Source organism: Pseudoalteromonas sp. GB43 (genome assembly GCF_054923805.1).
In genome coordinates this window covers 1,211,101-1,326,443 of sequence record NZ_JBPCHJ010000001.1, presented here as the reverse complement: position 1 = coordinate 1,326,443, position 115,343 = coordinate 1,211,101, and the positions used below count along the sequence as shown (strand labels likewise).

Below are 115,343 nucleotides of genomic sequence, written 5' to 3'. Positions count from 1 at the left end.
GCCAAAGGTACAATGGATGAGCATTTAGCTGCAGTAAAAGCATACCGTGATCAATACGGCATTGCTTAACACCTAAAAACGCGAACAATTTAAAGGCCCAGCTATATTGCTGGGCCTTTTTGTTTTTAGAGTCTTGTACTTTTATGGCCTTAAATACGGTTAAAAAGTTACTGAAGCGTTAATAAAGTTTCTCTTTTGTGGTGTTTAGACTAAAAAGGATACAAAAGGCAGTTTTTTTAAAGTTTTCTCAAAAAAGTGCTTGCGTTAATTCGCTGCATCCCTATAATGCGCATCCACCGACACGGCGGACTGCTTACAAAAAAGCAAAACGACGAGTTGGTTGAGTCAGGTAAAACTGAGTTTTGAAAAAATAAACTTTTCTCAAAATTAAGTGTTGACAAAAATAACGGCTTGCGTAGAATGCACAGCCCTTGAGACGCAAAAGTATCTCAAACGTTCTTTAACAATATAAAGCAATCATCTGTGTGGGCACTCGTACAGATTGAGTTCTAACAGCGAAGCTTAGTTTACTAAGTGGAGCAAAAAAATTTAGAGTCTCAATTTCTTATGAGTGACTATATAGTCAATTTATACAGAATTCATTGAGCACGAAACTTCGGTTTCAAAAAACTTTTAATTGAAGAGTTTGATCATGGCTCAGATTGAACGCTGGCGGCAGGCCTAACACATGCAAGTCGAGCGGTAACAGAGAGTAGCTTGCTACTCTGCTGACGAGCGGCGGACGGGTGAGTAATGCTTGGGAATATGCCTTGTGGTGGGGGACAACAGTTGGAAACGACTGCTAATACCACATGATGTCTACGGACCAAAGTGGGGGACCTTCGGGCCTCACGCCATAAGATTAGCCCAAGTGGGATTAGCTAGTTGGTGAGGTAATGGCTCACCAAGGCGACGATCCCTAGCTGGTTTGAGAGGATGATCAGCCACACTGGGACTGAGACACGGCCCAGACTCCTACGGGAGGCAGCAGTGGGGAATATTGCACAATGGGCGCAAGCCTGATGCAGCCATGCCGCGTGTGTGAAGAAGGCCTTCGGGTTGTAAAGCACTTTCAGTAAGGAGGAAAGGTTAAGTGTTAATAGCACTTAGCTGTGACGTTACTTACAGAAGAAGCACCGGCTAACTCCGTGCCAGCAGCCGCGGTAATACGGAGGGTGCGAGCGTTAATCGGAATTACTGGGCGTAAAGCGTACGCAGGCGGTTTGTTAAGCGAGATGTGAAAGCCCCGGGCTCAACCTGGGAACTGCATTTCGAACTGGCAAACTAGAGTGTGATAGAGGGTGGTAGAATTTCAGGTGTAGCGGTGAAATGCGTAGAGATCTGAAGGAATACCGATGGCGAAGGCAGCCACCTGGGTCAACACTGACGCTCATGTACGAAAGCGTGGGGAGCAAACAGGATTAGATACCCTGGTAGTCCACGCCGTAAACGATGTCTACTAGAAGCTCGGGTCTTCGGACTTGTTTTTCAAAGCTAACGCATTAAGTAGACCGCCTGGGGAGTACGGCCGCAAGGTTAAAACTCAAATGAATTGACGGGGGCCCGCACAAGCGGTGGAGCATGTGGTTTAATTCGATGCAACGCGAAGAACCTTACCTACACTTGACATACAGAGAACTTACCAGAGATGGTTTGGTGCCTTCGGGAGCTCTGATACAGGTGCTGCATGGCTGTCGTCAGCTCGTGTTGTGAGATGTTGGGTTAAGTCCCGCAACGAGCGCAACCCCTATCCTTAGTTGCCAGCGATTCGGTCGGGAACTCTAAGGAGACTGCCGGTGATAAACCGGAGGAAGGTGGGGACGACGTCAAGTCATCATGGCCCTTACGTGTAGGGCTACACACGTGCTACAATGGCGCATACAGAGTGCTGCGAACCTGCGAGGGTAAGCGAATCACTTAAAGTGCGTCGTAGTCCGGATTGGAGTCTGCAACTCGACTCCATGAAGTCGGAATCGCTAGTAATCGCGTATCAGAATGACGCGGTGAATACGTTCCCGGGCCTTGTACACACCGCCCGTCACACCATGGGAGTGGGTTGCTCCAGAAGTGGATAGTCTAACCTTCGGGAGGACGTTCACCACGGAGTGATTCATGACTGGGGTGAAGTCGTAACAAGGTAGCCCTAGGGGAACCTGGGGCTGGATCACCTCCTTATACGATTTAGAACTTATTTGTTCGTAGTGTCCACACAGATGATTGTTAGTTAGCTAAACCGCTTGGTTTAACTAATTAATATGCTCTTTAAAAATTTGGAAAGCTGATATTAAAATTCTTATAGATACTTGTATCTATAAAGAGTTTTCAAAAGTAAAAAATATGCCAGTTAATCAGCAATGATTAATCGGTATCTACTTTAGTATTCTCATCATTATTTGATGAATTAACTTCTGGCGAAGTTAACAGCTGTCACTAACAAAGACCCGTTTGGGTTGTATGGTTAAGTGACTAAGCGTACACGGTGGATGCCTTGGCAGTTGGAGGCGATGAAGGACGTATTAACTTGCGATAAGCCTAGTCAAGCTAGTAAAAAGCGCTTGAGACTAGGATTTCCGAATGGGGAAACCCACCTGCTTGCAGGTATCTTACACTGAATACATAGGTGTAAGAGGCGAACGCGGAGAACTGAAACATCTAAGTACCCGTAGGAACAGAAATCAACCGAGATTCCGGAAGTAGCGGCGAGCGAAACCGGACCAGCCCTTAAGCTTATTATGTGTTAGTGGAACATTCTGGAAAGTTTGACGATACAGGGTGATAGTCCCGTACACGAAAATGCATCTTAAGTGAAATCGAGTAGGTCGGAGCACGTGAAACTTTGACTGAATATAGGTGGACCATCATCTAAGGCTAAATACTCCCAACTGACCGATAGTGAACCAGTACCGTGAGGGAAAGGCGAAAAGAACCCCTGTGAGGGGAGTGAAATAGAACCTGAAACCGTGTACGTACAAGCAGTAGGAGCCCTTCGAGGGTGACTGCGTACCTTTTGTATAATGGGTCAGCGACTTATATTTTGTAGCGAGGTTAACCGATTAGGGTAGCCGTAGGGAAACCGAGTCTTAACTGGGCGTATAGTTGCAAGGTATAGACCCGAAACCCGGTGATCTAGCCATGGGCAGGTTGAAGGTTGAGTAACATCAACTGGAGGACCGAACCCACTAACGTTGAAAAGTTAGGGGATGACCTGTGGCTAGGAGTGAAAGGCTAATCAAACCGGGAGATAGCTGGTTCTCCCCGAAATCTATTTAGGTAGAGCCTCGGACGAATACTTACGGGGGTAGAGCACTGTTAAGGCTAGGGGGTCATCCCGACTTACCAACCCTTTGCAAACTCCGAATACCGTAAAGTACTATCCGGGAGACACACGGCGGGTGCTAACGTCCGTCGTGAAGAGGGAAACAACCCAGACCGCCAGCTAAGGTCCCAAAGTCATAGTTAAGTGGGAAACGATGTGGAAAGGCCCAGACAGCCAGGAGGTTGGCTTAGAAGCAGCCATCCTTTAAAGAAAGCGTAATAGCTCACTGGTCGAGTCGGTCTGCGCGGAAGATGTAACGGGGCTAAACTATGCACCGAAGCTGCGGATTCAAACTTTGTTTGAGTGGTAGGGGAGCGTTCTGTAAGCCGTTGAAGGTGAACCGGGAGGTTTGCTGGAGGTATCAGAAGTGCGAATGCTGACATGAGTAACGATAATGCGGGTGAAAAACCCGCACGCCGGAAGACCAAGGGTTCCTATCCCATGTTAATCAGGGTAGGGTAAGTCGACCCCTAAGGCGAGGCCGAAAGGCGTAGTCGATGGGAAACGGGTTAATATTCCCGTACTTGGTATAATTGCGATGGGGGGACGGAGCAGGCTAAACAAGCATGGCGTTGGTTGTCCATGTGAAAGTGAGTAGGTTGGTGACTTAGGAAAATCCGGGTTGCTAAGACTGAGACACGAGACGAGCACCCAAGGGTGTGAAGTTGTTGATGCCATACTTCCAGGAAAAGCCTCTAAGCTTCAGATTATACCGAATCGTACCCCAAACCGACACAGGTGGTCAGGTAGAGAATACTAAGGCGCTTGAGAGAACTCGGGTGAAGGAACTAGGCAAAATTGTACCGTAACTTCGGGAGAAGGTACGCTCCTATCTGTGATGAGACTTGCTCTTTAAGCGGACGGGAGCCGCAGTGACCAGGTGGCTGGGACTGTTTATTAAAAACACAGCACTGTGCAAAATCGCAAGATGACGTATACGGTGTGACACCTGCCCGGTGCCGGAAGGTTAATTGATGGGGTTAGTTTTCGGACGAAGCTCTTGATCGAAGCCCCGGTAAACGGCGGCCGTAACTATAACGGTCCTAAGGTAGCGAAATTCCTTGTCGGGTAAGTTCCGACCTGCACGAATGGTGTAACCATGGCCACGCTGTCTCCACCCGAGACTCAGTGAAATTGAAATCGCAGTGAAGATGCTGTGTACCCGCGGCTAGACGGAAAGACCCCGTGAACCTTTACTACAGCTTGGCACTGAACATTGACCCTACATGTGTAGGATAGGTGGGAGGCTTTGAAGCAGAAACGCTAGTTTTTGTGGAGCCGTCCTTGAAATACCACCCTTGTAGTGTTGATGTTCTAACGTTGGCCCCTAATCGGGGTTACGGACAGTGCCTGGTGGGTAGTTTGACTGGGGCGGTCTCCTCCCAAAGAGTAACGGAGGAGCACGAAGGTTGGCTAAGTACGGTCGGACATCGTACGGTTAGTGTAATGGTAGAAGCCAGCTTAACTGCGAGACAGACACGTCGAGCAGGTACGAAAGTAGGTCATAGTGATCCGGTGGTTCTGAATGGAAGGGCCATCGCTCAACGGATAAAAGGTACTCCGGGGATAACAGGCTGATACCGCCCAAGAGTTCATATCGACGGCGGTGTTTGGCACCTCGATGTCGGCTCATCACATCCTGGGGCTGAAGTCGGTCCCAAGGGTATGGCTGTTCGCCATTTAAAGTGGTACGCGAGCTGGGTTTAGAACGTCGTGAGACAGTTCGGTCCCTATCTGCCGTGGGCGTTTGAGAATTGAGAGGGGTTGCTCCTAGTACGAGAGGACCGGAGTGAACGAACCGCTGGTGTTCGGGTTGTCATGCCAATGGCATTGCCCGGTAGCTACGTTCGGAACTGATAAGCGCTGAAAGCATCTAAGCGCGAAGCAGGCCTCGAGATGAGTTCTCACTAGACTTTTAAAGTCTCTGAAGGGCCGTTGAAGACTACAACGTTGATAGGCAGGATGTGGAAGTGGTGTGAGCCATTAAGCTAACCTGTACTAATTACCCGTGAGGCTTAACCATACAACGCCAAACGCGTTTTATGACAGCGTAACAGACAGAAGTTAAGACACTAAAGTAGACAATTACTTGATATCAGAATTCCAGATTTATGTAGGGTGAACCGCAACGCTTAACGCGAAATCAGTTCACCTTGCGCAAAGGACTCGTAAGCGCTACGCGCTTTGTCGAGAATCCTTTCCACGCCTTTTGCTTGGTGACAATAGCGTTTTGGACCCACCTGACCCCATGCCGAACTCAGTAGTGAAACGAAACAGCGCCGATGATAGTGTAGCAGCTGCTATGTGAAAGTAGGTCATCGCCAGGCTCCAAATAAGAGAAAGCCCGATTCGAAAGAGTCGGGCTTTTTTGCGTTTGGAGCTGTCAGACAGGTAGGTTGGGTAGAGCGGAGCGAAACCCAACATGAGTTAGCGAGTTATACCAACCCGCAATAATACTTAATCATTTTGAGGGATAAAACCTGTCGCTAACTGCGTTAAAAATTTCTCATTTAGAACAACTAAATAACGAAATTTTTGCCTTGTTATCAACGAGGTTTTATTGCCTCAAAATAGACTACTTAATTAAGCGGATTGGTATGAAAAGTTATACCATTCCGCTTAAATATCTGATCTAATATAGGCTATATAAAATCACTGGTTATTAACATTGAACCCAAACATATCTGAACAACTTTTAGCGCTTTCTCGTAAAGAACCAAACGCACGAAAACGCATGCGATTGCTTGCAGTGTCTTTATTTTATGAGGGTAATAGCCGAACCGATATTGCAAAACGTCTAAACACAGCAAGAAGTAGTGTGAATAAATGGGTTTCTAGTTACCTAGAGAATGGGCTGGGTGGTTTAGACAATAAGCCTATTCAAGGACGTCCATCAAGGCTGCAACCGCAGCAACTTGAACAACTGTCTGAATTTATAAAGCGCACGAACACAGAGCTTCAAGGTGGGCGCCTTACCGGTGAAGACATTGTGCATTACATTCACACTGAATTTGGTGTTCATTACCACTTAAATCATGTCTATAAAATTCTAAAGCAACTTGGCTTTAGTTGGATCACAAGCCGCTCTAAACACCCGAAGCAATCATTACAGAGCCAAGATGCTTTTAAAAAACTTCCAACTGGAAACGATCCTTCACACACCAGGACATCTTCCTCTTGACCGTATCGACGTATGGTTTCAGGACGAAGCACGATTTGGCCAGCAAAATCCGACTACGCGCATTTGGGCTGAAACAGGCACTCGGCCACGGATTGTAAAACAACAGCAATTTGACTATGGATACTTATTTGGCGCGGTATGTCCAGCGACAGGCCAAACAGAAGCGTTAGTAAGTCCATTTGTAAATAAAGAAGCGATGACGCAGCACATGCGCCAGATATCACACGCGACACCTGCTGGAAGACATGCTGTCGTGATCATAGATGGCGCAGGCTGGCACACATACGATACAGCTGCAGAATTTAAAAACCTAACGCTTATAAAGCTTCCACCTTATTCACCAGAGCTAAATCCAATAGAGCAAGTATGGAGTTGGATACGACAACATTGTTTATCAAATAGAGTATTTTCAGGCTATGACGAAATTGTCGATGAAGTTTCAAAGGCGTGGAATCACTTTATTTCAATCCCGGATCGAGTAAGGAAAATGTGCAATCGGGAATGGATTAAATTGATTTAATCTTTATACGGAATGGTATAAAGAAGCGATGACGCAGCACATGCGCCAGATATCACACGCGACACCTGCTGGAAGACATGCTGTCGTGATCATAGATGGCGCAGGCTGGCACACATACGATACAGCTGCAGAATTTAAAAACCTAACGCTTATAAAGCTTCCACCTTATTCACCAGAGCTAAATCCAATAGAGCAAGTATGGAGTTGGATACGACAACATTGTTTATCAAATAGAGTATTTTCAAGCTATGACGAAATTGTCGATGAAGTTTCAAAGGCGTGGAATCACTTTATTTCAATCCCGGATCGAGTAAGGAAAATGTGCAATCGGGAATGGATTAAATTGATTTAATCTTTATACGGAATGGTATTAGCAAGGGTAAAGTTGAACTGTAGTGTTGTTTAGTACAGAGTCACCCTCAGCATTAACCCAGTTCATTCCCCAGGTAGGTTGGGTAGAGCGGAGCGAAACCCAACATAATCCATATGACCCTCTTCATAACCCATGGTTAAAAATTCTTAAAATCTCTACTGGTCTAACAGGTTAGCGATCTCTAAAATGGCTTACTTCACCTTGCGCTAATTCGTCTTTTATTAATGAGCTTTATCTCTTCATTCTGCATGACGAATTACCACGCTGTTGGGTTTCGCTGCGCTCTACCCAACCTACGGCAGACTTCCAAACTTTACTTTTTCAACTTTCCCCTCGCTAACTCTCGTTTATAACACTCATTCCCCTTGTTTTTGCTCTGCTTTGGCTAGTTGAATGTATTTTGTTTCGACTAGTTGTGAGAGGGGAACAAGTTCGAAGCCTTGTTGTTGTAGTTCTGGGAGGGCTTGTTGCAGAAAAGCAACGGTTTCTGGGTAGGGGTGGGCAATGGCGATTGCGTAGTTGAAGTGTTGAGCTTTGGTTTTTAGCTCTTCTAGTTGGTGTTGTAGCTGACTTTGGGTGACATTGTTATCAAGAAATACATGGCGAGATACATTTGCGACACCATACAGGTTAGCAACATTTTGTGCTTCACTTTGACTCGTTGTACGGCTGTCTAAGAAGTACAAACCACGTTTCTTTAATACTTCCATCGTCCATTTCATTGGCTCAGTAAGCTGTGTTAGCTCAGATCCCATGTGGTTATTGACCCCTTTTACTTGTGGTAAAGAGGCTAATGCATGGCCAAGGGTTGTTTGTAACTCTGACTTACTCATAGTATCGGTGAGCGCACCCGGACCAAGTGCTTTGGTTTTATCAAGCGCTTGCATGGGAACATGTAAAAGTAGTTCTTTATGAGTTCTACTGGCGCGTTCAGCAAATATTTGCGAATAGGGTGTATGGGGCAAGATTGAAAAGGTCACTTGCCCTGGTAAGTTTAATATTTCAAGGTCGCGCTGATGATTGCCTATATCATCGATTACTATGGCTATTTGCTTTGCTTGGCAGAATAGCGGTAGGCAACATACGGCGAGTAATAAGCCTTTTTTTAAGTTCACTTTTTGTAATTATTATATCCGTTGTGAGCATTTACTTACTGCATAATAACGAGCTGCTTTGCTGTAAGTTGCTTTTTGTCTTGTCTATCTAGAAGTGAGCTAAAAAGCGCCAATTCTTGGATATTTTTTATTATAACGCCTTGGTCAATTTCTGAAAGCATTGTTTGATTAATACTCACATCTGGAGTGATCCCTTTCCCATCGATAGATTGACCCAAAGGTGTGTAATAACGTGCTGTAGTCAGTTTTAATGCGGTATTACCGTTACCTAGAGGTATCAATGATTGCACTGAGCCTTTACCAAATGAAGTTTCGCCAATTAGCGCCGCTCGTTGATTGTCTCTCAGTGCTGCTGCGAGTATTTCAGCTGCAGAGGCTGAGTTTTCGTTAATTAGCACGGCAATAGGAGCGCCACTGAGTATGTCGCCTTTATGGGCTTTAAACTTCTGATTAGCTTCATTAAAGCGACCTTTGGTGGATACGATGGTGCCGTTATCTAAAAACAGATCTGCAACTTCAATCGCCCCTTGTAATGTACCGCCAGGGTTATCGCGTAAATCAATGATTAAACCTGAAAGAGGGAAGCTATTGGTGACCTGCATTTTTGCAAGCTCTCGAGCAACATCGTGCAATGTATGATTGTTAAATGCATTGATACTGATCAGTGCAACACCTGTATCTGCTAAATGGTCACTAACACTTTCTAGGTTAATCTGTTGGCGCTTAACCGAGAAATTAAGCTCAGTATTTGTCTCTCTTTTGATAACTACATCAACGGCGTTCTCACCGCTTTGGCGAATCAACTTAGCCACTTCTTCGATGCTTTTGTCTAAAATAGGCTGTTGATTAATCGCTATAACTTCATCATTTACCTGAAGACCCGCAAGCGCCGCAGGTGAGTTATTAATAGTGTTAACAATATACACCCGACCATCTTCAACTTTTACTTCTATACCGAGTCCTGTGTATCTACCATTAGTGCTACTGAAGATAGCATCGAGCTCAGTTTCGTCGAGATATTTTGAGTATGGATCAAGGCGTTCGAATAACGCTTCGACTTGTAAGTTATCAGGCTGAGTTACAAATGCGTTTTGTAGTTTCAGATCATCAACATAATATGTATGGATATTAAATAGGATTTCGTTTAGTTGCTGATGCTGTAGTGACTGTAACGAGGGTTTTGCAACAGCCTGAAACGATTGCAATATCAGGCATAGCAAGCTGACAAGTAATAAAAAAGACAGCTGAGTAAAAAACTTAGCTGCAGAAAAATGCGCTTTGTAAGAGTAAGTTGTGTTTAGCATCAGCTGCTCCTCATAGAGTGCAGCTATTTAATCAATTAAATGCGTCTGCACCATTTTACAGGATTTACTGCGCGTCCTTTGTGGCGTATTTCAAAGTATAGACCAGGATCTGGTTGTCCGCCGCTTTGACCGACTAATGCAATTGTTTCGCCTTCTCTAACAAGGTCGCCAACATCGCGAAGAAGGGTTTGAGCGTGACCATATAAGCTCATAAAGCCATCGCCATGATCAATAGCGATAACCCAGCCAAAGCCATTTAGCCAGTCAGCGTAAACCACTTGACCGTTCTGTACGCTTTTAACATTACTGCCTTCTTTAGCGCTGATAAGTACGCCTTTCCAATCTATGTTGCCGTGCTTGCGTTGTCCAAAGCGGTGGCGTAATGCTCCTTTGGTTGGCCAGTCGAGTTTGCCCTTACTACTTTGTAAGCCTAGTAATTCAACTTTTTCGTTTCGCTCTTGTTCAAGCTCTTCAATGGCGGTGATCAGGGTTTGCTCATTTTCTTTTAAATAATCAATTGAGCTCTTCGTTTCTTTTAACGCTGACTGGAGTTTATTGAGGTTAGTTTTACGCTCTTGCTGTGCATTGACTAGAGCTTGCTGGCGTCTTTTTTGCTCATCATATAAGGCAACTAGACGTTGTTTGGTTTTTTCAAGCTCAGCTTGGTTGTCTGCAATTTCTTGCTGCAGTGCTTTGAGTTCTTCAATTTGCTCAATACGTGCTTTATTTAAGTAATTATAATAACTTAGTGTACGCTCAATTTTGGCTGTGTCTTGTTGGTTAAGCAACATCTTTGAGTAGTCATGACTACCTGCCATATAGGCGCTTTTTAGTTGTGCAGCTAATAAGGTTTGGCGTTGTGTTTGCTGGGCTTTAAGTTGCTCAGCTTTAGCTTGTTGTTCGCGTTGTTGTTGCTCATTTTCTTTAACAGATTGGGCGGCAAGGTTTAATGCTTTGGCATTTTTGGCGATGTCGAGCTCATGGGCGCGCAGATCTTTACGCATTTGGGCAATGGACTTGCGTTGACCTTTAAGCTCAGCCTCTGTTTTTTGTAAAGCTGATTGAATGTCTGATAAGTCTTTTTTGGTTTAATCTTCATTAGCAACAACCGTAGTTGCTACTAATGAAGTCAGTATTAAACCAGTTTTAAGGAAGTGGTTAATACATTTACTCATAGCTTATTTCAGCGTCATTATTGGTTTACCAGTCATTTCACTTGGCTGCTCTAAGCCGAGTAGGTGAAGCATGGTTGGAGCCACGTCACTCAGTGTTTTACCATCATGTGGTGTCGCATCACGGCCAACATAGATAAATGGCACTGGCTCACTGGTGTGTGCGGTATGTGCTTGGCCCGTTGCTGGGTTAGCCATTTGTTCAGCATTACCATGATCGGCTGTAATAAGCGCTTCACCACCATGTTCTTCAAGTGCTGCAACTACACGACCAATACAATGATCAACTGCTTCACACGCTTTCACAGCAGCCTCAAATACACCTGAGTGGCCTACCATGTCTCCGTTAGGGTAGTTACAGATGATGGCATCGTATTTGCCGCTAGCGATTGCTTCAACAAGTTTATCGGTCAGCATTTCAGAGTTCATTTCTGGTTGCAGATCGTAGGTTGCTACTTGTGGTGATGGAATCAGTTCGCGAGTCTCACCAACAAATTCATCTTCACGACCACCACTAAAGAAAAAGGTCACGTGTGCGTATTTTTCTGTTTCAGAAATACGTAGCTGTGTTTTACCTTGTTTCTCTAACCATTCGCCTAATACATTTGTTAAAGGCTCCGGAGCAAACGCAATCGGCGCTTTAATGTCTGCTGCGTACTCTGTCATCATTACAAAAGCGCTTAACTTAGGTGATTTTTTCTTATCAAAACCACTGAAGTCAGCATCAACAAAGGCACGAGTCATTTCACGTGCTCGGTCTGCTCTGAAGTTAGCAAAGATAACAGTGTCGCCGTCATTGATCTCTGCAGCTGCTTGGCCTTCAGGTACAACCGTTGTTGCAGCCACGAACTCGTCGTTCTCGTCACGTGCATAAGCGGCTTCTAGTGCGGTTACACCGTCAGTGTAGCTGTATTCAGCAATGCCACTCACCATAACATCATAAGCAAGCTCGACACGATTCCAACGGTTATCACGGTCCATTGCATAATAACGACCAACAAGCGTGGCTAAACGGCCACAGCCAAGTTCAGCAAATACAGCTTCGATACGCTCAATTGAGGCTTTTGCACTGCGTGGTGGCGTGTCTCGACCGTCTAAGAAACCATGGAAGTAAACTTCTTTTGCCCCGCGCTTAGCAGCTAGTTCGATTGTTGCCACAATGTGGTCTTCGTGACTATGAACGCCACCTGGGCTTAAAAGGCCCATGATATGCACGGCTTTGCCTGCATTTACAGCTTTATCGATATTATCAACAAGCGCAGGGTTACTATCGAACTCACCATCTTCAATGGCTTTAGTGATACGCGTGAAATCTTGGTAAACGATTCGGCCAGCACCTAAATTTACGTGACCTACTTCAGAGTTACCCATTTGTCCTGCAGGTAAACCAACATCAAGTCCCGAACCTGAAATTAATGTATGTGGGCGGGTTGCCCAAAGGTTGTCGAGTACTGGGGTATTAGCAGCAAGTATGGCGTTACTTTCTGTGTCTTCACGGTATCCCCAACCGTCTAAGATCATTAATACCAATGGTTTTTTATGCTCTGTCATTATAGCTCCTGAAGATTGGCACTTATATATCACTAGCATACCGTGTTTTATGGTTTTGATCAGCTATCAATATGTCATATTAAAATATTTCACGCCCTAGCATTTTCAATTCAAGCACGTATACTTGCGTGGCAAATTTTAATTAACCCATGGCTATGCGCTGTGGTACCTAAATTTCTTAGTGGAAAACGCATGGATCAATATATTGAATTTATCTCGAATCATCCGGTTTTGAGCATTATCTGGTTGGCATTAGTTGCAATGCTGATCAGCAGTTGGTTTAAAAGTAAATTTTCGGCTATCCGTCAAATCAACCCACAGCAACTTACTTTGCTAATTAACCGTGATGATGGCCAAGTGATTGATATACGTTCACAAAAAGAGTTTAACTCTGGCCGTATTGCAGGCGCAACTCACTTAAATCCGGAAAAAGCAAAGCAATCTGATTTTTCAAGCCTTGAAAAGTTTAAGACGAAACCCATTATACTAGTATGTACCACGGGCATGACAGCCTCAGGTATCGCAACTGCAATGCATAAAGCAGGTTTTGAGCGTGTTTATGTATTAGCGGGCGGTATGGGCGCTTGGCAATCAGCTAGCTTACCAACAACGACCGGTCGTTAATAAGGCTCACTGCCCGATAGAGGAATTATTATGAGTAATGTTGTTCTTTACACAAAAGCATACTGCCCATTCTGCCAACGTGCTTTGGCGTTATTAGACAGTAAAGGTGTAGACTACACGAATATCGATATTGGTGTTCACCCTGAGCGTCGTGATGAAATGATCGACAAAGCAAATGGTGGTTACACAGTTCCGCAAATTTTCATTAATGATGAACATATCGGCGGTTGTGACGACATGATGGCAATTGAAGCGCAAGGCCTTTTAGACGCAAAGCTTAACGCTTAATAAATTTTAAATATAAAAACGAATACAAGTTAGGAATTACAATGAACGAAGAAAATCAAAACGCAGCAGCAGAACAAGCCGGCGCTCAATTCTCAATCCAACGCATCTACACAAAAGATGTTTCATTTGAGACGCCTAACTCACCTGCTATTTTCCAAAAAGAGTGGACTCCTGAAGTTAAGCTTGACTTAGATACTCGTTCTAACAAATTAGAAGAAGGTGTGTTTGAAGTTGTTCTTGCTTTAACAGTAACGGCTTCAATCGGTGAAGAAACTGCATTCCTATGTGAAATCCAACAAGCGGGTATTTTCACAATTGGTGAAGTTGAAGAAGTTCAACTTGCACACATGTTAGGTGCTTTCTGCCCGAACGTACTTTTCCCTTACGCACGTGAAGCAGTATCAAACCTAGTTAACCGTGGTACTTTCCCACAATTAAACTTAGCGCCAGTTAACTTCGACGCACTATTTGCTCAATACATGCAACAACGTGCAGCTCAAGATCAACAGGCAACTGCAGACGCATAAGCTATGAGTACAGCACAATCAGCTGTTACAGTATTAGGGGCGGGGTCATATGGCACCGCCCTTGCTATTTGCTTTGCCAGAAATGGCCACCCAGTTACTTTGTGGGGCCGCAATAGCGATGACGTTGCCACGCTTGCAGCTGAGCGAAAGAATCAACGTTATGTTCCAGATGTTAGCTTTCCTGACACCCTTCAACTAGAAGCTGATTTAGAAACGGCAGTTAAAGCAAGTAAGATCATTTTGGTTGTTGTGCCGAGTCATGCTTTTGCTGGCACGTTGCAAAAAATCAAACCTTGGTTGTCAGAAGGTGCTGAGGTTGCATGGGCTACCAAAGGTTTAGAGCCAAATACAGGGCGTTTATTGCAAGAAGTAGCGGTACAAGAGCTAGGAGATGATGTTCCTCTGGCAGTGCTTTCAGGACCTACGTTTGCAAAAGAAATGGCAATGGGATTACCAACTGCTATTTCGGTATCGTCGACTTCTAAAGACTTTGCTAAGCAATTAGCTGACCTTTTACACTGTGGCCGCTCATTTAGGGTGTATAACAATGATGACTTTATTGGAATACAGCTTGGTGGCGCAGTTAAAAATGTCATTGCGATTGGCGCAGGTATGTCTGACGGTTTTGGCTTCGGTGCCAACGCACGTACTGCTTTAATCACTCGCGGTTTAGCTGAGCTGTGCCGTTTAGGTTGTGCATTAGGTGCCCGTTCAGATACCTTTATGGGTATGGCCGGCCTTGGTGACTTGATCTTAACCTGTACAGATAACCAATCTCGTAACCGTCGCTTTGGCCTTGCTCTTGGCAAGGGTGAAGGCGTAGAAGCTGCGATTGAATCTATTGGTCAGGTTGTTGAAGGCTATAGAAATACCAAAGAAGTGTATTTACTTGCTGAGCGCACTGGTATCGAAATGCCAATAACGGAGCAAATTTACCAAGTGCTTTATGAAAATAAAGATGTAAAAGAAGCTGCGATGGCACTACTTGGCCGTGAGCAAAAATCTGAATAATTTAGATTGTGCACTTTTAAATAAAAAACGCGATTTATTAATCGCGTTTTTTATTTAAAGTATATTTCTAATCATTAGCTTGATTGTTGCTTTTTTAATTTTTCGTTAATAAATTCGCTAACTTGCTCAGCTTTTAATGGCTTACAGTAATAATAACCTTGTTGAAAATGACAGCCCATAATATGTAGCATGTAGGCTTGTTCTTCTGTTTCTACTCCTTCGGCGACCACATTAATATCTAAATATTTAGCTAGTCGCACTATGGTGGCGGTGATATTACGATCTTGGTCGTTTTTATCGATGTCTTTTACGAATGACTTGTCAACTTTTAGCGTATCAATAGGAAAGCGTTTTAAGTAACTGAGTGATGAATGACCTGTTCCAAAATCATCTAGTGCAATATGTACACCTAGTGATTTTATACGTTTCATTTGCTGCTCTGCAAACTCAGGGTTATCCATCATGGCGCTTTCTGTGATCTCGAGTTCTAAGCAATGTGCTGGGATGTCAAATTTAGCCAAATTATCAACGAGTGTTTCTATAAGACTACTTTGTTGAAAGTGTAGGGCTGAAATATTAATAGCTACATTACCAAACGAAATGTTTTGTTTTCGCCACTGTGCCAGTTGATTAAGTAGTTGTTCCATTAGTAATTGGGTAAGCGGAATAATGGCACCATTTTGTTCAGCCAGCGGAATGAACTCGTCGGGGTTAATCACACTGCCATCTTCTTGTGGCCAGCGAACTAATGCTTCAAAGCCGTATAACTGATTATGCTGGGCATCAAACTTAGGCTGAAAATAAAGCTCAAACTCATTGTTGTTGATAGCTCTAAATAAAGCGCTTTCTTTGGTTAACTCGGTTGGGTCGAGTGTGTGGCGGTCTTTGTCAAAAAATTGATATGTATTATGGCCCATTTTCTTAGCATGATTCAAAGCACTGGTTGCGCTGCGCATTAAGTATTCACAGTTGTAGGCGTTGTCTGGATAGATAGCAAGGCCGCAACAGGCAGATAGCGAAGTCTCAAAACCATCCAACATAAAAGGGGTTTTGAATTGCTGCAGCACGATGTCTGCGGTCTTTTTGGCGAAGAATACCGTTTTACCTGAATAGAGATAGGGCGGCACAAGAATCGCGAATTCATCTGCGCCGAGTCTTGCAATGGTAAAAGCTGAGTTGAGTGCGCCAGTAAGACGGCAAGCAACTTCTTTTAATAAAACATCTCCAACAGTATGGCCCAAAGAGTCGTTTATTTTTTTGAAGTTATCTAGGTCGATAAATATGATTAGCAAGCTTGGGTATGTGTCGTTACAGGCTTTAATCGCTTTTTCGAGCGACTCTATAAAAATGGCGCGGTTTGATAAACCAGTGACAGTATCTTTGGTTGTAAGCTTGAGCATCGTGCGCTCGTTATTCTTACGGGCTGTTATATCTGAAAATACTCCGACATAGCGAACAGATTTTTTGAAAAAGCGTGAAGTCGTAATTTTAGTAATGGATAAATCAAGGGCGTAGGGTTTGCCATTTTTACGGACATTCCAAATTTCACCAGACCAATAGCCATCATCTATAAGCTCTTGCTTTATAATTGCTTCTAATTGTTGGTCACAAACGCCATTAGATGTATGTGCTTTAAATCGTTTACCGATGACATCATCCTCGCTAAAACCTGAGATTTCGCTAAATGTTCTATTAACCTCAATGATATTGAACTCATCATCAGTAACCCAGACAGCGTCTTTCGATTTTGAAAGTAACGCATCAACAAAAACCAATCTCTGTTTTTTACGCAGTAGAGCAATACTAATAATTATCACTACTGCGATGAGTAATAACAAGGTAAGTGCTGCGGTGATAACATAACTTGTTAAAGCAATCGGTGGGTTGGAAGTGAAAACTGTTGCAGCACTGGCAAAGTGCTGTAACAGTAAAATGATACAGCACACTAGGGTGAAAATACGCATTACTTTCCATCTAAAGTATTAAATCAGCCCTTTTAGATTAGTATATTAAAAAAGGTCGTGCTAAATAATTAGTGGATAATTTTAAATCACATTTTCAGTGCATTATTGACCGTTCACAAACCCTAATTGACGCCAAGATTCATAAACAAATACAGCCACTGAGTTAGATAAGTTCATGCTACGGCTGTCTTTTTGCATTGGAATGCGTACACGTTGTTCTTTCGGTAATGATTGAATGAGTTCATCAGGTAAGCCACGCGTTTCTGGCCCAAACACTAAACAATCGCCGGGTTGGTATTGCGCTTGATGATGAAATTGGCTGCCCTTTGTTGTGCAAGCATAGACTTTTTTTGGTTGGCACTTTTCAAGGTATGCTTCAAACGAGGCATGGCGCTGTACATGGCTAAACTCATGATAATCAAGGCCAGCTCGCTTTACACGTTTATCATCCCACTCAAAACCAAGTGGTTCAATTAGGTGTAACGCATAACCTGTGTTTGCGCATAAGCGAATGATATTACCCGTGTTTGGTGGAATTTCTGGTTGGTACAACACAATATCAAGCATGTGAATCTCATTTTAAAGGATTTGATCTGCTGCTGAGTATACACGAACTAGAAAGAAAAGATGATATACTCAATACAGTTACTCACTTAAGGTAAGTTGTTGTGCAGCATCGTAGTTACGAGTTTTGGGTTAAAACAGCGAGTCTAGTCACCATTGTTATGGTGAGTTTAATGATTGCTGCAAAAAGCTGGGCATGGCTTGCATCTGGCTCGGCATCAATGTTGGGTTCTTTAACTGATTCGTTAATGGATATCACCGCATCACTGATGAGTTTTTTAGTGCTTGGTTATGCACTGCGTCCTGCTGATGACGATCATCGCTTTGGTCACGGTAAAGCCGAAGCATTAGCAGGGCTTGCACAAGCCGCTTTTATAGCAGGTTCTGGTTGTTTTTTAGCGTTTCATGGCATTGAGCGCTTATTTAATCCTGTAACTTTAAAGCATTCTGATCTTGGTATTTGGGTCAGTATTTTCGCTATTGTTTGTACGCTCGTGGTGGTGTTTGTGCAAACTAAGGTGATCAACCACACTGAATCAATCGCCATTAAAGCAGACTCGATTCATTATAAAGGCGATTTAATCTTAAATTTGGCCGTACTACTGGCAATTGTGTTAGCTAAGTACGGTGTTGCTTATGCCGATCCATTATTTGCTATTGGTGTGGCTGTTTATTTACTTTATAACAGTTGGGACATTGCTCGTGACAGTGCTGATCATTTAATGGATAAAGAGCTGCCAGATGAAGAAAAAGCAGAGATACTCGCCATTGTGAATAGTCATCAAGACGTATTTGGCGCCCATGATATTCGCACCCGCCAAGGTGGTAAAATTAAGTTTATTCAGATGCATTTAGAGCTGGAAGACTCTTTATCATTATTAAGAGCACATCAAGTTGCTGATGAAGTAGAAGCGTTAATTCAAACGCATTTTGATTGCGAAATGGATATTTTAATGCACTTAGACCCACTTTCAGTAGTTAACAAAACACGTCAAAGTTCTGCACAAAATTGATAAAAATCACAGAGTACTGCTTGTCTGATCTCGTCGCGTTCACACAATAACTCGTGGCGAGCACCTGCGTAGCTTTTTAGTTGTGCTTGCTTTTGCCTATGGGTAAGTGCAAATTGCGCAGCGTTATCGACTACGGTATCTTGCTCTGCGCTGGCGATAAACAAAGGAATATCGACTTTTTTATCGACTAAAGAAGCAATAAAATCAAACGACGCATTAAGCCAACCATAGGTGACGCCACCTAGTTGTAAATCACCTTCTGCTGCATAAAGCTCTCTGAACAGTTTATATCGAATTTCACTACTGGTTAGTTCATTAGCTGCAAAGTCGACGGGTAAATAATCGCTTTGGCCAAATGCGTAACTGCGGCCAAGACCAAGTAAGGATGCAATTTTAGCAGCCAGTTTTGCTACAGGCTTTGGCGTGCCTTTAGTATAGATATCAAACATCGGCGCTGATAAAAAAGCACCCGCAAATTGATGTTGATAACGCGACAGGTAATCATAGGCAATGGCACTGCCCATAGAGTGGCCAAGCAAAACCTGCTTTCCTTGCCAGTGTTGTTGCACCACTTTTTCTATAAATACAGCAAAGTCATTTGCGTAATCAGTAAAACGGTTTACATAGCCTTTATGAGTATTTTTTAGATGACGATAAGAGCGGCCTTGCCCCTGGTGATCAACACTAAAAACCGCAAAACCATTTTGATATAGCTCCCAAAGCAACTCTTTGTACTTAACTAGAGATTCTATACGGCCAGTACTGATAACGATGGCCGTTTTTGCTTGCTGAGGAATAGCATAGCCGTAATAAAGCTTGCCATGAGCGGTGCTCAGAAAGTCTTGCTTTAATTGCTCAGAAAAAAACTGGTTAATATTAGGTAGGTTACTAACAAGACTTGCTTCGCTACTGTAAAACATTTACTCACTCTTAAATGGGAGACGGATGTTTACGCATAGTCCGCCATGTTCTTGGTTTTCAAGTGTTAGTGTACCATCATGTGCTGAGATAGCATTCTTTGCAATTGCAAGACCTAAGCCTGTGCCCCCAGTGTTTCTATCGCGAGCATGTTCTTGGCGAAAGAAGGGTTCACATAGCCTTGCAAGGTTCGCTTCATCAACCCCTTTACCATCATCACAAACAGTAATGTAAATAGCATCTGATTCAACTAAACCTATTGAGATTGAATGTTCTGCGTATTTAATGGCATTGCGAAGTACATTTTCAAGTGCGCTGGCAATTAAGGTTTCGTCACACTTCAAATCGGCCGTTAGTGAGCCATTTATAATAAGTTCTTTATTACTTTGCTTAGCTTCAAATTGAGCATCGTTAAGTACATGATCAACAATCACTTGTAAAGATTGTGTACTTAACGCTAGGGTTTGGCTTTTGGCCTCTAAGCGAGAAACTTGAAGGACATCGGCAATCATTTTATCGAGCTGATTAGCCTCTTTTTCAATACGCTCTAAATAAGCGTGTTGAGCGTCATCAGCTTGCATTTGTGCAAGCCCTGTGGCCATTTTTAAGCGCGTTAATGGTGAGCGTAGTTCATGGGAAATATCTGCTAGTAATCTTTTTTGCGCGCTAATAAGCTGCTCAAGTTGTACTGCCATGGTATTAAAGTCACGACCAAGTACACCTAACTCATCTTGACGAGTAGGGGATACATCGGCACGAGCTGTTAAATCGCCATGAGCTAGTTTTTTTGCGGTTTCTTTTAAACTATTAATGGGTGCAATTAAGTTGCGGCTAAAGAAGAAACTCAGCATCAAGGATGCAACTAACGCTATCAGTAGTTTAAGCCAAACTGGCATTAGCCATAGGCTGACAAAAAACGGTTTCTTGCGTTTTTCATCGATTTCATAAAGATAAAATTTACCTTCGGGTACATTTAAAGCTACCGGTCCATAAGCTTGGTATTCATCGGTAAAAATAATTTGCGGACGCATATATTTGGTAAAGTTCAGCAAGCTTAAATCAATGTCTTTGGATACAGGTTCGCTGAGCATTTCAACACCATGTACCTCACCATTTAAGTACAGTAATTTATGCTTTGATAAGCGCGGATGAGATAAAACCTCTTGAGTTGGTTTGCCGTGCTTAGCAACAATACGTTCAATACTTTTAGCAGTGTACTCTAGGTTCTTAAGCATGGGTCCACGCAGCTCATCGTTGCCGACATTGCTCGTTAATTGGCTTAAAAAAACCAATATTGTGATAGTCGCTATGACGGTAACCCAAAACCAGGCAAATATTTTTAAAAACAAATAATGGCGAGGATGCTTTAGCCAACTTGGAGTTTGCATATTATTCGCCTTGTATTAATACATAACCACTGCCACGCATGGTTTTGATCCGTTCATTACTAACGTGTTCTGCAATCTTTTTACGGATGTTGCTGACATGCATATCGATTGAACGGTCAAAAGGGGCAAGGCGTCTACCAAGGACTTGCTCACTTATTTGTTCTTTGCTGATCACTTCACCGGCATGTTGTACTAGCATGGCAAGGATCTCATACTCAGTGCCGGTTAGACTAAGTACATTGTCTTTAACAGAAGCTTCTCGCGTTGCAAAATTAACATTGATGCTGTTAACACTCAATGAGCTGGCCTGTTGGCTCGATAAGCTATTGATATGTTCGATGCGACGGGTAATTGCTTTAACGCGAGCTAGCAGTTCTCTGTGGTTAAATGGCTTAGGAATATAATCATCTGCGCCTAGCTCTAAACCAAAGATACGATCAAAGTCTTCGCCTTTCGCGGTTAGCATGATCACTGGAGTAAGCTTATGTTGTCTTAACTGCTTTAACACTTCAAAGCCATCCATAGATGGCAGCATCACATCAAGCAATATTAGCTCATAGTTATGCTTTATAGCTTGTTTTAGGCCTTCAGCGCCATCATGAACACACTCTACTGTAAAACCTTGTGCTGATAAGTACTCGCTGAGTAATTCGCACAATCCTGTATCGTCGTCGATCATTAATAGTTTCATTCTGACACCTAGCTATTTATTTCTTTAAGGTTATTTTACTCAGTAAATTGTGTAAAAGTGAATCTTTACACAACCTTTACACTGGTTTGCGTTCCTTTGCATTGAATTAGTTATAGTTAACCCATCAGTCGGAAACGACAACAGAGCACAACCCAATAAAAGGTAATGATTATGACTATTTCAAATAAGCTTTCTAAATTCGTTCTTGTTTGTGGTTTAGCAGCAGCGAGTGTCGGTGCTACTTCAGCAATGGCGAAAGGTGACTTTAACCGTGGGATGAATCCACAAGCACGTTTTTTACTTTCTGAGCGTGGTATTGATAAATTACAACTTACAGAAGATCAGCAAACGCAACTTAAAGCGATTTTTGCCGAGCAGAAAACACAATTTGCAGCACTGCGTGGTGATAAAGATGCAATGAAAGCCGCTCGTACTGCGCACAAAGAGAAAATGGATGCGTTATTAGCAGCTAAAACATTTGATGAAAATGCCGCATTAGAACTAATTAATGCGCGTCAAGAAAAAGGCCAGCAGTTTGCAATGCTAAAAATGAAATCTGATCATGCCATTTGGCAGGTTTTAAATGCTGAACAGCGCGAAAGCTATCAAGAGATTAAAAAGCACCTGCGTAAAAAAGGTCACAAAAAGGGTCACCATGGTTCACGCGGAGAGCGCAAAGGTGAGCGTTCTGAAGGTTAATACCAAATTACTATTGATATAAAAAATGCGGCAAATGCCGCATTTTTTGTATTTGACGCTTTATTCTTTAAAGAATGAATCATCGTTTTTAGCTAGCATCGCTTCGATATCTTCAATCATATCTTGGCTCAAATCATTAGCATTGCTAATTGGGCTAGAAATTTTATTGTTCTCAAACGACCACTCACCTAAATCTATTAGCTGGCAGCGTTTTGAACAAAATGGACGATGTGGGCTTTGTTCTGACCATTCTACTTTGGCTTTGCATGTTGGGCAGTCTACAACTGTTGGCATGATATCACTCTTAATTAAGCTCTTTCGTCAGATCTTACTGAACAGTTAGTTGAGAATCCAGTAACGAATTTGTTTAGAAACTCGTTACTCGGTTTATTTCAGCCAGAGAGGTAACACCATCGGCGGCTTTTTTTAGGCCTGATAAACGTAGATCATTAAAGCCTGAGCGAAGAGATACTTCAGCGATTTCGAGTGAGTTACCACCACGCATAATAATTTGCGCTATTTCAGGGGTAATTTGCATTACCTCGTAAATACCAACTCGACCTTTATACCCTTCAGTACAGCTGTCACAGCCTTTTGGTGCGAATAGCTGAACTTCATTGAGTTTGTCTTTATCAAAACCTTGGCGAATCAATTCTTCATCAGGCAGTTTTTCTGGTGTTTTACACTTAGGGCAAAGTCGTCTTGCTAGACGCTGCGCAATAATAAGACTGATTGAACTTGCGACGTTATAAGCAGGAACACCCATATTTAAAAGACGAGTAAGAGTTTCTGGTGCTGAGTTGGTATGCAGAGTTGATAATACCAAGTGACCTGTTTGCGCCGCTTTTATTGCAATTTCAGCGGTTTCAAGGTCACGGATCTCACCAACCATTACGACATCGGGATCTTGTCGTAAGAAGGCCTTCAATGCATTAGCAAAGGTCATGTCTGCCTTTGGATTAATTTGTACTTGGTTAATCCCTTCAAGGTTGATTTCTACTGGATCCTCGGCAGTACTGATATTACGCTCTGGCTGGTTAAGAATATTCAAACCAGTATAAAGTGATACGGTTTTACCAGAACCTGTTGGGCCGGTTACTAAGATCATGCCCTGTGGTTGCTCAAGTGCATCCATGTAGAGTTTTTTCTGCTCTGGTTCATAACCAAGTACATCGATACCTAGCATAGCACTTGATGAGTCGAGAATACGCATTACGATTTTCTCGCCCCAAAGAGTAGGCAAGGTACTGACACGGAAGTCGATACTTTTACGTTCAGTGATTTTAAGCTTAATACGGCCGTCTTGAGGTTTACGTTTTTCTGCTATGTCTAGTCGTGACATAACCTTGATACGTGCAGATAAACGGCTCGCTAAGCTATTTGGTGGACTTGCCATTTCATGCAAAATACCATCGATACGAAAACGCACACGGTAGCGGTGTTCATAAGGTTCAAAGTGTAGATCTGATGCACCTTTTTTAATCGCATCCATCAATATTTTATTGATGTAAACGATAATAGGGGCATCGTCTTTATCTTCATCTTTGCTAGCTAAGTCGCGAGGGGCTTCTGTTTCAAGCTCACCAAGTTCTTTAAACTCATCTTCACTTAAATGTAAGCCACCTGCGGCATCAAGTAATTGCTCAATTTTATTTTCAAGTTGCGTGTAATCAACAACGACCACTTCGCATGAAAGGCCAGTACTAAATTCAAAGTTTTCAAAGGCACCGTAGTCGGTTGGATCTGAGGCGGCAATGTAGAGCTTACGGCCTTTTTTAACGAGAGGTAGAATGTGGTGCTCACGAATTAGCTTTTCTTTTATTAGCTCCTCGCTAATATTTGCTACATCGAAATCTTTTATATCAAAATATGGTACACGAAAAAGGTCAGTGCATTGCTCTGCGAGCTCATGTCCAGCCATTCCACATGTTTTGGAAATAAGCTCTGCAGTAGAGCTGTATTCGCGCTGCTTTGATTTTACGGTCTCTGCATCAATGCGACCGAGTGTAATAAATTTTCGAAGTAGCGGTGAGTTAATATTCATTGAACACCTAGTTTGATCCTTTATTTGCCACAATCTAACAGAAAAAGTAAATCGGTTACATCAGTCTTGTCTGATTTTGGAAAAATTGCAAAATAAATTAACTATAAACTCAAATGTTTAGCTAGTTAAGTGGTACTTTGGTATTGGTTTTTTGTGACTGTTCTTTTACAAAAATAAGTATTTAAATCAATAATATCGTTAAATTAAAGTTAGGTATTTCTCGTGCAGTTTTTGTATATCAACTTTTACCTCTGAAAGTAGACGGTTGTTATCTAATGTATCTGTCGCTTTTTGTTGCTTATCTGCTCTGGACATTTGTGAAGCGATGATTTGCTTAGCTAATTCAACAGAGATCTTGTCTCGAGTTGTGGTTCTCGTTATTTGCACTTCAACAGGAACATCTACCAATAGAGTATGATCACAGAATTGATCTAAGCCATTTTCAAAAAGTAGAGGCGCAACTAATATTACATACTGGCTGGTGGCTTGCTTTAATTGCTTGAGGATTGATTCTCTAATAAGCGGGTGCAATAAGTTATTAAGCCATTGCTTTTGTGATTCATCAGCAAAAATAATTGCTCTTAGTTTTGCGCGATCAAGGCTGCCATCAGAAGTGAGTATTTCATCGCCAAAGTGTTTAGTAATTTTTTCAAGGCCAGTTGAACCTGGCTCAACGACCTCTCTAGCCACGATATCGGCATCAACCACCTGAATGCCAAGCTCTTCAAACATGGCACTTATTGCACTTTTCCCTGAGCCGATACCACCCGTTAACCCTAAAATCCAGCTTGCCATAATCAGTAACCCAAATAATTAAAGTAATAAGCTTGAATTTGCTCACCCCAAAGCAAGGTTAGCCAACCGGCAATTGCAAGGTAGGGCCCAAATGGGATTGGCGTGGTTTTATCTTTACATTGAATAATTATTTGCGCAATGCCGATAATGGCACCAACGACACTTGATAACAGCACTATGGTTAAAATATCTTGCCAACCTAATAGCGCACCAAACACGGCTAACAGTTTAAAGTCGCCATAACCCATACCCTCTTTACCTGTAGCAAGCTTGAATAACCAATAGACACTCCATAAGCTCAGGTAGCCAACTGCTGCGCCGATAATGGCATCGCTTGGTGCAATAGTAATATCCATAGTGGCAGCAATCAGCGCTAACCAAACGAGTGGTAGGGTGAGCTGGTCGGGCAATAACATGTGATCTACATCGATAAAAGTTAATGCAACTAAAAACCAAGTAATCAATATATAAAGAAGAGCAAGCGTTGTTGGGCCAAACACAGCAGCAACAATTAAACTTAAAACCGCTGTAAGCATTTCCACAATAGGGTAGCGCACAGAAATAGGTGTTTGACAATTAGCACAGCGACCTTTTAATAATAGCCAACTTAGCACAGGGATATTTTGCCAAGCTTTGATCGGTGCTTTGCATTTTGGGCAGGTTGAATTAGGTTTTACTAAATTAAAGGGGGTTTGTTCAGTTTGCTGTTTTGAATTTAGCTCGTCGGCCAATACAATACGGCATTCAGTTTGCCATTCTCTTTTCATCATCAGTGGCAAACGATAAATCACCACATTTAAAAAGCTACCAATACACAGGCTTACTAAGCCCACAGTCAAAAAATAAAACCACTGCTGGCTTTGCATCGCAGTGGTTATATCAAGAAAAAAATTTTCCATTAAAATACCTAGTTTTTTATTCTTAGAGCAAATAATCTGACAGTTTATGAGGCAATATAGTTGCAGCTACTTATTGCAAATCAATTCACTAATTGTCGCGGGGTAAACCCGCTGCTACATGCACAAGTTAAAAATTTTAGTTGGAACTGTTTTTATTATTTATTTTGTGTAGCAAGTTATCAACTAGCGTTTTGAGTTTTTACTTACAGCTGTGTTTAAATCACCGACCCTAACTGGAAGATAGGTAAGTACATAGCAACAATTAAACCACCAACCAGCACACCTAGTACAGCCATGATCAGTGGCTCAAGTAAGCTTGATAAACCATCCACGGCATCATCAACTTCTTGCTCATAAATTGTGGCTACTTTGGCAAGCATACCGTCAAGTGAACCCGACTCTTCACCAATAGCCACCATTTGGATCACCATATCGGGGAATATTTTAGAGTTGCGCATTGCCCAGTTCATTAAATTACCTGAGCTCACTTCTGCTTTAATTTCTAAAATAGCATAGCGGTAAACCGCATTACCAGAAGCGCCTGCAGCAGAATCAAGAGCATCAACCAGTGGCACACCAGCCGCAAAGGTTGTTGATAAAGTACGAGCGTAACGAGCAACGGCTGCTTTATTTAAAATCATACCAATAATAGGTAGCTTTAATATGGCTCTGTCATTAGCATCCCTGAGTTTTTTACTTTTTAATAGTGCTTCTTTATAAGCAAAACCAGTGGCGATAATAGCAATAAGCATCACCCACCAATACTCCTGCATAAACTCAGAAATGCCAATCACCATTAAAGTAAATGCGGGAAGTTCGGCACCAAAGCCATTAAAGATATCTTGAAATTGCGGTACTACGAATATTAAAAGTATAGAAGTTACAATGACAGCAACAACCAAAACTGCAATCGGATAAAACATGGCCTTTTTAATCTTTGATTTTAATGCTTCGGCTTTTTCTTTATAAAGCGCAACACGGTCAAAAATTTTATCAAGGGCACCCGACTGTTCACCAGACGCAACCAGGTCGCAATATAAATCATCAAAATAGCGCGGATGTTTACGGAGCGCTTGAGAAAGTGGCACACCCGCTTTGACTTCATCACCAATTTCTTCCATAAGTTTGGTAAGACTTTTGTTTTTAGTCCCTGTCCCTATCATTTCTATAGTTTGTATAAGAGGCACACCTGCCATCAGCATAGTGGCAATCTGTCGTGTAATTAAGGCGATATCTTTTGGCGTAATTTTTTGTACAGATTTAATGCCAAATAACGGTTTTGGTTTACGTTTTACCTTAGAAGGAGTAATCCCTTGTTTTCGGAGTTGGGCTTTTACGAGGGCAATGCTTTGACCAGAAAGTTCACCTTCAAGTTTTTTACCTCGAGAGTTGACACCTATCCATTGAAAGGTATCTAAGCTTTGATTGTTTTCTTTCTTCGTCATATTTTACCTATAAAATATTTTTACAATATTTGATCGAAATATTGCCGTTTGACCAAAAGTCAGGTCCGCTGGGTTTTGAGCTAGTACAATTATAACTAAAGTAGGCTAGTAATAAGTATGTTACAATAACGATTGATAAGTAAACTGATTCTTTTTGGCTTATAATTACAGGTTGCCTATTTTCACGTGAGGATTTCAGGCCAAGTGTTAAGCCGATTAATATAAGAAATAATGTTTGAGTCATAGGAGTTACAATCACCCCACTGAAAAAGGAGTATATAATCAGGCTCAAAAGTGATAGTAAGCAAGTGGATATAGCAGAAATAGGATTGCTTTTTTCTAAACCAGATAGGGATTTCCTCGTAAACCTATAGAGTGTAAGTACAATTATGGTTAAAGATAAAAAACCGAGTTCATTTAACATTTGTAGAATGCTGTTGTGAGGGTGACTAGCAGTATGTACCTCTGATGTATATGAACCAGGTCATTACCTAATAGAAAACTACCTAATGACATATTGCTAAGAGTTTCTGCCCATAATTCTAGCCTTCCACTAGAACCCGATCTTAATATATTATCATTTGCATCATATGTAATAATATATAACAAATAAAAAATTATTGCTGAAGCTGATGCATAAGTGATTTTTCTCATTAATAATTTTGGTATTAATTGTAACCTTAAAAATAATAAAATTGATAATGAAATTGATAATAAAGCCCCCCTAGCTCCAGAGTAAAAAAGTAGAAAAAGGTTAACTATAAGCATTAAAAAGGCAAGGTGACATAGCTCTTTTTTAGATAAGTAATAAATTGTTACAGGAATGAAAAGTAATTGAACTTGATTATAAAAGCGGATGTTATCAAAAGAAGTAACAACCCCAGCCACTGAAGGAGTTGCACCAGATATTAAAAAGAAAGCGAAGTTCATTAAGGATAGGAAGCAAATAAAAGAACTAGTAAAAAATATTATAAATAGGAATTTGTTAACATTACTTTTTATAGTGTACCCCACACCGATTAAACTTAGTAGCATTATCATATGGAGTAAATTCAAGCTAGACTGAAGAGGGAACCTACTAAAAAAAGCAGAAATTAATGCAGATAAAAAAATAAACCAAATCGCAAACTTATTCGTACTTTCTAAATTTAGAAAAAGAAGTAAATAAGGGGAGAGGGCTGCTAAAAGCAAAACCTGCAAAACTCTTTTCTTGTTGTAAAGTCCGAAGAGGGTCTCATCGAGCACTGGTAACACAGATAGAAATAGAAAAATTGAGAGTAGGGTTAATAATTTATTGTATTCTCTCATAGTCAATTAGATAGAAGCCCTAAAGTAAAAGAGCTTCTATCTTACTTAGCTTTTATTAGCTTCCATTTCTACAATTTTGTGGGACAAATTTATTGAGAGATGATGCACTAACTTTACATGTCCAAGTAATAGCATTGTCGTCATAGTCAGGAGTAAATGCCAAACTACCACTGTCTAAATCAGTGTTTGTTCCCTTAATGGCAACTTCAATTGCACCATTTTCTCCTACAGTCACAGATTCTACATAAGTGGAAGTAATATCAGTGCTTGTAGCCAAACCAACCGCTGAATTAGAAGCGCAGCTTGTTAGTGAACCATTTGAAATAGCGCATTCACTAACAGCTGTTTTTGCTGAGCTACCAAAAGCTATAACTTCACTGACTTTTGCACGTGTAGTGTAATCTTGATATGCAGGCAGTGCTACTGCTGCCAAAATACCGATGATTGCAACTACAATCATTAATTCAATTAGGGTGAAACCCTGTTGCTTTTGTTGTGTCATTTTGTTCCTCTCCTAAAGGATATGAATTGGTGTAAGTTTAGCTGTGACTCCAGCGCTGTAAACCAAGGCTCAAATTACAGGATAAATCTTACAGTTTTAATTAAAACGTCTTTAAATAAAGCTTGTTTTATAACAAAAAATTCTTAGAACTTCCCTTGTTCTGAAAACATAAACTAACTTTAGCATTATTCAATGATTTTGAAAGCTATTTTCCTGTAAGCTAGAGAGTTTTTCAGAACTTTCCTACTTTTGTTTGAGACAGGTCAAGCTAATCAAAATGTTGCACTGTTTGGTATGGCATCTTTGCTGATACTATTAGCGAGTGTAATTAAGGTATGTATAAGAACAAAGGATGCAAGCATACAAAAGAGTGATAAATGCCTATTAAATGTTTGTTTTTTGTTACTGGAATAGGCTTTGTACGTATTTAATGCTTTTTTTATTTCTTTGTCAACGGATTAGGTAAGCATTAAATACGTGGCTAGCTATTTTTAAGCACTAAAACGCATTGAAAGGTCGATTGATTGTAAATTTTTTGTAAGTGCGCCACTTGAAATAAAGTCAACGCCAGCCTGCGAATAGGCTTTTAAGGTTTCGAGTGTCATGTTGCCAGATACTTCGAGCTTTGCTCGCTTGTCTGTCAGCACGACTGCTTGTTGAATTTGTTCGACTGTAAAGTTATCAAGCATGATGATATCAGCACCTGCTGTGATTGCTTGCTCAAGCTCATCAAGTGACTCCACCTCAACCTCAACTGGTTTTGTAGGGTGATTGATTTTTGCTTGAGCGACGGCTTTATCAATGCCACCACAGGCAGCGATGTGGTTTTCTTTAATTAAGAACGCATCAAAAAGGTCGATGCGATGATTCGCACCGCCACCACATTTTACAGCGTATTTTTGTAGCGCACGTAAGCCAGGAATTGTTTTACGTGTGTCGAGTAACTGCGTAGTCGTGCCCTCAAGCTCTTTTACGTAATGAGCAGTTGTTGTTGCTGTACCTGAGAGTGTTTGTACAAAGTTAAGGGCTGTGCGCTCTGCAGTTAAAATTGCGCGAGCTGAGCCTGATGCTGTAAAAAGTGTGCTATTTGCAGCTACTTTGTCGCCGTCATTTACAAGTACTTCAACGTTTACTGTAGGATCGACTTGGTTAAAAACTTCTAAAATAATGTCTTTACCACAAAATACGCAGTCTTCACGGGTAATTACCTTAGCATTGGCTAGCTCGTTTTCTGGAATTAGTTGCGCGGTAATATCACCGTCATTTGCGCTTTGGTAATTTAAATCTTCATCAAGGGCAAGTTTTACCAGTTGGCTAATTAATGTGTGTGGGACTGACATGTCGAAAGCTCATTGTTTATTAATAAATTGGCGAAATTTTACTATGTTTAACCCCTCAATAGAAGACAAAGATTGGCTACAGTAAAGTATTCCCCACTGTTACTTTAAGTGATTGAATCAAAGCAACTAGACCCTGAGATTTTAACCCTTTACACTATTTAACTTTATTGTCATCGTTAGTTTTTAATATGCATATAAATGAATTGGGTCAATTAAACAATGTGTTACAAAGGCCCTGTACACATTACGATGAACGCCCAGAAGGCGAGGTATCATTACTTGTTATTCATAATATTTCATTGCCAGCAGGGCAGTTCGCAACGCCTTATGTTGATGATTTGTTCATGGGAACAATTGATTGTACGGCGCATGAAAGCTTTGCTGATTTAAAAGGCTTAAGAGTGTCTGCACATTGCTTTATTCGTCGTACCGGTGAAGTTATTCAGTACGTGCCTTTTGAGAAACGAGCTTGGCACGCCGGTATCTCAACGTTTGAAGGTAGAGAGCGCTGTAATGATTTTAGCGTGGGCATTGAGCTTGAAGGTACAGACACCAAAGCGTATACCCAAGCCCAATATAATGCATTACACTTAGTGACTAAGGTGTTGATGGCAAAGTACCCTGAGATAAACAGTTCGCGCATTGTTGGCCATTGTGATATTGCACCAGGCCGAAAAACTGACCCAGGTGCGAGTTTTGATTGGCAATACTATTTTGATTTAGTGTTTTAGTTAAAGGATATAGGTAAAGGCATGATCTTAATTTCAATAATTATTGCTTTGGTGATTGAGCGTTTAGGAGCTCGAGCAGATTATTGGCAAATCGGTTTTTATGCCAATAGATATCTTAAACACTCGCAAAAACAACTCTCAGAAAAAGGCTTATTTAATTCGCCAATTGGCTTTTTGATTTGGTTAATGTTGCCTGTCGTTGCCGCAGGTTTAGTCTATCAACTCTCTGATTTTATTATTTGGCAGCTGTCAGTGAATGTTGCTGTGCTGCTGGTTTGTTTTGGCTGTGCTAAACAACGTGCTTTATATAAGTCTTACTTAAATGCGTTAACCCGCAACGACCAAGAAGCGGCTACCTTATATGCATTACAAATGGGTCAAAAGAAAACAGAAGATGATCCTCAAGGTGAGACTTTTGGCCAAACTCTAGCTTGGCTAAATTTTCGCTTTTACTGTGCAGTTATTTTTTGGTTTGTGGTTTTAGGTGTGCCTGGCGCAGTTCTTTATGCGCTAGTTCGAACTTTTGCTGATAAAGTCAGAGACGACCATAAAGTGGCGTACGCTAAGCGTTTTAAACTGATCCATAGCTTATTGTTCTGGCTTGATTGGTTACCTGCACGAGTTGCAAGCTTTGGTTATTTAGTGATTGGTAACTTTAATAAAGGTACCAGTTGTTGGCTCAAATATGTGCTCGACTTTTCAGTGAGTAACCGCAAAGTTGTTACGCAAACCGCACTTGCCGCTGAGCAAATTGAGCAGCAACATTTTGGCTGTACTTATGAAGCCACTTGCATGATGAAGCTTGTAAAACGAAATGTATTGTTCTTTTTAGTGATCATCGCAGCGCTTACCTTATTTGGTGGTTTGGCGTAGTGTGTAAAGTTAGCGAGTTGAAAGAGTAAAGCTTGTTGTATAACTTTATTCATTAATTGCTCTACTAATGCACTTCGATTGAGTTCTGATTTTTTCAGCACTGAAGTGCATCCTACTTCGAGTATTTTTCAGTACTCAATTCAACGACGCGGGGTAACCCCGCTGCTACAAAGCTACTCAATTCAACTAACATCTAAAACCTGACCTCTAAAAGCTTTTGCCGCCCAATCTGGTCTGACCATTTATTTTTTATTGTTTTTTCCTTCAGAAAAAGCCACTTTAATCCATACTGTTTAATCTTTAGGCTAATTACGTTAGGGTGTAACTAGGCGCTGAACGTAGTGAAATTGACAGAAATACGGGTTTTTGATAACGTATGCGACAAATTTGGTATGACCAATTTACCTTTTTGGTCAAAGCACAAGGCTAAATACCCGATATTTATGGGGTTAGCGCATAACAATGCGGACGTTAATAAATGTCTTTAAAGATTAAAGCAGCAAAATTATCTGATGTAATTTTACAACAACTTGAGAATATGATTCTTGAGGGGTCGTTAGCGCCAGGCGAAAAGCTGCCTCCTGAACGTGAATTAGCGAAACAATTTGAAGTATCGCGACCTTCACTGCGTGAGGCGATTCAAAAGCTAGAAGCCAAGGGGTTAGTAACGCGTCGCCAAGGGGGCGGAACGTTCGTAAAAAATCAGCTTGAAGAGGGGCTCACTGATCCGCTTTTTGATTTGATTAGTAAGCATCCAGAGTCACAATTTGATTTACTCGAATTTCGTCATGCCCTTGAAGGAATTGCAGCATATTATGCAGCTATGCGTGGCACGATGAATGACTTCAAAAAAGTAAAACAAAGCTTTGACAACATTGCGCTCGTTAATGACGACATTGTGCAAAAAGCAAAAGCAATAAATGCATTTCATTTTAGTGTGGCAGAAGCGTCCCATAATGTTGTACTGCTACATTTAGTTCGTGGTATGCAGGCCTTGCTAGAGCAAAATGTATTACAGAATTTAACTGTACTGTTAAAAAAACCACAGATCAGCCAGCAGCTCGCAGAACATAGACGACTGTTGATGGATGCGGTTATTGAAGGAAACCCAGAGCAAGCACGTCTTGCTAGTAATGCTCACTTAGCCTTTATCGAAGAAGCCTTACTTGAGGCTGGCAAAGAGCATTCGCGGATTGAACGTAGTTTAAGACGCACCAAACAACATTAAGCAAGTGATTAGCTAAGTTTAGTTAACTACTTAATTTTAAGATTTATTAAAATAATTAGTATTTTAAACATAAGGAAACCTCCATATGTCTGAAGTCAATAAAATTGACGTAGACGCGCTAGAAACACAAGAGTGGTTACAAGCCCTTGAGTCTGTTGTGCGTGAAGAAGGTGTTGAACGTGCTCAATTCTTACTTGAGCAAGTGTTAGAGCAAGCCCGTTTAGACGGTGTTGATATGCCTACTGGCACAACCACTAACTACGTTAATACCATTCCGGTAGATCAAGAACCTGCTTACCCAGGTGACGTAAACATTGAACGTCGTATTCGTTCAATCATTCGTTGGAATGCGATCATGATCGTATTACGCGCGTCGAAAAAAGATTTAGACTTAGGCGGCCATATGGCGTCTTACCAGTCTTCAGCTGCATTCTATGAAGTATGTTTTAACCACTTCTTCAAAGCACCAAACGATGTTGATGGCGGTGATTTAGTTTATTACCAAGGTCACATTTCTCCAGGTATCTATGCACGTGCATTTGTTGAAGGTCGTTTAACTGCTGAGCAGCTTGATAACTTCCGTCAAGAAGTTGATGGTAAAGGTCTTCCTTCATACCCACACCCTAAATTAATGCCTGAATTCTGGCAGTTCCCTACGGTATCTATGGGTCTTGGTCCAATTGCTTCAATCTACCAAGCTCGTTTCTTAAAATACCTAGACGGTCGTGGCTTAAAAGACACTAAAAACCAACGTGTATACGCTTTCTTAGGCGATGGTGAAATGGATGAGCCAGAATCACGTGGTGCAATCTCATTCGCTGCGCGTGAGAAGCTAGATAACTTATGTTACCTAATCAACTGTAACTTACAGCGTTTAGATGGCCCAGTAATGGGTAACGGTAAGATCATTCAAGAGCTTGAAGGCCTATTCAAAGGTGCAGGCTGGAACGTGATTAAAGTTGTATGGGGTAGTGGTTGGGATATCCTACTTGCTAAAGATACATCAGGTAAATTACTGCAGTTAATGAACGAAACGATTGACGGTGATTACCAAACATATAAAGCAAAAGACGGTGCATATGTTCGTGAGCACTTCTTCGGTCGTTACCCAGAAACAGCAGCACTTGTTGCTGATATGACTGATGAAGAAATCTTCGCACTTAAGCGTGGTGGTCATGAGCCTTCTAAACTTTACGCTGCATTCAAAAAAGCGGAAGAAACTAAAGACCGTCCAACTGTGATCCTAGCTAAAACTGTAAAAGGTTACGGCATGGGTGAAGCGGCTGAAGGTAAAAACATCGCGCACCAAGTTAAGAAAATGGACATGAGCCATGTTGAGCACTTACGTTCACGTTTAGGTCTACAAGATTTAGTTTCTGATGAAGAAATTAAAGACTTACCATACCTTACTCTTGAAGAAGGTTCTGAAGAGTACAAGTATCTTCACGCTCGCCGTGAAGCGCTACAAGGTTACACACCTAAGCGTATTCCTAAGTTTTCTGAAAGCTTAACATTGCCAGAAGTTGACGCGTTCAAGCCACTACTTGAAGAGCAAAAGCGTGACATCTCTACAACAATGGGCTTTGTACGTGCACTTAACGTATTACTAAAAGACAAAGGCATTGGTAAAAACATTGTTCCTATCATCGCTGATGAAGCGCGTACATTTGGTATGGAAGGTTTATTCCGTCAAATCGGTATTTACAACCCGCATGGCCAAAACTACACGCCGCAAGACCGTGACATCGTTTCTTACTACAAAGAAGCAACATCAGGTCAGGTATTACAAGAAGGTATCAACGAGTTAGGTGCAATGTCTTCATGGGTTGCTGCTGCAACATCATACAGCACTAACGATTTACCAATGATCCCATTCTACATCTACTACTCAATGTTTGGTTTCCAACGTGTAGGTGATATGGCGTGGATGGCTGGTGACCAACAAGCACGTGGTTTCTTACTAGGTGCTACGGCAGGTCGTACTACACTAAACGGTGAAGGTTTACAGCATGAAGATGGTCACAGCCACATTCTTGCTAACACGGTTCCTAACTGTATTTCTTATGATCCGACATTCGCATACGAAGTAGCGGTAATCATGCAAGACGGTATCCGTCGCATGTACGGCGAAGATCAAGAAAACGTGTTCTATTACCTAACGCTAATGAACGAAAACTACCATCAACCAGCAATGCCAGAAGGCGCTGAAGAAGGTATTCGTAAAGGTATCTATAAACTTGAAACTGTGGCTGGCGATAAAGCGAAAGTACAGTTACTAGGTTCAGGTACTATCATGATTGAAGTGCGTAAAGCGGCACAAATCCTGAGCGAAGAGTATGGTATTGGTTCAGATGTATTCTCTGTAACGTCATTCAATGAGTTAACGCGTGACGGTCAAGACGCTGAGCGTTTCAACATGCTTAACCCTGAAGCAGAGCAAAAGACTGCTTATATCACTAACACATTAACAGATGCCGTGACTGTTGCTGCAACAGACTACATGAAGAACTACGCAGAACAAGTTCGTTCATTCGTACCAAGCAGCAACTACAAAGTGTTAGGTACTGATGGTTACGGTCGTTCTGATAGCCGTGAAAACTTACGTCGTCACTTCGAAGTGAATGCTGGTTATGTTGTGGTTGCAACACTATCTGAGCTTGCTAAACGTGGTGAAGTTGAGAAGTCAGTGGTTGTTGAAGCAATCAAGAAATTCGACATCGACACAAACAAAGTTAACCCGCTATACGCATAAGAGGTTCCAATGAGTATTGAAATTAATGTACCAGATATCGGTGGCGATGAAGTTGAAGTAACCGAAATCCTTGTTAGCGTTGGTGATAAGGTTGAGGTTGACCAATCGTTATTAACGGTTGAAGGCGACAAAGCATCAATGGAAGTACCTGCTGCACAAGCAGGTACGGTTAAAGAAATTAAAGTAGCTGAAGGTGATACGGTAACTACTGGTTCACTTATCATGATCTTCGAAGGTGAAGAACAAGCTGCGGCTCCTGCAGAGGCTAAAGAAGAAGCGCCAGCTCCAGCAGCTGCGCCTGCAGCTTCTGCTACACAGGAAGTAACTGTGCCAGATATCGGCGATGATGAAGTTGAAGTAACTGAAATCATGGTTGCGGTAGGTGACACGGTTGAAGAAGAGCAATCTTTATTAAGCGTTGAAGGCGATAAAGCATCAATGGAAGTACCTGCTCCAATGGCGGGTACGGTTAAAGAGATCAAAATCGCGACTGGCGATAAAGTGAAAACGGGCTCTCTAATCTTCGTTTTTGAAACAGCTTCAAGCGGTTCAGAAGCGCCTGCTGCAGAATCAGCACCTGCTGAAGCAGCGCCGGCAGCAGCGGCATCAAGCACTAAAGAAGTTAACGTGCCTGATATCGGTGGTGACGAAGTTGAAGTAACCGAAGTGATGGTTGCTGTAGGCGACAAGGTTGAAGAAAATCAGTCAATCTTAAACGTTGAAGGCGATAAAGCATCAATGGAAGTACCAGCACCATTTGCCGGTACTGTTAAAGAAATCAAAGTAGCAGCTGGGGATAAAGTATCAACTGGCTCACTTATCTTTGTATTTGAAGTAGCGGGTAGTGCACCAGCTGCAGCGGCACCTGCTCCTGCAAAAGCTGAAGCAGCGCCTGCAGCAAAAGCGCCTGCGGCTGAAAAGCCTGCATCAGCACCTGCAAGCAACGAAGGCTTTGCAGATAACAAAGCGTATGCACATGCATCGCCTGTTGTACGTCGTTTAGCGCGTGAATTTGGTATTAACCTAGCAAACGTAAAAGGCACGGGTCGTAAGAATCGTGTTGTGAAAGAAGACGTACAAAACTACGTGAAAGATCTTGTGAAGAAAGTTGAGTCAGGTCAGCTATCTGCAGGTAAAGGTAATGCCGGTGGCGGTGAGTTAGGTCTTATCCCTTAATTTAAGGTTGACTTTGCTAAGTTTGGTGAAATTGAAGAGAAGAAACTTTCTCGTATCCAGAAGCTATCAGGTGCAAACTTACACCGTAACTGGGTGCAAATCCCGCATGTCACACAGTTTGACGAAGCTGATATCACAAGCCTTGAAGCATTCCGTAAAGAGCAAAATGCCCTTGCTGAGAAGAAAAAGCTGGGTGTTAAGATCACACCACTTGTATTTGTGATGAAGGCAGCGGCGAAAGCATTGGCTGAATTCCCAACGTTTAACTCTTCACTGTCTGAAGACGGCGAAAGCTTAATCTTGAAGAAATACATCAACATTGGTGTTGCAGTTGATACGCCAAATGGCTTAGTTGTTCCAGTGTTCAAAGATGTTGATAAGAAAGGCATCATTGAGCTTTCTCGTGAGTTAATGGATATTTCTAAGAAAGCACGTGACGGCAAGCTAACTTCATCTGATATGCAAGGCGGTTGTTTCACAATCTCAAGCCTTGGTGGTATTGGTGGTACAGCGTTCACACCAATTGTAAATGCGCCAGAAGTTGCTATCTTGGGTGTATCTAAGTCAGAAATGAAACCTAAGTGGAATGGCAAAGAGTTTGAACCTAAATTAATGGTTCCATTATCAATGTCATACGACCATAGGGTTATTGACGGTGCACTAGCAGCACGCTTTACTGTGACGCTAGCAAGCTACATGAGCGATATTCGTCAACTAGTGATGTAGTCGTTTTACAGTTTATAAGAATCAAATCCCAGCAAGTTGTTTTTTGCTGGGATTTTTACCATTGGCAATGATACAATCTTTGCTATAGAACAATCTTGGTATAGATATCTGCTCTCCCTTTCTGCCTTGCAGAAACATGGCAGTTAAACTTAGGGGCAGTGTCCCGTTCAAACATTTAAGGTAATAGCATGAGCAACGAATTAAAAACTCAAGTTGTTGTACTAGGCGGTGGTCCTGGTGGTTATTCTGCGGCTTTCCGTGCTGCTGACTTGGGCTTAGAAGTAACATTGGTAGAATCTCGCAACACATTAGGCGGTGTATGTCTAAATGTGGGTTGTATTCCTTCAAAAGCACTTTTACACGTAGCTAAAGTGATCGATGACGCTGCAGAAATGTCATCTCACGGCGTTACTTTTGGCAAGCCTGAAATCGACCTAGACAAAATCCGTTCTTGGAAAGAGTCTGTAATCGGTCAATTAACTGGCGTTCTAGACGGCATGGCTAAAATGCGTAAAGTGAAAGTGGTTAACGGTTACGGTAAATTCACTGGCAGCAACACCATTGCTGTTGAAGGTACTGACGGTACAACAACAATCACGTTTGACAATGCTATTATTGCAGCAGGTTCTCAACCAGTTAACTTACCTTTCATCCCTGAAGATGACCGCGTAATTGACTCAACAGGTGCGCTAGAGCTTAAAGACGTTCCTGAGAAACTACTTGTTTTAGGTGGTGGTATCATCGGTCTTGAGATGGGTACTGTATACCGTGCACTAGGTTCTGAAATCGACGTTGTTGAGTTTGCTGATCAATTAGTACCAGCAGCAGATAAAGACGTTATCAAGATCTACCAAAAATACGTTAAGAACAAGTTCAACGTAATGCTTTCTACTAAAGTTGTTGGTGTTGAAGCGAAAGAAGACGGTCTATACGTTTCATTCGAAGGTAAAAATGCACCAGCTGACGCAGTACGTTACGACAAAGTACTTGTTGCAGTAGGGCGAACACCTAACGGTAAGCTTGTTGATGCTGATAAAGCAGGTGTTAATGTTGATGAGCGTGGTTTCATCAATGTTGATAAACAGCTTAAAACAAACGTTGGTCACATCTTCGCTATCGGTGATATCGTTGGTCAACCAATGCTTGCACACAAAGCGGTACACGAAGGTCATGTTGCTGCAGAAGTTATCTCTGGTCAGAAACACTTCTTCGATCCTAAGTGTATCCCTTCAATCGCATACACAGATCCAGAAATCGCATGGGTTGGTGTAACTGAGAAAGAAGCAAAAGAGCAAGGCTTAAGCATCGAAACTGCTGTATTCCCTTGGGCTGCTTCTGGTCGTGCAATCGCTTCAGCACGTACTGAAGGTCAAACTAAGCTAATCTTCGATAAAGACTCAGGTCGTGTTATCGGTGGTGCTATGGTTGGTATCAACGCAGGTGAAATGCTAGGTGAAATCGGCTTAGCTGTTGAAATGGGCGCAGACGGTGAAGACCTAGCGTTAACTATTCACGCTCACCCCACGTTAAACGAATCAATCGGTCTAGCTGCTGAAATCTTCGAAGGTTCAATCACTGACCTTCCAAACAAAAAAGCAGTTAAAAAGAAGTAAGTTCTTTTGACTAATCATTTTAAAAACCCAGCTCCGGCTGGGTTTTTTGTTTTTTAACCATCAGCACATTTTAGTTATTCGCAATAAGACTGAATCAAAAGCCAGCTGTTAACTTCGTTAAGAATTACTATAAAAAAACCGCGTTTGCTTTCACAAACACGGCTTCTATTCTTCATTAGCTTGTAGCTTACTATACTTTAAACGCATCTACCGATAAACGCAGTTCTTCAGCCAGTTTTGCTACTTCAGAGCTTGAGATATTAGTTTGGTTTGCACCTTCAGCTGTTTGCTCTGCGATTGCTACAATCGACTCTAAACGTTCACTGATCTCTTGAGATACTTGCTGCTGTTCGTGAGCGGCTGTTGAAATCTCTTCACTTACGTTATGAGCCTGTGCAACGGCAGCAGTGATTGAATCAGGGCCGTGTTTGCAAGGTCTGATTGCTCAACACACGACTCAGCTTGTTGCTTACCTTTCGACATAGCCGATACAGCAGCCTCAGCGCCAACCTGAAGCGATTCAATCATTGCTTGGATCTCTTGGGTCGACTCTTGAGTCTTGCTTGCTAGAGAGCGTACTTCATCAGCAACTACGGCAAAGCCTCGGCCTTGTTCACCGGCACGGGCTGCTTCAATGGCTGCATTAAGCGCAAGTAGGTTGGTTTGCTCAGCAATGCCACGAATAACATCTAAAATGCCACCGATTGAAGCGCTGTCTTTATGAAGCTGGTTGATAACTTGCGATGCATCATCGACTTCACGAGCTAGTTGTTCAATGGTTGCTTTATTTTGTGATGAAATGCCTTTGACACGATCTGCTTCTTTGTCAGCGTTCTTTATTTCACTAAGAGCTTGTTGAGCACTGCTACTTACCGCTTGTGATGTACTGCTCATCTCAGTTGTTGCCGTTGCCGCTTGTTCAACCTGTGCTTGTTGATTACGTATAGCTTGGCTAGATTCTTCAGTGATTGCCGATGTCTCTTCAGAAGCAGCTGCTAGCTGTGTAGAGCGAGAGATTATACCTTGGATAAGCGTACGCAAACTTTCAATTAGCGTATTACAGCTACGTGATAGTTCACCGAACTCGTCTTTAGCTGAGTCGTCAAGACGCTGTGTCATGTCACCGCTTGCCACGATATCAAGGATACGGTTTACTTCAGAAAGGGGCTTGGTTATACGATTAACAGTCACAGCAGCAACGATGATAGCAATTAAAGTAGCAATCACCATGGCAACCCAAGTCCAAATAGTTGCTGTTGAGACATTACCGCTGACATCTTGCTGCAAGTCAAAAGCCAGCACTGTAGCTTGGTCAACTAGTTCTTTTAATTGCTTTAATGCTTCACTAGTAGAGTTTTCTGCGTTTGCTAATTCAGCTTCTGTTTTAGCAATTGCATCAATTAAACGTTTTTTATTTGCAGATAAACTGTTATTACCACGAACATTATCTGAAAGCGTTTCAAAGTAGCCGTTTAAATCATTATACAAACCGGCGTTATTATCAATAATTGCTGGGCGAATGAGCCCTAAACTACGCTCAACTTCTTCTAAGTAATAAACCTGTTCATTTTTTACGATGTCTAATGTGTTGAGAGTTTTCACCGTAAGCATATCAGTGCTGTTAGTGACGACTGATTGGAAGTTGTTTTCCATGTTATTGGCGGCTTGATAAGCACGTGAATGGTTTTCTTCAAGTCCATCTATATCAATAATATCAAGCACCACTGAATTTGCATCTTCAGCACTGATTTCGATGTTTTCAAGCTGGGTGCGTAGTGTTTTATTTAGCTCAAGTTGAGTTTGTTTATCTGCAAACAGGTTGTCGACAGACTTAACAAAGCGCTTATAAGTTTGCTCAACTTGTTGGCTGCTTTGTTTTAGCTTTGGATCGTTGCTAACAATTTGTTGAAGCTCTTGGTAGGAATTATCATATCGTTTTTTTTGTTGGTTGAAATTTTTTCTTAATGTCGCCAGTTCATCTTGCGCACTAGTATAAAAACTTGCCTGAGCTGACTTACTCATTAAAATAAATTCAACCTGTAACTCATAACTCTTATCGAGAGCTGGCAGCGAAAGCTGGTTAACTCGCTGTGTTGATTGATCTATGTTGGTAATTTTTACCAACGAGTTACCACCAATAAAAAGCAGGAGTAACGTAATAACAATAAAGCCACCCCAAATGCGCTGTCTAACGGTCAAGTTCATATGCAATTCCAGAAAATAGTACTAATCAACACTTATCGGCAAGGTTGCCAATTAGTTAAGTATTTAAATTTAATTAGCTTTAAATTAAATTTATTTTAATTGTTATAAATCTAACAGATGTTCAGCTATTTTTCAGTTTATTTAGATAAAAGAGTGGGATTTTTCGACGAAATAGTCTTTTGTGTTGAGTTCCATTAGGGTCATTGCGCCACCCCAAACACAGCCTGTATCAAGAGCGTGGATGTTTTCTTGTTTGACTTTACCTTCTAAAGCAGCCCAGTGGCCAAATGCAATATGCTGTTTTAACTTAGAAATATCAGGGTGATCGAACCAAGGTATTATTGAGCTGTCTTCACTAATACTGGTTTTGTTTGCAAAATCGAGTTCACCTGTAAGGTTTACGAACCGCATCCGAGTGAAATAATTAACAATATAGCGAAATTTAGCTTCACTACTTAAATTCGATTGCCACTGTAACGGATGGGGATCGTACATATTGGCGAAGTAATGAGTTGCATCAGCTCCTTGATAGCATTGCTGGGCAAAACTAGCACGTTTCAATGCTTTTTTTATTGACCAGCTAGGATTTAAACGTTAGCATGACTTATCAGCATGTTATAGCGTTCAAGCCAAATAGCTAATGGCTGTTGCTGTAAAAAATGAATATATTCAGCGCGTTTTGGACTATTAAAAACATCGGCCAGCTTATCTTTGGGGTTTGCAGGTTTATTTAGATAATGACAAGCGATAAGGTGTAAATCATGATTACCAAGGGTAATAGTTACACTGCCTTGCATAGTATGAAGACGCTCGAGACAGGCGAGTGAGTCAGGACCTCGAGCGACTATATCGCCGACTAAATAAAGGTGATCTTGGCTTGGGTTGAAGTTGACCCGTTTCAATAACGCATCAAATTCACTATAACACCCCTGTAAATCACCAATTGCATAATCAGCCATCGTTATTTAGTGCAATATGTTTGGGCGAGCTAAACGAAACACCTCGATTGGTGCTTCGAATTCAGTCCCAAATTCGTTACGCATGGTGTAATGACCTTGCATTGTCCCAACTGGGGTATCAAGCACAGCGCCACTGGTGTATTTGTAGCTTTCACCTGGGGCAATGGTTGGGGTTTCACCAACAACACCTTCACCTTGTACTTCCACTTCTTTGCCGTTAGCATCAGTAATTAACCAATAACGGCTCAAAAGCTTAGCACTGCATAAACTGTGGTTTTTAATGGTGATAGAATAAGCAAAAACGTATTTATCTTGTTCAGGCTCTGATTGACCTTCTACGTAGAAGGTCTCAACCGACACCTTAATTGGAGAACCTAGATTACTGCTTGTTGTCATAAATCCAATTAGCTATATCAATAAATTGTTGTAAAGACAGGCTTTCAGCACGCAGCGTGATATCAATGCCGATGCTTGTTAGTTCTTCAGCTGTAAGTAAGTTAGATAAACTATTACGCAGAGTCTTACGGCGCTGATTAAAGGCTTCTAAGCATACTGTGTTAAGAAGTTTTGTACTTTTAGCTGAACGCTGTTCAGGCTTTTTAGGGATCAAACGAATTACTGCTGAATCGACCTTAGGGGCTGGCTTAAAGCACTCTGGTGGCACATCAATCACTGGCATTGCGTGACAGTAATATTGTGTCATTACACTCAAGCGGCCAAAAGCTTTGCTGCCTGGGCCTGCGACCATACGTTTAACTACTTCTTTTTGCAGCATAAAGTGCATATGCTCAACATTGTCTGCAAATTCAAATAAATGGAATAACAGCGGGGTCGAAACATTGTAAGGTAAGTTACCAAAAATCTTTAATTTTTCGTCTGACTTGATCAAAGAGCTAAAGTCGAACTTCATTGCATCGCCTTGATGCACTGTTAACTTTGGCCCTAAGAATGGGTGGCTCGTTAAACGTTCTGCTAAGTCTTTATCTAACTCAACAACCGTTAGGTGGCCACTTAAATCAGCGACTGGCTCAGTGATAGCACCAAGACCCGGGCCGATTTCTACTAAATTATCTTCAGGTTTAGGATCAATGGTCGTGACGATTTTGTCGATGATCATGTCATCGTTTAAAAAGTTTTGACCAAAACGCTTACGCGCGCGGTGTCCTAAATGTACTTTATCTGTCATTGATTCTGCGCTTTTTCATGGGCGAGCTTAATTGCTTCGCGGATCGCTAATTCAAAACTACCTACATCAGCAGTACCTGTGCCGGCTAAATCGAGAGCCGTGCCGTGATCTACTGAGGTGCGAATAAATGGCAGGCCAAGAGTGATGTTGACCGAATTGCCGAAACCTTTGTATTTTAGCACAGGTAATCCCTGATCGTGATACATTGCAAGCACTGCATCTGCTTGCGAAAGATATTTATCTTGGAATAGGGTATCAGCAGGCAATGGGCCAATTAAGTTCATACCTTGGTTATTTAATAGCTCAAGAGTTGGCGTTATAGTGTCAATTTCTTCAGTGCCTAAATGACCATCTTCGCCGGCATGTGGGTTTAAGCCACATACGAGAATGCGTGGTTTTTCAATGCCAAACTTTGTTTGTAAGTCATGATTTAATATTGTGGCTACTTTGCTTAAACGCTCAACGGTGATTGCGCGCGATACATAAGCAAGTGGTATATGGGTCGTAACAAGTGCCACGCGCAAGCCTTCAGTTGCTAACAACATCACTACATCGGCAGTATTTGATTGCTGTGCAAAATATTCTGTGTGACCGCTGAACGAAATCCCCGCTTTGTTGATAATCCCTTTATGAACTGGATATGTAACAACAGCAGCAAAAGTACCATCCATATTTTTTTCACTGGCAATGCGCAGTGTATCCAACACATATTGACCGTTAGCGTCATTAAGTACGCCCACTTCAACGTCTGTGCCTAAATCTACTTGGTGTAAGTAAACGCTGCCTGCAGGGGCAATGCTTGGTGCTTGGCTATCATCGAAGTCAATTAAATTGATATCTAAACCAAGCAACTTAGCGCGCTGTTTTAATAACGCGCCATCAGCAATCACCACCAGTTGGGCATCCCACTGGTGCTGCGCTAACTTGATAAGTAAATCAGGGCCAATACCAGCTGGCTCACCTGGGGTAATTGCAATTCTAATGGTCATAATTATTATTCTGTTGGGAAAATATCAACGTGTGCTTGCTCACGCATTTCTTGCTGCCAGTTGAAACTTTCTTCTTTAAATTTACGATTAAACAGTAGTTGGTGAGCGCGATTACGTTTAGCTTGCTCTGTTTTATCTGCTACACGCTTATCAAGTAGCTGTACAATGTGCCAACCAAACTGAGTTCTGAATGGCTCACTGATTTCATTTTTATCTAGAGAAAGCAAGGTATTCTTAAACTCTGGTACATAGGTGCTTGGGTCAGTCCAGTCGTACTCACCACCTTTTAGTGCTGAACCTGGATCTTCAGAGTACTCTTTAGCAAGTTCTGCAAAGTCAGCTTTACCATCACGAAGATCTTTTGCAAAGCCTTTAAGCATGTCACGCGCTTTTTCTTCGCTTAAAATAATTGATGGTTTAACTAAGATATGGCGTGAACGAACTTCTGTTGTTTCAACAACTTGACGACCACGAACATCTTGCACTTTGATGATGTGGAAACCAGCACCTGAACGAAGCGGACCAACAATGTCATCTTTTTTATGACCTTTTACAGCTTCTGCGAATAGCGATGGCATTTCGTTGATGCTCATCCAACCAAGCTGACCACCCTCAAGTGCCTTTGAGCCGCTTGAAGATGAAATAGCAATACGCTTGAACTCTTTGCCTTCTTTTAAAAACTCAATAACTTTCTCAGCTCGCGTTTTAGCGCTCGCAATTTCATCCGCAGTAGCATCACTAGGAATATCAATCAAGATATGGCCAATGTCATATTCTTCGGCATTTTTACCTTGTGTTTCCATGATTTTTAACAGGTTATCAATTTCTTGCGTACTGATATAAATACGGCGATCCACGTTCATGCGAGTTACTTGTTGCGTGGTGATCTCTTTACGGATTTCTTCGCGATATGCAGGGTAGCTGTCTCCAGCCGCTTCAATTGTCCTACGTAAGTCAGCAATACTGCCACCTTGCTCACGCGCCATATTTTCTAAAGTTTGGTCTAATTGCGAGTCTGAAATCTCAAGACCCATACGCTCAGCAAGTTGCATCATTAGTTCTTGGCTAACTAAACGCTCAATGGCTTGAATTCGCAGTGTATCATCAGAAGGTAATTCTTGACCTTGCTCTGCAGCCTGAGTCTTTACGCGATTAACAATGGTGTCTACTTCACTTTGTAAGATAACACCTTGGTTAACAACGCCCACCACTTTGTCAATTTCAACTGGTTTTGCGAAAACGCTTTGGCATAGGCCAACTGTTAATAATGCTGATGCAAATAATTTTTTTAAATTCATACTTTTTCTAATACTCTTGCTAATAGTACTGCGGTACTAGTTATTAAGAAAATACGGTCTACGATAGCCAAAAATACCTTGTTGTAATAATTTTTGTGCATCATAACGGCTTTTGCTTCCAAGCCCTTTTAACACAATATTGAAACCAATACTTGTGTCAAAGGTTGCTTGCTCTTGACCAATCGCCTGGTTCAAATCAGTTTCGATTTGACGACGGTATGTGATTTGAAACGCCCAACAGCATGATTCATACTGAAGACCGCTGAAAACCTCAATACTACGACCGCTCTCTAAATCACGGTGGTAGCTGCCAACAAACTGCCAATCTTCTGATAGCGGAATGCTGGTAAATAGACCAACTTGCTCGATTGTATTGCCTGAGACATCATTTGCATAGCGATGGTTCAATTGCACGAGCTGTTTATCGTCACCTTTATAATCTAAGGTGATATTTGACTGAATAATTTCTTTACCATCAGTGTCGTACTGGATACCACCTGATAAATACCAACGACGGTGCCAATGTAACATGGTTTGCGCTGCAAACAAGGCATTGTAGTTAGTGTCGGAGTCGATACCTTGTGATGTAGGCTTGGCATCATTACTTAAATAAAAAATTTGTCCGGCACTGAAGTTAAATACTTCTTCATTTTCACTACTAAATAAGCGTGTTGTTGCACCTAACGTAAATTGGTTTGCAGTTGCTATCCGGTCGATACTTGAAAAACGGCGATCTCTAAATAAGCCAAAGAAATCGTCTTGTAATTTTGCTGTATCGTAAAGACCAATATTTGATTGGTCTTTATTTGGCGTATATAAGTACTGAATTTGTGGTTCAAGAGTTTGAATACCATCTTTAAAGAAAAATGCAGTATCACGCTCAAAATTTAATTGGCTGTATAAACGCACTTTAGGTAGGGTTCGAGTGACATTTTCATCAAACTCGGTACCAGCTAAGTCACCATGTTGGTTGTATTCAGTATGTAATAAGCTGAACTCAGATAAAAATGACCATGCGTATTCTTGGTAACCAAAACTTGCTTTAGGCTCTATATGAACACGGCTTGCTTCATCAATTACAGCTTCATCATTAGTGAAATAACTGAGCTCACCATCAAGGGTTAAATCAATGCCATAAAAATCATATGCATCAGTTTGCGAAAAACTAATTTGTGGCAGCGCCGCATATGATTCACGGTGATCACCAAGTACTTCAAAACTTTGCAACTTGATATTGGTGCGCCAAGTGTCACCTAAGTGGGTTAGAGAGCCGGTGCGGTACAACTGAGTATCGGTGCGAGTCGCATAACCAGAGTTTAAATCGGTTAAGTAGTTATCATCACTGACGTTTGTTATGTCGATATTAGCACGCCAGTTTTCACCTAAATAACTTTGCTGTTGCCAGTGGAACAGGTAACGAGAGTCTACATTTGGCTCTTCGTCATCTTTGTCTAGGTACTCAACAGCAACTAAGCCATTATTTTGCTCAGTTAAGTAACGAAACTCCCCAATCATTTGTAAACCGCGTTTAGACATATAGCGCGGTGTTATAGTCGCGTCGTAATTTGGTGCAATATTCCAGTAATAAGGAGTAATGGTTTCGATACCATAGCGGCCTGAGCTCGAGAAATTAGGTGTTAGTAAACCTGACTTACGACGGTCATCTAATGGGAAAGTAAAATAAGGAACATAAAGTACTGGGGTATCAAGCACTCTAAGCACAGTATTATGTGTTTCGCCCCAACCTTCTTCTCTTGATAAGTCGATTTCGTCAGCTTCGATGGCCACACAGGTGTTTCACCCGGACAGGTAGTAAAGCTTGCGTTCATCAGGTTTAGGCCAGACTCATTAACTGTTAGTTTTTCTGCGCCGCCATGACCAAGTTGATCAGTAAACTTATAGTCTGCGCCTAGCAAGCTCAATTCAGAATTGTTTAAATCTGCATTGAGTCCAGAGCTATTAATTTGGCTTACTTTATCGCGATAAACGATAGGACCGGTTGCATTAAGTAACCCACGTTGTTTGTCAATCAGTGCACTTTGTGCGGACAAATTCATCGTTAGGGTGTTAATATCTACATTACCGGTAAATTCTGCGCTTTGGGTACCCAATAGTTCAATATCATCGGATTTGATATCGATCATATTAAGTTCAAGGCCAGGGAGCGGTTGCCAAGCTCTGGTTTGCATTGAAGTGCCACAAAAATTGTGTGTCAGTTCAGTTTCGGCGAACGATGGTGCGCTAAGTACGCTTAGCATCATTATGCCCCAGGTTTTGCTCATTTAATGACCTTAATGCTCTTTGGTTGGATATAAGCTAGACATAATAAAGGAAAACAATGGCAAATACAGTAATTGACTTAGTGAAAAATAGATATCTTACTAAATGAATCGTTATAAAAGTTTACAGCAGTTTTTAAATCCTCACTTTAAAGAGGATGAATATCAATTAGCCGCCATCACTGGGGATGCGAGTTTTCGCCGGTATTTCCGAGTAAATACAAGTGATCAGAGCTATATTGTCATGGACTCAGATCCAGATAAATTAGATAACACGCCTTATATAGAGCTCAATAAAGTATTTTCTCAGCATGGGTTTAAATTACCAAAAATTCTTCAGGCTGATGAAAAACAAGGCTTCTTCTTGCTGAGTGATTTAGGCAATACTCATTTGGCTGATTTACTGGGCGACGAAGACCGCACTTTACACTACAAACATCTAATAAAGTTAAGTGCACAGTGGGCGCAAATCCCGCCTGCCCAATATATGAAAGTATTTGATGGCGAGTTTTTACAGTTTGAGCTAAGTATTTTTAGAGATTGGTTAGTCGATAACTTTATCGGTGAGCAACTCTCTGCTGATGAGCAGAAAATGTGGCAACAAGCCTGTGAGTTATTAATTAATAATGCCCTTGAGCAACCAATTGTTACGGTGCACCGAGACTTCCATAGTCGCAATATTATGCGCACAGGGCAGCAATGGGCAATCATCGATTATCAAGATGCCGTACAAGGTCGGTGTGTTATGACCTTGTTTCATTATTAAGAGATTGCTATTTCAAGCTACCAGAACAAGAGCTCGACTACCTTTTACATTACGCTTATGACGAATTTAGCGAGCAGCAGCTATTGCAAGACACTTCGTTTGCGATGTTTAAACGTTGGTTTGACTTAACCGGCGTGCAGCGTCATTTAAAAGCTGCGGGCATATTTTGCCGCTTAAAATTACGTGACGGTAAGTCTGGCTATTTGAATAATGTACTGCCAACCCTTACATACATCAGTAATGTCAGTAAAGAATACCCAGAGTTAACAGCCCTTGGTCAGTGGATAGAGCAGATAATTATGCCACAGACTAAGCAGCGTTTAACGAAAGAGTCCAAATGAAAGCAATGATCCTAGCTGCGGGGCGTGGTAAACGCATGATGCCGCTAACCGAAACGCAACCAAAGCCGATGCTAAAGATTAACGGCAAGCCACTATTAGAGCATCATATTAATAACTTACGTCAAGCCGGGGTTACCGATATTGTTATTAACCTTGCCTGGCAGGGCGACAAAATAACAGAGTATTTCGGTGATGGTTCGCAGTTTGGTGTATCGATCACTTACAGCCAAGAGCAGGCTGGGGGGCTTGAAACCGCCGGGGGGATCATTCAAGCATTGCCGTTATTGGGCGAACAATTTATTGTCATCAATGGTGATGTGTTTACTGATTACGATGTGACTTCGTTGAAGCAGTTACACCTGCAAGCCGGTGAGGCGCATATTGTCCTTGTTGAAAATCCTGCGCATAATCCTGATGGTGATTTTGCACTGAGTCATCTAAGTCCTGATAGTCAAAAGTATACTTTTTCCGGTATAAGTCGTTATCATGCTGATTTCTTTAAAGGTCTCAGCACAGGTATTCGCCCGCTTGGGCCAATCTTGCGCGAAAAGCTCAGTGAGTACCAGGTTTCGACTGAACTTTATTTGGGTCAGTGGGATGACATTGGCACACCAGCCAGACTCGACGAAATCAATCAGCGTTTCGCTTTGTAAAAACAACAGAGGTTTGCCAAATTATGTGGGGAAAAGTACTCGGTTTTTGTTTTGGCTTTATGTTTGGCAAATTTATAGGAGCCTTACTAGGCCTATACCTAGGCCATATGTTCGATCGCAGCTTAAAACAAGACTTTGATAAAGCAGGTGGTTTTTCTGGTTTGTTTAAAGGCGATGATATTAACGAGCGCCAAGCACTTTTCTTTTCTAGCTGTTTTGCGGTAATGGGGCATATCGCCAAATCGAATGGTCGCGTTAGTGAAACGCATATTCGTGCTGCAAGTTTGTTTATGGACGAAATGGGGCTCTCAGGCGATGAGCGCAGAGAAGCACAAGATGCCTTTCGTAGTGGTAAAGAAAGCGATTTTTCATTAAAAGAAACCGTTCATGACTTTAAAGAGCGCTTTGCTCGACGCCATGATTTATTGCAACTGTTCCTCGAAATACAAATTCAAATGGCCTTTTCTGATGGTCACCTTGCAGAGCAAGAAAAGCAGCTTTTGCAAGAGGTGAGTAAGCAGTTAGGTATTTCACGTACTCAGTTTGCAATTTTATTAAAACGCTACCAAGCCGAATTTGCATTTCGTCAGCAACAACAGCGTTTTTATGAACAGCAGCGTCAACAAAGTCAGCAAAATCGCAGCAGTCATAGTGAACAAAGAGGGCACAGTGTGCCACCGAATAATAGTATGAATCGCGCCCAAGCGTTGGCTCTTTTAGGTTTAAACAATGATGCTTCTGCGAGAGATATTAAAGTTGCTTATCGAAAGCTCATGGCTCAGCATCATCCCGATAAGCTGGTATCGCAAGGTTTACCAAAACATATGATGGAAGTTGCGGTAAAGAAAAGCCAAGATATTCAAGCGGCTTATGAGTATTTAAAAAAGGCGGCGTAAAAATCCGTCGACTTCTTTGAGCAGCCGCTGATGCTGCTCAGGCTCTGAAGGCACACCAAATAACTCTCTTTGTCGGTAGTCATATTTTGCGTGTTTTCTTACCCAACGTTTTCTGTCTTTAACACTTTGCAGCGTGTCAGGGTTACCTTCACTATAAAAAATATCCAGTAACGGTGGGCTGATAGTTGAAAGCGTGGCATTGAGATGCTGGTTACGAATACTGTTAGGTAAATAACTACCTAGGCTAATAAAAGCGTTTAGTTCGTTGTTTGGAAAGCTCGCATAATGTTCAATCAATAGCCCCGCACTGGCACCTTGTGCTACTACAATAATGTTGCCGCCTTCATCCATGGCACTGTTATACAAGGCATTGAATCTGGCAATTAGCTTTAATTTATAATCATCAAGTACGGCTTCACTAATATTAGGTTCACCCGTAACAAAATGCGGCGCTTGTTGCGTTTCGGCTGGTGGAGCAGGAGTTGATTGCTCACCGCCTTGTTGACTACTTTGTGTTGTTGACTCAGCTTCAGAGCTTTCAGGTGACTCGGGCGTTGCCATATCAGCAGGATGCCAATCAATGTCAGGCATGGTCATGGCAAGGGTGGCATAGCCAATTTCGTTTAACTGCTTGCGCAAAAAGTTAATACCAGCATTATTAGTGGGTAGATGCTGCCAATCAGGAATAATGAGCACAATTCCGCGTTGACTGGCTGCCATCGATTGACGATATAAGCTAATGAACTCATCTTCACCGGCAAGCAGAGTACGTACTTCATCACTTGGTAAAAAGCGTTGAATATCGTTAGTGACCAAGCTTGACCAAGGGGTGGGTTTAATAAAATCGGCAGCATTCACATTGCCCATCAACGCAAAACAGGCTGCGTAAGCTAAGCGATGTGCGGGTTTTAAATTCATGCCGATATTACCTGAGTCTTTAATTAAATCAGTGATTAAATTAACTATCGGCAGTCTTTATTAAATATTTAGCGAATTGTCTTAAAACTCAGGAGCAGCTTCAAAAATCAATATTTCACCGCTGGCTGGGTGGACTAAGGTTAGCATTTCAGCATGCAGTTGTAAGCGAGGAGCCATGGCGAATGCCTCGGGGTGAGCATACAACTTATCGCCTAAAATAGGGTGACCTAATGACAGCATGTGCACACGTAGTTGGTGAGAACGCCCAGTAATAGGGGTCAGCTCAACACGAGTTGCATTCTGTTCATGCTCAAGTACTTTAAAATGGGTTAATGACGGTTTGCCATTGTCGTGATCAACCATTTGCTTTGGGCGGTTCGGTCAATCACAAATAAGTGGTAAATCTACAGAACCAGTTTCTTGCTCAAGCTTACCAAATACACGAGCAATGTAGCGTTTCGCGGTTTTTCTATCTTGAAACTGAATGCTTAAATTACGATGCGCTTCTTTATGCATAGCTAAACAAATAATGCCAGAGGTCGCCATATCAAGGCGGTGAACAATTTTTGCCGTTGGGAAAACGCGATTAATGCGAGCAATAAGGCAGTCGGCGTGTTTTGGGTCTTTTCCCGGCACAGTAAGTAAACCACTTGGTTTATTCACAATAAGTAAGTCATCGTCTTGATAAACAATACTTAAATAAGGTGTCATTGGGGGATTATAATTGAGTAACACAGCCAGCCTCGATGATATACAAGGGCGCTATTTTAAAGGAGTATGAGCGCTTACACAATGCCAGAGCTGGTTTTAGAAAAGTAGTTAAGATACAGTAAATTCAGCTATGGAGTTTTAAGAGAAGGACAAACAAATGTTTCGCTTTGGTTTAATTCGCAGTAAGCCTTGTTCACGATGTGGCTTAGAAGTAAATTATCTTGAGCCAGAGTGTCCGCACTGTAAAGGCTTATCAGATTTACAGGTCGTGTTTTTGAAGAAGTCCCACAGAGATGATTTACGTAATAAAAATAGCGATTTAATAGCCGTTTTTTGGAAGCTAACCCTTGTTGCATTTTTTATAACACTACTTCTCTTCATTTTTTAGAAATAGCTTGCTCTTTGGGCTTGCAGATATCTATTCCCCTTATTTTTAGCTACAATACGCGCCGTTTAATTATCTGGTAAATACAGTGGCTACTATCTCAAATAATTCCGTGTTAATGCTTCGTGCTCAGCAAATGACTGAGTCTCGTCGTGAATTTAAAGCGCGAGGAGCAAAGTTAACGCGTTGTGAGCGATGTTTATTAGCCGAACACTATTGTATTTGTGATGGTGTTGAACAGGCAAAGTGTGATGCCGCGGTTTGTTTACTTATGTACCATAATGAGAGTTTTAAGCCGTCAAATACTGGCCGTTTAATTGCTGAAATCGTGCCAGATAACCATGCCTTTAAATGGGATAGAACAAATCCAGATGAAGCCTTATTAAGCTTATTGGCAGATCCTCAGTATCAGCCAATGGTTATTTTTCCTGCTAGCGATGTAGACGACGAAGAGCGGGTGATCACCGAAGTAACCCCTGTTGAAGGTAAGCGTCCATTGTTTATCTTTTTAGATGGTACTTGGCGCGAAGCAAAGAAAATGATCCGTAAAAGCCCTTATCTAGATAATTTTCCTGTGCTTTCAATTACACCTGAAAAGCTTTCGGATTATCGATTGCGTGTTGCCCCGCATGAGCATCAACTAGGTACTGCTGAGGTGGCTATTATGGTTCTTGCTCTTGCTGGTGAAGAAGATGCAACTCAAAAGCTTGAGCAACATTTTATTAAGTTTAGAGATGCTTACCTGCTTGGTAAGCGAAATAAGGGACGCCCGGAGTAATAGTACCAATCCGCAATAATACTTAATCATTTTGAGGGATTAAACCTGTCGCTACCTGCGTTAAAAATTACTGATTTAGAACAACTAAATAACGAAATTTTTGCCTTGTTATCGACGAGGTTTTATTGCCTCAAAATAGACCACTTAATTAAGCGAATTGGTATAACTCTTTACTAAATTGTAGGCAAAAGAAAAGCGCGTACTATCTCTAGTCGCGCTTGCGGAATCTTCTTAATTTTTTGCATCCTGCAATTGAATCTAATCAACTCCCTAAACTTTGCCAATCCATGCGATTACACTTTACTTATTGGTTCTGTGTAATATAAGGCAATCCCGCCTTGTTTCCTTGTTAGTCCTTTACATCCTTGCTGGTAATCACTTTACCATTCCCTTACGTGCCATCCCGACACTATCCCTTTATTTGCAAATCCGTTGCGATGCCCTAACGGTATGTCCTTTATTCCACTTTTGAACTTCCTGTATAACAACATCCTGTTGTTATGCCATTCCACATCATCCTGATGCTGTCCGTAGGTTGTCACTCCATTGCGTTACTCTTCCTGAGCCTGTCCTTGATTCCTTATTCTCCTAATGAACCTTATTCCGCGGTATTATGAGTAATGCTTCCTTATCCATCTACTCATTAAGCTTCTTGCTTAGTTGATGTAAGTAATTATAGAGAAATAGGCAAAGCTGAGTAGGTCAAAATCTTACTTAATCTGCTGGTTATTTTATTGTCATTTAATATATTTCATTAAATTTCAGTTGGTTAGGTTTTTTTATGCAGTGTTTGCTGGTGCTTTTTACTCAATAACTGCCATGCGGGTGAGATATGTCTTACATGCAAATTCCTAAATGGCAGCTATGTTGATTGAAATATAAGTTTAAACGGGTGCACTTTGCCCTAACTCTAGGTAAAATATTTTGATAATTGTTACTATTTAGGTGCTATAAAATGAAGAAAACAGCCTTAGTATTACTTAGCGCATTATTAAGCGCGCCTACATTTGCTGCAGATGTAGTAAATATTTACTCGTTTCGTCAACCATTCTTAATTCAGCCTATTTTGGATGATTTCACTAAGCAAACAGGCATTAAAACTAATGTGGTATTTGCAAAAAAAGGGCTGATTGAGCGTGTTAAGCGCGAAGGTAAACACAGTAAGGCTGATTTAGTATTAACTTCAAATTTTAGTGCGCTGATTCAATTAGAAGATTTAGGCTTAACGCAATCAATTAATAGTGATGTAGTTAATGCGAATGTGCCAAGCACTTTTCGCGATGCCGACGGTCAATGGATAGCACTTACTAAACGTGTACGTAATGTTTACTCTGCAAAAGAGCGCGTTGGTGCGCTTGGTGAGTTAACATACGAAGATTTAGCGGACCCAAAATACAAAGGTAAGATCTGCACTCGCTCTGGTAAACATCCATACAATTTAGGTTTAGTTGCTTCTATGGTTGCTCACCATGGCGAAGCAAAAACTAAGCAATGGCTTGAGGGCGTAAAAGCCAATTTAGCACGTAAACCGCAAGGTAATGACAGAGCGCAAGTCAAAGCCGTAAAAGAAGGTTTATGCGATCTGGCGTTAGGCAACAGCTATTATTTTGGCAAAATGATGCAAGATGAGCAGCAAAAATCATGGGCTGAAGCGGTTTATATTAACTTCCCTAACCAAACGAACCGTGGTTCTCATATCAATGTATCGGGCGTTGTTATGACCCGTTATGCTAAAAACCCTGAAAATGCCTTGAAACTGGTTGAGTATATGACCGACAATAAGGCGCAAAATATGTATGCTTCCGTTAATATGGAATACCCTGTAAAGCAAGGGGTTGCATTATCAGAGATGGTTGCATCATGGGGTGAGTTTAAAGAAGATAGTCTACCTCTTGATGAGATCAGCAAATATCGCCCTGTGGCACTGAAGCTGATTGATGAAGTAAAGTTTGATTTATAACGAGGATATTTCTCGTAACACATTTTTATAAAAGCTGTTTTTTAACAGCTTTTATTTTATCTGGTATTAATCCACTTATGCATGTGAAGTTTTCGCTGTCGCGTTGGCAGCTTATAGCCTGGCTGATTGGCCTGTTGCTTGTTACGCCATTAGGCTTTTTATTATTTGAATCTCTACAAGGAGATTCAGATGTATTTCAGCACCTTTTCGATACCGTGCTGTGGGATTATACCCGTAATACTCTCATACTCATTGCAGGGGTAGGGCTGTTAAGCTGTGTAATTGCATTGCCGTTAGCTTGGTTAACTGCATATTGTGACTTTCCTGGGCGTAAGCAATTTGAATGGGCGTTAATGCTGCCTTTAGCAATGCCAACTTATCTTATCGCCTACGTGTATACCGACTTACTTGATTATGCAGGGCCTGTACAGATCGCACTCAGAGACTGGTTTGGTTGGCAATCACCAGACGATTACTGGTTTTTTGATATTCGTACATTGACTGGGGCTATTTTTATGATTGCCTTGGTACTCTATCCTTACTTATACCTAATTTTTAAAACGGCACTCAGAGAGCAGTCTTTTAAACTAGTGCAAGCTAGTCAATTAATGGGGCTATCACCATTACAAAGTTTTCTACGCGTTAGTTTGCCTCTTGGTCGTGGGGCGATTGTGGCAGGGGTTACATTGATCAGTATGGAGGCTATGGCTGATTTTGCTACTGTTAACTACTTTGCTGTGAGCACACTGACGACCGCTGTTTATGATACATGGCTTGGCTATTACTCATTAACCGCAGCGGCGAAAATCTCAGGTATTATGTTACTGATTTTGTTTTTAACCATCATGGTTGAGCGCTTTAGTCGTCGCAATCAAGCTGTGTATGAACGTCAGTCAAGCGTAAACAGCGCAACTTTGTATCGCTTAAAAGGCGGTGCGGCATGGGCTGCAAGCTTGGCTTGCACCGTTGTGCTGGTATTGGCTTTTATTCTGCCGGTTGGAGTATTAGTTAAATATGCCATTGTCTATGCAGATGAAGCATGGAATGGGGCATTCTTTAATTACGCTTGGCAAAGCTTTAAAGTGGCAGTAGTGGTGAGCATTGCAACTATCCTATTGAGCTTATTGGTATTGTTTTATCAACGCATTGCGAAGCAAGCTTACCCTTTGATCCCTGGGCGTTTAGCAAGTACTGGCTATGCCTTACCTGGTACTGTATTAGCGATTGCTGTATTGCTCCCATTAACTCAGCTAGATGATGCATTAAATAATTGGCTTGAGCCTTTTGGTTTATCACCAGGATTACTTTTGAGCGGCACTTTATTTGCGATGATTTTTGCTTATGTTGTACGTTTTTATGCGATTGCGCATGGCGCGCTTGAAAGCAGTTTTTTACGTATTAGCCCTTCATTAGATATGGCTAGCCAATCAATGGGCAAAGGATCTTACAAACCTTGTGGCGAGTACATTTACCGCTATTAAAACGCGGTATTTTAACAGCTGGTTTATTAGTGTTTATTGAGTGCATGAAAGAGTTACCTGCGGCTTTATTACTCAGACCTTTTAATTTTGAAACCCTAGCAACTCATGTTTTTCAATATGTTAGTGATGAGCAATTGGAGCTTGCGTCAATTTCAGCCTTGTTTATCGTGTTAGTTGGGTTAATCCCTTTGTATTTCGTTAATCGTTCGATGGAGCAAAATCACTCATGAGTCATTTGATAATTAAAGACTTAGCTTATCAGTACAATGCGACTCAGGTGTTGAGTGAACTAAACCTCAATGTTGAACAAGATGAAATCGTCTGTTTGCTTGGCGCAAGTGGCTGCGGCAAAACCACCACCTTAAAGGCAATTGCCGGGATTTTACAGCCTGATCAAGGCTATATGAGTATTGATTCAAAAGTGGTCAACGATAGTGGGCTGTTTGTTGCACCGGAAAAACGTAATATTGGCATGATGTTCCAAGACTATGCGCTGTTTCCTCATTTAACGGTAAGCGACAACATTGCGTTTGGTCTTAGCAATATGAGCAAAGCGCAAAAGCGAGAGCGTGTAGATGAAATGCTTAGCCTTGTTAAACTCGATGGTTGTGCACAGCGATACCCTCATCAGCTTTCTGGTGGACAGCAGCAACGTGTGGCAATAGCCCGTGCACTTGCTTACAAACCAAGTTTATTATTACTTGATGAGCCATTTTCGAATATTGATACACAAGTGCGTTTTGAGCTTATTGCAGATATACGCCGAATTATTAAAGCTCAGCAGGTTTCTGCGGTATTTGTTACCCATTCGAAGGAAGAAGCTTTCGCATTTGCTGACACGCTTGCGGTTATGCATGGTGGAAAAATAGCCCAACAAGGCTCTCCTGAGCAGTTATTTAGCCAACCTAACTCAAAGGTGGTTGCAGAGTTTCTTGGTACGGGCATATACTTAACGGCAAAAGTATTAACGCCAACTGAATACGAAACGGCGTTTGGTGTGGTTCACTCATTGACACCGAACAATGCAGATTGTCAGCAAGGTCAAGTGTATATAAGACCGCACCATATTCAGTTGTGTGAAGCTGCGCACAGTGACGCAAACAGTTTAACTATTTTGCACAGGCGCTTTATCGGTACGCGTTATGTATATCGAATTAATATTGCAGGGCAAGAGTGTGAAGTTGCTGCAGAGCAAGACCGCGTGTTAGCTGTTGAGCAACCTGTAAAAATAAAAATAATGCCGCACACAGTCAATTTTTTTCATGATTAGTAATAAATAACAATCTTGAATCCTTGGCTTTGTGCAAATAACGAGAAGCTAAGGATTCACTATGGCGCAAGCGCAATCTGGGATTTGTGCTGAAGCAAACTTACATGGTTTGCACCTGTTTTTTAATGTTTACGATGGCCACGATGAGTCATTACGTAAAAAACTAAAACGCGTTAGCGTCATTCAAGATGAGTTTGCTGATCAGTTCTCAGAAGCCATGCTATCGTGCGTGGTTGCCCTTGGTGCTCAGTATTGGTCGCATATCTTGCCCGAGTTTATTCCTAGTCAATTGCAAAGCTTTCCGAATGTAACTCATAGTGATCATGTGATGAGTGCCCAGCCATTTGATTTGTTTGTACAAATTCGCTCAGACCGTGAAGATGTAAACCATCTATTTGCCCTGCAAATCCTAAAATTATTAACACCGGATGTTGAGCTGGTGGAGCAGGTCCGTAATTTTCGGTTTTTAGATGGACGTGATTTTAACGGCTTTATTTATGCAGGCGATACACCTCATGGCCGTCAAAAGCGTAGTACAGCACTTATCGACAAACCGGGTCACTTTGAAGACCAAGGCAGCTATATCCATGTTCAGCGCTTTGTGCATGATTTGAGTGTCTGGCAGCATTTATCGTTATCAGAGCAAGAGCAAATCATGGGGCGCACGCGTCTAGATAACACCTTGATTGTGCCTGCTGTAGAAACCAGTCATGCGGTTCGTAGTGAATTAAAAGATGAGCATGGCCAGCCTCTCTTGCTAAACCAAAGCATGCCATTTGGTGATGTGCATAAGCAGGGAATTTTAATGGTTTCGTGTGCGGCGCAAGGGGATGCGTTTGAGCAGGTATTAAAGAGTCGCTTGGGGCAGGGCGATTGCTATGATCATTGGCTCGATTTTACTCAAGCCGATATGGGATCTGCGTTTTTCGCCCCGTCAGTAAACTTCTTAAAGCAACTTTAAACGGTATCGAATAAAGTGCGCACGCGATCGAGCGTCACATCGATTTCAGAAATCTTCGCAGGGGCGATAAAAATAGTGTCGTCGCCTGCAATAGTGCCTAGTACGCCATCTGCTTTACCGAGTGAATCAAGTAAACGAGCAATTAATTGTGCTGCGCCTGGACTGGTGCGAATAATGATCATCATTTCGTTATGCATAATATCAATAACAAGCTGACGCAGTGGGCTTTTCGCTGTTGGCACACCCATTTCAGCCGGTAAGCAATAGACCATTTCTTGTTTTGCATTACGAGTACGTACCGCACCAAATTTGCTTAACATGCGAGATACTTTACTTTGACTAATATTATCAAAGCCTTGCTCTTTTAATGCTTCGACAATCTCACCTTGTGAACCGAAGTTTTCTTCTTTTAATAGCGCTTTAAACGCTTTGATCAGTGCTTCTTGTTTGTCTTGTGGTTGCATGTTGCCGTTTCTTTATTCATAAAATGTAGGGTAATTCTACACAACTCTGCATATTTATGCAGTATTAGTTTACAAAGTCGTCCAAAATGCTGTGTCTTTACAGCCAAGTTTACAACTATGGTCGAAATTATACGCGAAATAAGCAGGATAAATTTGTTTTTAGTCGCTAATTTCATTATCTTTAGGGCCACAAATATTTCCTACCTCAAATTACGGAGAATTCCAATGAAAGTTGCTGTTTTAGGCGCAGCTGGCGGTATCGGCCAAGCATTGTCTTTATTATTAAAAACAAGTTTACCTGCAGGTTCTGAATTATCGTTATACGATGTTGCCCCTGTTGTTCCTGGTGTAGCGGTTGATCTTTCTCACATCCCAACAGACGTTAAAGTTGAAGGCTTTGGTGCTGACAGCTTAGACGCAGCATTAGCTGGTTGTGATATCGTTCTTATCCCAGCGGGTATGCCACGTAAGCCAGGCATGGACCGTGCGGACCTTTTCAACGTAAACGCAGGTATCATCAAAACATTAGCTGAAGGCATCGTTAAAAACTGTCCTAAAGCGTTAGTAGGTATCATCACTAACCCAGTAAACGGCACAGTGCCAATCGTTGCTGAAGTATTCAAAAAAGCGGGTACTTACGATGCAGGCCGTGTATTCGGTATCACAACGCTTGACGTGATCCGTTCAGAAGCATTTGTTGCTGAACTTAAAGGTTTAAGCGCAACTGACGTTAAAGTTCCAGTGATCGGCGGTCACTCAGGTACGACAATCCTTCCTCTTCTATCTCAAGTTGAAGGTGTTACTTTCACTGACGAAGAAGTTGCGGCATTAACTCCACGTATCCAAAACGCAGGTACTGAAGTTGTTAACGCTAAAGCGGGTGGCGGTTCAGCGACTCTTTCTATGGGTGCTGCAGCAGCACGCTTCTGTATGTCTTTAGTTAAAGGCTTACAAGGTGAAGAAGTAGTTGATTACGCATACGTTGCAGTTGAAAACGGTGACGCAGCATACTTCGCACACCCAGTTCGTCTAGGTAAAAACGGCGTTGAAGAAATCCTTTCTTACGGTGAGTTAAGTGCATTCGAAGAGCAAGCTAAAAACGACATGCTAGCTACACTTAACAAAGACATCCAAGAAGGTATTGATTTCATCAACGGTTAATTCCGACAGATGATAGGCGATTTTTTAAATCGCCGAAAACAAAAAAGCCTGCAAATGCAGGCTTTTTTAATGGCTCGAATAAATAGTGTTTAGTGATCGCGGGCAACGGCGATACGGGCCAAACTCTCTAAGGCTTGTTTGTACGGTGTATCTGGTAAGAACGCAATACAAGCAATTGCTTTGTCAGCTTCTTGCTCAGCTTTTTGCATTGCAAACTCAAGGGCTTTAGTGTCAGCTAATGCCGCTAGAATGCTTTCTAAATGGTCCATACCATTACCAAGCTCAATAGCTTCGCGTACTAGCTTAACTTGCTCTGGTGTGCCTTTTTGCATTGCGTAGATAAGCGGTAGGGTAGGTTTACCTTCAGCTAAATCATCGCCAATGTTTTTACCAAGTTGCTCGGCATCGGCGTTGTAATCAAGTACATCATCCACTAATTGGAATGCAGTGCCAAGATGCATTCCATATAAGTTTAATGCTTCAAGGGTTTGCTCGTCTTGCTCGGTAATAATTGCAGCAAAACGGTTGCAGCTTCGAACAATTTTGCCGTTTTGCTGTAAATAACCTGCATATAGCTTTGTTCTGTGGTGTCAGGGTCATTACAGTTCATTAGCTGTAATACTTCACCTTCAGCGATGACATTGGTTGCATCCGCTAAAATTTGCATGATTGACATTTTACCTAGGCCAACCATAAGCTGAAATGAACGTGTATAGATAAAGTCACCGACCAAAACGCTAGCTGCATTACCAAACTCTGCATTGGCTGTAGGCGTACCACGGCGCAAATGTGACTCGTCGACAACGTCGTCATGCAATAATGTGGCGGTATGAATAAATTCGATGATAGTGGCAAGCGTAATATGGTCTTTGCCCTCATAACCAAGTGCTTTTGCCGCTAAAATGGCCAACATAGGACGAACGCGTTTACCGCCACTGTTTACTATGTATAAACCGAGTTGGTTAACCAATGCGACATCTGAGCGCATTTGGGCATGTATAAGTTGATTGACGTCATCCATTTCATTTTCGATTAACGTCTGGATAGCTTTTATATCCATTGATCTCCGAGCCAATATTTATGGGTATACGGGGCTGATTGTACAACAAAAAAAGCGCTTGCTCGATATTTTGTGATGATTCAGTAAAAAAACACTGTAAAGTTTTTTATTTGAGATCAATTTTGCCAAGATAAATTTATAACCTTGATTAATAAGTGATCAGCTTTTTGAATTTTAAAGGTGCCTATTATTAACGTAATTTAATTGTCATGAGATCGTAAAAACCGCTTGGCATGTGGTGTTTTTAGGATAGAATAGGGGAAAATATTGAATTGCTCTCAATGCAGCTATTTTTTATTCATTTTATCGAAAAAGAGGCTTGCTAGTTTTTGCACATTAGCGTAAACTTCGCGCCCTATTGAAGAATATTTTAGTTGCGTCGATTTGAGGGCGCACAGACGGAGTTAATTATGTACGCGGTTTTCCAAAGTGGTGGTAAACAGCACCGTGTGACTGAAGGTCAAACAATTCGTCTTGAGAAATTAGACGTTGAAACTGGTGCAGCAGTTGAATTTGATTCAGTACTTTTAGTTGCTGATGGTGAGAAAATCGAGAATCGGTGTACCGTTCGTAAACGGTGGTAAAGTAACAGCTGAGGTTGTTTCACACGGTCGCGGTGAGAAAGTTAAGATTGTTAAATTTAGACGTCGTAAGCATTCTCGTAAGCAAATGGGCCATCGTCAATGGTTCACTGAAGTTAAAATCACTGGCATTAGCGCTTAATTAGAGGTACTGAGAAATGGCACATAAAAAAGCAGCTGGTAGTACTCGTAACGGTCGCGATTCAGAAAGCAAACGCCTAGGTGTTAAGCGTTTTGGTGGCGAATCAGTTCTAGCGGGTAGCATCATTGTTCGTCAACGTGGTACTCGTTTCCACGCTGGCGCAAACGTAGGTATCGGTAAAGACCACACTATCTTCGCAAAAGCAGATGGTAAAGTTCAATTCGAACAGAAGGGTCCTTTAAACCGTAAATACGTAAATATCGTAGCTGAGTAATCATCTCGATATTTGAAAAACCCCGCCTTTGCGGGGTTTTTTGTTTTAAGGCACATAATAGTGCGTATAAATATATACCTAAGCGCCTTGGCATTGGGTGCTGAATAGGGCACTTAGGTATATAATAGAGTTATTAACAAGCCAATCTTAAAGTGAGTAATCATGAAGTTTGTAGATGAAGTAGAAATTCGTTGTGACGCGGGTGATGGCGGCAGCGGTGTCGTATCTTTCCGACGTGAAAAATATGTACCAGATGGCGGTCCTGATGGCGGCGACGGCGGCGATGGCGGCAGCGTTTATCTACAAGCCGATGAAAACTTAAATACGTTAATTGATTACCAATTTGAGCGTTTTCATAAAGCAGAGCGCGGCACAAATGGTCAAAGCCGTAACATGACTGGTAAAAAAGGCGCTGATTTAACGCTTAAAGTGCCTGTTGGTACACGTATCATTGATGTTGATACTGAAGAGTCATTAGGTGATTTGACCAAGCATGGTCAAAAGGTTGTTGTTGCAAAAGGTGGTTTCCATGGCTTGGGGAATGCACGTTTTAAATCAAGTACAAACCGCGCTCCACGTCAAAAAACACTAGGTACACCTGGTGAAGTTCGCAGCTTACGTCTAGAGCTAATGCTACTTGCAGATGTTGGCTTACTTGGTTTACCAAATGCTGGTAAATCAACGTTTATCCGCAGTGTTTCTGCAGCTAAACCAAAAGTGGCAGATTACCCGTTTACGACGCTTATTCCTAATCTTGGTGTAGTACGCCCAGATGCGAATAAGTCATTTGTAATTGCTGATATCCCAGGTCTAATCGAAGGCGCTTCAGATGGCGCGACCTTGGTATTCGCTTCTTAAAACACTTAGAGCGTTGTCGTGTATTACTGCATATCATTGATGTTATGCCTGTTGATGGTACAAACCCGGTTGATAATGCCTTTGCGATTATTAATGAGCTACACCAATACAGCCCTAAACTTGCTGAAAAGCCGCGCTGGTTAGTATTTAACAAAATTGACCTATTACCAGAAGATGAAGCTGAAGCCCTGTGTAATGAAATTGCCGAAGAGCTAGGTGAAGAGGTTAATGTTTACCGTATTTCTGCTGCGAATAAACAAAATACTCAAGCATTGTGTCATGACATTATGGCGCTACTTGATAGTATGCCGAAAGAGAAATTCGCTGAAGAAGAGAAAGAAGAAGTTGAATTTAAGTGGGATACTTATCATCAGAAAGCGACCTCTCAAGATGATGATGATTGGGATGACGACTGGGATGATGATGACTACGATGTGGAAGTTATCTACCAACGATAAAATTTAAAACTGAAAAGGAGCCATGCGCTCCTTTTTTATTAATAAGAAAAAAGTATTAAGGTTTAGTGTGAAAATTTCAATGATTGCTGCGATGGCAAATAACCGAGTAATTGACAAGACAACCAAATGCCATGGCATTTACCCGCCGATCTGCAACACTTTAAAAAAGTAACCATGGCAAAGCCTGTGATCATGGGCCGTAAAACATTTGAATCAATAGGTCGGCCTTTACCGGGTCGTCAAAATATTATTATCACGCGTAATGCTGATTACACAGCTGAAGGTATTGAGGTGGTTACTTCACCAGAGGCTGCGCTGGAATTGGTTGCTGATGTTGAAGAAGTAATGATTATTGGTGGCGGAAATATATACGAACAATTCCTGTCTCAAGCAGATCGTCTATACTTAACTTTTATCGACCTTGAAGTGGAAGGTGATACGCAGTTCCCAGATTACGAAAGTGTTGCTAATTGGACAGTTGCCGAGCAAGAAAAGCATCAGCCTGATAACAAAAACCCTCACTCGTATACTTTTGTAACCCTGTACAAAAATTCGTAACATTATTGCGGTAAAATTAATTAGTTGGTACAATATTACACAATCTTGGTAAGAAAAAAGTATTACATAAGGGCAAAATATGATGAAGTTACCAAATATGTTACTTGCAGCGGCTGTTGTATCAGCGTCAGTTGCGTATACAGCACCAGCAAAAGCTGATGATCAATTAGCGGTTTCTATCTGTGAATATATCGCAGCTGATGATAAAAACCGTTTGCGTAGTAAGCTTAAAAGCTCACGTGTGAAAATTCGTAACATTTTTGATGCTGTGAAATGCAATGGCAATAACATGCTTCGTCATGCAATCGAAAGCGGCGCGGCAGATACTGGTGAGTATATTGTTAAGAACTTATCAAAAAGCTCTTTAGAAGATGGTGCTGATATTGCTTGGGCTGAGTCGAACGGTCACGGTGGTTCACCACTAATCGCTGTTATTAAAGACCGCGCAGGCCTTTAATTTAAGCGCCAAAAGAATTTAAGAAACCGCACTCGTTGCGGTTTTTTTGTGCCTGTAAGGTAAGTAACTTGTTGAGAATCTCTCGTTTATTAAAAACTGGAAGCTTCTAAAGTTGAAGTCTTCCAGTTTGAGGCATTTACTGCTTGTTATTTATGGTAGCTTAAACAGGTTTCTACTTCGTTCTTCGAACCTAAGATCACCGCCACACGTTGGTGAATAGCGTCAGGTTGAATGTCCATGATGCGCTCAGTGCCTGTAGAAGCTATGCCGCCAGCTTGTTCGATTAACATTGCCATTGGGTTTGCTTCGTATAATAAACGTAATTTGTTAGGTTTATTTGGATCTTTCGTGTCAGTTGGGTAAGTAAAAATACCACCACGACATAATACACGGTGCACATCACCCACCATTGCAGCAATCCAGCGCATGTTGAAGTTACGACCACGTGGGTTTGTGTCACCAGCAATTAAGTCATTGATGTAATTTTGCATCGCAGGTTGCCAATGGCGTTGGTTTGAAGCATTGATAGCAAATTCGCTGGTCTCTTCAGGTACGCTTGCAAAATCTTGTGTTAATAAGAAGGTACCGTGCGTTTTATCTAAGGTGAAAAAGCGTGTGCCTTTGCCGGTTGTTAACGCCAGCACGGTTGATGGGCCATATAACACATAACCCGCTGCAACTTGGTTTTTACCCGGTTGCATAAAAATACTAGGATCAGCTGGATCTGAACCTTCAGGCGCTGCCATAATTGAGAAAATTGTACCAACGAGTGAGTTGATATCAGTATTTGATGAGCCATCAAGTGGGTCGAATGCAACAATGTAGTTGGCATCTGGATTACCCGCAACGGTGAAGTCTTCTTCTTCAGAGGCAATGGCTTTTACGTAGCCCGATTCTAATAAAATATCTTTTAAAAGTTGGTTAGTTAGAACGTCGAGTTTTTTCTGTGTTTCACCCTGAATGTTTTCGTCTAGGGTTGAGCCTAATACGCCAGATAGGGCGCCTTGACCAACACGAAATGAAATTTCTTTACATGCCGCAAGTACCGTTCTGATCAATGAGATCAGTTCACGAGGGCAACCATCTTCTAACAATACCGGTGGGAGTCTACGCATTCTATTTTCCTGATAACGTTGTAGCCAGACATTTTTAGTGTGAGAGAGAATGTCTTAGCAAGCGCTGAATTTCGTCTTAAATAGCTGATTTTTATAAACGGTACTTTATACTGCTTAATACCTATACAGTATTTAAAACGCGAATAACAAAGATAAGATTATGCAAAAAATACCATTACTACGATATCTGCTCTTAGCTGTGCTACTTACTATGATAACTCAAGCACACGCAGCAATTAAGTCTATAAATGATTTTACTGAAAAAATGACTCATTTTTCAGGCTATTTTTCATTTTACTACGACACAGAAAACGGCAAATTGTATCTTGAGGTGGATAAACTCGAGCAACAATTTTTACTACAACAAAGCCTACCTTACGGTGTTGGTTCAAATGATATTGGCTTAGATCGCGGTCAGTTAGGTGACACACATTTAGTACAGTTTGAGCGTTTTGGCGATAAGGTAATGCTAAGAGCCATCAATACTTATTACCGCGCTAATACTAATAACCTTGCGGAACAACAAAGTATTAAAGAGGCGTTCGCATCGAGTATTTTAGCGGGTTTTAGTGTTGTAGCTCAGTCAGATACTGCGGTACTTGTGGATTACACCCCTTATTTATTAAGCGATGTTCATGGCGTAAGCCGTCGTTTATCGGCAACCGGGCAGGGAAGTTTTAATCTAGATAGTAACCGCAGTGCGGTATATTTAGCACGTTCAAAAGCGTTTGAAAAAAATACAGAATTAGAAGCCGTACTTACTTTTCAAGGTAATAACCCAGGAAAGTATGTACGCCAAGTGAGCGCAGACCCTTATGCGCTGACAGTACATATGCATCACTCATTAATTGAATTACCTGATGATAACTACACCCCGCGCAAGTTCCACCCTCAAGCAGGTTTTTGGAGCATTGAGCACAAAGATTATGCGGCAGCGCTGGGTGAGTCTATGTATGTGCGTTACATCCCGCGTCATCGTTTAGCAAAAAAGATCCGAGCCTGCCAATCAGCGAGCCCGTTGAACCGATTGTTTATTACTTAGATCCGGGCGTACCAGAGCCAGTTAAAACAGCGTTACTTGATGGTGCTAAATGGTGGAATGATGCCTTTAATGCAGCAGGTTATAAGAGCGCATTTATCGTTAAAGTGCTCCCTGATGATGCCGACCCTATGGATATTCGCTACAACGTAATTCAATGGGTGCACCGTGCAACCCGTGGTTGGTCGTATGGCAGTTCAGTGATTGACCCTCGAACTGGCGAAATTATCAAAAACGCCATGTGACACTGGGTTCACTGCGTGTTCGTCAAGATATCTTAATTGCAGAAGCATTAGCAGCTCCCTATTTTGAAGGCAATGAAGTAGCTAAGCGTTTACAAGCCATGGCACTTGACCGCATCCGTCAATTAAGCGCTCATGAAGTAGGGCATACTTTAGGTATTTCGCATAACTTTGCAGCGTCAGTGGCAGACAGAGCTTCTGTGATGGATTATCCACACCCACTACTGAGCTTCAATGAGCAAGGTAAATTAGATGTAAGCCGCGGCTATGCTGCTGGCATGGGCGTATGGGATACCCAAGTGGTCAAATACGGTTATAGCGACTTCACCAATCAAGATGAAGCACAGCAATTGGCCACAATTTTAGCTGAAAACAAAAGCAAAGGGCTGGAATTTATTTCAGACAGTGATGCCCGCGCTCAAGGGGGCGCTCACCCAACTGGGCATTTATGGGATAACGGCAGTTCACCGAGTGATGAGCTTATGCGGGTACTAGATGTTCGTAAACAAGCGCTGACGAGCTTTGGTATCGAAAACATCAAAACGGGCACAGCTTTATCACAACTAGAAGAAATGCTGGTGCCACTTTATTTGTTCCACCGCTATCAAGTTGAAGCGGCGGTTAAATTAATTGCCGGTGTAAATTACGAATACGAAGTTCGTGATGGTTCACAACCAAAAGGGGCGCAGGTTGTGGCAAAGCAAACACAACAAGCGGCAGTGGATGCCGTACTTGCGACATTAAAAGCTGAGAACCTTGTTTTGCCTGAGTCGGTATTAGCGCTTATTCCACCAAAAGCGTATGGTGAATCAAAATCACGGGAGAGCATTGTTGGTCGCACAGGGCTAACGCTCGATGCGATGGCACTGCCTGAGGTTGCTGCAGCACATAGCTTGAGCCTACTTTTTAATAGCCAACGTATTAACCGTTTAGCGCAGCAGCAAGCACGAAGCGATGCATTTTATGGTTTAGATGCGTTATTAGCACAAACTTATCAGCAAGTTTTCGAACAAAAAACTGCCTCAGGGATGGCAGGTAAAATTAGCCAACGTGTGCAGCTTTTAACGGCGAAACAATTTGCCGACTTAGTCGCTAGCAATGAGGTGGCACCCGAAGTACAAGCTCAGCTTCGTTACTACTTAGCTAAACTTGCAAAGAGTTACCAGCAAGAATCAATGCTAGGCAGTGTATCCGTTGGCAACAGTGCATTTAAGCAATATTTAAGCGAGCAAATCAGTCACTTTTTAGAAAACGGTGAATGGCCTGCAAACTTTAAAGTGTTGCCAATGCCACCGGGCTCACCAATTTAACTCACCTTTCTTTTAAGACGCCTAGCATAGCTAGGCGTTTTACTTGCATAAAATTGGATATTTGCTAATCTAGCGGCCTTCCTTTTTTGTCTTTTTGAGGTGTATATGGCGTTCTTTTCTCGCTCGTTGTTAGCAGCGGCCATTACATTCTCTAGCTTTTCCAGTTACGCAACCCTAGAAAAAAAACAATGCGATGTAGAGCTAAGCCATGGCTTGATCATCACTGATGATGTCATTCGTATTGTTGATAAAGGTCAAACTCGCGTACAAATCAACAACGATAACCAATTGTTTATACGTGGTTATTGGGTTGATTTAAGCCCAGAAGAAAGCCAAGTTGTAGAGCAGTTCAGCCGCGGTATCAGGCAAACCGTCCCTGAACTTGTTGACCTGGCGACCGATGGTGTAAACCTTGGCTTAAGTGCTATCGAGCAAGTTGTTGAGGGCATGTCAGACAAAGAGCCTGAAGTGCTAAAAACTCAACTGCAATATGTTGAGCGTGCACTAATGGATAAATTTAAGCGTGGCGATGACTTTTTCTTTATTGCTCCGCAGTCGCTGTCGAAAATCGATGACTTTTTTACCAAAGAAATCAGCCAAAAAATTCACTCTGCAGTTCACGGTTCACTTGGCGCTATTTTAGTTTCGCTAGGTGATGCCTTTAAATCGCGCGAAGGTAACATCGAAGACCGTATCAATGATATGGGGCAGCGTATGGACATCATCTCAAAAGAAATTGATAAATCACTACAAAAGAAAGCAGAGCAATTAGAGATGAAAGCCTCAGAATACTGTGAGTGTTTGAACTCATTAGATGTCACTGAGTCACGATTACAACAAATGGTGCCGGGGATGGCCGATTTTGATTTGGTACAAATAAAGTCTTAATACGAACTTAAAACGAAAAAGCCCAGCAGTTGCTGGGCTTTTTCGTTTTTACTTGTTTGAATTAGCTAAACTTAGCGGTTTCAGTTTCTAAATCGCTAGTAAGGCCTTTGATCAAATCGGTTGCTGTATGAGCCTGATTAGATACATTAGCCGTTTGTGAAGCCGTGTCTGAGATAGTTACGATGCGCTTGGCGGTGTCTTCACCAGCATCAAGCTGCTCTTTTGCAGCAATAGCTATCTGATGGCTCATTTGCGCGATTGCGCTGAGTGAGCTGGCAACGCGTTTTAGTTCTTCATTGGCTTTAGTCGATTTTTCTACGGTTTGTTCACTGGTACTCATACTGAGCGAAACAGATGACTTGGCATCTTGGGTTGCAGCTTGTAGTTTGCCAATCATATTGCGGATTTCTTCAGTGCTGGTCTGTGTGCGCTGAGCAAGCCCACGAACTTCATCAGCAACCACAGCAAAACCTCGTCCTTGCTCACCTGCACGGGCAGCTTCTATTGCCGCATTAAGCGCAAGTAAGTTCGTTTGTTCGGCAATACCTTGAATAACACTCAGTACATTTGCGATGTTATTTACTTCATCATCAAGCACTTGAATGTTATTACCAGCGCTGTCAATTTGCTGCTCTAAAAGCGCGATAGTATCAGCAGCCTCGCTGGTTAAGTGGCTGGCACTTTGACCTTGTTGCTCAGCTTCTTGCACTGAGTAAGCGGCTTGCTCAGCATGTTCTACAACGGTTTGCGCTGAGGCTGTTAACTCGGTAATAGCTGAAGCTACCATTTGAGTTTCTTCGTTTAGGCTACGAGTGAGTTTGTCGAGCTCAACAGAGCGATATTCGTTATCGACACTTTGATTTTTTAAGCTATCTGTAACCCCTTTAATGCCACCAACAACGCCGCGTAACCCTTGCTGCATATAATGCATGGCTGCAATAATGCTTTCAGGTGGGGTATCTTGGCGAATATGTGAGTTTAAGTTGCCACGAGAGACATTCTTAACAATACCAATTACTTCATCAATTTCGCCGCCCAAGGCATTAGTGAGCGATGAACCAAAGCGGGCAATGGCAAAGGTCAGTGCAATGGCAATAAGCATAGATAAGCCCAGCAGCCACTTTGCAGTATTCCAATAACGTTCATCAACTTCTTTGGCGCTAATGCCTGTACCAACATACCAGCCAAACAGCGGTGTTTTTTGTACTACAGAGGTTAAATCAACGGTTTCACCATCTCGCACTGAATCCCAGTGATAGGTGATGATTTTATTGGTCGTGTTACCCACGAGATTTTCGACCATACGGTCGATACTGTTGCCGCTGGCATCTTTAAAATCGTTAAAGCTGGTGCCGTGTAGTTCTGGGTCGTGCGGAGTGGCGACAAAATCTAAGTTGTTGTCGACGACATACACATATTCTGAGTCGTGGTATTTATTTTCTCGAAGTACCTGAATCGCGAGCTTCTTTGCTTGTGCTTCTTCGAGTTGATTGCTTTTAACCATCAACTCAAATTGCTCAACAATATTGGTGGTGCTCTTCATGAGCTGGTTGATACGCGCGATGTTGTCGCTTTCGCTGGCATGACGTAAAGATTGTAAGCCAAGTAAAGCTATCGCCGATAACGCAATAAACATTGCGATAGCAAATAAGGTGATTTTTGTTTTTAAAGCTAATCCTGATAACACAGTCAGCCTCCTTTATTATTTCCCCTGTTAACTTCTACCACGTTTGTCTGGTTTTATTAAGGAAAAATGACAGCGTTATCATGATTTTTACTCAAGTACCTATTTAGAGCTTCAGTTCGGCTTCTGTCAGGGCACGATATTCACCGCTTGCAAGGCTTTCATCAAGGGTGATGTCTGCTATTTTTTCACGATGTAATTCAACAACTTTATTACCTACAGCTGCAAGCATTCGCTTAACTTGATGGTATTTACCTTCGCAAATTGAAAGGCGTAAGCTGTAGCTTGCAAGTTTTTCAACAACCGCAGGGCGAGTTAGCTCTTTTTCGTTGTGCAATTGCACCCCTTGCTCTAACGCTGCAATGGCTTCTTCATCAATAGGTTCTTGAGTTTCAACTAAATACGTTTTGAATTTGTTATGCTTTGGTGCAGTAATTTTGTGTGACCAGTCGCCGTCATTGGTGATGATCACTAACCCTGTGGTGTCGATATCTAAACGGCCTGCAACATGAAAGTCGCTCATGTTTGGTTCATCAAGTAAGTCGAATACAGTTGGGTGAAGGTCATCTTTGTTGGCACATACATAGCCCGCTGGTTTATGGAGCATGAAGTAGCGTTTGCCTAAAAACACCAGCGGCTCGCCTTGCCAGCGCACGTCGTCATCTTGGTTGATTGAATAATCAAATGAGGTGATCACTTCGCCATTAACAGTGGCGTATTTACGTTTGATACCTGCTTTGGTTTTGCTGCGAGGTAACTCGGCAATATGGCTAATAAATTTATCTAAACGGCATGGAAATTTCATTGGGATCACATTTTTGTCGGCTACAATGGCGGCGAGTATAGCGGATACTAGTTACCTATGACAGTACAGCAAGGACAAATATTACAGCATTACCAAGCGCAAATAGCCAAAGGTGATTTGCAAGAAGACTGTGCCCAGCGCACAGCGATAAATGCTCTTGATAATCTAGCCATAGAACTGGCTGCACCAAGTCATTGGTGGCAAAGCGCTAAGCCAATAAAAGGGGTTTACTTATATGGTCCAGTAGGGCGTGGTAAATCCATGTTAATGGACGTGTTTTTCAAGCTTGTTGATATTGACGCTAAGCAGCGTTTGCATTTTCATCATTTTATGAAGCAAGTGCATGAGCGCTTAACTCAGCTGCAAGGGCAAAAAAATCCGCTGACGGTGATTGCTAAAGAGTGGGCAGAGCATATTCGCTTGATTTGTTTTGATGAGTTTTTTGTGTCTGATATTGGCGATGCCATGATCTTAGGTGGCTTATTCAAAGCCCTGTTTGAGCAACAAGTAGTGTTAGTGGCAACGTCGAACTGTCAACCGGAGCAGTTATATCGCAACGGTTTACAGCGAGCACGATTTTTACCCACTATCGATTTATTAAATGAGCATTGCCATGTTTTAAGTGTTGAAGGCGATACAGATCATCGCTTTCGCTTTGGCAAACAAACCGCACATTATTTTATTAATAACAAAGAGGCGCTAACAGAGCGCTTTTTAAAGCAAGAGCAAGCGGTACAAAGGCAAACAACGATAGAGGTTTGCCACCGCGAGCTTAGCTGTATCTTGCTCGCTCAAGACGCCATTATGTTTGATTTTATGACGCTTTGCTCAGGACCTAGAAGCACCGCGGATTATATTTATTTGGCAGAGTGTTTTCAGCGGGTGTATTTACTCAATGTGCCAGTAATGGGGCGTGGAGCAACAGGCAAACAAATTGTGCATGGTATTGAAGATAGCTACCAGCGAGAAAAGCAAGATTTACAAGAACACTTTTTAGATGATGAAGCGCGGCGCTTTATTGCATTGGTTGATGAGTTTTATGATCGCAGCCGATTATTGGTGATTTCGGCCGAGGTGGGCATTAGCGATTTATATCAAGGACAAAAACTGGCATTTGAATATGCGAGGACCGAGTCTCGATTAGTTGAGATGCAAAGCTGGCATTGATAAAGAAACACGCCACTGAGGCGTGCTTCTTATTTTCGAGCGCTGAGGCTAGAAGCTGTATGATACACCTATGTATGCATAGCGCCCCTTGCCACCACCGTATTTTGAATAATAATTACCACGACCTGATGGGTAAAAGTCCCCTTTATTGTCAAAAAGGTTATTCACACCACCAAATAAACGTAAATCACTTTTGTTAGACAGTTCTAATTTATAAGAAACTGACAAATCATGTCTTAGGTATGAGCCGTAATCTTGAAAAGCTAGTTTTTCAGGGTTCGTAACGCATTCATCGCTTCCTTCTGCGCAGCGCTCATCATTATCTGCTAAGTAGCCTAAGTATTCTTCTTCTCTACTTTGGCTTGCTTTAAATGAGCCTAAGTATTTAGTACGCCAACGGATCCGTAACTCATCTTTTCGCCAAGTTAAAGACATTGAAGCTTTATCTTTACTTTCGCCATAGCCCGCATAATGTGTAGTCACTTTACTGCCATCAGGGCTTTTGTATGTTTGCGAGTTCTCGATGACATGATTGTAGTCAAGTTTAAATGCCAACTGACCTAAACTTTGTAAATCATATTCATACTGAGCTGAAACATCATAACCACGTGCAGTTAGCTCATCGAGGTTGTATTTACGTTGTACTATTTCAATGATATTACCTTCATCATTACGGGTAATATCATTACAAAAAGAATTATTTTCCCCCCATTGTGTACCTGAGTCATAACACTCTCGTTGAATATTATCATTACTTAATTCAGAGATAGCATCAGAGACAGATATGTCATAAAAATCAATTGCAAGATTAAAATCAGGGATAAACTGAGGGGCAATAGTCACACCGAAAGTATAGGTATCAGCGGTTTCTTCTTTGAGCTCTTTATTACCCACACCCGGTGAATAACGGTTGTTATCATCATCAAATTCAAAGTTAGGATCTTCTGCAATTAGGGCTGCAAGTGTTGGCTCTTTGCGGCAGTTATCATGCCCTGCGTCAGTTGATGTAGCTGTTAGACCATCACAGATATCATCATAGCTGTCATAGTCGCCGCGTGGTGGTGATAATAATTCTGTGATAGTTGGGGCACGTTGAGCACGGGCATAGTTAGCTCTAAAAGCATAGCCGTTAGTAATTTCCCACATTACGCCTAATTTATAACTGGCAACAGTCCCGACATTATTCATACTGTAGTTAGCTACACGTAAAGATAGGTCTGTATCAAGTGACTTTGCAAATGTTGCATCCCTTAAAAGCGGGAGTGCAAGCTCAGCAAAAGCTTCATATACATCAACTTCACCATAAAAAGTAGGCACATAATTAAAAGTAATACCGCCTGCTTTTATATCATCACTGGTTTTGAGGTCTTGGCTATCTTTGCGGTATTCACCACCAAACACAGCTGCAACTGGCCCTGCAGGGAGCTCAAACAGGTCACCAGTAATGTAGCCTACCGCACCATATTGTTTTATCTCGGTATCAATAATTGGGTTGCTGCGGATCCAAGCGGCCATCTCTTCGGTAATAGAGCCTTCACCAAATAAGTTAATTGCTACACAGCCTTCTGCGCGAGCCGCTTCATCAATACACTGAATTGTGCCATCAGCTAACTCTTCAGCTTGTAAAGCTTGATTAAGTCTAACTGTATTTAATTCATTGCTCCGTACTTGATGTTGTTTAAATCGACCATAGCTGACTGAAAAATCCCAGTCCCACTCGTCATTAAATAGAGTGCCTTGAATGTCAGCCCAGCTGCGAATAGTTTTTCGACTATTGTCAGTAGTGATGTTACCAACCTCATGAAAGCGACGATCCCAATAAATACGGTCTTTGTATGGGTTTGCATCAAGGATCTCTTGTGGAACATACGGATTATCAATTGGAATATAACCCGGTTTTACAAGCCCTAAAGGCTCACCTGTAGCCGGATCAAACTGCGGTGCTGTGGCACCCTCATATTCGTCTTCTGGTGATTTATGATTGAACGAATCACTGTCACTGTATTGCACTTGCGCGTAAAACATCACATTGTCAGTAAGGTCATAATCAATTTTAACTGCAGTAGAGAAGTTATCGCTTGGTACATCAAGCATTACATACTGATTTGAATTGATACCATAAATTTCTTCATTACCTTTCCAATCATCACGCAGGGTTTGTCCGTCGTACCAGAACTGTGTGTCGTTTTTGCCATTTTCTAAAAACACACCACCAGGAAGACCATCACTTTTACTCACCCAATCAGCTTGCGTGATGTCGCGCATACATTGATCGCCATCTGCTGTTTGCATTACATTACACATGCGATCTTTATCGTAATCGTAGCTATCTTCTATTTGTGCGCGTTTACGGTCGTAAAAAGTCATACCGAAATCACGGTCCCAGTTTGAACTGAAATAAGCATAGCCGCGACCATTATCGAATGACGTACCATAGTTTAAATCGAGGCTAAACTCTTTACTGCCTCCTTCAGTTGACTCGCCAGTTTTAGCTTTAAAATCAAACCCTTCTTTTTTTGATTGAGTGATGATATTAACAACACCGGCCACAGCATCGGCACCATAAGTTGCAGAAGCGCCACCACTGATTATTTCAACGCGATCAACCATGCCGCTCGGAATAGTATTTAAACTGACATAGTTGCCGCTGTAGCTATTAGAAACTACACGACGGCCATCGATCAGCGTTAAGGTGCGATTAGGGCCTAAGTTACGTAGTTCAACTGTTGATAGACCGGTAGTTGAAACGCTTGATTGGCTGGTGGTGTTACCGATGCTCTCGCTAAGAGCTGGCATGTTATCAACTAAAATATCTGATAAGTTGCTTAATCCTGTATCGGAAATAGCGTCACGATCCATCGTTACTAAGGGGGTTGAAATGGAAAAACTATCACGCTTTATTCGTGAACCTGTCACGACAATTTTTTCAGGTTCTTCAGTTTGCTCATTGGCTGTTGGGGTGGTATTGGCAGTGCGAGCTATTTCAGCCTCATCTGCAAAAGCATGTTGACTAAAACCACTGGCAACGGCAAGTGCAATGGCACAAGGTTTGGTTAGTAGATTTCTCACAGGCGTTCCTAGTTGTTATATTTTTAGTTTTTAGAACCAGAGTGATGCTCTTTTTAAGGGCAGTTAAAATTTACAGCGAACAACACTCTGGTTGGTCGGTATTGACGTTAAAATAATTATAGAAATGTGAACTTAACTACAATCTTAGGTTGCTCGTTTATGTCTCTATTTTATATCTATTGAATATCTATTCATTTAAAAACAGTGCGTTAGGAAAATTCTTATTGTTAATTAAATTGCAATTCTAGACTGGTTAATACTTGGCTTTTACGTTAGATTGGTAGGGGCTTACACTGCTGTTTATCTAAAATGAGGTTTTATTTAGAGTTAATGGAAACATCTAATCGCGCTTATCAGCTGGATCATGTGTTGTTAACCCGCTCGAAAATAAACTGATATGCAATGGCAGTGAACAGCTTTTGCAGCCTAAATTTATTGAGCTATTAGGCTGTTTAGTTGGGCGCTACCCTGAACCTATCACCCGTGAAGATCTTATTAACCATGTGTGGGAAGGTAATTTTTATGTTGGGGAAAAAGCGTTAACGAATGCTATTTGGCATTTACGAAAAACATTTAAAGAACTCGACCCAGAACAAACTTATATAGAGACATTACGTAAAACGGGTTACCGGGTACTGTTAAAGCCTGAACCAATAGCTACAGCCGATGAAGTAAAAACCGAGAGCTTTAGTATCACAGCAGTACAAATAAGGCAGTTGTTTGTGGCTTTTTGTTTAATAAGCCTAGTGGGAATGTATTGGTTGTTCTCATCGCCCTCAGAGCAAATCAATTCAAGCTTTGTGTTGCCACTTAATAGCATCGAAAGTGTGACGGCAAGCCCTGGTCGTGAGATTTATCCTTCAATTTCAGATGATCAACACTATTTGGTGTATTCATGGCGACAACTTGGTAAACAAAATAACCTCTATTTACGCGATTTACATTTTCCTGAACACCCAGCCAAGCAATTAACAGACTCACCTTTTACTGAAGGACGCTCTGTGTTTAGCCCAGACTCAAATACTTTATACTATTACCGAATGGCGTCAGATGTTTGTGAAATTGTAAAACTGTCTTTGGTGAATGCCACCAGTGTTGTACTTGGCGAGTGCAGTAATAGCTATGCAGCAGATCTTGATATCAGTAGTGATGGCAAAACTCTAGCCTACATTGCAGATCACACTGGGCAGTCAGGCAACAGGGTGACTCGTATCAAGCTACTTGGGTTACAGGAAAAACAAACAAAAGAAACAGTTATTCCTTGTAATGATGACTGCGAAACTGTGTATGAGTCAGTGTCGTTTTCGCCCGATGCACAGCGAGTTGTGGTTACGCGTAATGTTAAAAACAACCAAAAAGCGCTGTTCTTAATTGATGTGAAAACAGGGCAAAGCCAACGCTTAACTCACGACTTTATTGATATTCACGGTGTAGATTGGCACCCAACTAAAGAGCAATTAGCGTTTAGTGCGGTAGAGGGCGGTAAGCGTTATGGCTATTTTTATGATATTAAGAATAAAACCTTAATCAACACGCAAATTGCTGGTATGAGTTCACCTAACTTCAGTGGCGATGGCAGTGTTTATTATCATCAATGGGATTTAGATAAGGTGATCACGCGACTGAAAATAGACGAACAGGTGGCAAGCTCGCCATTTTCTATGTTGTCGACTAACTTTAGCTCGCTCTTTCCTGAATATAATCAGCAACAGAATAAACTGCTGTATGTGTCGAATGAGTCAGGCAGTTCGCAGCTTTGGATTGTAAACCCCGATAGTAGCTCGCGAAAACAGCTTACTAATATTTCACATAGTACCGCTGAGATCCGTGACCCGACCTGGTCAGCCGATGGACGTTATATCTTGTTTTCATTGAACGATAACGGCAGCGCTCGTTTATATTTTTATGATTTCAAAGTAGAGCAAAGCCAACAAATCGAACTGCCATTTAGCTATGCTGCTAAACCCAAGTTTAGTGCTGATAGTCAGCATTTTTTAGTCTCTGATGGTGACTATCTTTACCGTTATGATTTATCAGGAAATAACCAAGGAAAAGCTGTTGAAATGCCAGCACAGTATGGCGTTGAAACACAATCGGGCGATATTTTATTTACCAATTCGCGCCATGCTATTTGGATTAAACATCATGATACGGGTGTTGAAGAAATGCTGGTGAACGATGTTAAGTTGGCGCGCAAATATGCGTGGTTACGAGTAGCAAAAAACGCGTATCATGAAGGGCGTATTTATTATTATAAAGAGCGCCGAGGTGATTATCGTATTAGCTTCTATGACTTAGCTAGTAAACAACATCATGATTTAATTGCTTTGCCTGAGCGCGCTTATAGCCGTTCATCGGGTCTGACCTACATACCCGATGAACGTTGGTTGGTTTACACTGCGTATCTATCGCCTGAGATAGAAATCAAGCGTTTACCCGCAGCTTATTTACCAAAGTAAGCTAGCACTTACGATAGATATCAGCATCCATATCATAAATATTAACGCTTAGACTATACGAGCGGCGGCAGTATGTTCTTAAGCAATTTAATAATTGCTCACTAAGCATCTGCTTTTGCTCTACGGTTCTTCCTGCCATAATTGATGCGCCGATGTGTATAAAGCCATCTTTACCTTCACCTAATTCGTAATGTTGATAAGCGATTGCACGAGTCTTTATGGTCGAAAGATCAAATAAGCCTGAGTCAAAAACGGCTTGGTGAACTTTTTCAACTAACACTTGTGGCAGAATTGGCAAGTCTTCTGAGTGTTCTATAACAATGTGCGGCATGGGGTTTTCCTTAAAAGCGGGTAACTAAAACCGATGTTTGTTTGAAATTGGTTTAATACATCACCATCAAAGTGCCATAGACATTGGCTGTCTTCAGATGCTGGTAATGTGCATGATACGTTACTTGCATTATTTACAATAGTTGCCAACCAGCGAGTTTCAATATAACCCCGTGCTTGATCAGTAAATAAATACTCGGCGCCACCATAAAGACCTGTGGTAAAGAATGTGTCAGAGTCGGCAAAATCTGTGCTGACATGATTTGCTCCAATTTGAGCACCAACAAAACCTACCATACGATTTGCTAATGGTACTTCTATAGCACTTTGAAATAGCAGGTATTGCATCTCGACTTGCTTGTTGATTTGGTCTTTCATGTCGAGTTTGGTAGCTGAATAAAAGAAGCCATAGCGGGCATTATTAAGGGTTCTATCTAGGCTGACAGTAAAATGGCTGTCATCCTCAAGCTCAATTTTTAGGTTTTCTTCGGTTTGCACCGAGTTAGTAAAGTTTTTGCCGAAACCAGCGCTAATAGAGTAGTCAGCGTGAGCAGTGCTACTTAAGAACATTAAACACAGTAAACCAAGCGATTTTTTCATTGTTTAGGTGCTCGTTGTTGAAGATATTTTGAGATAGTATTGAAACATAGCAAGCAAATCGTTGTAAACGGACAACTATCGCTTTTTAATAAGGAACACTAGGATGAAGTTACTAAAATTAGCTGCACTTACTGCGCCACTGATTTTGTTGAGCGGTTGCTCGGATGATGCTGCTTCGGTGAGTTTGGGGTTATTTACGACCAAAGATATTAAAGTGGTATCACAACAAGACCCGCTTATAAGCGGTGTTACTTGCCACATCAGCCATATTGAAGCGAATCTTGATTTTGCTGATCCATCTGATATGTCTATTGCTTGTCGTCAAACAGGACCTATAACCGCTGAACAATTACAACAAATTGACCGCAGTAAATCAGGTGAAGTGGTATTTAAATCATCGAAAAGTATTTTGTTTAAATCGTTAAAAGTACGTCGTATTTATGATGCGCCAACACGCACTTTATTATATTTGTCTTATTCAACGAAAGAGTCGAGTGGCAGCCATCATCATGCTTTATCAACTGTGCCTCTATACAATACGGATGCATGGCAATGGGCACAATCACAAGAGTAATTTATGTTAGCGTTATTTAAGTCAGCCCCACTTGTTGATGAGCAAGAGCAGCAGTGGTTAATCGATACCTTTTTATGGGCTGTTGAACACTTTGATAGTGAATATTTTTTAAAACATACACAAATCATTTTACCTAACGGGCAGTTCTTTCCGGATAGGGTATCGAGCGTCAGTGAAATGGCTGAAAAAGTATTTAGCCGAGTTGTTGATTATGCGGGGATGCAGGCGTGACCAATTAACTTAGTTGCGCCATCTGGGCTTACACCTCAGGTGTTTCCACACTTTGAATTTCAAGACAATTTACGCGGTAGCGAGGCGAGTTTAATTGTGCCGGCAAATCATCCGGTGAATATCTCGTTTAACCCGAACCAAATCAATCAACCGCAAGATTTAGTGGCAAGTTTTGCTGGTACCTTAGCAACCATTTTGATTCACCATGTGGGTGTCTTACCTCCCGGTGGTAAAGAGTACTTACCGCAAGCGAGCGATGCGTTGGCATGCTATTTAGGCTTTGGGGTGATGATGAGTAATACGGTGTATCAATTTAAAGGAGGCTGCGGCTGCGGTTATAACCCTTATGCTAATCGCCAAGCGGCGTTGACTGAGCCACAAACGCTATTTATGCATGCGCTGGTTACGCATTTTAAAGGGGATAATCAGTCGAAGAAGTTTTTAAAGCCCCATTTACGCAGCCAATATAAAAAAGCGCAAAAGCAAATTAAAGCATTGGTGAGTGACAGTGCAAATCCGTTGTTATTAGCATTAGATGAACAAGCAGTAGGGTAATATTGAGTGCAGTATTTAGATGAGTTTTTATTGATAGCCATTGCTCACTTTTTTGCGGTAGCAAGCCCAGGCCCTGACTTTGCAATTGTACTAAAGCAAAGTATTCAACAAGGTCGTAAAAATGCGCTTTGGACCAGTGCAGGGGTTGGTGCGGCTATTTTGCTGCATATTGCTTATTGTGTATTAGGTGTGGCATTAATTTTATCCCAGTCACCTAGCTTATTCATGGCTTTAAAATACCTTGCGGGGGCTTATTTGGCATACTTGGGTGTGCAAGCTTTACGAAGCGCAAAACCTAGCGATAGTGAACAGCAAACCCTTTCTCCTGCTGAGCCTGAATCTGTGTATAAAGCATTTCGACGCGGCTTTTTTACCAATGCCCTTAATCCCAAAGCAACACTGTTTTTTATGTCGTTGTTTACTCTTGTAATAAGCCCTGAAACACCTGTTGTAGTGCAGGCTGGTTATGGCGTGTATATGGCAATGGCGACTTGGCTGTGGTTTTCATTTTTATCATTGGTGTTATCAAAAGCATCAGTGCGAGCATTTTTCTTAAAAAGCGGATACTGGTTTGATAGAGGCATTGGTGTGATCTTAATTGCCTTAGCTATTCGCGTTGTTGTGTGAGGTAAGTATGACGCTATATAACTTTTCATTTGGTTCAAATATGTCATCGAGCAGATTGCTGGCAAGGCTGCCTGAAGCAAAGCGGGTAGGCACAGCTATTTTAAAGGGCTATGAGCTGACGTTTGATATGGTAAGTACCGACGGCTCTGCAAAATGTAGCGTGCGCAAAACTGATCAGCCAGATGCCTTGGTATATGGTGTTGTGTATCAGTTAAACGAAGCTGAAAAGTCGATTCTTGATGATATCGAAGGGCCGCGTTATGACTGTGTAGATATCACCGTTGAACTACTAGATGGCGAGCAACTTGCTGCCCATTGTTATATCGCTAACACCTTAGATGAGTCTTTACTGCCATTCGACTGGTATCTTCAGCATGTTCATCGCGGAGCGCTTGAAGCAGGTGTACCAAATCATTACAGTGAAGCAATACTCGCAAGACCAAGTTGCGATGATCCAGATAAAACCCGAGCAGCGAAAGAGTTCGCTATTCACAACAATAAAAATCACCAAGGGATATTATGATATTTCGTAAATTAGCCGTTGCAGCGGCGCTGTTATCGAGCTGTTCGTTTTACAGTTATGCCGATATTGATACTAAAAAAATTGAAAAAGTAATCGAAACGTCAATGGCACGTTTTGACGTACCGGGTATGGCTGTAGCGATTGTTGAAAATGACCAGGTCGTGTTAGCAAAAGGTTTTGGTGTATCTCACCTTGATACCGGTAAAAAAGTAAATAAAGACACCTTATTCGGTATCGCGTCAAACACCAAAGCATTTACCGCAGCAGCGTTAGCTAAATTAATTGATGAAGGTAAGCTTAGCTGGGATGACAAAGTAATTGATCATCTTCCTGAGTTTCGTCTGTATGACCCTTACGTAACACGTGAAATGACCATTCGCGATTTATTAAGCCACCGTAGCGGTTTGGGTTTAGGGCAAGGCGATTTAATGATTTGGCCAGATACTGACAAATCGATTGATGAAATTATCGCAGGGCTAAAATACTTAAAACCAGCGAGTAGCTTTCGTAGTAAATATGCCTATAACAACTTAATGTTTGTCACTGCCGGTGAAGTGGTAGCCCGTGTCTCTGGCATGAGCTGGAATGATTACATCGAGAAGAATATTCTTCAGCCACTTGATATGAAAAACTCACGCGCAGGTTTTTCACGTATCCCTAGTAGCAATAAAAACTGGGCGACGGGTCATATTCCAATGGATGGCCAACTACACCCATTTTTTGTGAACTACCTTGAAGATTTCCGTGGCGCTGGTGCGATTGCATCAAGCGTAAGCGATATGAGCCAATGGCTACGCACGCAGCTTGCACATGGCAAAATGCCAAATGGCCAGCAGTTATTCACTGAAAAGCAACAGCAACAAATGTGGCATCCGCACATTATGTCAATGGCATCAAAAAGTGCTTATGAAGCTTACCACCAACAGTTTAGAGGTTATGGTTTAGGCTGGAGCATTGAAGATTTCCACGGCATTAAAAAGCTAGGCCATGGTGGTGGTATCTTAGGCATGGTGTCTCAAGTGACATTATTACCAGAGAAAAACCTCGGTATTGTTATTCTTAGTAACCAGCAAGCATTCAGCGCGCTCTCTGCGGTGACTTACGAAGTATTAGAAGATGCATTAAATCTTGAAGATAAAGACTGGGTTGAAGAGCTTGCCAAAAAGCACTTTGAAGGTAAAAAAGAAGCTTACGCAAACGCAAAACCAGAAACACCTGCTGATTATCAAGCGAAACTACCAAATATCAACTACACAGGCACTCTACACGATAACTGGTATGGTGATGTGGTAATCGAGGAGTTAAATGGTCAGCTACGTATTGATTTTACTCATACAAAGCGTTTGAAAGGTCAGCTTGAGCATTACACGGGCAATACGTTTATTGTTAAGTGGGATGAAAAGTTACTTGAAGCCGATGCTTACATTGAGTTTCAAATGAGCCCTGATAACCGAGTGAGTAGTGCAAAAATGCGCGCTGTCTCAACGGCGGTTACAGACTTTAGTTTTGATTTTAGGAATTTAGATTTACGCGCTAAAAAGTAAACCAAAGTCGCAAAGCCACCATTAGGTGGCTTTGTTATACTGAGGGAAAATAATTCAAGGAGCGTATTATGAGAACGGCAGTTATCTCACATCCATTTTGTCGTAAACATAAAATGATTGAGGATCACCCTGAATGCCCTGCGCGTTTAGATGTGATCACCGACCGCTTGCTAGCAAGTGGTGTTGATATAGCAATTACTCACTTACAAGCTCCTAAAGCCAGCCGCGACGACTTTTTACTTGCTCATGATGAATCTTTGGTTAGTCACGTAGAGCAAACAATTCCCGCTGAAGGGCTTGCTGAATTAGACGGCGACACATGGCTGTGCCCAGATTCACTGAAAGCGATTGAACGAGCCGTTGGCGCTGGATTACTCGCCGTTGATGAAATCCTTGCTGATAAACTGGATGCCGCATTTTGCTCGGTTAGACCGCCAGGGCATCATGCAAACCGTAGCACCTCTGCAGGTTTTTGCGTTTTTAATAACCTAGCCATTGCTGTGAAGTACGCGCAAAGCAAAGGTGTAAAACGTATCGCTATTTTGGACTTTGATGTACACCACGGTAATGGCACGCAAGATATCTTTTTAGATGATGATAATGTGTTGTTTTGCTCTTTGTTTCAACACCCTTTTTACCCAAATACTGCGGTTGAAAATAACGCGACATTAGTTAACTCACCGCTGCCAATTGCCAGTGATGGTAATGACTTAAAAGCTGTTTACCTTGAGCAGTGGCTACCAAAACTCAATGAATTTAAACCTGAACTGTTGTTTATTAGTGCAGGTTTTGATGCTCACCTTGAAGATGACATGGCAAGCCTGAAGTTTGTTGAAGACGATTACGCATGGCTAACCACGCAATTAGCTGAGTTTTGTCAGCAGCAAGATTGCAAAGGGATTATCTCTTATCTTGAAGGAGGTTATGCTTTATCAGCCCTTGGTCGTAGTGCCGTTGCGCACATTAAAGCGCTGGTGGATGCGCCTTAATCTGCCAGCATCGCAAAGGCTTGCGTTGGTGTAAGCTTAGTAACCTTACTTAAACAGCATACTCCCTCTTGTGTTAGATGCTCTGTTACTTTATTCGCAAGTTCAACGTCAGTTAACGCTTTCACGCTTTCTCCCTGCAAGTTGACATACAGCCCTGTTGTTAAAAGCAAGATAGCTTCTTGCTGCTGCTCTTCACTCAAACCATATACAAAGCTTTCTATATCGGCTTCATCTTCTACTAATGCTAATTCATGATCTGAAAAAATAATCTTAGGAAATGATGAGTGCATTTATTGTCCTGTGTCAAAGTTGCCAAGGTTGAAATGATTATAATTGCCAATTCATGTAAGAACTAGGAAAGTCGACTTATGAATCAACCAAGACGACATCAAAAGGTGAGTGATGTCTTTTCGCAAAAGCTGGTATCGTGTCCTGCGCATACGCCTTTGGTCGATGCGGTAAGGTTGATGCATGTTCACAATGTGACGGCGATTTTTATCAAGCATGAGCAATCCGTGGTTGGTATTTGGACGGAAGCTGATTGTTTGAAAATTGACATCAGCAGCCCGCTCTATAAGAACCTTGCCATTCACGAGGTCATGTCGGCGCCTGTTATTACAGTGCCGAATCAATGCTCAGTCAGTGATGCAACCTTGCGTTTTCAACAGCATGGCATTCGCCATTTATTGGTGATGGATAGTGAGAATCAACCTGCAGGTATGTTGAACTTATCTGATATTGTGCATAACCAAGGTTTGGACCACTACCTACAATTTAGACCTATTCATGAGCAGTATCGCACTGATCTAGAGATAGTTGATGCGCAAACACCGATAGAAGAGGTTGTGCAACTGATGCGCGCTGGACGCCTTGATAGTGTACTGGTTTATAACCGAGAGCTTGAACTGCACGGTATTATTACTCAGCGTGATATTGTTGAGCTGATCATTCAAACTGAGTGGCTAAATCCTTGTTGGCAGTATGCCAGCTACCCGTTAATTGAAATTGATTGTGAAAGCAGTTTATTTGATGCGTATCGCACTATGACAGAGCGTAATGTGCGTCATTTGGTGGTCAGAGATGATGAAATTTGCGGGGTGATTTCATTTGCTGATTTGATCACAGAGATTGAGTCAGCTTATTGCTGCGAGCTTGAGCGGGCAATTGAGCAGCGTGATATTGCTTTGCAAAAGTCACAACGTAACTTGTTTTTGGCAAATAAAATTATTGATGCCTCACTCGATGGCATAATGCTAACCCGTAAAGACGGCACGATTATTCAAGTTAACCCTGCTTTTACTAAATTGACCGGCTTTGCTGAGCATGAAGTAATTGGAAAGCGCCCTAATATTTTAAGCTCTACAAAACATAGCCGTTCGTTTTATCAAAAGATGTGGCATGCCATTGAATACGAAGGGGTCTGGCAGGGGGAGATCTGCAATTGCAAAAAAGATGGTGAAGAGTTTGTTGAGTGGCTCACCATTATCCAGATTAAAGATCCTAACTTTGATGAAGTACTTTATGCGGCAATTTTTAGCGACATTACAGAGCGCAAGCGTGCAGAAGAAAAAATTGCCCAGCTCGCCTATTACGATGAACTGACAGGCCTGCCTAATCGGCGCTTATTTCATGACCGACTCTCAATAGCTCTTAGCAGCGCCAAACGAAACCATGATCTATTAGCGGTGATGTTTATCGACTTAGACCGCTTTAAAGAGGTGAACGACAGTTTAGGGCATGACGCTGGCGATAACTTATTACAGCAAGTGGCAGAGCGTATTTTATCAATTCTTCCTGAAGGGGATACCCTTGCACGCTTAGGTGGCGATGAGTTTGTCCTGTTATGTGAAGTAAATCGGGTTGAAACACTGCTCAACTTTGCCGAACAAGTATTACAGCAAGTGAGTATGCCGCTTGCTATTAACGAGCATGTGGTTGCAATTACAGCCTCAATTGGCGCTGCAGTTTTCCCTGATGATGGCGTAGATAGCGCTACGTTGCTCAAGCATGCCGATATTGCTATGTACCGTGCTAAAGAAGTGGGGCGTAATTCATTTCAATTATTCAAACCTGCGATGAATGCACGTTCTTTAGAGCGATTGGCTATGATGAGCCGATTACAAAACGCCATCGAAAGCGATGAGTTTGAGCTTTATTTCCAGCCTAAGCAGCAGTTAAATTCTGGCAAAATTTTAGGGGTAGAGGCGCTCTTACGTTGGCATGAGCCAAACCTAGGGGTTATATCACCCGCTAAATTTATTCCTCTTGCTGAAGAGCTTGGCCTAATTGTGAAGCTTGATTTATGGGTCATCGAGCAAGCTTGTAAAGAGTTAGAAAAATGGCAGCAACAAGGCATTGAAGCAGGGCGCTTAGCAATTAATATTTCGGCTAATCACTTACGTCAGGGGCAACTAGCATCAAATGTTGAGCGCTTACTCGAGCGTTACGATGTAGACCCACACAAGCTTGAAGTAGAGCTTACTGAAAGCTGTTTTATCAGCCACTTTAGTGAGGCTAAGCAAGAGTTACTCGCGCTTAAAAAGTTAGGCGTGCATATAACGTTAGATGACTTTGGCACGGGCTATTCGGCTTTAAGCTACTTAACCAAACTGCCAATTGATACGTTAAAAATTGATGCCAGCTTTATCGCAAAAGTGCCAGATGAATACGGTAATAGTGAAATTGTCACGGCGATTATTAGCCTGGCGAAAAGCTTGAGTATTCATGTTGTCGCGGAAGGGGTAGAGAAGGTAGAGCAGTTAAATTACTTACGTTCACTTAACTGCGATACCATTCAAGGCTATTACTTTTGCCGCCCAATAGCGAAGCAACAATGGTATGACTTTTATCTCAATACCGAAAAAAGAGCCTAAGCTAGGCTAATTTCGTAAGAAGTGAACTTACGAATATTAATGACGCCAGTATCAAAAATTAAGTACTGGCTTTTTAATGCCTTTTAAAATACCCGATACTTCTGGTGCTTTATCAAAATTGAAAGAGCTGATCTTGCTTGGGTATTCACTTACTGGGTAGTCTAGCTCGACCACCTCTTCATCGAGCTTTTCAATGGCTGTTGCGCCAAATAGCTCTGCAAGTTCACTCAGCTTAGCATCAATTTGTGGGATCAACTCTGCTGCCGCAGCTTTTAAATCAATCGCTTCAGATTGGCCTTTTAGCATGTTTCGCCAATTGGTTTTATCAGCAATAAACTCGGCTAAAGCAACCTCAACTAAACCCGATTGAAGGCGGGTTTGTACTTTGAAGATAGGTAAAGCTTGCGTCGCACCTTGGTCAATCCAGCGTGTAGGAATTTGAGTATGGCGGGTAATACCTACTTTTAGGCCTGAGGTGTTGGCTAAATACACGTAATGCGGGATCATGCAGTTTTCTTCACCCCACTGTGGCTCACGACAGGTGCCCTTATCAAAGTGACACGTTTCAGGTTTCATGATACACATGTCACAGCTAGCCAGTTTGCGCATACACACAAAACAGTGGCCTTGAGAGTAGCTTTTCTTGGTTTTCTTACCACAGTTACAGCAAAAAATATTGCCGGTGAAAGTCAGCGTGAGCGGCTTACCAATATAGTCATTTAATGAAACTAGCTCATCACCGATAGGTAATTGATATTCGACAGGAGAGGTCAGTGTCGACTTTAATTTTCTGATCGTACCTTGCATCTTTACATGGCCCCTAAAGATGTTAAAAAAGGGCAGTGTAACACGGCCTATTTAAATTGTGAGGCAATAAAGCTTAGATACTCATTAATCGGCACCGCTTTGCTGTAATAATAGCCTTGCCCTTGATCTGCGCCCATCTTGATCAGCATTTTTTCTGTTTCTTGGTCTTCAATGCCTTCGATGGTGATATTCATATCAAGGTTATGGGCCATATCAATGGCCGTTTTTACCACCACTTGGTTGGTAGTGTTATTCACTAAATCTAGAATAAAGCTCTTATCGACTTTAATCGTACTAAAAGAATAATTTACTAAGTAGTTTAACGACGAGTAACCAGTACCAAAATCATCGAGTACCACCTTGCTACCGAGTTTATTGAGTTCGCTGATAAAGCTGACCATTTCATCATGGTTCTTTATAAGCGCAAACTCAGTTAATTCAAACTTTAACTGATCCGCAGTAATGCCATGTTTTAGAATGGTGTTTTCGACTTTTTCGACCAGCTTAGGGATCGCGAGATTCTTAGCACTTAAATTAACGCTAATGGTATGGTCGCGATAGCCTTGTCGATTAAGCTTTGCAGCGGCTAGGCAAGCCTGATCAATCACCCATAAGCTCAATTCGTTAATTAAACCAGTACGTTCAGCCAATAAAATGAGTTGCTCAATATCCAGGTATTTCCCTGCTGTAGGCCAGCGTAACAATGCCTCTGCGCCACAGATCGCACCGCTGCGTAAATTGATAATGGGCTGTAAGTAAATGGCTAAGGTATTACTTCGCATTGCTTGTTGTAACTCAGCAGCAAGGCTCACATCCATATCAATATGAGCTTTACTAAAGTCTATATTTTGCTGTTTTTGCGATAAACCTAAGTAGCCACGTTGCAGCCAAATATCAAAGCCATCATCACTCACCGGTTCAGTAATGCTATAGCGGTAATAAAGCTGAAGGTCTAAGCCTGCAACTTTATATTGCTTAGGTAGCTGCTTGCATATATTGCTAAGTTCTTGATAGATTTCTGCTTTCGATTGAATTTTGGTCGAAATAAAAGCCAGTACACCATTGCCTAAGTCAGCCACTTTTGGACTGTTATCTAACGCTGATTCTAAATTAATAAATTGCCTATTTTTATTAATTTGATGCTCTAGCGATTGGGCAACAGTGATAATTATTTGGCTGCTTTGGCTTTAGAATGCTCATAAGGGCATTGAATTGCTCTATTTTCACTAAACAAAGGTTAGCGAGTCTTTGCTCCGAGGTAATCGCCATATAAGCTTGTTTGAGCATTGCTTGGTTGAGTAGCTCAGTTTGTTGCGTATGGGTTGCATGATACAGCGCTTTTTCACGTTGATAACGAACACGGTCTGCCAGCGCCATTGCCATAAGCACAATCTCACAGAGAATGGCGACTAAAAATATGTGCCTAACAGCAAAACTGTAGGGAATAAAGCCCGTTAGTTCTAATGGCTGAATGGCAGCGCCTACAATCAGTGGCACCCACGACATGACGTAAAACTTTGCCCACCGAAAACCACTCACCAACTTTTTGTAAATCATGCAAATACATAAAATGTATAACGGCACCATGATGGCAAAAAAGATTTTCGAGGAATGGTATTCCAACATAAAAAAGCTGAGCAAACCGAGGCTGAACAGCAAGGCTAAAAAGCTGATACTGAGTTTGTATAAGCGGCAATTGTCTTTATGGTAGCGTAAGAACATGGTGCAAAAGGCGACGGTGAAAAATGCAATCGCGTAGTTACTGAAGACCACTTGCTCATTAAAAAAGATTTGCCACGATAACGGCCATAAATAAAAACCAAAGCCGAGCACTGAGCCCATAAGTAGTAGTGCTGAGATGATGTAGCCTATATAAATAAGATAGACGCGGTCACGGATCCCTAAAAATAATACCAAGTTATACAGAGCTGCCATGATCAGCACACCAATGAAGATCCCCAAATTCCTGATTGCGAACGTAGTAGGTCTTGAAACTCTTTTTCACCATAAATATTAATAGGTGTTTTGCTAATCCCAACCGTATCTATTTTTATAATGAGGGATGTTTGTTCATAGCCCTGCATGGTGAGCATGCTGTGCGGTGTACTGTATTGAAACAAACTAAGGCCAGAGACTTTATCACCTAGCTCGGTTGTATCTATAAGCTGCCCTGTATCATCAACATGATAAACGCTAAGGTAATCAACCATAGGGTTGTCAAAGTGAATCGCCAGCTCCACAGGCTTAGCTTGACGGTTTTCTAAATCAAGCTTTAACCAATAATCTTGCGCTGCTAAATCCCATTCAACATCTTTAAAAGGGCGATGTTTAAGCTTGTCTGGCTCAGCTAAAAACTGCTCGAGTGTTAGCGCTTTACTGCTATCTATTCGATACGCCGTATTACTGTAGATGGGGGCTGTTTTATCTATGGTGTAGCGGGTAGGGCTGGCTAAATGTGCAGCTAGGGTAGCAATGATAAAAAACAAAATTGTCAGAATAAGAAATGAAACAAAGTTATATTTCAGTGCTTTATTATTCAAAATTAGTTCTTTATCTAGGTAAATATTCTCATAGTGTAGCATTAAAAAAGCGCAGATAAACTGCGCTTTTTTCAGAATTAGACTGGTTTGACCTTAATTCTGTTCGCGAGCAATTGCACGATAGGCGATATCAGTACGATATTCCATGCCTTCCCAGCTGATTTGATCAACTAGTTTATAAGCACGTTGCTGCGCTTCAGTTACAGTGTTGCCAAGTGCCGTAGCACACAGTACACGACCGCCAGCTGTTACTACGTTGTCGCCGTCTTGCTTAGTCCCTGCGTGGAATACTTTCTCACTTTCAGGGTAAGTAACTTGCAAGCCGCTGATTGCATCACCTTTCGGGTAGCTATCTGGGTAGCCTTTAGCTGCTAATACAACACCGACTGCTGCACGTGGGTCGAACTCGATTGCTGTTTTATCTAGTTCTTCACGGTTAGCCGCTTCGATAAGTTCAACAAGGTCAGACTTAAGACGAAGCATCATAGGTTGTGTTTCAGGGTCGCCAAAACGACAGTTGTATTCGATTACTTTTGGCGTACCATCAGCGGTGATCATTAAACCAGCGTATAAGAAACCAGTGTAAGGGTGGCCTTCTTTTGCCATACCTTCAACTGTTGGGTTGATCACTTCGTTCATAATACGTTGGTGAATTTCATCTGTAACAACTGGAGCCGGTGAGTATGCACCCATGCCACCAGTGTTTGGACCTTGGTCACCGTTGTAAGCGCGTTTGTGGTCTTGGCTAGTTGCAAATGGCAGTACGTTTTTGCCATCAACCATCACGATGAAAGAAGCTTCTTCACCTTCTAAGAACTCTTCGATAACTACACGGCTACCGGCTTCACCGAAGCTGTTGCCTGCAAGCATATCGCGGATAGCTTCTTCAGCTTCAAGCTCTGTCATCGCAACGATAACGCCTTTACCTGCTGCTAAGCCATCAGCTTTAACAACAATTGGCGCACCTTTTTCTTTTAGGTAAGCCAGTGCTGGATTCGATTTGCTCAAACGTTTGGTAATCAGCTGTTGGAATGTCGTGACGTGCTAAGAAGTCTTTAGTGAATGACTTCGAGCCTTCTAGCTGTGCAGCACCTGCTGTTGGGCCAAAGATAGCTAGACCGTTTTCACGGAATGTATCAACGACACCTAAAACAAGCGGTACTTCTGGACCAACAATAGTTAACTCAACGTTGTTTTCTTTAGCAAAAGTAACTAAACCTGCTAGGTCTTCAACGTTGATAGCTACGTTTTCAAGTTTTGGCTCTAGTGCAGTACCTGCGTTACCAGGAGCTACGAAAACGGTGTTTACTTTAGTATTTTGTGCAGCCTTAAACGCAAGAGCGTGTTCGCGATCGCCACTGCCGATGACAAGTACATTCATGGCGTATAATCCTATTTATAGCGGTTTTTTAAACTTCAGCGTCATACGATCACTTTCACCAATCGCTTTATACTTCGCGGCATCTTGCTCGCCTAAACGAAGGCTTGGTGGTAGTGTCCACACCCCTTTAGGGTGATCTGCTGTATCAAGTGGGTTTGCATTAATGTCACTGCTTGCCACCAGTTCAAAGCCAGCTTGCTTTGCAATATCAACTACATAGCTTTGCTTCATATAACCTGATGATTTCTGATTTTCATCGCTGCGCGCTTCAGGTAGACGGTGTTCAACCACACCTAAAGTGCCGCCTGGTTTAAGTGCTTTATAAAATGCTTTAAACGCACTTAACGCGCCTTCTTTATCTTTACCCATGTACCAGTTGTGTACATTTCTAAATGTTAAGACAAGATCTGCGCTACCCGCTGGTGCAATATCAAGATGTGTTACTGGTGCAAATTCAGTTAGTTTAACTTCACTGAAGCGTGCGTCATCGCTCATCTTTTTCTTAAAACCAGCTAATGAACGTTGGTAATAACCCACCTCAGAATCAGCAGGGAAATGTGCCGCGTAGTAAACACCATGGCGTTTTTTACAGCTGGCGCAAGGATTTCGCTGTACCAACCACCGCCCGGCGCAATTTCAACAACGGTCATGTTTGGCTTAAAGCCAAAGAACTCAAGTGTCTCAACTGGATGGCGATATTTATCACGTGCGCTATTTTTAGCATCACGTTCACTTGATTGCACGGCTTGTGTAAGCGCTGATTCATGAGAATGGCTTAGAGCCTGTGCTGATGTCAGTGCAAGGCTGGCAACGAGTAATGTTTTTACGGCAAATTTCATCATCTATTCCTTCATTATATGGGTAATTATTATTAATCAGAATACGTGAATTTGTGGCAAACAAAAAGGGTTAAGCTATTTGCTTAACCCTTTATGTGATTAGTGGCGGAAATGGCGCATACCTGTAAATACCATTGCCATACCAGCTTCGTCAGCTGCAGCGATAACTTCTTCATCGCGCATTGAACCACCTGGTTGAATAACAGCGGTGATGCCAGCTTCTGCAGCTGCATCAATACCGTCACGGAATGGGAAGAATGCATCCGATGCCATAACTGAACCTTTTACTTCAAGGTTTTCGTCAGCAGCTTTGATACCAGCAATTTTCGCTGAGTAAACGCGGCTCATTTGACCTGCACCTACACCAATCGTCATACCATCACGTGCATAAACAATTGCGTTCGACTTAACGAATTTAGCTACTTTCCAGCAGAATAATAAATCTTTTAATTCTTGCTCAGTTGGTTGACGCTTAGATACAACTTTAAGGTCGCCTTGCGTTACCATGCCTAGGTCGCGGTCTTGAACTAGAATACCGCCATTAACACGCTTGATGTCGTGACCTGTTGCATTACCAGACCACTCACCACACTCTAATAAACGTACGTTTTGCTTAGCAGATACGATTTGTGCAGCTGCTTCAGATACTTTAGGTGCAATGATAACTTCAACGAATTGACGAGCAACAATTGCTTCAGCTGTGTCTGCATCAAGTTCTTTATTGAATGCGATGATGCCACCAAATGCTGATGTAGGGTCAGTTTTGAATGCACGATCATAAGCTTCAAGAATGTTGTCACCAATTGACACACCACAAGGGTTCGCATGTTTTACGATAACACACGCTGGTACGTCGAATTCTTTTACACACTCTAATGCTGCGTCAGTATCAGCAATGTTGTTGTAAGAAAGTGCTTTACCTTGCAGTTGAACTGCCGTCGCAACAGATGCTTCAGTTAAGTCGTTTTCAACATAAAAAGCAGCGTCTTGGTGTGAGTTCTCACCGTAGCGCATATCTTGCTTCTTAGTGAACTGCATGTTGATAGTACGTGGGAACTTAGTCTCTTCAGCTGCTTCCTCTGTGTAGTCAGGAACCATCTTGCCAAAGTAGTTTGCAATCATGCCATCGTACTGAGCTGTGTGCTCGTAAGCAGCAATAGCTAGATTAAAACGTGTTTTATACGTTGTTGAACCGTTGTTGCTTTGCATTTCGCTGATCACTCGGTCGTAATCTTTTGCATTTACCACGATAGTTACGTCTTTATGGTTTTTCGCCGCAGCGCGAACCATAGTTGGACCACCGATATCAATGTTTTCAATCGCATCTTCTAGGCTGCAGTCTTCTTTCGCAACAGTGTTTGCGAAGGGGTATAAGTTAACTACAACGATATCGATAGCAGAGATATTATTCTCGCTCATTACGTCTTCATCTTGACCGCGACGCGCTAAGATGCCGCCGTGAATTTTTGGATGAAGTGTTTTTACGCGACCATCCATGATCTCAGGGTGACCAGTATGGTCAGATACTTCAGTGACTTTGATGCCGTTATCAGCAAGTAATTTGCAAGTACCGCCAGTTGATAAAATATCCACGCCTTGTGCTTCAAGAGCGCGAGCAAATTCAACGATACCGGTTTTATCTGACACACTTAATAGTGCGCGACGAATTGGACGATGTGTATCCATTGTAGTTTTGATTACCTCAATGTTTGAGCTAGCTTAGAAAGGCGGTATTTTAACTGAATCTGCTTTAAAAAACGACGTTTAAAGCGTGAGGATTTTGCATAGTTTTTAACAGCTATAAAAAAAGCACCCTAAGGTGCTTTTTTCAAAACTTTTATATCAGTTCTTTAAAAACTTTTATATCAGTTCTTTAAAAACTTTTATATCAGTTGTATTGGATTAGTAAGCAATTATAACGACAGAGAAATAAGTCAATAACAAGGCAAAAATTTTGCAGTGTAGTTATTCTACATAAGAAATTTTTAACGCAGTTAGGGACTTATTTAGCTCGTTAGAATGATTACGGTTTCAATACAACTGGTATCAGTTCATGCCGTATTTTTTAAGCTTCTTACGTAAAGTACCACGGTTGATACCTAGTAAGATTGCAGCACGAGTTTGGTTACCACGCGTGTACGTCATTACTTCTTCAAGTAATGGTGCTTCTAGCTCAGAAAGAACAAGGTCGTATACGTCTTGTACGTCTTGACCATTAAGTTGCTTTAAGTAGTGATGAACAGCTTTTTTCACTGCATCACGCAACGGCTGTGGTTTCTCGTGTGACTGTACATGAGGGTTTGTGATAAATGGAGAAGTCACGTTTTGTTCGAACATCGTTATATGTCTCTTTCTTTCTTAGTTAGCTGCTAGTGTTTTAAAGTATTCTTCTAATGCGTCGACTTGTGCCTGTGGGTTATCTAACGCATTAAATACTCGCCTAAACTGACCGTCACTGTCATGGGTTTGCAAATACCAAGATACATGCTTTCGAGCGATACGCGCTCCCATTGGCTCCCCGTAAAACTGATGAAGATTGTCTAAATGCTCCATCAAAATGCTACGCACCTCTGCAATTTCAGGTGCTGGCAAATGTTCTCCAGTTCGCAAATAGTGGTCTATCTCCCTAAAAATCCAAGGGCGACCTTGGGCGGCTCGACCAATCATAATGGCATCTGCACCCGTATAATCCAAAACCTGCTTTGCTTTTTCTGGTGAAGTAATATCACCATTGGCAACGACAGGGATAGACACTGAACGTTTAATATCCCTAATTGTGGCGTACTCTGCTTCACCTTTATACATACATGCGCGCGTTCGCCCATGTACTGCCAGTGAGGCAATGCCATAACGTTCAGCTATTCTCGCAATCTCGACACCATTACGGTTATCCTGATCCCATCCAGTACGGATTTTTAAAGTGACAGGGACATCAACAGCGTTTACAACGGCATCGAGTATCTCTTGTACTAATTCAGGAAACTGTAATAAGGCAGAGCCTGCGAGTTTCTTATTCACTTTTTTAGCTGGGCACCCCATATTGATATCTATGATCTGTGCACCATTGCTGACATTGAATTGTGCTGCCTGTGCCATAAGCTCAGGATCGGCTCCGGCGATTTGCACCGAACGAATTCCCGATTCACCGCTGTGATCCATACGGTTCATCGATTTTTCAGTTTTCCATACTTTCGGGTTTGACGAGAGCATTTCAGAAACAGCAAGGCCCGCACCTAAGCGACGGCAAAGTTGTCTAAATGGTCTGTCTGTAATGCCTGCCATTGGCGCGACAATTACATTGTTCTCAAGTTGGTATGAACCGATACGCACTGTTATTCAATTGGCCTCTTTTCAAGGGGCGCTAAGTTTACGGTTTTTTTGGCAAAAATCAAAGGCTATAAATTGAACAAAAGTGACTTTTTTTTGCCCTTTTCGTATTGACTTTTGATAACAGTTTGACGGGTAGGTTGATTTGTTTGATATTTAAACAGAAATTTTTTTACTCGCAAAAAAGTGCGAAACGATTAACTGTAAAAATAAGGTAAAGCCTGTTAAATATAGGCTTTACCTATTATGTTTGAGTAAATGCTCTAGTGCTGTTTAAGCTTTTTTGACGCCGCTGATACGGGTCCATTCACCTTCAACAGCCACTTCATCAAGTGCTAAAAATGGGGCATAAACATCGGCTACAGACTGAGCTTGTTCTTCTAAAATTCCTGACATAGCAATTTTACCATTCGGTTTTAAAAGACCTAAAATCACTTCATGTAGTTCACGAAGTGGTTGAGCTAAGATGTTTGCAACCACAATATCGGCTGTAAACTCTGGTTGATCTTCAGGTAAATACACTTCAAGTTTATCTGCAACGCCATTACGTTTTGCATTATCGCGGCTTGCTTCAAGGGCTTGAGGATCTATATCGATACCGATCATACGCTCTGCCCCGAGTTTGATCGCCGCAATTCCTAAAATACCTGAGCCACAACCAAAGTCGACCACGGTTTTACCTGTTAAATCTTGGCTTTCTAGCCACTTCAAACAAAGCGCAGTGGTTGCATGGGTACCTGTGCCAAAAGCAAGACCAGGGTCGAGCAATACATTAACCGCATCAGGGTCGGGAATATCGCGCCAACTTGGACAGATCCATAAGCGCTCACCAAATTGAATAGGGTGGAAGTTATCCATCCACTCACGCTCCCAATCTTTATCTTCAAGCTGTTCAATTTTATAAACGAGCTTATCGGCGAGTGTTGCTTCAGCATTTAATGTTGCTACAACGCTGTCCATATCATGGTTTGCGTCATACAGGCCAATCACTGTGGTATCAGCCCATAACTGCACAGTCCCAAGCTTTGGCTCATAAATAGGAGTATCTTTGGCATCAACATAAGTGACTGAGGCACTGCCAGTGTCCATGAGTAAGTCGCTGATTAATTCAGCGTTGTCTGCGTTTGCATTGATGCGAATTTGGATCCAAGCCATGAATATCTCTCGAATAGAAAAAAGGCCGCAACAGCGGCCTTTTAGTTAATAACGCGATACTAAATTACTTAGCATCTAAGAAGCTTTTCAGTAAGTCAGAGCGAGAAGGGTGACGTAATTTACGTAACGCTTTCGCTTCGATTTGACGAATACGCTCACGTGTTACGTCAAATTGTTTACCTACTTCTTCTAATGTATGGTCAGTGTTCATGTCGATACCGAAACGCATACGTAATACTTTAGCTTCACGTGCTGTTAAGCCCGCTAGTACATCGTTTGTTGCGCCACGTAGTGATTCCATGGTTGCAGAATCAATAGGTGAGTCGATAGTGGTATCTTCAATGAAGTCACCTAAGTGCGAATCTTCATCATCACCGATTGGTGTTTCCATTGAAATTGGCTCTTTAGCGATCTTAAGTACCTTACGGATCTTGTCTTCAGGCATTAACATACGCTCAGCTAATTCTTCTGGGCTCGGCTCACGACCCATCTCTTGTAGCATTTGACGAGAGATACGGTTTAACTTGTTGATCGTCTCAATCATGTGCACAGGAATACGGATGGTGCGTGCTTGGTCTGCAATCGAACGTGTGATTGCTTGACGGATCCACCATGTTGCATAAGTTGAGAACTTATAACCACGGCGGTATTCGAACTTATCAACCGCTTTCATTAGACCAATATTACCTTCTTGGATAAGGTCTAAGAATTGTAAACCACGGTTGGTGTATTTTTTCGCAATTGAAATTACAAGACGTAAGTTTGCTTCAACCATTTCTTTCTTCGCACGGCGGGCTTTCGCTTCACCAATACTCATACGACGGTTGATGTCTTTAATTCGTTCGATGCTAAGGCCAGTGCTTTCTTCAATTGCACTTAGTTTGCTGATGCAACGAATGATTTCTGGTTTAACTGATTCAAGTGCTACTGAGTATTTCTCGTTTGCAGCAATCTCAAGGTCGATCCAGCTTGTGTCTGTTTCGTTATTTGCAAAGTGCTTGATAAAGTTCTTTTTCGGTAACTTAGCAATTTGTACAGCTTGCTTCATGATGATACGTTCTTGTACACGAACGCGGTCCATCATTTCACGCATGTTATTAACCATGCGGTCAAACTGTTTTGGCACTAATTTAAATGTTTTAAATAGTTCGCCGATTTCTGCAATAGCTACAAGTGAGTCAGGGTGTGAGCGACCTTTTTCTTCGAACGTTTCGCGTGCTTTGTTATAAAGCTCACGTAAGTTTTCGAAGTGAATACGGGCTTCTTCAGGATCTGGACCTGTGTCGCCATCGTTATCATCATCGTTATCATCATCACTATCTTCGTCATCATCGTCTTCGTCGTCTTCTTCGTCGAGTTGCTCTTCGTTTAACTCAGAACCGATGTGTGTTGCAGAAATTTGTGATTCGTCTTCATTATTAGGATCAAAGAAGCCAGAGATAATATCGCTTAAGCGCATTTCTTCAGCTTCGAATTTGTCCCATTGCTCTAGTAGATAAGTAATTGCTTCTGGGTATTCAGCAACTGAAATCTGTACTTGGTTAATACCTTCCTCAATACGCTTAGCGATTACGATTTCGCCTTCACGCGTAAGAAGTTCAACAGTACCCATTTCACGCATATACATACGTACAGGGTCAGTTGTTCGACCGATCTCTTTTTCTACAGTCGCAAGTGCAGCTGCCGCGGCTTCTGCTGCGTCTTCGTCTGTCGTTGTTTCTTGCATCATTAATTCATCGGCATCAGGTGCGTTTTCACTTACCTTGATACCCATATCATTAATCATGCTAATGATATCTTCTACCTGATCTGAGTCGATAATGTCTTGTGGAAGGTGATCATTAACTTCTGCAAAAGTTAAATAACCTTGCTCTTTACCTTTTTGAATCAGAAGCTTTAATTGTGACTGAGGAGTTGGATCCATAGAGATTTATTCTTCCACTCTGAAAGTTGATACAACAGGCGCCAGCTCGCTTACTAATTAAGCGACACGAAAACTAACTAGACGCAGTGAATAGCACAGTATAACAGCATTATTCAATTCTGACTAGCTGTTGCTGCCTTTTAACGCTTGCGTCAGTAAGTGGCATTCCAGCCTTTCTTCGCTGCTTAAGCCTTGGGTCTTGTCTTTTATTAATAGGGTCTCTAGTCGATAATTTAAACACTGGTCTTCAATAAATTTAAAAGTATTTTTAAAAACCGTCTCTAAACGATTGTCATTTATTTGATGCTGCCAAGTGGCTAATTTCACCAGCGCGTCATATTCAGCACCATCCCTAAATGACTCTAAAATTTGTGCGGTGGTGATACCTTCTCGTTCTAGTGCTAAGTGCTGAATGCGTAAAAATAGCTCTATTCCGGCTATTTTCATCTCAGCCAATTCTGGCATATAAGCAATGCTGGTCGCCAAATTGGGGTGTTGCAATAAAATACCAATCGCTTGGCGCATCGGTGTTATTTTAAATTTACGCTCAATCGCATGCTGTTGTTTTGGTGACTTAACGCGGTTATTTAATTGCTCTCTTGTTCGACCAATTAAGCGGCCAAGATGTTCCAAAATATTCTCTTGGTAAAAATCACTCGGGATTTTTTCAATTAGTGGTAGGGCATCACTAAGGAGCTTTGCTTTACCTGCGTCTTGTGTCAGGTCTATCTCTTGGCTGAGCTTATTAAACAGCACCTTAGTAAAATCATCCGCTTCGCTTAACCTAGCTTCGAAAGCGTCTTTACCTTCCTTTTGTACCAGTGAATCAGGGTCTTCACCATCTGGTAAAAACACAAACTTCAACGACTTACCATCACCAAGATAAGGCAGTGCATTTTCTAGTGCACGCCAAGCTGCATCGCGGCCTGCACGGTCACCGTCGTAGCAGCAAATCACTTTATCCGTGGTTCTAAATAAAGTGTGCATATGCTCTGCAGTGGTTGCTGTGCCAAGGGCGGCGACGGCATATTCGATGCCTTGCTCAGCTAAAGCAACGACATCCATGTAGCCTTCAACAATTAAAATATGTTCAAGTTTTTTATGCGCTTGCTTGGCTTCGTATAAACCATAAAGCTCAAAGCCTTTATGGAAAATACGGGTTTCTGGTGAGTTAAGGTATTTAGGACCTTGATCCGCTTGCATAACACGGCCACCAAACGCAATCACCCGACCGCGTTTATCGCGAATAGGGAACATAAGTCGGTCACGGAAGAAGTCAAATTGGCGACCAGGCGACTTTTCAGAGGCTAGTTTTAGTTCTACAAGCTGCTCTTTTTGTTCTTTGTTGCGGCCAAGTTGCTGGCATAGCGCTTCCCATTCACTAGGCGCATAACCAATCATGAATTTTTTCGCTGTTTCACCACTTAAACCACGACCCTTGATATAGTCGATAACCGTTTTCGAGTTGGCATGATGCTTTAATTGATGTTGGTAAAAGCGAGCAGCATGTAACATTAAATCGTAATCAGAGCGCTTTTGTTCTGCGGTGCGTTGCGGTACTTGAGCTTGTGCCTTGTTCGCGAGGTACGTCTAAATTGAGCATACTCGCTAATTCTTCAATGGCGTCAACGAACTCTAATTTGTCGTATTCCATGACAAACGAAATTGCATTGCCATTGGCACCACAACCAAAGCAGTGGTAAAACTGTTTATCTTGAGAAACGGTAAAAGAGGGTGACTTTTCGTTGTGAAATGGGCAACAGGCTTGGTAGTCTTTACCTGCTTTTTTTAGGCCAACTCTCGAATCAATTAACTCAACAATATCTGTGCGAGCGAGTAAATCATCAATAAACTGTCGAGGGATTTTTCCGGCCATAGCTGTTGTATTTTCCTGCGCTATCTATGCGTTGTAAAATAAGATTTGAACACAATTACTGTGTTTATGAAAGACTAAAAGCAAGAAACCGAGCACTAGGCTCGGTTTGCTTGAATCATACATCTGTATGTGGGGGTTAGGCAGTTAATCGTTGCTTGATTAAGCCAGAAATCTTACCTAAATCGGCACGACCTTCAGCTTTGCTTTTGATAACTCCCATTACCTTACCCATGTCTTGCATACCCGCTGCGTTTGTATCAGCTATAGCCGAGTCAATAAGAGCAATGATTTCTTCTTCACTCAATTGTTGAGGTAAGAATTCTTCAAGTGCTTTAATCTCACTGGCTTCAATTTCAGCTAAATCTTCACGACCCGCATCAATGTACTGGGTGTAAGAATCGCGACGTTGCTTAACAAGCTTTACTAAAACAGCGGTAATACCGTCGTCGTCAAGCGTAATTTGCTCGTCAATCTCACGTTGCTTGATTGCAGCAAGTACCATGCGGATAGGCTTAAGACGTTCTTTGTCTTTTGCCTTCATCGCATCTTTTTGCGCATCTTTTAGCGTTAATAAAAGGCTCATTTATACAAGACCAAATACTGATTAGTATAATTTAACGCGACGTGCGTTATCGCGAGAAAGCTTCTTCATGTGACGCTTTACTGCAGCAGCTTTTTTACGCTTACGCTCAGCTGTTGGTTTTTCATAGTGCTCGCGACGACGAACTTCTGAAAGGATACCTGCTTTTTCACATGAACGCTTGAAGCGACGAAGTGCTACGTCAAACGGTTCGTTCTCTCTTACTTTAATTACTGGCATTAAAAATTCACCTACCTAAATAATGAGCGTTGCTCAAGTTGATCGAATAACGACCAAGTGGTTCAAAAATGGTGCGGTATTGTAATCCGAAGCAGCACCACATGTAAAGAATAATATTAACAGAAACTAGGTTTGCAAAACAGTGTTAATTTGTCTGGCGTTGATATAGTCGACAAATTACTTGTCCGGCAGTTTTTTCTTTTAAAAGCATCCAGTTATCTGGTGAGCTTAGGTCGCTTAGTTCGCTTTCGACCTCAACATATATAAGTGCTTGGGCAGATAACCAGTTATTTTTTTCGAGTAAAAAACAACTTTTTTCAGCCAAGTTTTGTCGAAATGGCGGGTCAACAAAAATTAGATCAAATTGCTCGTTTTGCGTGTTTTGTTCTAATAATGAAAGGCTATTGCCTTGTTTTACGACGGCATTATCCAATTTAAGCGTGCTAATGTTTTCTTTTAGCTGGCTAGCGGCACTTTTATCTAGTTCGAAAAACACAGCATGATCAGCAAAGCGCGATAAAGCTTCAAACCCTAAGCCGCCAGAACCAGCAAAGCAGTCAAGAACAGCTGCGCCTCGGGTATCTTGCATGAGCCAGTTAAATACTGTTTCTTTTATACGGTCTGTGGTTGGACGCAAGCCTTGCACATCTTTTACTGGTAATTTTCTACCGCGAAATTGCCCACTAATAATACGAATAAAACCATTTGCTGATTTATTGTTCGCTGCTTTTGCTTGGCGGTTAGCTGTTGATTTTTTTCTCATTTAACTCACTAATCATTGGTAACTGACCCCTAGCTCAGATAATATTGTATGCAATAGCTAGCGTGTCATTTTTCTACTGCGCTAAAAGTGATAGTATTGCGACCTTAGCGATAGATGGTACCTGTTTATGTTTGGCTAAAAAGCTGAACTGTCACCAAACTATTATTCATGTAAGTTTATCAGATTTTTATAAGTGGTTATTAGCAAGTATGGCAAAAAAAAGTAAATTCCTGTCTTGGTTTGGTTTTGGCAAATCAGATAAGCAACAAGCAGAGCAAGCAGCAAAAGAGGCTGATAACCAGAAGCAAATAGAAGAACAACAGCGAATTGAAGCCGAAAAGGCAGAAGCTGAACGTTTAGAACAAGAACGTATTGCGGCAGAAAAGGCAGAGGCTGAACGTTTAGAGCAAGAACGCATTGCGGCAGAAAAGGCTGAGGCGGAGCGTTTAGAGCAAGAGCGCATTGCGGCAGAAAAAGTAGAAGCTGAACGTTTAGAACAAGAACGTATCGCTGCAGAAAAAGTAGAAGCTGAACGTTTAGAACAAGAACGCATTGCGGCAGAAAAGGCAGAGGCAGAACGTTTAGAACAAGAACGTATTGCTGCTGAACAAGCAGAGGCTGAACGTTTAGAGCAAGAACGCATTGCTGCTGAACAAGCAGAGGCTGAACGTTTAGAGCAAGAGCGTATCGCTGCTGAAAGTGCAGAAGCGGAGCGTTTAGAGCAAGAGCGTATCGCTGCAGAAAAGGCAGAGGCGGAGCGTCTAGAGCAAGAACGCATTGCAGCAGAAAAAGCAGAAGCTGAGCGTTTAGCTCAAGAGCAGCAAGCGGCAGAGCAGCAACGTCAAGAACAACAAGCTCGACTTGCTGAGCAAGAAGCAGCAATGAAATTAGAGCAAGAACGTGCTGCCGCAGAACAGGCGCAGCGTGAAGCAGAGCAAGCTGCTGCAGAAAAGGCGGAAGCGGAGCGTTTAGAGCAAGAACGCATTGCAGCAGAAAAGGAAGAAGCTGAACGTATAGAGCAAGAACGTATCGCAGCAGAAAAGGCGGAAGCTGAGCGTTTAGAGCAAGAACGCATTGCAGCAGAAAAGGCAGAGGCGGAGCGTTTAGAACAAGAACGTATCGCGGCAGAAAAGGCAGAAGCGGATCGTTTAGAGCAAGAACGTATCGCAGCAGAAAAGGCGGAAGCTGAGCGTTTAGAACAAGAACGTATTGCTGCAGAAAAGGCAGAGGCGGAGCGCTTAGAGCAAGAGCGTATCGCTGCAGAAAAAGCGGAGGCAGAGCGCTTAGAACAAGAACGCATTGCTGCAGAGAAGGCGGAAGCTGAACGTTTAGAACAAGAGCGCATTGCTGCGGAAAAGGCAGAGGCGGAGCGCTTAGAACAAGAACGTATCGCTGCAGAAAAGGCAGAAGCGGATCGTCTAGAGCAAGAACGTATTGCTGCAGAAAAAGCAGAAGCGGATCGTCTAGAGCAAGAACGCATTGCGGCAGAGAAAGCAGAGGCAGAGCGTTTAGAGCAAGAGAAAGCTGCTCAAGCTGCTGCTGAAAAACCTAAGAAAGAAGGTTTCTTCGCACGCCTTAAAAAAGGTTTATTAAAAACTCGCGTTAATATTGGTTCTGGCTTTGCGTCTATTTTTAGCGGTAAGAAAATTGACGATGAGTTATTTGAAGAACTAGAAACACAATTACTAACAGCCGATTTAGGTGTTGATACAACAATGAAGTTGATTGATAACCTAACCGATGCCGCTGATCGTAAGCAGTTAAAAGATGGCGATGCTTTATACGAGTTAATGAAGCAAGAAATGGCAAGTATGCTTAAAACCGCTGAGCAGCCGTTGGTTGTAAGCGGTGACAAAAAGCCATTTGTTATCTTAATGGTGGGTGTAAATGGGGTAGGTAAAACCACCACGATTGGTAAATTAGCGAAGCAGTTCCAAAACGAAGGTAAGTCAGTGATGCTTGCTGCGGGTGATACCTTCCGTGCTGCAGCGGTTGAACAGCTGCAAGTATGGGGTGAGCGTAATAGCATTCCTGTGATTGCTCAACATACAGGTGCAGACAGTGCGTCAGTGGTATTTGATGCATTTCAGGCTGCAAAAGCCCGTAATGTTGACGTGTTAATCGCCGATACAGCAGGTCGCTTGCAAAATAAAGATAACCTAATGCAAGAGCTTGAAAAAATTGCCCGTGTAATGAAGAAAATTGACCCAGATGCGCCGCATGAAGTTATGCTAACTATAGATGCAGGTACAGGTCAAAACGCAATTAGCCAAGTTAAATTATTTAATGAATGTGTTGGTTTAACGGGCATTACTTTATCTAAACTAGATGGTACCGCTAAAGGTGGTGTGATTTTCGCCGTTGCAGATAAATTTAATATCCCAATTCGTTACATTGGTGTTGGTGAAGGTATTGATGATTTACGTACCTTTAATAGTAGTGACTTTATTGATGCACTATTTAGCCAAGACGAGGATGACGCATAATTAACTAAAGGGAGTTTGCTCCCTTTTTCGCTGCAAGATGATTGATAACTAAAATGATAAATTTTCAGCAAGTCAGTAAAACATACCCAGGTGACCATCGTGCCCTTGAAAAAGTCAGCTTTCATATTAAGCCTGGCGAACTGGCCTTTTTAACTGGGCACAGTGGCGCAGGTAAAAGTACCCTATTGAAGCTTATTAGTTTGATGGAGCGTCCATCGGCAGGGCAGGTGCTTATTAATGGTGTTGATTTAAATGCTGTTAAATCACGTCAGATCCCTTACGTGCGCCGCGATATTGGTATCATCTTTCAGAATCACCGCTTACTAGAACGTTACTCAGTGTTTGATAATGTTGCCTTACCTTTAATTATTGAAGGTACGCACCACAAGCAAATAGCTAAGCGTGTTCATGGTGCGCTTGATAAAGTCGGGTTACTTGATAAAGCGAAGTGTAATCCTGCAACCTTATCAGGTGGTGAGCAGCAGCGTGTGGGTATTGCTCGCGCTATCGTTAATTCACCGCCAATTCTATTAGCTGATGAGCCAACCGGTAACTTAGACCCTGAGCTTTCAATGGACATATTACGTTTATTCGAAGACTTTAATAATCATGGCACAACCGTGCTGATTGCAACCCATGATATTGGCTTAATTGCGCGTATGCGTTATCGCAGTCTAACACTGAAAGATGGCCGCATGATTGACGATCCGTTAGCTGAGGTGACACTATGAGTTTATTGTTTAAAAGCCGCAACAGCCAAAACGAACGTCAGAAAAAGTCATTTTTAGCAGCGCCTTATTTCTTCTTTATTAATCTTATTCGCCAAGGTGTGCATAGCCTCGGTGAAATGTGGCGAACGCCTTTAGCTTCATTGATGACCATTGCCGTATTAGGATTAAGCTTAACACTGCCAGCGACGCTTTATTTAGTGGTTAAAAATGTCTCGCAAGTGAGCAGTGGTTTTGAAGATGCAGCAGAGATTTCGTTGTTCGTAAAAGAAACTATGAGCGAACAGCAAACGCAAACCTTGGTTAAGCGTTTAGCACTCTACCCTGAAGTAGATAAAGTAGAGTTTATATCAAAGGGCGATGCCCTCACTGAATTTAAACAAGTATCAGGATTTGGCCAAGCACTTGAATATTTAGATGCGAACCCGTTACCTGATGTTGTTATCGTAACGCCGACAGCACGATACCGTCAGCCAAATACAGCAAAACAATTACTGCAAAAGCTTGAAGCCGAAAGAGAAGTGGATTTTGGTAAACTCGATATTGCTTGGCTTGAGCGATTAAATGCACTTTTAAGTTTATTAAAAGAAAGCGTGATCACCATTGCTCTACTATTATTAACCTCTGTCACCCTGATCATTGGTAATACTATCCGCTTATCAATCATGGATAAGAAAGATGAAATTCAAGTGATGAAGTTAGTTGGGGCGACAAACACCTTTATTCATGCGCCATTTTTATGGACAGGGATTTGGTACGGTATTATTGGCGGTTTGTTCTCTTTTATTTGTGTTGCATTAATGATGTGGTGGCTTGGTGCTGCTGTAAGTGATGTTGCGGGTGTTTATGAAACCAGCTTTGACTTAATTGGTTTAACACTCACAGAGTTTGGCATTTTAGTCGCTCTTGCAACAGGGTTAGGATTTGTTGGTTCTTACCTATCAGTTAACCGCTATATAAAAGAAATTGAACCGGATAAAGTGTAGCTATCAGCGCTATTATTTTAGCGCTTTTGCTTGTCGTTAATTTGTCATATTAAGCCTTTATGCTGTTTGTTTAGATTTTAAATGGTGGGCTATATAGCTTTCAAAATACCTTTAAAAGCTAGAATTCATCGCTTATTCAGCGCCTTAAAGTAAAATAAAATTATCTTAAAAAAACCACTTGATTTGAACTTTAAAAAAGTTTTTAATTGAAGTTAGCACTCTCGCTTAAAGAGTGCTAAGATGGTTTCAAATGTTTATCACTGAGGTGAAAAATGAGTAAAGATTTATACGCAATGGCACTTACTGCAGGTCAACAGAGCGCAAGTATGGACGGCTACCTTCAAGCGGTTAGCACTATTCCTATGCTTGATGCAGAGAAAGAAAAGCAGTTGGCGACACGTCTTCAGGAAGAAGGTGATTCTGAAGCTGCGAAGCAACTCATTATGTCGCATCTACGCTTTGTTGCTCATATTGCGAAAAGCTATTCAGGTTATGGCTTACCGCAAGCTGATTTAATTCAGGAAGGTAACATCGGTCTGATGAAGGCGGTAAAACGTTTCGACCCAAGTGTAGGTGTTCGCTTAGTTTCATTCGCAGTACACTGGATCAAAGCCGAAATTCATGAATACGTACTGAAAAACTGGCGTATCGTGAAAGTTGCAACAACTAAAGCGCAACGTAAATTATTCTTCAACCTACGCAAAAACAAAAAGCGTTTAGGTTGGTTTAACCAAGCTGAGGTTAGCACTGTTGCTAATGAGCTAGGTGTAAGTGAAAAAGAAGTACGTGAGATGGAATCACGTATGAGTGGCCAAGATATGGGCTTTGACTTAACGGGCGACGACAATGACGACGCACCAACAAGCACATACTCGCCAGTACAGTATTTAACAGATGGCAGTGCTGACCTTGCTGATGATATCGAAGAGCAGCAATGGCAAGAACAGTCTCATGCACGTTTATTCAGCGCGTTAAAAACCCTTGATGAACGTTCTCAAGACATCGTAAGTGCACGTTGGTTAGCTGACGATAAAGCAACATTACAAGAGCTTGCTGAGAAATATAACGTTTCAGCAGAGCGTGTTCGTCAGCTAGAAAAAACAGCGATGAAAAAACTGCAATCAGCTATGAGCTAATAGCAATCGCTATAGCAAACCATCTTTAGTAGACTACAAAGCCTCGCAAATGCGGGGCTTTTTGTTTTAAAGGACGCGGTATGTCACAGATTGATTATCAACATGTATTAGATGAAATCACAAAAGAAGTTCAACCATTACTGAGCCAAGGTAAGGTTGCAGATTATATTCCTGCGCTTGCAGAGGTTGAGCCAAACCAGTTTGCCATTGCTATTCATACTGTGGATGGGCAAACCTATTGCGCGGGTGATTGTGGTGCGCGTTTTACGATTCAATCTGTTTCTAAAGTAATGACCTTAACCTTAGCACTTCAGCGTTATGGTGATGAGCTTTGGCAACGAGTCGGTAAAGAGCCATCAGGCACCGCTTTTAACTCACTTACACAGCTTGAGTTTGAACAGGGCATACCACGCAACCCATTTATTAATGCCGGCGCGATTGTCACCTGTGACGCGTTATATAGCCGTTTATCTGCGCCGATGCACTCTATGCTTGAGTCATTTCGTCAGTTATCAGGAAATGCTCAGGTTGTTATTGATAAGAAAGTGGCAAATTCTGAATATGAGTTTCGTCATCGCAACGCCGCGATGGGGCATCTAATGAAGTCATTCGGCAACTTTAATAATGAAGTTGATGATGTGTTATGGGCTTACTTTAACTTCTGTGCCATAGAGCTAAACTGCGTAGAATTAGCAAAAGCTTACAATTACTTAGCAAACCAAGGTAAAGATGCCAATGGCCATGAAGTACTTAGTGCAAGGCAAAATAAGCAGTTAAACTCGTTACTGTTTACCAGTGGTTTATACGATGCAGCTGGGGATTTTGGCTACCGTGTTGGTATGCCGGGTAAGTCAGGGGTATCGGGTACTATTTTAGCTGTGTTACCAAATCAATTTACTGTGGCTGTGTGGGCGCCTAGACTTAACTCGTATGGTAACTCAGTGGCTGGGATAGCGGCTCTTGAGCGTTTATCCCAGAAACTGGATATTTCGATTTTTTAGTGGAGATTACTGATCCCAGTAAACTTGCTCTAAACAATCTTCACGTTCAGGTAAACCACGCGATAAACGTGGCGAGTGCTGAACAAGTACTTCATAACTTGCACGGTTAGCGTATTTACTAATTTGTGCAAGCGATGAGTAGGTCATAGCAGGTTGCTGATGCTTCGCTGAGTTTGCCACATTAAGTTTGTGGTAAACGTTTGCTGATAGGTCATGCAGTACCGCAGCCAGAGCGCAATCGCCTGCGCCATTGGTATTTTTAATGCTGTCAGGGCCGCCCATAAATGGTGCTGTGTGGCTGTACGCACGAATAGGGTTTTGGCAGTCGTCTTTACGCATTGCGCGAGAAAATTCATAACGGTTAAAGTCAGCAATTGCACCTGGTAATAACGGGTATTCTGTTTCACGCTTGAATGAGTCGTCGACGTAACCGGCCATAAACAAGCCTTTTTCGCCAGCTGTACAAATAACTAAATCAGTCCAATCGAGCGCTTTGTCGGCAGCTAAAAGCGGATCTTCAAAGCCAGTAATAGCAAGGCCTTCCTCTTCGTTCATAGCAAGAATATCAACATGCTCTTTTACAAAATCAGCCCACCAAGCAGGGTCTTGTTCAATTAGAAACTTAGTGCCAAGGGTTAAAACCACAGGCACACCGGCATCATTGGCATATTTCACTGCCTGCATGGTCGCTTCTGTCATGGTTTCATCACCTTGAGTACGCATTAGGTATGCGCTGATCACCAGTGCTGATGAATTCTCAATAAGTGCTTGGTCGATTGATTCAGGGCGCAGATGATTCATAAGCCCCGCGCTGATTGCGAAGGTACGCTCACCGGTCTCGTCAATTAAGGTAAAACAACGACCAATAGGACCATCTACAGGCTGAAGGTAGTCAAGGTCAACGCGGCTTGAGGTGTTACATAAAAAACGGTAAGCATAGCTGCCGATTTTGATATTTTCACTCATTACCCCTAATAACACTGAACGGTCGTCAGCTAGGGTAGAGTAGTTGTGCATGGTGTTACCTACCGTACCACCGGCAAACTCATAATCGATCATATTGTCGAGTTTTAGTCTGTCGTATAGTGCGTTGGTAATATCGTTATCGATCACTTGCGACATGCCACGGCGCAATTGAAATTCATCTAGGAAAGCTTGATCAACTTTCGCTTCAATATCTACCACAATTTGGTCGATACCCGTAATATAACTACGTTGTAGTCGGTCGGTTGAGTTAAGTTGATTCGTCAGTGGATCTTTGGCTTCCACCGGAAAATAATGTTTATGCCTGCGGCGTCCAGGAAATTTCATTTGCTACCCGTGTTGTAAGCTAAATAAAAAAAGCGCGAGATTATAGCGCAATATGGGTCCATTGAGCCATGAAAAAGCCACTAAATTTTGCGTTAATTTTTAAGTGTAGCAGTATTTAATGCCGACATTTTTCACTAACTAGGTATAATTACTCACAGTTTTACAATATTTGTGTGATATATGAGCGAACAATTTAGCGACCAATATTGGATGGAAAAAGCATTAAACTACGCCAATGAAGCGGCTGCTATTAATGAAATTCCGGTTGGTGCTGTGCTGGTAAAAGACAATCAACTGATCTCCTATGGTTATAACCGCTCAATTATCGATAACGACCCATCCGCTCATGCTGAAATGATGGCAATCCGCGAAGCGGGTAAAGCTCTTAATAACTACCGATTAATCGATTGCACCTTGTATGTAACGTTAGAACCTTGTTCTATGTGCGCAGGTCTGTTGGTGCATAGCCGTATTAAGCGATTGGTATTTGGTGCTAAAGATGCCAAAACGGGATCGGCAGGATCAATTATGAATCTGCTGCAAGAACCTAGGCTTAATCATCAAGTTGAAGTAACCGGCGATGTTATGAGTGAGCAGTGTGGGGCGGTAATTTCAGCGTTTTTTAAGCGTCGTAGAGAAGAGAAAAAGGCGGCAAAGCTGGCTGCTCGCAACGCCTAGTTATACAACCGGCGTTGCAGGAACTTGTGCTTCCATTAACTGCATCGCAAATAAGCGGCGACGCCAAATAACTTTTTTGTGTGTATTACGTAGCATGATACGACGGCGGGTCGCCGTTGAGTAAATAACATTACGCTTAAACTTATGTGTCGTGCGTCTTCTTTTTAACATGAGTGCTCCTTAAGTGAGAGTAAAGCATTATATTGATCTCTACAGGAAGATAATGATCATTTGATGACAAGTAAACAGATTTCGGTGCTTGAAGTTAGTTGTTTTCTAATTCTTGCTGCTCTGAGTTGGTTTGTTGCGTGTTGTCATTTGGCTTTGGTTCGCTTACTTGCGCTTCAGGTTTAGCTTCTTCAGTGCTTTGTTCTTCTTCGCTTGGGTTAGCAATCGCATCATTTTCATCAAGCCAAACCAGTGCGTCGTAATAGCGACGAATATTATCAACGTATTTTACTGCAACATCGCCACGGGCATAACCATATTTGGTTTTTCGATAGTAACGCTTTTTAATTAAAAGCGGTAAGCGCTTTTTAACATCAGCCCATTTATCGGGGCTTGCACCTTCTTGCTCGGTAATAATGCGTGCGTCGTTGACGTGTCCCCAGCCAACATTGTAAGAGGCTAAGGCAAACCAGGTTCTGTCGGGCTGCGGAATGCGTTCAGGGATCCAAGAAATTACTTTGGCAAGATACTGCGCACCGCCTTTAATATTTTGCTCAGGCTCTAGGCGATTTGTTACGCCGACCTGTTTTGCCGTTGCTTGGGTTAGCATCATAATACCGCGAACACCAGTTGGTGACTTAGCCCTTGGGTTCCACATTGATTCTTGATAACTCAAAGCTGCCAGTAATCGCCAGTCTATGTTACCTGCGTATTGCTCAAACCAAGGTTGATATTTGGGTAAGGTGTCTTTTATTGCTTCAATATAAGCAAGTGTGTTCACATAATTAAACTGGCGAACATGACCAAATATTTTTCTTCTAACACATAAAGCTGGTTGCTTTGTTTGACGTCGCCAAAAAATGGCACCATGAGGGCATATAAAGAGTCATCACCATCTTTTCTTAGTAACCAAGCGATAGGATCATTACGGGTAACCGAAAAGCCGATACTCAAGTTTGGGTGGTAGCGGCGAAACAGCGATAAGGTGTGCGAGTCTGCTAGGGTGTAATCAATTTCACCGTCGATAACAGCTTGCAGAAGCTCTTCTTCATCCATATCTTCTGTTTCGTTCCAGCTAAGTTCTGGATTAAGTTGTTTTAATTGTTGTAGTGCCAACGAGTGACTGCTTTTGGCGAGAACAGTCAGATTGCCGGTTAAATCCGCAAATTCACGGGGTCTATTACGGCCTTGCTTATAAACTAGTTTTTGGCTTATGGTGCGATAGGTTGGGCCGAAGCGGTAATGCTCAGCCCGAATCGTATTATAGGTAAGACCTGACGCTATAATATCTAAATCGCCACTTTCTAAGCGTGCGAACATATCGGATAGATTAAAAAAAGGCACCATTTCAAGCTCAACACCAACATAGTCAGCAAATTCTTGGGCGAGCTCATATTCAAAGCCTTGCACACCTTGTGGAGCCTGATAGTAATTACTCGCGCCAGCTAATGTGCCGACTCTAATTTTGTTCTGCGCCTTGATATGAGCAAGTTGCGACGGTTGCTGTTGCATATCGCACGCACATAACATGAGCACTAAACTAAAAATAGCGAGTAATTTTTGCATAAATTATAAATGCCCCTTAAACCATTACCTTAGTGTTATAACAAAACTTCTAAGCCACGTCACTTGGCGAATAGTGTTATAGATTTATTTAAAAATTAATAACTATAACAAGGCAGCTGGTAGATAAGTCATACAGAACAAGAACCTGCAGAGAAATAAAGACGACTAAGCTAGTTAATTGTTGCAACCTTAAAAGCGGTTATGAAGATTATTTAAATAAAAGCGTAATTTTGAGTTAAATCTAGACGTTATTTGCACTATAATATGCGCCTAAAATATCGTTCAATCCCTAACCCCGGATGAAAATACCTATGTTGATCCTTCGTGGTGCACCAGCACTTTCCGATTTTAGAGTTCAGAAAATTTTAGCGCGTTGCCAACAGGCACAACTTCCAGTCACTGACGTTTATGCTGAGTTCATGCATTTTGCTGATCTTACAGCCGAGCTTTCAGCTGATGAGCAAACCAAGCTGGAAAAACTGCTTACTTACGGTCCAACAATTGCCGAGCATACCCCTGCTGGCACGTTAATTCTTGTAACGCCGCGTCCAGGTACTATCTCGCCTTGGGCATCAAAAGCAACTGACATCGCACATAACTGTGGCTTAAGCCAAGTTCACCGTGTTGAGCGTGGTATTGCATACTACGTAGAAGGTAATTTATCAGCTGAGCAAACAGCTGAAGTTGCAGCGTTATTACATGACCGCATGACTGAAGCAACGCACGCGGACATGGCTGATGCAGCTAAATTATTCCGTCACGATGAGCCGCGTCCAATGTCATCAGTTGACATTTTAGGTGGTGGCCGTGAAGCGCTTGCTAAAGCAAACGTTGAGCAAGGTTTTGCGCTTGCAGATGACGAAATTGATTACTTGGTAGAAAACTTCCAAAAGTTAGGGCGTAACCCGAACGACATCGAATTATTCATGTTCGCGCAAGCAAACTCTGAGCATTGTCGTCACAAAATCTTTAACGCCGATTGGACAATTGATGGCATCGAACAGCCAAAATCATTGTTCAAAATGATCAAAAACACTTACGAGCAAAACCCTGAAAACGTACTATCTGCATATAAAGATAACGCAGCGGTAATGAAGGGTTCGTTAGCAGGTCGTTTCTTCCCTAATGTTGAGGGTGAGTACGCGTACCATCAAGAAAACATCGAAATCTTGATGAAAGTTGAAACTCACAACCACCCAACAGCGATTGCGCCATTCTCAGGTGCATCAACAGGTTCTGGTGGTGAAATTCGTGATGAAGGTGCAACAGGCCGCGGCTCTAAACCTAAAGCTGGTTTAGTTGGCTTCACTGTATCTAACCTACGTATTCCTGGTTACGAGCAGCCATGGGAAACAGACTTCGGTAAGCCTGGTCGTATCGTTAATGCACTTGATATCATGACTGAAGGTCCATTAGGTGGTGCGGCATTCAATAACGAATTTGGTCGTCCTAACTTACTTGGTTACTTCCGTACATACGAAGAGAAAGTATCAAGCCATAATGGTATCGAGGTACGTGGTTACCACA

The 115,343-nt window shown here is 42.0% G+C and carries 80 protein-coding genes, 3 rRNA genes and 20 pseudogenes (2 of these 103 only partly in view); 50 read left to right on the top strand and 53 right to left on the bottom strand.

Annotated features, from left to right (window positions below):
• The 6 genes and pseudogenes from pyrE to ACRWSG_RS06220 all read left to right on the top strand — a co-directional run.
• On the top strand, nucleotides 1–69 hold the end of the coding sequence (gene pyrE / locus ACRWSG_RS06245) for an orotate phosphoribosyltransferase (RefSeq protein WP_054554229.1). The gene continues 576 nt to the left of window position 1, outside the view; only the last 69 of its 645 coding nucleotides appear in the window; the start codon falls outside the window, past its left edge; the stop codon is at nucleotides 67–69.
• 565 nt (nucleotides 70–634) lie between these two features.
• Nucleotides 635–2,175 (top strand): 16S ribosomal RNA (locus tag ACRWSG_RS06240).
• Nucleotides 2,176–2,456: 281 nt separating this feature from the next.
• Nucleotides 2,457–5,339 (top strand): 23S ribosomal RNA (locus tag ACRWSG_RS06235).
• A gap of 189 nt (nucleotides 5,340–5,528) precedes the next feature.
• Nucleotides 5,529–5,643: ribosomal RNA gene (gene rrf, locus ACRWSG_RS06230) — 5S ribosomal RNA — on the top strand.
• The 16S, 23S and 5S rRNA genes sit together here, the layout of an rRNA operon.
• Before the next feature lie 407 nt (nucleotides 5,644–6,050).
• Nucleotides 6,051–7,017, top strand: a protein-coding gene (locus ACRWSG_RS06225) for an IS630 family transposase (protein ID WP_462166905.1) whose coding sequence is annotated in 2 segments (ribosomal slippage) — nucleotides 6,051–6,449 and nucleotides 6,451–7,017 — 966 coding nt in all. Because the reading frame shifts where the segments join, the coding sequence is not laid out codon by codon here.
• Nucleotides 7,018–7,039: 22 nt separating this feature from the next.
• A pseudogene (locus ACRWSG_RS06220) lies at nucleotides 7,040–7,369 on the top strand (transposase); the annotation flags it as partial.
• 377 nt (nucleotides 7,370–7,746) lie between these two features.
• On the opposite strand, the gene ACRWSG_RS06215 reads toward ACRWSG_RS06220, so the two are convergent.
• From ACRWSG_RS06215 to gpmM, 4 genes and pseudogenes are all read right to left on the bottom strand, one after another.
• On the bottom strand, nucleotides 7,747–8,505 hold the full coding sequence (locus tag ACRWSG_RS06215; RefSeq protein ID WP_187490263.1) for a divergent polysaccharide deacetylase family protein: 759 nt from the start codon (nucleotides 8,503–8,505) through the stop codon (nucleotides 7,747–7,749).
• A 35-nt stretch (nucleotides 8,506–8,540) separates the two neighbouring features.
• Nucleotides 8,541–9,809, bottom strand: a complete 1,269-nt coding sequence (locus ACRWSG_RS06210; RefSeq protein ID WP_462165896.1) for a S41 family peptidase — start codon at nucleotides 9,807–9,809, stop codon at nucleotides 8,541–8,543.
• 35 nt (nucleotides 9,810–9,844) lie between these two features.
• A pseudogene (locus tag ACRWSG_RS06205) lies at nucleotides 9,845–10,984 on the bottom strand (murein hydrolase activator EnvC family protein).
• Between the two features lie 3 nt (nucleotides 10,985–10,987).
• Complete coding sequence (gene gpmM / locus ACRWSG_RS06200; RefSeq protein WP_054550972.1) at nucleotides 10,988–12,532, bottom strand: 2,3-bisphosphoglycerate-independent phosphoglycerate mutase; 1,545 nt, start codon at nucleotides 12,530–12,532, stop codon at nucleotides 10,988–10,990.
• A 192-nt stretch (nucleotides 12,533–12,724) separates the two neighbouring features.
• On the opposite strand from gpmM, the gene ACRWSG_RS06195 reads away from it, so the two are divergent.
• From ACRWSG_RS06195 to gpsA, 4 genes are read left to right on the top strand one after another with little or no spacing between them, the layout of a single operon-like run.
• The gene (locus ACRWSG_RS06195) at nucleotides 12,725–13,156 is read left to right on the top strand and encodes a rhodanese-like domain-containing protein (protein WP_054551326.1); all 432 of its coding nucleotides are present in this window, start codon (nucleotides 12,725–12,727) and stop codon (nucleotides 13,154–13,156) included.
• A gap of 30 nt (nucleotides 13,157–13,186) precedes the next feature.
• Entirely contained in the window at nucleotides 13,187–13,444 is a 258-nt protein-coding gene (gene grxC, locus ACRWSG_RS06190; RefSeq protein ID WP_054550973.1) for a glutaredoxin 3, read from the top strand.
• 41 nt (nucleotides 13,445–13,485) lie between these two features.
• Nucleotides 13,486–13,971 carry a protein-export chaperone SecB gene (gene secB, locus ACRWSG_RS06185; protein ID WP_054550974.1) on the top strand — a complete coding sequence of 162 codons (486 nt, stop codon included), beginning with the start codon at nucleotides 13,486–13,488 and terminating at the stop codon, nucleotides 13,969–13,971.
• A 3-nt stretch (nucleotides 13,972–13,974) separates the two neighbouring features.
• On the top strand, nucleotides 13,975–14,982 hold the full coding sequence (gene gpsA, locus ACRWSG_RS06180; protein WP_054562802.1) for an NAD(P)H-dependent glycerol-3-phosphate dehydrogenase: 1,008 nt from the start codon (nucleotides 13,975–13,977) through the stop codon (nucleotides 14,980–14,982).
• Nucleotides 14,983–15,056: 74 nt separating this feature from the next.
• Here the strand turns inward: gpsA and ACRWSG_RS06175 are convergent, their stop codons facing one another.
• Nucleotides 15,057–16,946 carry a putative bifunctional diguanylate cyclase/phosphodiesterase gene (locus tag ACRWSG_RS06175; RefSeq protein WP_462165895.1) on the bottom strand — a complete coding sequence of 630 codons (1,890 nt, stop codon included), beginning with the start codon at nucleotides 16,944–16,946 and terminating at the stop codon, nucleotides 15,057–15,059.
• A gap of 102 nt (nucleotides 16,947–17,048) precedes the next feature.
• Nucleotides 17,049–17,513 carry a tRNA (uridine(34)/cytosine(34)/5-carboxymethylaminomethyluridine(34)-2'-O)-methyltransferase TrmL gene (gene trmL / locus ACRWSG_RS06170; RefSeq protein ID WP_054550977.1) on the bottom strand — a complete coding sequence of 155 codons (465 nt, stop codon included), beginning with the start codon at nucleotides 17,511–17,513 and terminating at the stop codon, nucleotides 17,049–17,051.
• A gap of 101 nt (nucleotides 17,514–17,614) precedes the next feature.
• Here trmL and ACRWSG_RS06165 point away from each other — a divergent pair, with 101 nt between their 5' ends.
• Complete coding sequence (locus ACRWSG_RS06165; protein ID WP_138602166.1) at nucleotides 17,615–18,523, top strand: cation diffusion facilitator family transporter; 909 nt, start codon at nucleotides 17,615–17,617, stop codon at nucleotides 18,521–18,523.
• Here the strand turns inward: ACRWSG_RS06165 and ACRWSG_RS06160 are convergent.
• From ACRWSG_RS06160 to ACRWSG_RS06150, 3 genes are read right to left on the bottom strand one after another with little or no spacing between them, the layout of a single operon-like run.
• Nucleotides 18,502–19,443, bottom strand: a complete 942-nt coding sequence (locus ACRWSG_RS06160) for an alpha/beta fold hydrolase (RefSeq protein WP_462165893.1) — start codon at nucleotides 19,441–19,443, stop codon at nucleotides 18,502–18,504. The two genes, ACRWSG_RS06165 and ACRWSG_RS06160, sit on opposite strands and share 22 nt — an antisense overlap.
• Nucleotides 19,444–20,829 carry an ATP-binding protein gene (locus tag ACRWSG_RS06155; RefSeq protein WP_462165892.1) on the bottom strand — a complete coding sequence of 462 codons (1,386 nt, stop codon included), beginning with the start codon at nucleotides 20,827–20,829 and terminating at the stop codon, nucleotides 19,444–19,446.
• Between the two features lies 1 nt (nucleotide 20,830).
• A complete protein-coding gene (locus ACRWSG_RS06150) occupies nucleotides 20,831–21,520 on the bottom strand; it encodes a response regulator (RefSeq protein WP_054550979.1) in 690 nt (229 codons plus the stop codon).
• A gap of 171 nt (nucleotides 21,521–21,691) precedes the next feature.
• On the opposite strand from ACRWSG_RS06150, the gene ACRWSG_RS06145 reads away from it, so the two are divergent.
• On the top strand, nucleotides 21,692–22,219 hold the full coding sequence (locus ACRWSG_RS06145) for a Spy/CpxP family protein refolding chaperone (protein ID WP_462165891.1): 528 nt from the start codon (nucleotides 21,692–21,694) through the stop codon (nucleotides 22,217–22,219).
• A 60-nt stretch (nucleotides 22,220–22,279) separates the two neighbouring features.
• Here the strand turns inward: ACRWSG_RS06145 and yacG are convergent, their stop codons facing one another.
• From yacG to nadC, 8 genes are all read right to left on the bottom strand, one after another.
• Nucleotides 22,280–22,513 (bottom strand): DNA gyrase inhibitor YacG, encoded by a 234-nt coding sequence (gene yacG, locus ACRWSG_RS06140; protein ID WP_054550981.1) that lies wholly within the window; start codon nucleotides 22,511–22,513, stop codon nucleotides 22,280–22,282.
• Nucleotides 22,514–22,586: 73 nt separating this feature from the next.
• Nucleotides 22,587–24,263, bottom strand: a complete 1,677-nt coding sequence (gene pilB / locus ACRWSG_RS06135) for a type IV-A pilus assembly ATPase PilB (protein ID WP_462165890.1) — start codon at nucleotides 24,261–24,263, stop codon at nucleotides 22,587–22,589.
• Nucleotides 24,264–24,461: 198 nt separating this feature from the next.
• Nucleotides 24,462–25,058: a dephospho-CoA kinase gene (gene coaE / locus ACRWSG_RS06130; RefSeq protein WP_462165889.1), complete on the bottom strand. Its 597-nt coding sequence runs from the start codon at nucleotides 25,056–25,058 to the stop codon at nucleotides 24,462–24,464.
• 2 nt (nucleotides 25,059–25,060) lie between these two features.
• A complete protein-coding gene (locus ACRWSG_RS06125) occupies nucleotides 25,061–25,957 on the bottom strand; it encodes a prepilin peptidase (RefSeq protein WP_462165888.1) in 897 nt (298 codons plus the stop codon).
• Nucleotides 25,958–26,172: 215 nt separating this feature from the next.
• Complete coding sequence (locus tag ACRWSG_RS06120; RefSeq protein ID WP_462165887.1) at nucleotides 26,173–27,402, bottom strand: type II secretion system F family protein; 1,230 nt, start codon at nucleotides 27,400–27,402, stop codon at nucleotides 26,173–26,175.
• Nucleotides 27,403–27,819: 417 nt separating this feature from the next.
• Nucleotides 27,820–28,647, bottom strand: coding sequence for a hypothetical protein (locus ACRWSG_RS06115; RefSeq protein ID WP_462165885.1), 828 nt, complete (start codon nucleotides 28,645–28,647; stop codon nucleotides 27,820–27,822).
• 118 nt (nucleotides 28,648–28,765) lie between these two features.
• Nucleotides 28,766–29,212, bottom strand: a complete 447-nt coding sequence (locus ACRWSG_RS06110) for a pilin (protein ID WP_462165884.1) — start codon at nucleotides 29,210–29,212, stop codon at nucleotides 28,766–28,768.
• Between the two features lie 491 nt (nucleotides 29,213–29,703).
• Nucleotides 29,704–30,552, bottom strand: a complete 849-nt coding sequence (gene nadC / locus ACRWSG_RS06105; RefSeq protein WP_462165883.1) for a carboxylating nicotinate-nucleotide diphosphorylase — start codon at nucleotides 30,550–30,552, stop codon at nucleotides 29,704–29,706.
• 188 nt (nucleotides 30,553–30,740) lie between these two features.
• Between nadC and ampD the strand changes: the two genes are divergently transcribed.
• From ampD to lpdA, 6 genes and pseudogenes are all read left to right on the top strand, one after another.
• Nucleotides 30,741–31,283 carry a 1,6-anhydro-N-acetylmuramyl-L-alanine amidase AmpD gene (ampD, locus tag ACRWSG_RS06100; protein ID WP_462165882.1) on the top strand — a complete coding sequence of 181 codons (543 nt, stop codon included), beginning with the start codon at nucleotides 30,741–30,743 and terminating at the stop codon, nucleotides 31,281–31,283.
• A gap of 21 nt (nucleotides 31,284–31,304) precedes the next feature.
• A complete protein-coding gene (gene ampE, locus ACRWSG_RS06095) occupies nucleotides 31,305–32,156 on the top strand; it encodes a beta-lactamase regulator AmpE (RefSeq protein ID WP_462165881.1) in 852 nt (283 codons plus the stop codon).
• A gap of 478 nt (nucleotides 32,157–32,634) precedes the next feature.
• Entirely contained in the window at nucleotides 32,635–33,384 is a 750-nt protein-coding gene (pdhR, locus tag ACRWSG_RS06090) for a pyruvate dehydrogenase complex transcriptional repressor PdhR (RefSeq protein WP_462165880.1), read from the top strand.
• An 85-nt stretch (nucleotides 33,385–33,469) separates the two neighbouring features.
• A complete protein-coding gene (gene aceE, locus ACRWSG_RS06085; RefSeq protein WP_462165879.1) occupies nucleotides 33,470–36,136 on the top strand; it encodes a pyruvate dehydrogenase (acetyl-transferring), homodimeric type in 2,667 nt (888 codons plus the stop codon).
• A gap of 9 nt (nucleotides 36,137–36,145) precedes the next feature.
• Nucleotides 36,146–38,038, top strand: a pseudogene (gene aceF, locus ACRWSG_RS06080) (pyruvate dehydrogenase complex dihydrolipoyllysine-residue acetyltransferase).
• Between the two features lie 188 nt (nucleotides 38,039–38,226).
• Nucleotides 38,227–39,651 (top strand): dihydrolipoyl dehydrogenase, encoded by a 1,425-nt coding sequence (lpdA, locus tag ACRWSG_RS06075; protein WP_462165877.1) that lies wholly within the window; start codon nucleotides 38,227–38,229, stop codon nucleotides 39,649–39,651.
• Between the two features lie 190 nt (nucleotides 39,652–39,841).
• Here the strand turns inward: lpdA and ACRWSG_RS06070 are convergent.
• From ACRWSG_RS06070 to lptD, 7 genes and pseudogenes are all read right to left on the bottom strand, one after another.
• A pseudogene (locus tag ACRWSG_RS06070) lies at nucleotides 39,842–41,856 on the bottom strand (methyl-accepting chemotaxis protein).
• Between the two features lie 141 nt (nucleotides 41,857–41,997).
• A pseudogene (locus tag ACRWSG_RS06065) lies at nucleotides 41,998–42,815 on the bottom strand (symmetrical bis(5'-nucleosyl)-tetraphosphatase).
• 6 nt (nucleotides 42,816–42,821) lie between these two features.
• Nucleotides 42,822–43,211, bottom strand: coding sequence for a Co2+/Mg2+ efflux protein ApaG (gene apaG / locus ACRWSG_RS06060; RefSeq protein ID WP_054550996.1), 390 nt, complete (start codon nucleotides 43,209–43,211; stop codon nucleotides 42,822–42,824).
• Entirely contained in the window at nucleotides 43,195–44,001 is an 807-nt protein-coding gene (gene rsmA / locus ACRWSG_RS06055; RefSeq protein ID WP_462165876.1) for a 16S rRNA (adenine(1518)-N(6)/adenine(1519)-N(6))-dimethyltransferase RsmA, read from the bottom strand. The genes apaG and rsmA overlap by 17 nt, the downstream gene beginning before the upstream one ends.
• Complete coding sequence (gene pdxA / locus ACRWSG_RS06050) at nucleotides 43,998–44,990, bottom strand: 4-hydroxythreonine-4-phosphate dehydrogenase PdxA (protein WP_462165875.1); 993 nt, start codon at nucleotides 44,988–44,990, stop codon at nucleotides 43,998–44,000. The genes rsmA and pdxA overlap by 4 nt, the downstream gene beginning before the upstream one ends.
• 5 nt (nucleotides 44,991–44,995) lie before the next feature.
• Nucleotides 44,996–46,288, bottom strand: coding sequence for a peptidylprolyl isomerase SurA (surA, locus tag ACRWSG_RS06045; protein ID WP_138601738.1), 1,293 nt, complete (start codon nucleotides 46,286–46,288; stop codon nucleotides 44,996–44,998).
• Between the two features lie 36 nt (nucleotides 46,289–46,324).
• Nucleotides 46,325–48,570, bottom strand: a pseudogene (gene lptD, locus ACRWSG_RS06040) (LPS assembly protein LptD).
• A 103-nt stretch (nucleotides 48,571–48,673) separates the two neighbouring features.
• Between lptD and ACRWSG_RS06035 the strand changes: the two are divergent.
• The 3 genes and pseudogenes from ACRWSG_RS06035 (at nucleotide 48,674) to djlA (ending at nucleotide 51,223) form a co-directional block, all read left to right on the top strand.
• Nucleotides 48,674–49,674 (top strand): annotated as a pseudogene (locus ACRWSG_RS06035) (aminoglycoside phosphotransferase family protein).
• Nucleotides 49,671–50,327 carry an N-acetylmuramate alpha-1-phosphate uridylyltransferase MurU gene (gene murU / locus ACRWSG_RS06030; RefSeq protein ID WP_209327234.1) on the top strand — a complete coding sequence of 219 codons (657 nt, stop codon included), beginning with the start codon at nucleotides 49,671–49,673 and terminating at the stop codon, nucleotides 50,325–50,327. Before ACRWSG_RS06035 ends, murU begins: the two are co-directional and overlap by 4 nt.
• A gap of 23 nt (nucleotides 50,328–50,350) precedes the next feature.
• Nucleotides 50,351–51,223, top strand: coding sequence for a co-chaperone DjlA (gene djlA / locus ACRWSG_RS06025; protein WP_054551003.1), 873 nt, complete (start codon nucleotides 50,351–50,353; stop codon nucleotides 51,221–51,223).
• On the opposite strand, the gene ACRWSG_RS06020 is transcribed toward djlA, so the two are convergent.
• Together ACRWSG_RS06020 and rluA are read right to left on the bottom strand one after the other, a co-directional pair.
• Nucleotides 51,206–52,141 (bottom strand): DUF3530 family protein, encoded by a 936-nt coding sequence (locus ACRWSG_RS06020; protein WP_462165874.1) that lies wholly within the window; start codon nucleotides 52,139–52,141, stop codon nucleotides 51,206–51,208. The two genes, djlA and ACRWSG_RS06020, sit on opposite strands and share 18 nt — an antisense overlap.
• A gap of 81 nt (nucleotides 52,142–52,222) precedes the next feature.
• Nucleotides 52,223–52,876, bottom strand: a pseudogene (gene rluA, locus ACRWSG_RS06015) (bifunctional tRNA pseudouridine(32) synthase/23S rRNA pseudouridine(746) synthase RluA).
• A gap of 479 nt (nucleotides 52,877–53,355) precedes the next feature.
• Here rluA and ACRWSG_RS06010 point away from each other — a divergent pair.
• From ACRWSG_RS06010 to ACRWSG_RS05990, 5 genes and pseudogenes are all read left to right on the top strand, one after another.
• Nucleotides 53,356–54,015, top strand: coding sequence for a tRNA-uridine aminocarboxypropyltransferase (locus tag ACRWSG_RS06010; RefSeq protein ID WP_054551007.1), 660 nt, complete (start codon nucleotides 53,356–53,358; stop codon nucleotides 54,013–54,015).
• Between the two features lie 955 nt (nucleotides 54,016–54,970).
• Nucleotides 54,971–55,975: a Fe(3+) ABC transporter substrate-binding protein gene (locus ACRWSG_RS06005; RefSeq protein WP_138601729.1), complete on the top strand. Its 1,005-nt coding sequence runs from the start codon at nucleotides 54,971–54,973 to the stop codon at nucleotides 55,973–55,975.
• 77 nt (nucleotides 55,976–56,052) lie between these two features.
• Nucleotides 56,053–57,686: pseudogene (locus ACRWSG_RS06000) on the top strand (ABC transporter permease).
• Nucleotides 57,683–58,726 (top strand): ABC transporter ATP-binding protein, encoded by a 1,044-nt coding sequence (locus ACRWSG_RS05995; protein ID WP_166340488.1) that lies wholly within the window; start codon nucleotides 57,683–57,685, stop codon nucleotides 58,724–58,726. The pseudogene ACRWSG_RS06000 and the gene ACRWSG_RS05995 overlap by 4 nt, the downstream one beginning before the upstream one ends.
• Nucleotides 58,727–58,787: 61 nt before the next feature.
• Nucleotides 58,788–59,687: a Dyp-type peroxidase gene (locus ACRWSG_RS05990; protein WP_462165873.1), complete on the top strand. Its 900-nt coding sequence runs from the start codon at nucleotides 58,788–58,790 to the stop codon at nucleotides 59,685–59,687.
• Here ACRWSG_RS05990 and argR read toward each other — a convergent pair.
• Nucleotides 59,684–60,151 (bottom strand): transcriptional regulator ArgR, encoded by a 468-nt coding sequence (gene argR, locus ACRWSG_RS05985; RefSeq protein ID WP_054551012.1) that lies wholly within the window; start codon nucleotides 60,149–60,151, stop codon nucleotides 59,684–59,686. The two genes, ACRWSG_RS05990 and argR, sit on opposite strands and share 4 nt — an antisense overlap.
• 225 nt (nucleotides 60,152–60,376) lie before the next feature.
• Here argR and mdh point away from each other — a divergent pair, with 225 nt between their 5' ends.
• Entirely contained in the window at nucleotides 60,377–61,312 is a 936-nt protein-coding gene (gene mdh, locus ACRWSG_RS05980) for a malate dehydrogenase (RefSeq protein ID WP_462165872.1), read from the top strand.
• Between the two features lie 89 nt (nucleotides 61,313–61,401).
• Here mdh and ispB read toward each other — a convergent pair.
• Nucleotides 61,402–62,225 (bottom strand): annotated as a pseudogene (gene ispB / locus ACRWSG_RS05975) (octaprenyl diphosphate synthase).
• Nucleotides 62,226–62,782: 557 nt separating this feature from the next.
• Here ispB and rplU point away from each other — a divergent pair.
• From rplU to ACRWSG_RS05950, 5 genes and pseudogenes are all read left to right on the top strand, one after another.
• Nucleotides 62,783–63,095, top strand: a pseudogene (gene rplU / locus ACRWSG_RS05970) (50S ribosomal protein L21).
• 16 nt (nucleotides 63,096–63,111) lie between these two features.
• On the top strand, nucleotides 63,112–63,369 hold the full coding sequence (gene rpmA, locus ACRWSG_RS05965; protein WP_054551015.1) for a 50S ribosomal protein L27: 258 nt from the start codon (nucleotides 63,112–63,114) through the stop codon (nucleotides 63,367–63,369).
• 162 nt (nucleotides 63,370–63,531) lie between these two features.
• Nucleotides 63,532–64,685: pseudogene (gene cgtA, locus ACRWSG_RS05960) on the top strand (Obg family GTPase CgtA).
• A 79-nt stretch (nucleotides 64,686–64,764) separates the two neighbouring features.
• Nucleotides 64,765–65,243, top strand: a pseudogene (gene folA, locus ACRWSG_RS05955) (type 3 dihydrofolate reductase).
• 79 nt (nucleotides 65,244–65,322) lie between these two features.
• Nucleotides 65,323–65,700, top strand: a complete 378-nt coding sequence (locus ACRWSG_RS05950; RefSeq protein WP_054551017.1) for a DUF3718 domain-containing protein — start codon at nucleotides 65,323–65,325, stop codon at nucleotides 65,698–65,700.
• Between the two features lie 146 nt (nucleotides 65,701–65,846).
• On the opposite strand, the gene ACRWSG_RS05945 is transcribed toward ACRWSG_RS05950, so the two are convergent.
• A complete protein-coding gene (locus ACRWSG_RS05945) occupies nucleotides 65,847–66,815 on the bottom strand; it encodes a class 1 fructose-bisphosphatase (protein ID WP_462165870.1) in 969 nt (322 codons plus the stop codon).
• Nucleotides 66,816–66,975: 160 nt separating this feature from the next.
• On the opposite strand from ACRWSG_RS05945, the pseudogene ACRWSG_RS05940 reads away from it, so the two are divergent.
• Nucleotides 66,976–69,406: pseudogene (locus ACRWSG_RS05940) on the top strand (zinc-dependent metalloprotease).
• 105 nt (nucleotides 69,407–69,511) lie between these two features.
• On the top strand, nucleotides 69,512–70,294 hold the full coding sequence (locus tag ACRWSG_RS05935; RefSeq protein ID WP_166340496.1) for a YggN family protein: 783 nt from the start codon (nucleotides 69,512–69,514) through the stop codon (nucleotides 70,292–70,294).
• A 61-nt stretch (nucleotides 70,295–70,355) separates the two neighbouring features.
• Here ACRWSG_RS05935 and ACRWSG_RS05930 read toward each other — a convergent pair whose 3' ends face one another.
• Both ACRWSG_RS05930 and rsuA read right to left on the bottom strand, forming a co-directional pair.
• Nucleotides 70,356–71,930: a methyl-accepting chemotaxis protein gene (locus ACRWSG_RS05930; RefSeq protein WP_462166904.1), complete on the bottom strand. Its 1,575-nt coding sequence runs from the start codon at nucleotides 71,928–71,930 to the stop codon at nucleotides 70,356–70,358.
• Nucleotides 71,931–72,084: 154 nt separating this feature from the next.
• On the bottom strand, nucleotides 72,085–72,783 hold the full coding sequence (rsuA, locus tag ACRWSG_RS05925) for a 16S rRNA pseudouridine(516) synthase RsuA (protein ID WP_304636028.1): 699 nt from the start codon (nucleotides 72,781–72,783) through the stop codon (nucleotides 72,085–72,087).
• Between the two features lie 57 nt (nucleotides 72,784–72,840).
• Here rsuA and zapE point away from each other — a divergent pair, with 57 nt between their 5' ends.
• Entirely contained in the window at nucleotides 72,841–73,950 is a 1,110-nt protein-coding gene (gene zapE, locus ACRWSG_RS05920) for a cell division protein ZapE (RefSeq protein ID WP_462165869.1), read from the top strand.
• Nucleotides 73,951–73,998: 48 nt separating this feature from the next.
• Here the strand turns inward: zapE and ACRWSG_RS05915 are convergent, their stop codons facing one another.
• On the bottom strand, nucleotides 73,999–77,019 hold the full coding sequence (locus ACRWSG_RS05915; RefSeq protein WP_462165868.1) for a TonB-dependent receptor domain-containing protein: 3,021 nt from the start codon (nucleotides 77,017–77,019) through the stop codon (nucleotides 73,999–74,001).
• 419 nt (nucleotides 77,020–77,438) lie between these two features.
• Between ACRWSG_RS05915 and ACRWSG_RS05910 the strand changes: the two genes are divergently transcribed.
• A complete protein-coding gene (locus ACRWSG_RS05910; protein WP_462165867.1) occupies nucleotides 77,439–79,478 on the top strand; it encodes a winged helix-turn-helix domain-containing protein in 2,040 nt (679 codons plus the stop codon).
• Nucleotide 79,479: 1 nt separating this feature from the next.
• On the opposite strand, the gene ACRWSG_RS05905 is transcribed toward ACRWSG_RS05910, so the two are convergent.
• Entirely contained in the window at nucleotides 79,480–79,809 is a 330-nt protein-coding gene (locus tag ACRWSG_RS05905) for a 5-carboxymethyl-2-hydroxymuconate Delta-isomerase (RefSeq protein ID WP_054551025.1), read from the bottom strand.
• Entirely contained in the window at nucleotides 79,791–80,408 is a 618-nt protein-coding gene (locus tag ACRWSG_RS05900) for a hypothetical protein (protein WP_462165865.1), read from the bottom strand. The genes ACRWSG_RS05905 and ACRWSG_RS05900 overlap by 19 nt, the downstream gene beginning before the upstream one ends.
• 103 nt (nucleotides 80,409–80,511) lie before the next feature.
• Between ACRWSG_RS05900 and ACRWSG_RS05895 the strand changes: the two genes are divergently transcribed.
• From ACRWSG_RS05895 to ACRWSG_RS05870, 6 genes and pseudogenes are all read left to right on the top strand, one after another.
• Nucleotides 80,512–80,982 carry a CreA family protein gene (locus ACRWSG_RS05895; protein ID WP_054551027.1) on the top strand — a complete coding sequence of 157 codons (471 nt, stop codon included), beginning with the start codon at nucleotides 80,512–80,514 and terminating at the stop codon, nucleotides 80,980–80,982.
• 3 nt (nucleotides 80,983–80,985) lie between these two features.
• Nucleotides 80,986–81,768: pseudogene (locus ACRWSG_RS05890) on the top strand (hypothetical protein).
• 6 nt (nucleotides 81,769–81,774) lie between these two features.
• Entirely contained in the window at nucleotides 81,775–82,395 is a 621-nt protein-coding gene (locus tag ACRWSG_RS05885; protein ID WP_194441835.1) for a LysE family translocator, read from the top strand.
• Nucleotides 82,396–82,402: 7 nt separating this feature from the next.
• A complete protein-coding gene (locus ACRWSG_RS05880; RefSeq protein WP_300358448.1) occupies nucleotides 82,403–82,918 on the top strand; it encodes a gamma-glutamylcyclotransferase family protein in 516 nt (171 codons plus the stop codon).
• Nucleotides 82,915–84,462, top strand: a complete 1,548-nt coding sequence (locus ACRWSG_RS05875) for a serine hydrolase (protein WP_300358451.1) — start codon at nucleotides 82,915–82,917, stop codon at nucleotides 84,460–84,462. The genes ACRWSG_RS05880 and ACRWSG_RS05875 overlap by 4 nt, the downstream gene beginning before the upstream one ends.
• Nucleotides 84,463–84,530: 68 nt before the next feature.
• Nucleotides 84,531–85,451, top strand: a complete 921-nt coding sequence (locus ACRWSG_RS05870) for a histone deacetylase family protein (RefSeq protein WP_462165864.1) — start codon at nucleotides 84,531–84,533, stop codon at nucleotides 85,449–85,451.
• On the opposite strand, the gene ACRWSG_RS05865 is transcribed toward ACRWSG_RS05870, so the two are convergent.
• Nucleotides 85,448–85,741 carry a DUF4144 family protein gene (locus ACRWSG_RS05865; protein ID WP_462165863.1) on the bottom strand — a complete coding sequence of 98 codons (294 nt, stop codon included), beginning with the start codon at nucleotides 85,739–85,741 and terminating at the stop codon, nucleotides 85,448–85,450. The genes ACRWSG_RS05870 and ACRWSG_RS05865 overlap by 4 nt on opposite strands.
• Before the next feature lie 78 nt (nucleotides 85,742–85,819).
• On the opposite strand from ACRWSG_RS05865, the gene ACRWSG_RS05860 reads away from it, so the two are divergent.
• Nucleotides 85,820–88,324 (top strand): EAL domain-containing protein, encoded by a 2,505-nt coding sequence (locus ACRWSG_RS05860; RefSeq protein ID WP_462165862.1) that lies wholly within the window; start codon nucleotides 85,820–85,822, stop codon nucleotides 88,322–88,324.
• Here ACRWSG_RS05860 and ACRWSG_RS05855 read toward each other — a convergent pair.
• The 15 genes and pseudogenes from ACRWSG_RS05855 to rsmD all read right to left on the bottom strand — a co-directional run bounded on the left by ACRWSG_RS05855 (nucleotide 88,321) and on the right by rsmD (nucleotide 103,756).
• Nucleotides 88,321–89,131: pseudogene (locus ACRWSG_RS05855) on the bottom strand (DUF2797 domain-containing protein). The gene ACRWSG_RS05860 and the pseudogene ACRWSG_RS05855 sit on opposite strands and share 4 nt — an antisense overlap.
• 47 nt (nucleotides 89,132–89,178) lie before the next feature.
• Entirely contained in the window at nucleotides 89,179–90,210 is a 1,032-nt protein-coding gene (locus ACRWSG_RS05850) for an EAL domain-containing protein (RefSeq protein WP_462165860.1), read from the bottom strand.
• Nucleotides 90,211–90,262: 52 nt separating this feature from the next.
• Nucleotides 90,263–91,066: a 7TM-DISM domain-containing protein gene (locus tag ACRWSG_RS05845; RefSeq protein ID WP_462165859.1), complete on the bottom strand. Its 804-nt coding sequence runs from the start codon at nucleotides 91,064–91,066 to the stop codon at nucleotides 90,263–90,265.
• Between the two features lie 2 nt (nucleotides 91,067–91,068).
• Nucleotides 91,069–91,671, bottom strand: a complete 603-nt coding sequence (locus ACRWSG_RS05840) for a 7TMR-DISMED2 domain-containing protein (protein WP_462165858.1) — start codon at nucleotides 91,669–91,671, stop codon at nucleotides 91,069–91,071.
• 93 nt (nucleotides 91,672–91,764) lie between these two features.
• Nucleotides 91,765–93,052 (bottom strand): annotated as a pseudogene (purD, locus tag ACRWSG_RS05835) (phosphoribosylamine--glycine ligase).
• A 15-nt stretch (nucleotides 93,053–93,067) separates the two neighbouring features.
• Nucleotides 93,068–93,891, bottom strand: a pseudogene (locus ACRWSG_RS05830) (class I SAM-dependent methyltransferase).
• Between the two features lie 99 nt (nucleotides 93,892–93,990).
• Entirely contained in the window at nucleotides 93,991–95,577 is a 1,587-nt protein-coding gene (gene purH / locus ACRWSG_RS05825; RefSeq protein ID WP_462165857.1) for a bifunctional phosphoribosylaminoimidazolecarboxamide formyltransferase/IMP cyclohydrolase, read from the bottom strand.
• 360 nt (nucleotides 95,578–95,937) lie between these two features.
• Nucleotides 95,938–96,228 carry a DNA-binding transcriptional regulator Fis gene (gene fis / locus ACRWSG_RS05820; protein ID WP_002957804.1) on the bottom strand — a complete coding sequence of 97 codons (291 nt, stop codon included), beginning with the start codon at nucleotides 96,226–96,228 and terminating at the stop codon, nucleotides 95,938–95,940.
• Between the two features lie 21 nt (nucleotides 96,229–96,249).
• Nucleotides 96,250–97,221: a tRNA dihydrouridine synthase DusB gene (gene dusB, locus ACRWSG_RS05815; protein WP_054551040.1), complete on the bottom strand. Its 972-nt coding sequence runs from the start codon at nucleotides 97,219–97,221 to the stop codon at nucleotides 96,250–96,252.
• 270 nt (nucleotides 97,222–97,491) lie between these two features.
• Nucleotides 97,492–98,373 carry a 50S ribosomal protein L11 methyltransferase gene (gene prmA / locus ACRWSG_RS05810; RefSeq protein WP_462165856.1) on the bottom strand — a complete coding sequence of 294 codons (882 nt, stop codon included), beginning with the start codon at nucleotides 98,371–98,373 and terminating at the stop codon, nucleotides 97,492–97,494.
• Nucleotides 98,374–98,437: 64 nt separating this feature from the next.
• Nucleotides 98,438–100,297 carry an RNA polymerase sigma factor RpoD gene (gene rpoD / locus ACRWSG_RS05805; RefSeq protein ID WP_054551042.1) on the bottom strand — a complete coding sequence of 620 codons (1,860 nt, stop codon included), beginning with the start codon at nucleotides 100,295–100,297 and terminating at the stop codon, nucleotides 98,438–98,440.
• 123 nt (nucleotides 100,298–100,420) lie between these two features.
• A pseudogene (gene dnaG, locus ACRWSG_RS05800) lies at nucleotides 100,421–102,173 on the bottom strand (DNA primase).
• Between the two features lie 136 nt (nucleotides 102,174–102,309).
• On the bottom strand, nucleotides 102,310–102,756 hold the full coding sequence (locus tag ACRWSG_RS05795) for a GatB/YqeY domain-containing protein (protein WP_054551044.1): 447 nt from the start codon (nucleotides 102,754–102,756) through the stop codon (nucleotides 102,310–102,312).
• A 21-nt stretch (nucleotides 102,757–102,777) separates the two neighbouring features.
• A complete protein-coding gene (rpsU, locus tag ACRWSG_RS05790; protein WP_002957797.1) occupies nucleotides 102,778–102,993 on the bottom strand; it encodes a 30S ribosomal protein S21 in 216 nt (71 codons plus the stop codon).
• Nucleotides 102,994–103,138: 145 nt separating this feature from the next.
• A complete protein-coding gene (rsmD, locus tag ACRWSG_RS05785; protein WP_199529462.1) occupies nucleotides 103,139–103,756 on the bottom strand; it encodes a 16S rRNA (guanine(966)-N(2))-methyltransferase RsmD in 618 nt (205 codons plus the stop codon).
• Nucleotides 103,757–103,818: 62 nt separating this feature from the next.
• Here rsmD and ftsY point away from each other — a divergent pair, with 62 nt between their 5' ends.
• The 5 genes from ftsY to glsB all read left to right on the top strand — a co-directional run bounded on the left by ftsY (nucleotide 103,819) and on the right by glsB (nucleotide 110,093).
• Nucleotides 103,819–106,242 carry a signal recognition particle-docking protein FtsY gene (gene ftsY, locus ACRWSG_RS05780; protein ID WP_462165855.1) on the top strand — a complete coding sequence of 808 codons (2,424 nt, stop codon included), beginning with the start codon at nucleotides 103,819–103,821 and terminating at the stop codon, nucleotides 106,240–106,242.
• Between the two features lie 53 nt (nucleotides 106,243–106,295).
• On the top strand, nucleotides 106,296–106,973 hold the full coding sequence (gene ftsE / locus ACRWSG_RS05775) for a cell division ATP-binding protein FtsE (RefSeq protein ID WP_462165854.1): 678 nt from the start codon (nucleotides 106,296–106,298) through the stop codon (nucleotides 106,971–106,973).
• Nucleotides 106,970–107,956 carry a permease-like cell division protein FtsX gene (gene ftsX / locus ACRWSG_RS05770; RefSeq protein ID WP_251601053.1) on the top strand — a complete coding sequence of 329 codons (987 nt, stop codon included), beginning with the start codon at nucleotides 106,970–106,972 and terminating at the stop codon, nucleotides 107,954–107,956. The genes ftsE and ftsX overlap by 4 nt, the downstream gene beginning before the upstream one ends.
• 272 nt (nucleotides 107,957–108,228) lie before the next feature.
• Nucleotides 108,229–109,092 carry an RNA polymerase sigma factor RpoH gene (rpoH, locus tag ACRWSG_RS05765; RefSeq protein ID WP_462165853.1) on the top strand — a complete coding sequence of 288 codons (864 nt, stop codon included), beginning with the start codon at nucleotides 108,229–108,231 and terminating at the stop codon, nucleotides 109,090–109,092.
• A gap of 80 nt (nucleotides 109,093–109,172) precedes the next feature.
• Nucleotides 109,173–110,093 carry a glutaminase B gene (gene glsB, locus ACRWSG_RS05760; protein WP_166340525.1) on the top strand — a complete coding sequence of 307 codons (921 nt, stop codon included), beginning with the start codon at nucleotides 109,173–109,175 and terminating at the stop codon, nucleotides 110,091–110,093.
• A 6-nt stretch (nucleotides 110,094–110,099) separates the two neighbouring features.
• Here glsB and ACRWSG_RS05755 read toward each other — a convergent pair whose 3' ends face one another.
• Nucleotides 110,100–111,404, bottom strand: a complete 1,305-nt coding sequence (locus ACRWSG_RS05755; RefSeq protein WP_054560976.1) for an inosine/guanosine kinase — start codon at nucleotides 111,402–111,404, stop codon at nucleotides 110,100–110,102.
• A 180-nt stretch (nucleotides 111,405–111,584) separates the two neighbouring features.
• Between ACRWSG_RS05755 and tadA the strand changes: the two genes are divergently transcribed.
• The gene (gene tadA, locus ACRWSG_RS05750; RefSeq protein WP_054551051.1) at nucleotides 111,585–112,082 is read left to right on the top strand and encodes a tRNA adenosine(34) deaminase TadA; all 498 of its coding nucleotides are present in this window, start codon (nucleotides 111,585–111,587) and stop codon (nucleotides 112,080–112,082) included.
• Here the strand turns inward: tadA and ACRWSG_RS05745 are convergent, their stop codons facing one another.
• Nucleotides 112,083–112,253 carry a hypothetical protein gene (locus ACRWSG_RS05745; protein WP_165385080.1) on the bottom strand — a complete coding sequence of 57 codons (171 nt, stop codon included), beginning with the start codon at nucleotides 112,251–112,253 and terminating at the stop codon, nucleotides 112,083–112,085.
• A gap of 94 nt (nucleotides 112,254–112,347) precedes the next feature.
• A pseudogene (gene mltF, locus ACRWSG_RS05740) lies at nucleotides 112,348–113,816 on the bottom strand (membrane-bound lytic murein transglycosylase MltF).
• A 311-nt stretch (nucleotides 113,817–114,127) separates the two neighbouring features.
• Between mltF and purL the strand changes: the two are divergent.
• Nucleotides 114,128–115,343, top strand: the 5' end (the start) of a protein-coding gene (gene purL / locus ACRWSG_RS05735; protein WP_462165852.1) for a phosphoribosylformylglycinamidine synthase. The gene runs 2,669 nt beyond the window's last position; 1,216 of the gene's 3,885 nt are visible here — the first part of the coding sequence; its start codon is at nucleotides 114,128–114,130; its stop codon lies beyond the right edge, outside the window.

What these genes read in the sequence shown, in the direction of transcription:
- rsmD (WP_199529462.1), bottom strand. Translation starts at nt 103,756, where the DNA reads ATGAGAAAAAAATCAACAGCTAACCGCCAAGCAAAAGCAGCGAACAAT.
- murU (WP_209327234.1), top strand. Translation starts at nt 49,671, where the DNA reads ATGAAAGCAATGATCCTAGCTGCGGGGCGTGGTAAACGCATGATGCCG.
- ACRWSG_RS06010 (WP_054551007.1), top strand. Translation starts at nt 53,356, where the DNA reads ATGCTTCGTGCTCAGCAAATGACTGAGTCTCGTCGTGAATTTAAAGCG.
- ACRWSG_RS05895 (WP_054551027.1), top strand. Translation starts at nt 80,512, where the DNA reads ATGAAGTTACTAAAATTAGCTGCACTTACTGCGCCACTGATTTTGTTG.
- ACRWSG_RS05905 (WP_054551025.1), bottom strand. Translation starts at nt 79,809, where the DNA reads ATGCCGCACATTGTTATAGAACACTCAGAAGACTTGCCAATTCTGCCA.
- ACRWSG_RS06160 (WP_462165893.1), bottom strand. Translation starts at nt 19,443, where the DNA reads ATGTTTTACAGTAGCGAAGCAAGTCTTGTTAGTAACCTACCTAATATT.
- ACRWSG_RS06005 (WP_138601729.1), top strand. Translation starts at nt 54,971, where the DNA reads ATGAAGAAAACAGCCTTAGTATTACTTAGCGCATTATTAAGCGCGCCT.
- ACRWSG_RS05880 (WP_300358448.1), top strand. Translation starts at nt 82,403, where the DNA reads ATGACGCTATATAACTTTTCATTTGGTTCAAATATGTCATCGAGCAGA.
- secB (WP_054550974.1), top strand. Translation starts at nt 13,486, where the DNA reads ATGAACGAAGAAAATCAAAACGCAGCAGCAGAACAAGCCGGCGCTCAA.
- rpoH (WP_462165853.1), top strand. Translation starts at nt 108,229, where the DNA reads ATGAGTAAAGATTTATACGCAATGGCACTTACTGCAGGTCAACAGAGC.
- surA (WP_138601738.1), bottom strand. Translation starts at nt 46,288, where the DNA reads ATGAATTTAAAAAAATTATTTGCATCAGCATTATTAACAGTTGGCCTA.
- pdxA (WP_462165875.1), bottom strand. Translation starts at nt 44,990, where the DNA reads ATGACCATTAGAATTGCAATTACCCCAGGTGAGCCAGCTGGTATTGGC.
- pdhR (WP_462165880.1), top strand. Translation starts at nt 32,635, where the DNA reads ATGTCTTTAAAGATTAAAGCAGCAAAATTATCTGATGTAATTTTACAA.
- ACRWSG_RS05870 (WP_462165864.1), top strand. Translation starts at nt 84,531, where the DNA reads ATGAGAACGGCAGTTATCTCACATCCATTTTGTCGTAAACATAAAATG.
- aceE (WP_462165879.1), top strand. Translation starts at nt 33,470, where the DNA reads ATGTCTGAAGTCAATAAAATTGACGTAGACGCGCTAGAAACACAAGAG.
- pilB (WP_462165890.1), bottom strand. Translation starts at nt 24,263, where the DNA reads ATGAATATTAACTCACCGCTACTTCGAAAATTTATTACACTCGGTCGC.
- ACRWSG_RS06125 (WP_462165888.1), bottom strand. Translation starts at nt 25,957, where the DNA reads ATGGAAAATTTTTTTCTTGATATAACCACTGCGATGCAAAGCCAGCAG.
- ACRWSG_RS05860 (WP_462165862.1), top strand. Translation starts at nt 85,820, where the DNA reads ATGAATCAACCAAGACGACATCAAAAGGTGAGTGATGTCTTTTCGCAA.
- ACRWSG_RS06120 (WP_462165887.1), bottom strand. Translation starts at nt 27,402, where the DNA reads ATGACGAAGAAAGAAAACAATCAAAGCTTAGATACCTTTCAATGGATA.
- rsuA (WP_304636028.1), bottom strand. Translation starts at nt 72,783, where the DNA reads ATGAAATTTCCATGCCGTTTAGATAAATTTATTAGCCATATTGCCGAG.
- gpmM (WP_054550972.1), bottom strand. Translation starts at nt 12,532, where the DNA reads ATGACAGAGCATAAAAAACCATTGGTATTAATGATCTTAGACGGTTGG.
- ACRWSG_RS06020 (WP_462165874.1), bottom strand. Translation starts at nt 52,141, where the DNA reads ATGAATTTAAAACCCGCACATCGCTTAGCTTACGCAGCCTGTTTTGCG.
- ACRWSG_RS06110 (WP_462165884.1), bottom strand. Translation starts at nt 29,212, where the DNA reads ATGACACAACAAAAGCAACAGGGTTTCACCCTAATTGAATTAATGATT.
- ACRWSG_RS06155 (WP_462165892.1), bottom strand. Translation starts at nt 20,829, where the DNA reads ATGCAAACTCCAAGTTGGCTAAAGCATCCTCGCCATTATTTGTTTTTA.
- ACRWSG_RS05950 (WP_054551017.1), top strand. Translation starts at nt 65,323, where the DNA reads ATGATGAAGTTACCAAATATGTTACTTGCAGCGGCTGTTGTATCAGCG.
- rpoD (WP_054551042.1), bottom strand. Translation starts at nt 100,297, where the DNA reads ATGGATCCAACTCCTCAGTCACAATTAAAGCTTCTGATTCAAAAAGGT.
- djlA (WP_054551003.1), top strand. Translation starts at nt 50,351, where the DNA reads ATGTGGGGAAAAGTACTCGGTTTTTGTTTTGGCTTTATGTTTGGCAAA.
- lpdA (WP_462165877.1), top strand. Translation starts at nt 38,227, where the DNA reads ATGAGCAACGAATTAAAAACTCAAGTTGTTGTACTAGGCGGTGGTCCT.
- ACRWSG_RS05995 (WP_166340488.1), top strand. Translation starts at nt 57,683, where the DNA reads ATGAGTCATTTGATAATTAAAGACTTAGCTTATCAGTACAATGCGACT.
- ACRWSG_RS05945 (WP_462165870.1), bottom strand. Translation starts at nt 66,815, where the DNA reads ATGCGTAGACTCCCACCGGTATTGTTAGAAGATGGTTGCCCTCGTGAA.
- tadA (WP_054551051.1), top strand. Translation starts at nt 111,585, where the DNA reads ATGAGCGAACAATTTAGCGACCAATATTGGATGGAAAAAGCATTAAAC.
- ACRWSG_RS05845 (WP_462165859.1), bottom strand. Translation starts at nt 91,066, where the DNA reads ATGGCAGCTCTGTATAACTTGGTATTATTTTTAGGGATCCGTGACCGC.
- ACRWSG_RS06175 (WP_462165895.1), bottom strand. Translation starts at nt 16,946, where the DNA reads ATGCGTATTTTCACCCTAGTGTGCTGTATCATTTTACTGTTACAGCAC.
- ACRWSG_RS05865 (WP_462165863.1), bottom strand. Translation starts at nt 85,741, where the DNA reads ATGCACTCATCATTTCCTAAGATTATTTTTTCAGATCATGAATTAGCA.
- rpsU (WP_002957797.1), bottom strand. Translation starts at nt 102,993, where the DNA reads ATGCCAGTAATTAAAGTAAGAGAGAACGAACCGTTTGACGTAGCACTT.
- purH (WP_462165857.1), bottom strand. Translation starts at nt 95,577, where the DNA reads ATGGATACACATCGTCCAATTCGTCGCGCACTATTAAGTGTGTCAGAT.
- nadC (WP_462165883.1), bottom strand. Translation starts at nt 30,552, where the DNA reads ATGTCAGTCCCACACACATTAATTAGCCAACTGGTAAAACTTGCCCTT.
- grxC (WP_054550973.1), top strand. Translation starts at nt 13,187, where the DNA reads ATGAGTAATGTTGTTCTTTACACAAAAGCATACTGCCCATTCTGCCAA.
- ACRWSG_RS05935 (WP_166340496.1), top strand. Translation starts at nt 69,512, where the DNA reads ATGGCGTTCTTTTCTCGCTCGTTGTTAGCAGCGGCCATTACATTCTCT.
- yacG (WP_054550981.1), bottom strand. Translation starts at nt 22,513, where the DNA reads ATGCCAACAGTTGTAGACTGCCCAACATGCAAAGCCAAAGTAGAATGG.
- ACRWSG_RS05755 (WP_054560976.1), bottom strand. Translation starts at nt 111,404, where the DNA reads ATGAAATTTCCTGGACGCCGCAGGCATAAACATTATTTTCCGGTGGAA.
- ACRWSG_RS05875 (WP_300358451.1), top strand. Translation starts at nt 82,915, where the DNA reads ATGATATTTCGTAAATTAGCCGTTGCAGCGGCGCTGTTATCGAGCTGT.
- ACRWSG_RS05900 (WP_462165865.1), bottom strand. Translation starts at nt 80,408, where the DNA reads ATGAAAAAATCGCTTGGTTTACTGTGTTTAATGTTCTTAAGTAGCACT.
- ACRWSG_RS05795 (WP_054551044.1), bottom strand. Translation starts at nt 102,756, where the DNA reads ATGAGCCTTTTATTAACGCTAAAAGATGCGCAAAAAGATGCGATGAAG.
- apaG (WP_054550996.1), bottom strand. Translation starts at nt 43,211, where the DNA reads ATGACAACAAGCAGTAATCTAGGTTCTCCAATTAAGGTGTCGGTTGAG.
- ftsX (WP_251601053.1), top strand. Translation starts at nt 106,970, where the DNA reads ATGAGTTTATTGTTTAAAAGCCGCAACAGCCAAAACGAACGTCAGAAA.
- ACRWSG_RS06195 (WP_054551326.1), top strand. Translation starts at nt 12,725, where the DNA reads ATGGATCAATATATTGAATTTATCTCGAATCATCCGGTTTTGAGCATT.
- ACRWSG_RS05930 (WP_462166904.1), bottom strand. Translation starts at nt 71,930, where the DNA reads ATGTTTATTGCGTTATCGGCGATAGCTTTACTTGGCTTACAATCTTTA.
- ACRWSG_RS06150 (WP_054550979.1), bottom strand. Translation starts at nt 21,520, where the DNA reads ATGAAACTATTAATGATCGACGACGATACAGGATTGTGCGAATTACTC.
- zapE (WP_462165869.1), top strand. Translation starts at nt 72,841, where the DNA reads ATGACAGTACAGCAAGGACAAATATTACAGCATTACCAAGCGCAAATA.
- gpsA (WP_054562802.1), top strand. Translation starts at nt 13,975, where the DNA reads ATGAGTACAGCACAATCAGCTGTTACAGTATTAGGGGCGGGGTCATAT.
- fis (WP_002957804.1), bottom strand. Translation starts at nt 96,228, where the DNA reads ATGTTCGAACAAAACGTGACTTCTCCATTTATCACAAACCCTCATGTA.
- ACRWSG_RS06210 (WP_462165896.1), bottom strand. Translation starts at nt 9,809, where the DNA reads ATGCTAAACACAACTTACTCTTACAAAGCGCATTTTTCTGCAGCTAAG.
- mdh (WP_462165872.1), top strand. Translation starts at nt 60,377, where the DNA reads ATGAAAGTTGCTGTTTTAGGCGCAGCTGGCGGTATCGGCCAAGCATTG.
- rpmA (WP_054551015.1), top strand. Translation starts at nt 63,112, where the DNA reads ATGGCACATAAAAAAGCAGCTGGTAGTACTCGTAACGGTCGCGATTCA.
- coaE (WP_462165889.1), bottom strand. Translation starts at nt 25,058, where the DNA reads ATGGCAAGCTGGATTTTAGGGTTAACGGGTGGTATCGGCTCAGGGAAA.
- argR (WP_054551012.1), bottom strand. Translation starts at nt 60,151, where the DNA reads ATGCAACCACAAGACAAACAAGAAGCACTGATCAAAGCGTTTAAAGCG.
- ACRWSG_RS05745 (WP_165385080.1), bottom strand. Translation starts at nt 112,253, where the DNA reads ATGTTAAAAAGAAGACGCACGACACATAAGTTTAAGCGTAATGTTATT.
- ampD (WP_462165882.1), top strand. Translation starts at nt 30,741, where the DNA reads ATGCATATAAATGAATTGGGTCAATTAAACAATGTGTTACAAAGGCCC.
- glsB (WP_166340525.1), top strand. Translation starts at nt 109,173, where the DNA reads ATGTCACAGATTGATTATCAACATGTATTAGATGAAATCACAAAAGAA.
- prmA (WP_462165856.1), bottom strand. Translation starts at nt 98,373, where the DNA reads ATGGCTTGGATCCAAATTCGCATCAATGCAAACGCAGACAACGCTGAA.
- trmL (WP_054550977.1), bottom strand. Translation starts at nt 17,513, where the DNA reads ATGCTTGATATTGTGTTGTACCAACCAGAAATTCCACCAAACACGGGT.
- ftsE (WP_462165854.1), top strand. Translation starts at nt 106,296, where the DNA reads ATGATAAATTTTCAGCAAGTCAGTAAAACATACCCAGGTGACCATCGT.
- ACRWSG_RS05990 (WP_462165873.1), top strand. Translation starts at nt 58,788, where the DNA reads ATGGCGCAAGCGCAATCTGGGATTTGTGCTGAAGCAAACTTACATGGT.
- ACRWSG_RS06145 (WP_462165891.1), top strand. Translation starts at nt 21,692, where the DNA reads ATGACTATTTCAAATAAGCTTTCTAAATTCGTTCTTGTTTGTGGTTTA.
- ampE (WP_462165881.1), top strand. Translation starts at nt 31,305, where the DNA reads ATGATCTTAATTTCAATAATTATTGCTTTGGTGATTGAGCGTTTAGGA.
- rsmA (WP_462165876.1), bottom strand. Translation starts at nt 44,001, where the DNA reads ATGACAGATAAAGTACATTTAGGACACCGCGCGCGTAAGCGTTTTGGT.